The organism is Zobellia barbeyronii (assembly GCF_018603515.1).
Lineage (GTDB): Bacteria > Bacteroidota > Bacteroidia > Flavobacteriales > Flavobacteriaceae > Zobellia > Zobellia barbeyronii.
On sequence record NZ_JACATN010000005.1, the window covers coordinates 1 to 115,343 of the forward strand.

At 35.6% G+C, this 115,343-nt stretch carries 105 protein-coding genes, 2 tRNA genes, 1 pseudogene and 1 riboswitch (1 of these 109 running past the window's edge); of the genes and pseudogenes, 30 read left to right on the forward strand and 78 right to left on the reverse strand.

Going from position 1 to position 115,343, the window contains the following annotated elements; all coding sequences use genetic code 11:
* Positions 1-340: 340 nt before the first annotated feature.
* The 3 genes from HW347_RS16120 to HW347_RS16130 form a co-directional block, all read right to left on the reverse strand.
* Entirely contained in the window at positions 341-1,126 is a 786-nt protein-coding gene (locus HW347_RS16120; protein ID WP_214612791.1) for a transglutaminase domain-containing protein, read from the reverse strand.
* A 369-nt stretch (positions 1,127-1,495) separates the two neighbouring features.
* Entirely contained in the window at positions 1,496-2,209 is a 714-nt protein-coding gene (locus tag HW347_RS16125) for a hypothetical protein (protein ID WP_214612792.1), read from the reverse strand.
* Positions 2,210-2,379: 170 nt separating this feature from the next.
* Complete coding sequence (locus HW347_RS16130) at positions 2,380-3,312, reverse strand: hypothetical protein (RefSeq protein ID WP_214612793.1); 933 nt, start codon at positions 3,310-3,312, stop codon at positions 2,380-2,382.
* 311 nt (positions 3,313-3,623) lie between these two features.
* A riboswitch (SAM-I-IV-variant riboswitch) is annotated at positions 3,624-3,721 on the forward strand.
* 46 nt (positions 3,722-3,767) lie between these two features.
* Here HW347_RS16130 and HW347_RS16135 point away from each other — a divergent pair.
* Both HW347_RS16135 and HW347_RS16140 read left to right on the forward strand, forming a co-directional pair.
* Positions 3,768-5,066 (forward strand): Na+/H+ antiporter NhaC family protein, encoded by a 1,299-nt coding sequence (locus tag HW347_RS16135; protein ID WP_214612794.1) that lies wholly within the window; start codon positions 3,768-3,770, stop codon positions 5,064-5,066.
* Between the two features lie 321 nt (positions 5,067-5,387).
* A complete protein-coding gene (locus tag HW347_RS16140) occupies positions 5,388-6,248 on the forward strand; it encodes an outer membrane beta-barrel protein (RefSeq protein ID WP_214612795.1) in 861 nt (286 codons plus the stop codon).
* Positions 6,249-6,359: 111 nt separating this feature from the next.
* Here HW347_RS16140 and HW347_RS16145 read toward each other — a convergent pair whose 3' ends face one another.
* The 10 genes from HW347_RS16145 to HW347_RS16190 all read right to left on the reverse strand — a co-directional run bounded on the left by HW347_RS16145 (position 6,360) and on the right by HW347_RS16190 (position 15,023).
* Complete coding sequence (locus HW347_RS16145; protein WP_214612796.1) at positions 6,360-8,177, reverse strand: pyruvate kinase; 1,818 nt, start codon at positions 8,175-8,177, stop codon at positions 6,360-6,362.
* A 126-nt stretch (positions 8,178-8,303) separates the two neighbouring features.
* The gene (locus HW347_RS16150) at positions 8,304-9,557 is read right to left on the reverse strand and encodes a putative glycoside hydrolase (protein WP_214612797.1); all 1,254 of its coding nucleotides are present in this window, start codon (positions 9,555-9,557) and stop codon (positions 8,304-8,306) included.
* 181 nt (positions 9,558-9,738) lie between these two features.
* Positions 9,739-10,101, reverse strand: a complete 363-nt coding sequence (locus tag HW347_RS16155) for a hypothetical protein (protein WP_214612798.1) — start codon at positions 10,099-10,101, stop codon at positions 9,739-9,741.
* A 207-nt stretch (positions 10,102-10,308) separates the two neighbouring features.
* Positions 10,309-10,632: an HPF/RaiA family ribosome-associated protein gene (locus tag HW347_RS16160; RefSeq protein ID WP_155596409.1), complete on the reverse strand. Its 324-nt coding sequence runs from the start codon at positions 10,630-10,632 to the stop codon at positions 10,309-10,311.
* Between the two features lie 444 nt (positions 10,633-11,076).
* Positions 11,077-11,147: transfer RNA gene (locus HW347_RS16165), tRNA-Cys, on the reverse strand.
* A gap of 56 nt (positions 11,148-11,203) precedes the next feature.
* On the reverse strand, positions 11,204-12,391 hold the full coding sequence (locus tag HW347_RS16170) for a sensor histidine kinase (RefSeq protein WP_214612799.1): 1,188 nt from the start codon (positions 12,389-12,391) through the stop codon (positions 11,204-11,206).
* Between the two features lie 5 nt (positions 12,392-12,396).
* Positions 12,397-13,212: an alpha/beta fold hydrolase gene (locus HW347_RS16175; RefSeq protein WP_214612800.1), complete on the reverse strand. Its 816-nt coding sequence runs from the start codon at positions 13,210-13,212 to the stop codon at positions 12,397-12,399.
* A gap of 265 nt (positions 13,213-13,477) precedes the next feature.
* Positions 13,478-13,548: transfer RNA gene (locus HW347_RS16180), tRNA-Cys, on the reverse strand.
* Between the two features lie 12 nt (positions 13,549-13,560).
* Positions 13,561-13,953: a hypothetical protein gene (locus HW347_RS16185; RefSeq protein ID WP_214612801.1), complete on the reverse strand. Its 393-nt coding sequence runs from the start codon at positions 13,951-13,953 to the stop codon at positions 13,561-13,563.
* Positions 13,954-14,240: 287 nt separating this feature from the next.
* Positions 14,241-15,023 (reverse strand): hypothetical protein, encoded by a 783-nt coding sequence (locus HW347_RS16190; RefSeq protein ID WP_214612802.1) that lies wholly within the window; start codon positions 15,021-15,023, stop codon positions 14,241-14,243.
* 317 nt (positions 15,024-15,340) lie between these two features.
* On the opposite strand from HW347_RS16190, the gene HW347_RS16195 reads away from it, so the two are divergent.
* Both HW347_RS16195 and HW347_RS16200 read left to right on the forward strand, forming a co-directional pair.
* Entirely contained in the window at positions 15,341-15,901 is a 561-nt protein-coding gene (locus tag HW347_RS16195; protein WP_155596413.1) for a DUF4494 domain-containing protein, read from the forward strand.
* A 281-nt stretch (positions 15,902-16,182) separates the two neighbouring features.
* Entirely contained in the window at positions 16,183-16,524 is a 342-nt protein-coding gene (locus tag HW347_RS16200) for a DoxX family protein (RefSeq protein ID WP_225901957.1), read from the forward strand.
* 6 nt (positions 16,525-16,530) lie between these two features.
* Here the strand turns inward: HW347_RS16200 and HW347_RS16205 are convergent, their stop codons facing one another.
* The 4 genes from HW347_RS16205 to HW347_RS16220 all read right to left on the reverse strand — a co-directional run bounded on the left by HW347_RS16205 (position 16,531) and on the right by HW347_RS16220 (position 20,394).
* A complete protein-coding gene (locus HW347_RS16205) occupies positions 16,531-16,899 on the reverse strand; it encodes a DoxX family protein (RefSeq protein ID WP_214612803.1) in 369 nt (122 codons plus the stop codon).
* A gap of 200 nt (positions 16,900-17,099) precedes the next feature.
* Complete coding sequence (locus tag HW347_RS16210; RefSeq protein ID WP_214612804.1) at positions 17,100-17,942, reverse strand: transglutaminase family protein; 843 nt, start codon at positions 17,940-17,942, stop codon at positions 17,100-17,102.
* A gap of 51 nt (positions 17,943-17,993) precedes the next feature.
* Positions 17,994-18,947: an alpha-E domain-containing protein gene (locus tag HW347_RS16215; RefSeq protein WP_214612805.1), complete on the reverse strand. Its 954-nt coding sequence runs from the start codon at positions 18,945-18,947 to the stop codon at positions 17,994-17,996.
* A 10-nt stretch (positions 18,948-18,957) separates the two neighbouring features.
* Complete coding sequence (locus HW347_RS16220; RefSeq protein WP_214612806.1) at positions 18,958-20,394, reverse strand: circularly permuted type 2 ATP-grasp protein; 1,437 nt, start codon at positions 20,392-20,394, stop codon at positions 18,958-18,960.
* Between the two features lie 450 nt (positions 20,395-20,844).
* Between HW347_RS16220 and HW347_RS16225 the strand changes: the two genes are divergently transcribed.
* The gene (locus HW347_RS16225) at positions 20,845-21,705 is read left to right on the forward strand and encodes a sigma-70 family RNA polymerase sigma factor (protein ID WP_155596418.1); all 861 of its coding nucleotides are present in this window, start codon (positions 20,845-20,847) and stop codon (positions 21,703-21,705) included.
* A 93-nt stretch (positions 21,706-21,798) separates the two neighbouring features.
* Here the strand turns inward: HW347_RS16225 and HW347_RS16230 are convergent, their stop codons facing one another.
* The 5 genes from HW347_RS16230 to HW347_RS16250 all read right to left on the reverse strand — a co-directional run bounded on the left by HW347_RS16230 (position 21,799) and on the right by HW347_RS16250 (position 30,430).
* On the reverse strand, positions 21,799-22,509 hold the full coding sequence (locus HW347_RS16230) for a glutamine amidotransferase (protein ID WP_214612807.1): 711 nt from the start codon (positions 22,507-22,509) through the stop codon (positions 21,799-21,801).
* A 48-nt stretch (positions 22,510-22,557) separates the two neighbouring features.
* Positions 22,558-23,451: a transglutaminase family protein gene (locus tag HW347_RS16235; protein WP_214612808.1), complete on the reverse strand. Its 894-nt coding sequence runs from the start codon at positions 23,449-23,451 to the stop codon at positions 22,558-22,560.
* Between the two features lie 2 nt (positions 23,452-23,453).
* Complete coding sequence (locus HW347_RS16240; RefSeq protein ID WP_317195325.1) at positions 23,454-26,009, reverse strand: circularly permuted type 2 ATP-grasp protein; 2,556 nt, start codon at positions 26,007-26,009, stop codon at positions 23,454-23,456.
* Between the two features lie 18 nt (positions 26,010-26,027).
* On the reverse strand, positions 26,028-29,357 hold the full coding sequence (locus tag HW347_RS16245) for a transglutaminase family protein (protein ID WP_214612809.1): 3,330 nt from the start codon (positions 29,355-29,357) through the stop codon (positions 26,028-26,030).
* 272 nt (positions 29,358-29,629) lie between these two features.
* Positions 29,630-30,430 (reverse strand): DUF6503 family protein, encoded by an 801-nt coding sequence (locus HW347_RS16250; RefSeq protein ID WP_214612810.1) that lies wholly within the window; start codon positions 30,428-30,430, stop codon positions 29,630-29,632.
* Between the two features lie 200 nt (positions 30,431-30,630).
* Here HW347_RS16250 and HW347_RS16255 point away from each other — a divergent pair, with 200 nt between their 5' ends.
* From HW347_RS16255 to HW347_RS16285, 7 genes are read left to right on the forward strand one after another with little or no spacing between them, the layout of a single operon-like run.
* Positions 30,631-31,245 (forward strand): TetR/AcrR family transcriptional regulator, encoded by a 615-nt coding sequence (locus HW347_RS16255; RefSeq protein WP_214612811.1) that lies wholly within the window; start codon positions 30,631-30,633, stop codon positions 31,243-31,245.
* A 1-nt stretch (position 31,246) separates the two neighbouring features.
* Positions 31,247-32,494, forward strand: coding sequence for a TolC family protein (locus tag HW347_RS16260; protein ID WP_214612812.1), 1,248 nt, complete (start codon positions 31,247-31,249; stop codon positions 32,492-32,494).
* A 13-nt stretch (positions 32,495-32,507) separates the two neighbouring features.
* Positions 32,508-33,401: an HlyD family secretion protein gene (locus HW347_RS16265; protein WP_214612813.1), complete on the forward strand. Its 894-nt coding sequence runs from the start codon at positions 32,508-32,510 to the stop codon at positions 33,399-33,401.
* Positions 33,401-34,303, forward strand: coding sequence for an ABC transporter ATP-binding protein (locus HW347_RS16270; RefSeq protein ID WP_214612814.1), 903 nt, complete (start codon positions 33,401-33,403; stop codon positions 34,301-34,303). Before HW347_RS16265 ends, HW347_RS16270 begins: the two co-directional genes overlap by 1 nt.
* Positions 34,303-35,031, forward strand: a complete 729-nt coding sequence (locus HW347_RS16275) for an ABC transporter ATP-binding protein (protein ID WP_214612815.1) — start codon at positions 34,303-34,305, stop codon at positions 35,029-35,031. The genes HW347_RS16270 and HW347_RS16275 overlap by 1 nt, the downstream gene beginning before the upstream one ends.
* The gene (locus HW347_RS16280; RefSeq protein ID WP_214612816.1) at positions 35,028-36,134 is read left to right on the forward strand and encodes an ABC transporter permease; all 1,107 of its coding nucleotides are present in this window, start codon (positions 35,028-35,030) and stop codon (positions 36,132-36,134) included. Before HW347_RS16275 ends, HW347_RS16280 begins: the two co-directional genes overlap by 4 nt.
* Complete coding sequence (locus HW347_RS16285) at positions 36,134-37,255, forward strand: ABC transporter permease (protein ID WP_214612817.1); 1,122 nt, start codon at positions 36,134-36,136, stop codon at positions 37,253-37,255. The genes HW347_RS16280 and HW347_RS16285 overlap by 1 nt, the downstream gene beginning before the upstream one ends.
* A gap of 78 nt (positions 37,256-37,333) precedes the next feature.
* Here the strand turns inward: HW347_RS16285 and HW347_RS16290 are convergent, their stop codons facing one another.
* The gene (locus tag HW347_RS16290; RefSeq protein ID WP_214612818.1) at positions 37,334-38,515 is read right to left on the reverse strand and encodes a hypothetical protein; all 1,182 of its coding nucleotides are present in this window, start codon (positions 38,513-38,515) and stop codon (positions 37,334-37,336) included.
* A gap of 365 nt (positions 38,516-38,880) precedes the next feature.
* On the reverse strand, positions 38,881-44,340 hold the full coding sequence (locus HW347_RS16295; RefSeq protein ID WP_214612819.1) for a hypothetical protein: 5,460 nt from the start codon (positions 44,338-44,340) through the stop codon (positions 38,881-38,883).
* A gap of 375 nt (positions 44,341-44,715) precedes the next feature.
* Between HW347_RS16295 and HW347_RS16300 the strand changes: the two genes are divergently transcribed.
* The 3 genes from HW347_RS16300 to HW347_RS16310 all read left to right on the forward strand — a co-directional run bounded on the left by HW347_RS16300 (position 44,716) and on the right by HW347_RS16310 (position 47,055).
* On the forward strand, positions 44,716-45,408 hold the full coding sequence (locus HW347_RS16300; RefSeq protein ID WP_214612820.1) for a nitroreductase family protein: 693 nt from the start codon (positions 44,716-44,718) through the stop codon (positions 45,406-45,408).
* Between the two features lie 405 nt (positions 45,409-45,813).
* Positions 45,814-46,407 (forward strand): hypothetical protein, encoded by a 594-nt coding sequence (locus HW347_RS16305; RefSeq protein WP_214612821.1) that lies wholly within the window; start codon positions 45,814-45,816, stop codon positions 46,405-46,407.
* Between the two features lie 18 nt (positions 46,408-46,425).
* Positions 46,426-47,055 carry a hypothetical protein gene (locus HW347_RS16310; RefSeq protein ID WP_214612822.1) on the forward strand — a complete coding sequence of 210 codons (630 nt, stop codon included), beginning with the start codon at positions 46,426-46,428 and terminating at the stop codon, positions 47,053-47,055.
* Positions 47,056-47,156: 101 nt separating this feature from the next.
* Here the strand turns inward: HW347_RS16310 and HW347_RS16315 are convergent, their stop codons facing one another.
* The 5 genes from HW347_RS16315 to HW347_RS16335 all read right to left on the reverse strand — a co-directional run bounded on the left by HW347_RS16315 (position 47,157) and on the right by HW347_RS16335 (position 53,305).
* The gene (locus HW347_RS16315) at positions 47,157-48,548 is read right to left on the reverse strand and encodes an FAD-binding oxidoreductase (RefSeq protein ID WP_214612823.1); all 1,392 of its coding nucleotides are present in this window, start codon (positions 48,546-48,548) and stop codon (positions 47,157-47,159) included.
* Positions 48,549-48,674: 126 nt separating this feature from the next.
* Positions 48,675-49,184 (reverse strand): nuclear transport factor 2 family protein, encoded by a 510-nt coding sequence (locus HW347_RS16320; RefSeq protein ID WP_214612824.1) that lies wholly within the window; start codon positions 49,182-49,184, stop codon positions 48,675-48,677.
* A 131-nt stretch (positions 49,185-49,315) separates the two neighbouring features.
* Positions 49,316-50,410 carry a nickel-binding protein gene (locus HW347_RS16325; protein WP_214612825.1) on the reverse strand — a complete coding sequence of 365 codons (1,095 nt, stop codon included), beginning with the start codon at positions 50,408-50,410 and terminating at the stop codon, positions 49,316-49,318.
* Between the two features lie 254 nt (positions 50,411-50,664).
* A complete protein-coding gene (locus HW347_RS16330) occupies positions 50,665-51,933 on the reverse strand; it encodes a DUF2130 domain-containing protein (RefSeq protein WP_214612826.1) in 1,269 nt (422 codons plus the stop codon).
* A 157-nt stretch (positions 51,934-52,090) separates the two neighbouring features.
* A complete protein-coding gene (locus HW347_RS16335; protein ID WP_214612827.1) occupies positions 52,091-53,305 on the reverse strand; it encodes a patatin-like phospholipase family protein in 1,215 nt (404 codons plus the stop codon).
* Positions 53,306-53,579: 274 nt separating this feature from the next.
* Between HW347_RS16335 and HW347_RS16340 the strand changes: the two genes are divergently transcribed.
* Entirely contained in the window at positions 53,580-54,479 is a 900-nt protein-coding gene (locus tag HW347_RS16340) for an EamA family transporter (RefSeq protein WP_214612828.1), read from the forward strand.
* A 51-nt stretch (positions 54,480-54,530) separates the two neighbouring features.
* Here the strand turns inward: HW347_RS16340 and HW347_RS16345 are convergent, their stop codons facing one another.
* Together HW347_RS16345 and HW347_RS16350 are read right to left on the reverse strand one after the other, a co-directional pair.
* Complete coding sequence (locus HW347_RS16345) at positions 54,531-54,752, reverse strand: hypothetical protein (RefSeq protein WP_214612829.1); 222 nt, start codon at positions 54,750-54,752, stop codon at positions 54,531-54,533.
* 4 nt (positions 54,753-54,756) lie between these two features.
* A complete protein-coding gene (locus HW347_RS16350; RefSeq protein WP_214612830.1) occupies positions 54,757-55,578 on the reverse strand; it encodes a class I SAM-dependent methyltransferase in 822 nt (273 codons plus the stop codon).
* Positions 55,579-55,848: 270 nt separating this feature from the next.
* Between HW347_RS16350 and HW347_RS20700 the strand changes: the two are divergent.
* Positions 55,849-56,052, forward strand: a pseudogene (locus HW347_RS20700) (permease); the annotation flags it as partial.
* Positions 56,053-56,206: 154 nt separating this feature from the next.
* On the opposite strand, the gene HW347_RS16360 reads toward HW347_RS20700, so the two are convergent.
* Positions 56,207-57,046, reverse strand: a complete 840-nt coding sequence (locus tag HW347_RS16360) for an oxidoreductase (RefSeq protein WP_155596437.1) — start codon at positions 57,044-57,046, stop codon at positions 56,207-56,209.
* Between the two features lie 383 nt (positions 57,047-57,429).
* On the opposite strand from HW347_RS16360, the gene HW347_RS16365 reads away from it, so the two are divergent.
* Positions 57,430-58,041: a DEAD/DEAH box helicase gene (locus HW347_RS16365; protein WP_214612832.1), complete on the forward strand. Its 612-nt coding sequence runs from the start codon at positions 57,430-57,432 to the stop codon at positions 58,039-58,041.
* An 18-nt stretch (positions 58,042-58,059) separates the two neighbouring features.
* On the opposite strand, the gene HW347_RS16370 is transcribed toward HW347_RS16365, so the two are convergent.
* The 19 genes from HW347_RS16370 to HW347_RS16460 all read right to left on the reverse strand — a co-directional run bounded on the left by HW347_RS16370 (position 58,060) and on the right by HW347_RS16460 (position 78,819).
* Positions 58,060-59,610 carry an SDR family oxidoreductase gene (locus HW347_RS16370; RefSeq protein ID WP_214612833.1) on the reverse strand — a complete coding sequence of 517 codons (1,551 nt, stop codon included), beginning with the start codon at positions 59,608-59,610 and terminating at the stop codon, positions 58,060-58,062.
* A gap of 263 nt (positions 59,611-59,873) precedes the next feature.
* Positions 59,874-60,461 (reverse strand): DUF6515 family protein, encoded by a 588-nt coding sequence (locus HW347_RS16375; protein ID WP_214612834.1) that lies wholly within the window; start codon positions 60,459-60,461, stop codon positions 59,874-59,876.
* Between the two features lie 241 nt (positions 60,462-60,702).
* Positions 60,703-61,002 (reverse strand): EF-hand domain-containing protein, encoded by a 300-nt coding sequence (locus HW347_RS16380; protein ID WP_214612835.1) that lies wholly within the window; start codon positions 61,000-61,002, stop codon positions 60,703-60,705.
* A gap of 302 nt (positions 61,003-61,304) precedes the next feature.
* Positions 61,305-61,496: a cold-shock protein gene (locus HW347_RS16385; protein WP_013995610.1), complete on the reverse strand. Its 192-nt coding sequence runs from the start codon at positions 61,494-61,496 to the stop codon at positions 61,305-61,307.
* Between the two features lie 194 nt (positions 61,497-61,690).
* Entirely contained in the window at positions 61,691-63,007 is a 1,317-nt protein-coding gene (locus tag HW347_RS16390; RefSeq protein ID WP_214612836.1) for a DEAD/DEAH box helicase, read from the reverse strand.
* A 3-nt stretch (positions 63,008-63,010) separates the two neighbouring features.
* A complete protein-coding gene (locus HW347_RS16395) occupies positions 63,011-64,342 on the reverse strand; it encodes a DEAD/DEAH box helicase (protein WP_214612837.1) in 1,332 nt (443 codons plus the stop codon).
* Positions 64,343-64,465: 123 nt separating this feature from the next.
* Positions 64,466-64,912: a KTSC domain-containing protein gene (locus HW347_RS16400; protein WP_214612838.1), complete on the reverse strand. Its 447-nt coding sequence runs from the start codon at positions 64,910-64,912 to the stop codon at positions 64,466-64,468.
* A 167-nt stretch (positions 64,913-65,079) separates the two neighbouring features.
* Positions 65,080-65,586: a GreA/GreB family elongation factor gene (locus tag HW347_RS16405; RefSeq protein WP_214612839.1), complete on the reverse strand. Its 507-nt coding sequence runs from the start codon at positions 65,584-65,586 to the stop codon at positions 65,080-65,082.
* A 140-nt stretch (positions 65,587-65,726) separates the two neighbouring features.
* A complete protein-coding gene (locus tag HW347_RS16410) occupies positions 65,727-66,461 on the reverse strand; it encodes a LytR/AlgR family response regulator transcription factor (RefSeq protein WP_214612840.1) in 735 nt (244 codons plus the stop codon).
* 42 nt (positions 66,462-66,503) lie between these two features.
* Positions 66,504-67,520 carry a hypothetical protein gene (locus HW347_RS16415; RefSeq protein WP_214612841.1) on the reverse strand — a complete coding sequence of 339 codons (1,017 nt, stop codon included), beginning with the start codon at positions 67,518-67,520 and terminating at the stop codon, positions 66,504-66,506.
* A gap of 13 nt (positions 67,521-67,533) precedes the next feature.
* Entirely contained in the window at positions 67,534-68,133 is a 600-nt protein-coding gene (locus tag HW347_RS16420) for a YbhB/YbcL family Raf kinase inhibitor-like protein (RefSeq protein ID WP_214612842.1), read from the reverse strand.
* The gene (locus tag HW347_RS16425) at positions 68,130-69,452 is read right to left on the reverse strand and encodes a YHYH protein (protein ID WP_214612843.1); all 1,323 of its coding nucleotides are present in this window, start codon (positions 69,450-69,452) and stop codon (positions 68,130-68,132) included. The genes HW347_RS16420 and HW347_RS16425 overlap by 4 nt, the downstream gene beginning before the upstream one ends.
* A 52-nt stretch (positions 69,453-69,504) precedes the next feature.
* Entirely contained in the window at positions 69,505-71,304 is a 1,800-nt protein-coding gene (locus HW347_RS16430) for an ABC transporter ATP-binding protein (RefSeq protein WP_214612844.1), read from the reverse strand.
* Between the two features lie 170 nt (positions 71,305-71,474).
* Complete coding sequence (locus HW347_RS16435; protein WP_214612845.1) at positions 71,475-72,512, reverse strand: sensor histidine kinase; 1,038 nt, start codon at positions 72,510-72,512, stop codon at positions 71,475-71,477.
* Positions 72,513-72,518: 6 nt separating this feature from the next.
* Positions 72,519-73,739, reverse strand: a complete 1,221-nt coding sequence (locus HW347_RS16440; RefSeq protein WP_214612846.1) for an ABC transporter permease — start codon at positions 73,737-73,739, stop codon at positions 72,519-72,521.
* Between the two features lie 2 nt (positions 73,740-73,741).
* The gene (locus HW347_RS16445) at positions 73,742-74,485 is read right to left on the reverse strand and encodes an ABC transporter ATP-binding protein (RefSeq protein ID WP_214612847.1); all 744 of its coding nucleotides are present in this window, start codon (positions 74,483-74,485) and stop codon (positions 73,742-73,744) included.
* Between the two features lie 2 nt (positions 74,486-74,487).
* Positions 74,488-75,711: an efflux RND transporter periplasmic adaptor subunit gene (locus HW347_RS16450; RefSeq protein WP_214612848.1), complete on the reverse strand. Its 1,224-nt coding sequence runs from the start codon at positions 75,709-75,711 to the stop codon at positions 74,488-74,490.
* 5 nt (positions 75,712-75,716) lie between these two features.
* Positions 75,717-77,048 carry a TolC family protein gene (locus tag HW347_RS16455; RefSeq protein ID WP_214612849.1) on the reverse strand — a complete coding sequence of 444 codons (1,332 nt, stop codon included), beginning with the start codon at positions 77,046-77,048 and terminating at the stop codon, positions 75,717-75,719.
* A 271-nt stretch (positions 77,049-77,319) separates the two neighbouring features.
* Positions 77,320-78,819, reverse strand: a complete 1,500-nt coding sequence (locus HW347_RS16460; RefSeq protein ID WP_214612850.1) for a CotH kinase family protein — start codon at positions 78,817-78,819, stop codon at positions 77,320-77,322.
* A 305-nt stretch (positions 78,820-79,124) separates the two neighbouring features.
* Between HW347_RS16460 and HW347_RS16465 the strand changes: the two genes are divergently transcribed.
* Complete coding sequence (locus HW347_RS16465; protein WP_214612851.1) at positions 79,125-80,516, forward strand: right-handed parallel beta-helix repeat-containing protein; 1,392 nt, start codon at positions 79,125-79,127, stop codon at positions 80,514-80,516.
* A 124-nt stretch (positions 80,517-80,640) separates the two neighbouring features.
* On the opposite strand, the gene HW347_RS16470 is transcribed toward HW347_RS16465, so the two are convergent.
* The 16 genes from HW347_RS16470 to HW347_RS20705 all read right to left on the reverse strand — a co-directional run bounded on the left by HW347_RS16470 (position 80,641) and on the right by HW347_RS20705 (position 95,384).
* Entirely contained in the window at positions 80,641-81,960 is a 1,320-nt protein-coding gene (locus HW347_RS16470; protein ID WP_214612852.1) for an amidohydrolase family protein, read from the reverse strand.
* 17 nt (positions 81,961-81,977) lie between these two features.
* A complete protein-coding gene (locus tag HW347_RS16475; RefSeq protein ID WP_214612853.1) occupies positions 81,978-83,183 on the reverse strand; it encodes a dipeptidase in 1,206 nt (401 codons plus the stop codon).
* Complete coding sequence (locus HW347_RS16480; protein ID WP_214612854.1) at positions 83,180-83,734, reverse strand: hypothetical protein; 555 nt, start codon at positions 83,732-83,734, stop codon at positions 83,180-83,182. The genes HW347_RS16475 and HW347_RS16480 overlap by 4 nt, the downstream gene beginning before the upstream one ends.
* Before the next feature lie 39 nt (positions 83,735-83,773).
* Positions 83,774-84,721 carry an ornithine cyclodeaminase family protein gene (locus HW347_RS16485; protein WP_214612855.1) on the reverse strand — a complete coding sequence of 316 codons (948 nt, stop codon included), beginning with the start codon at positions 84,719-84,721 and terminating at the stop codon, positions 83,774-83,776.
* On the reverse strand, positions 84,722-85,084 hold the full coding sequence (locus tag HW347_RS16490) for a MarR family winged helix-turn-helix transcriptional regulator (RefSeq protein WP_214612856.1): 363 nt from the start codon (positions 85,082-85,084) through the stop codon (positions 84,722-84,724).
* A 163-nt stretch (positions 85,085-85,247) separates the two neighbouring features.
* The gene (locus HW347_RS16495) at positions 85,248-85,973 is read right to left on the reverse strand and encodes a phosphatase PAP2 family protein (RefSeq protein WP_214612857.1); all 726 of its coding nucleotides are present in this window, start codon (positions 85,971-85,973) and stop codon (positions 85,248-85,250) included.
* A gap of 146 nt (positions 85,974-86,119) precedes the next feature.
* Positions 86,120-88,006, reverse strand: a complete 1,887-nt coding sequence (locus HW347_RS16500; RefSeq protein WP_214612858.1) for a monovalent cation:proton antiporter-2 (CPA2) family protein — start codon at positions 88,004-88,006, stop codon at positions 86,120-86,122.
* 2 nt (positions 88,007-88,008) lie between these two features.
* Positions 88,009-88,602, reverse strand: coding sequence for a glutathione-regulated potassium-efflux system oxidoreductase KefF (kefF, locus tag HW347_RS16505; RefSeq protein ID WP_214612859.1), 594 nt, complete (start codon positions 88,600-88,602; stop codon positions 88,009-88,011).
* Positions 88,603-88,682: 80 nt separating this feature from the next.
* Positions 88,683-89,474 (reverse strand): SDR family NAD(P)-dependent oxidoreductase, encoded by a 792-nt coding sequence (locus tag HW347_RS16510; protein WP_214612860.1) that lies wholly within the window; start codon positions 89,472-89,474, stop codon positions 88,683-88,685.
* 116 nt (positions 89,475-89,590) lie between these two features.
* Positions 89,591-90,544 carry a 2OG-Fe(II) oxygenase gene (locus HW347_RS16515; protein WP_214612861.1) on the reverse strand — a complete coding sequence of 318 codons (954 nt, stop codon included), beginning with the start codon at positions 90,542-90,544 and terminating at the stop codon, positions 89,591-89,593.
* A 201-nt stretch (positions 90,545-90,745) separates the two neighbouring features.
* The gene (locus HW347_RS16520) at positions 90,746-91,096 is read right to left on the reverse strand and encodes a putative quinol monooxygenase (RefSeq protein ID WP_214612862.1); all 351 of its coding nucleotides are present in this window, start codon (positions 91,094-91,096) and stop codon (positions 90,746-90,748) included.
* A 60-nt stretch (positions 91,097-91,156) separates the two neighbouring features.
* Positions 91,157-91,558, reverse strand: coding sequence for a nuclear transport factor 2 family protein (locus tag HW347_RS16525; RefSeq protein ID WP_214612863.1), 402 nt, complete (start codon positions 91,556-91,558; stop codon positions 91,157-91,159).
* A gap of 20 nt (positions 91,559-91,578) precedes the next feature.
* Positions 91,579-92,424, reverse strand: coding sequence for an enoyl-CoA hydratase/isomerase family protein (locus HW347_RS16530; RefSeq protein ID WP_214612864.1), 846 nt, complete (start codon positions 92,422-92,424; stop codon positions 91,579-91,581).
* Positions 92,425-92,550: 126 nt separating this feature from the next.
* Positions 92,551-93,414: an AraC family transcriptional regulator gene (locus HW347_RS16535; protein WP_214612865.1), complete on the reverse strand. Its 864-nt coding sequence runs from the start codon at positions 93,412-93,414 to the stop codon at positions 92,551-92,553.
* Positions 93,415-93,543: 129 nt separating this feature from the next.
* Positions 93,544-95,097, reverse strand: a complete 1,554-nt coding sequence (locus HW347_RS16540) for a DEAD/DEAH box helicase (protein ID WP_214612866.1) — start codon at positions 95,095-95,097, stop codon at positions 93,544-93,546.
* Positions 95,098-95,207: 110 nt separating this feature from the next.
* A complete protein-coding gene (locus HW347_RS20705; protein ID WP_225901958.1) occupies positions 95,208-95,384 on the reverse strand; it encodes a hypothetical protein in 177 nt (58 codons plus the stop codon).
* A 344-nt stretch (positions 95,385-95,728) separates the two neighbouring features.
* Here HW347_RS20705 and HW347_RS16550 point away from each other — a divergent pair, with 344 nt between their 5' ends.
* Both HW347_RS16550 and HW347_RS16555 read left to right on the forward strand, forming a co-directional pair.
* Entirely contained in the window at positions 95,729-96,469 is a 741-nt protein-coding gene (locus HW347_RS16550) for an SDR family oxidoreductase (RefSeq protein WP_214612867.1), read from the forward strand.
* A 19-nt stretch (positions 96,470-96,488) separates the two neighbouring features.
* On the forward strand, positions 96,489-96,833 hold the full coding sequence (locus tag HW347_RS16555) for an aldehyde dehydrogenase family protein (RefSeq protein ID WP_214612868.1): 345 nt from the start codon (positions 96,489-96,491) through the stop codon (positions 96,831-96,833).
* Between the two features lie 27 nt (positions 96,834-96,860).
* Here HW347_RS16555 and HW347_RS16560 read toward each other — a convergent pair whose 3' ends face one another.
* From HW347_RS16560 to HW347_RS16590, 7 genes are all read right to left on the reverse strand, one after another.
* A complete protein-coding gene (locus tag HW347_RS16560) occupies positions 96,861-97,967 on the reverse strand; it encodes an L-dopachrome tautomerase-related protein (protein ID WP_214612869.1) in 1,107 nt (368 codons plus the stop codon).
* 1 nt (position 97,968) lies between these two features.
* A complete protein-coding gene (locus tag HW347_RS16565) occupies positions 97,969-98,436 on the reverse strand; it encodes a cupin domain-containing protein (RefSeq protein ID WP_214612870.1) in 468 nt (155 codons plus the stop codon).
* A 30-nt stretch (positions 98,437-98,466) separates the two neighbouring features.
* Positions 98,467-99,474, reverse strand: a complete 1,008-nt coding sequence (locus tag HW347_RS16570) for a zinc-binding alcohol dehydrogenase family protein (protein ID WP_214612871.1) — start codon at positions 99,472-99,474, stop codon at positions 98,467-98,469.
* 15 nt (positions 99,475-99,489) lie between these two features.
* Positions 99,490-100,149: an oxygen-insensitive NAD(P)H nitroreductase gene (nfsB, locus tag HW347_RS16575; RefSeq protein WP_155596477.1), complete on the reverse strand. Its 660-nt coding sequence runs from the start codon at positions 100,147-100,149 to the stop codon at positions 99,490-99,492.
* 216 nt (positions 100,150-100,365) lie between these two features.
* Positions 100,366-100,995: an alpha-ketoglutarate-dependent dioxygenase AlkB family protein gene (locus HW347_RS16580; protein ID WP_214612872.1), complete on the reverse strand. Its 630-nt coding sequence runs from the start codon at positions 100,993-100,995 to the stop codon at positions 100,366-100,368.
* Between the two features lie 78 nt (positions 100,996-101,073).
* On the reverse strand, positions 101,074-101,868 hold the full coding sequence (locus HW347_RS16585) for an SDR family NAD(P)-dependent oxidoreductase (RefSeq protein ID WP_214612873.1): 795 nt from the start codon (positions 101,866-101,868) through the stop codon (positions 101,074-101,076).
* A 19-nt stretch (positions 101,869-101,887) separates the two neighbouring features.
* The gene (locus tag HW347_RS16590; protein ID WP_214612874.1) at positions 101,888-102,832 is read right to left on the reverse strand and encodes an aldo/keto reductase; all 945 of its coding nucleotides are present in this window, start codon (positions 102,830-102,832) and stop codon (positions 101,888-101,890) included.
* Positions 102,833-103,062: 230 nt separating this feature from the next.
* Between HW347_RS16590 and HW347_RS16595 the strand changes: the two genes are divergently transcribed.
* Entirely contained in the window at positions 103,063-103,959 is an 897-nt protein-coding gene (locus tag HW347_RS16595) for an AraC family transcriptional regulator (protein WP_214612875.1), read from the forward strand.
* Positions 103,960-103,962: 3 nt separating this feature from the next.
* On the opposite strand, the gene HW347_RS16600 is transcribed toward HW347_RS16595, so the two are convergent.
* Both HW347_RS16600 and HW347_RS16605 read right to left on the reverse strand, forming a co-directional pair.
* Positions 103,963-104,550, reverse strand: coding sequence for a thioredoxin family protein (locus tag HW347_RS16600; RefSeq protein ID WP_214612876.1), 588 nt, complete (start codon positions 104,548-104,550; stop codon positions 103,963-103,965).
* Between the two features lie 500 nt (positions 104,551-105,050).
* Entirely contained in the window at positions 105,051-105,926 is an 876-nt protein-coding gene (locus HW347_RS16605) for a LysR substrate-binding domain-containing protein (protein ID WP_155596483.1), read from the reverse strand.
* A gap of 113 nt (positions 105,927-106,039) precedes the next feature.
* Here HW347_RS16605 and HW347_RS16610 point away from each other — a divergent pair, with 113 nt between their 5' ends.
* Positions 106,040-107,500: a pyridoxal phosphate-dependent decarboxylase family protein gene (locus tag HW347_RS16610; RefSeq protein WP_214612877.1), complete on the forward strand. Its 1,461-nt coding sequence runs from the start codon at positions 106,040-106,042 to the stop codon at positions 107,498-107,500.
* A 141-nt stretch (positions 107,501-107,641) separates the two neighbouring features.
* The gene (locus HW347_RS16615) at positions 107,642-108,403 is read left to right on the forward strand and encodes a DUF481 domain-containing protein (RefSeq protein ID WP_214612878.1); all 762 of its coding nucleotides are present in this window, start codon (positions 107,642-107,644) and stop codon (positions 108,401-108,403) included.
* Positions 108,404-108,415: 12 nt separating this feature from the next.
* On the opposite strand, the gene HW347_RS16620 is transcribed toward HW347_RS16615, so the two are convergent.
* On the reverse strand, positions 108,416-108,892 hold the full coding sequence (locus HW347_RS16620) for a GAF domain-containing protein (protein WP_214612879.1): 477 nt from the start codon (positions 108,890-108,892) through the stop codon (positions 108,416-108,418).
* Between the two features lie 188 nt (positions 108,893-109,080).
* Between HW347_RS16620 and HW347_RS16625 the strand changes: the two genes are divergently transcribed.
* From HW347_RS16625 to HW347_RS16650, 6 genes are all read left to right on the forward strand, one after another.
* Complete coding sequence (locus HW347_RS16625) at positions 109,081-109,659, forward strand: TetR/AcrR family transcriptional regulator (protein ID WP_214612880.1); 579 nt, start codon at positions 109,081-109,083, stop codon at positions 109,657-109,659.
* A 28-nt stretch (positions 109,660-109,687) separates the two neighbouring features.
* Positions 109,688-110,320: a nitroreductase family protein gene (locus HW347_RS16630; protein WP_155596488.1), complete on the forward strand. Its 633-nt coding sequence runs from the start codon at positions 109,688-109,690 to the stop codon at positions 110,318-110,320.
* A gap of 19 nt (positions 110,321-110,339) precedes the next feature.
* Positions 110,340-111,335 (forward strand): NADP-dependent oxidoreductase, encoded by a 996-nt coding sequence (locus HW347_RS16635; RefSeq protein WP_214612881.1) that lies wholly within the window; start codon positions 110,340-110,342, stop codon positions 111,333-111,335.
* A gap of 30 nt (positions 111,336-111,365) precedes the next feature.
* Positions 111,366-112,526 (forward strand): iron-containing alcohol dehydrogenase, encoded by a 1,161-nt coding sequence (locus HW347_RS16640; RefSeq protein WP_214612882.1) that lies wholly within the window; start codon positions 111,366-111,368, stop codon positions 112,524-112,526.
* A 24-nt stretch (positions 112,527-112,550) separates the two neighbouring features.
* Positions 112,551-113,228: a type 1 glutamine amidotransferase domain-containing protein gene (locus HW347_RS16645; RefSeq protein WP_155596491.1), complete on the forward strand. Its 678-nt coding sequence runs from the start codon at positions 112,551-112,553 to the stop codon at positions 113,226-113,228.
* 466 nt (positions 113,229-113,694) lie between these two features.
* On the forward strand, positions 113,695-114,693 hold the full coding sequence (locus HW347_RS16650; protein ID WP_214612883.1) for a hypothetical protein: 999 nt from the start codon (positions 113,695-113,697) through the stop codon (positions 114,691-114,693).
* Positions 114,694-114,843: 150 nt separating this feature from the next.
* Here the strand turns inward: HW347_RS16650 and HW347_RS16655 are convergent, their stop codons facing one another.
* Positions 114,844-115,343 carry the 3' portion of a PhzF family phenazine biosynthesis protein gene (locus HW347_RS16655; protein WP_214612884.1) on the reverse strand. The gene runs 385 nt beyond the window's last position, so 500 of the gene's 885 nt are visible here — the last part of the coding sequence; the start codon falls outside the window, past its right edge — the gene reads right to left on this strand; its stop codon occupies positions 114,844-114,846.

Genomic DNA, 115,343 nt, shown 5'->3' on the forward strand with positions numbered 1-115,343 from the left:
GGACCGTTGAGGGAAATGAGTGTTACGGGAGTCGTGAAAAAACAGCTATTTATGCAGTACGTGTTTTTTTGCAGCGTAGTAACACGGCCTTTAGGTCATTTCCCTCAACACATATATATGTGTAATTAATCCTCAAGATACAAAAAGAATCAAAAACCTCACTATCTACTGTAGATAAGGAAATGAGGGCTATTCTATAAGGTAGGTATTCTGTATATCACTTTTAGCTTTCTTTAATTTTGATATACAAAATGAGGTATAGCCTCTTAAAAATTATAGTGTATGTAATATTTATTTTAAGCTTATAGTTTAAATCAAGTCCTATAATTTTTACATTTAGTTATAGGCGTTCCTCAACTTTAACAAGATGTTCAATTGGAAAAACCGAAGGGCCAAATTGATTGAAAATAGCAACATCTGCAGCATCACGACCAAAACCCAGAACAACATAACCTCCTGGAGAATCTACTTGGGTGGCATCAAAAGTATACCATCGGTTACCAATATATGCTTCAAACCAGGCATGCATATCCATTGGTTCCAGATTGTGTAAATAACCAACAACAATACGGGCAGGGATGCTCAAACTTCGGCACAAGGCTATTCCTAAATGAGCCAAGTCCCGGCATACACCAAATTGTCTATTATTAACCTGAATTGCAGATAAGGGCTCATTATTACTACCAGGTAGATACTCAATGTTCTCACGCAACCAATTTGTAATTGCAGAAACTTGATTATACCCCATTAATTGGCCTTCTGTAATAGCTGCGCCCATTTCGTTAAAACAATCAGACTCACAATATCTACTAGGCAATAAATAGCTTAATACGGCATCTGGTAAATTTTGAATTTCAACAAATGGTGAGTCAAAACCTTGGTCAATGAAATTAGAGGTTACAACATCTGAAGAAGTAGAAATTGAGAACATGCCTGGTTGGGCAATTAATCGTTGACAAAGATTGCCATAGTTGTCCGTAAATTCAACAACAGGAGTACTTGGTGTAATTTTATATTCCTCTCTTTCTACCCATTGCTGGCTGCCGCTACGCGGCCTTAACATAAGAATGAATGGGGTGGGCTCAAAAATTTCAAACTTTAAGTCACAGCTCGTACGTAAACGCATATATCAATTTTATCAAGATTTATTATACAATAAGTACTAGCCAATTTTAAGCAAGGTATGAAGTAATTAGCTAAAACAAATTTATGTTCGTATAAATTTGATGTTCGCTTTCAAGAAGGATTAAAGTAGTAATAAGTGCCTTATTTTACGCGTATTGATTGTGTATTTTTTGTGCTATTATAAAATGAGTAATTGAAGGGTTTTATTTTAACGAATAGCTACTAAAGACATTCTTTTATTACATAATCTAAAGTAGTAGAATGCACAAAACGAATAATTTTATATAAGTAGTAATCAATAATCTATAAATGAGTCTGAAGCAGTATAATCAAATACTAAATAAGAAATGTCTGGCTTTGATGCTTTGAATTACAATACTGAACCATCATCTAGCCAACGTTGTAAAAGAGTATCGTTATGGGAAATAGATACAATATGAAATTTATTAAAACGCTTAAAAACTCTTGATTCTTTCAAGCTTTCCATACAAACTGATACTGGAGAAAGATAGTTGGAATGAATTAAAAAAAGTTCGCCTTCACGTTTTAAGAGATAACCTACATGACCCTCGTCAAAACCTATGAAATAAAGTCCTTCCGTCGTTAAGTTATCAATCTCCTCAAAAGCCTTTTCTGGAGTATTTTGATGAACCTTATTAATGACAGATCCACAACTAATCATTTTAGCCTCATCAATAGGTGATTTTTGAGCAAGCTTATACCGGTTAAGCTTTATACCCATATCACGCAAGGTGGTTGATATAAAATAACCACATGCAATTTTACCTTTGTTAGGAACAGCTGTATGGCCTCCAAAACTCCAAGGAGTACCATACCAATGCGGTATAATTTTATCTACTAGTTGATTGGCGAACGCTGTTTTAATGTTATCAAAAGAAATAGTGCCTAATCTAAGACCTTCCTTTAAACGCAAACGAAGTTGGTTTGCATCTACTTTAGAACTGGCATAAGAAACCGCTACACTATCTAAATCTGTATGAAGTTCCAAAGTCGTCCCTTTTGCAAAACTGCTGTCTTCTGTTGCAGAAAAAAGCCTTTCAAAAGTGTAACTTATGGATTCCACTTTGTCTATTTTAGGTGGTATCTCATTTGTAAACCCTAGTGAAAGCAGTAAAGAAAAAAATAACATAGATTTTTGTAGAATTAGAAGTCGGACTCTGATTTTGTAACGTATTCTTTAAGAGAAAATTACATTGAAAATGTTAAACTTTTGCTTAAGTATTTAGTAGCCCGTTAGATACTAAGATTAACAGCCCACCACACTTCATAATCTCTAGGAACTAAAGGTCTGTAACTTTGAAAACCTTGATCGGCAATTCTAAGTCCAATAATTGCATTTTTATCATCACGAACATAACTTATGAAAACGAACGAATGTCCGTAAGGGTCAAGTTTTTTAACATCTACCCCCTGCACTACCTTTTCATAGTCTTCTTCGTATCTCCAAACTTGCATGAGTGCTCCCGGTCTTAATTGGCCACTCCAAATCCCGGATGCATCCACCAAAGTACCCATTCCGGCATAAGCAATAGCGCCAGCATTACCCTTACCCCTATATTCTTCTGGAAGGCTACGCCATTCTGGGTGTTCTTCTGAAGCAGAAACATAAAGCAAGTTAAAAACCTGTTTTGGTGTAAAGAATTTTGAAGCTATACGATCCGGCAAATCTTCATAAGGCAAATGACCGTGAACCTCTTTATACGCTTGTTCAAAACGACCTTTACTTACTGAAAGACAATGACCTCCTGGCTCTTTATTTGTACTATTTGTATAGTTTTCTACTATCTTATCTGCTACCGGACTTTTTATATCCAAATAATTAGGGTCTACAAATTGTGGGATTGATATAGGTTTTATTAGAATTTGATTTCCTTCTATACCGGTGGCAACTTGTGTTAATGAATCTATGGCCTTAGGTAGAATGGGTATTTCTAGCTCAGACTTGTGGTGAATATGGCCGTGATCATCAAAATCATAAGTATAAACAGCAGCTCCGGAATTATTATGACGAGTACTGTGAACTTCCTCAGTATTTACATCCGAACTTGAAAGAGTTGTTTCCTGATTATTTTGTTCGGTTGCTTTACAACCCAAGAGTATGAAACCTAGAAATACAGTGTAAGCAATAGATTTTTTTAATAATAATTTTAATAAGGTACTCCTCATTTTTTAAGCTTGTATTCTCATTTTAAATCGGTTTGGCTAAACCTGATAGCGGAATTGCAAAGGTAAAACAATTACGGACTTATATTTTATATGATGGTGGTTCAAAAACTAGAAAAAATTTGTGCACAAGTCCCTAAAATACAGTAATCTTAAATAAATTCCTGAGAAGGATTTACAGACTATAATTTATGCTTTTGCAATTCATAATGATTTCTCCATTCTTTTCTTGTCTAGGACAAAACCAGATTATTAAGAAATTAACTTTTTTTAAGAATACCAGATGGATTTATGTACTACTTTTGCCGCCTTAAAATCAGTATCAAGAATCTCAAAAAAGGAGATAGCAACCTGCAGTAACAAGCAAGGTGCTAAATAGATAAGCCAATTAATTGGAACAAATGTTAAGTCATATTTCTTCTTATTTGCCGCTATTTTTTTGAAAACATTATAGTAAAATGGCAAGTATAAAAAACAGTATTCCCAAATTCTCAGCTTTAATACCCCTATTTGTATTCGTTTTTACTTTTTTAGGTGTTGGTATCTATCAAAATGATTTCTATGCCTTACCTGCTCCTATAGCAGTAATTGTAGGAATTGTTGTGGCATTTTTGATGTTCAAACAATCTATACATTCAAAAATAAGCACTTTATTAAAAGGCTGTGGTGATGATAAAATATTAACCATGTGCTTGATCTATTTACTAGCAGGGGCATTTGCTGCAATTACCAATGAAACCGGTAGTGTAGATTCTATAGTAAACTTAGGGTTAGATTATATTGCCATTCAATATATTTATGTTGGTATTTTTATTATTGCAGGTTTTCTGTCTGTTTCAACAGGAACATCGGTAGGAGCTATTGTTGCATTAGCACCTATTGTTGTTGGATTTGCTGATAAAAGTGGTGCTGATTTAGCTATTTTATGCGGTGCGCTTTTAGGTGGTAGTATGTTTGGGGATAATTTATCGGTTATTTCAGATACCACCATTGCGGCCACACAATCTTTAGGTTGTAAAATGAGCGATAAGTTCAAACAGAATATTAAAATTGCGGTTCCCGCTGCCCTATTCACTATTGCCATATTAGTCTTTCAAGGTTTGGGCTTAGAGTCTAAAGAAACAGAAGCTGTTGTATATAGTTACTCTATTATAAAAATAATGCCCTATCTATTGGTCATCATACTTTCCATAACGGGTGTAAATGTCTTTGTAACCTTACTGCTAGGTTCTATTTCTGCAGGTCTTTTAGGAATTGTTTATGGTGATTTCACTCTAATAGAATCGACTAAAATTGCTTATTCCGGCTTTACAAACATGACAGAAATTTTTCTTCTGTCTCTTCTTACCGGAGGATTGGCTGCTTTAGTTGAAAGAAATGGAGGTATAGAATTTATACTGGTTAACATAAAAAAGCTCATTAAAAATCAAAAAACGGCGCAGTTTGGAATAGCAACATTAGTGAGTACAATTAATATGGCCATTGCAAATAATACAGTGGCAATTATCATAGCTGGTCCTATTGCTAAAACTATAAATGATGAGTATAAATTGGATAATAAAAAAACAGCTTCTATTCTAGATATTTTTGCTTGTATTTCTCAGGGTTTGTTGCCTTACGGAGCACAAGTTTTAATGATTTTAAGTTTTTCAAAAGGAAGAATAGATTATTTAGATTTAATATCTAATACCTGGTATTTATTACTGTTATTCATTTACACGGTATTATTTATAAGTTTCAAACCTTTAAGAAAGTAATAAAACTACTATGGTGTATTACCTTATGCCGCAAAGTGCACACTTCCCTCCTACTTTTTTGGTTTAAAAATGCTTAATTATCAGCATAAAAGAAGTTTTCATAGATGAAGCTCAACTTGGGTGTTAAAACTCCGTTGTAGTTGCAAGAATTTTCTTTTAAAAAGTATCTTTATATACCAAATTTGATTTGGTTGAACTATAAGCTAGGGAGCATGCTACTAATTAAGAAAAAAAAGCCTGGTCATAAGTAAATATTGCTTCTAAAAATTAGCTTTATAGGTCCGATTATTTAATAATTTTTAAAATTTCAAATTATCTATTATGAAGCATTTAATTACAGTTTGTGCCGCTGTTTTAATAAGTACAATATCTTATGGGCAGTTACAAGTTTCAGTAAGTTCCGGATATGCTATAGGTAGCGCCACAATGAAGTTAGGAGAGAAAGTAAATACATCTGAAACGGAAAACACGTATGGCAGTTATGGAGAAGGCACCAATTTTCAAATAAGGGGGACTTATTTTTTTGATGATTCCTTTGGTGTGGACTTAGGTATTGGTTACTTACGAGGTACAGATCAAGAATTATCAATAGTAAATTTACCTAATACAGAAGTAGATGCTGTTGCTAGAGCTCGTGCTTTTGGATCTTCGGTTTCTGTAGTATATAAATTTACCAACAATATTTATGGTCGTTTTGGAGCTCTATTAAAGTTAGGCGGAAAAACTGAAGGCGTAATTTACCGTAAATCAGTCTTTTCTGCTGAAGAAGCTGCAGCTTTTGGTGTGCCAGAAGGATCGTATTCTGAAACCAATTATAAAGAAGATTTTCACGGACATTTTCCTTTAGGTTTTGTTGGTGCTCTTGGTTATAAGTATGACATAAATCCTCATTTCAGCATTTTTGCCGAGGCAGAATATTATGGAATTAGTTTAAAAAGAAAAGATTCTGAAATCTCAGAATTTAATACAGATGTTATTTTACCTGATGGAACTGTGGCCGTTAGTGGTCTTTACACATTAGAGAATTTACCTGATGGCATTGATCGTAAAACTACTTATGTAGACAATCTATCAAATACCAACACAGATACTTCAAAAGAATTATCTCAAAAAGTACCGTATTCTTCTTTCGGAATTAATTTTGGTATAACGTATAAATTTCAACGTTTTAATAAAGAGTAATTCTTCAAGCAATATATTCGCTTAGTCTTAAAAAAAGCACCCTACTAAAACTAGTTTTAATAGGGAGCTTTTTTTAGTATAGTAAACATATTGAATACGATACTTCCTATTTTATAGCTTCCTGATTTTTGGTAACATGGTCTCATTTTTCTCTTGAAAATCTTCCATATTAGAAAGAATAGTGTTTAAAAGTATAAGAACATCTTTCATATACGGCCCTTTATTAAGCATTACACATTCCGCTTTTAAAGAAGTGACCACATCTGTAATTTCTGATCGCGACGGAAGTCCGTTCTTTGCTAGGTTTTCTAACACTTGGGTAGCCCAGATTACGGGTATATGTGCCGCTCCGCATATAGATAATAGTTCATGTTGTACTTGGCCAATTTCTTGCCAACCGGTTTCAACGGCCAGATCGCCACGGGCTATCATAACGCCAATCTTCTTTACTTGCATGACTTCTAGAAGAATTTCCTCTAGATTATCAAAAGCAAACTTAGTTTCTATTTTTAATATGATTCCTAGCTTATCATATGCTTTTAACTTTTTCAATTCAGAAAATAGTTTTTGTACATCTTTTTTAGAGTTCACAAATGAAAAGTTGACGATATCCGCATGCTTGGCTACAAAAGCTAAATCTTCTTTGTCTTTTGGTGTAAGTCCGCTAATTCCTAAATTGGTATTAGGAAAGTTCATGCCTTTCTCTGCTTTTAATTTAACTCCTTTTTCTGCGGCTCTTGTTATGAGGACTTCAAAACTATTCTTTGTTATGGACTGTATTATTCCTTCAATTTTACCATCATCAAACAATACTAAATCCCCTTTATTTACTTTTTCAAAAATTCCCGGAAATTGACAAGGAATATGTGCTTTTTCTAAAACTTCACCATGCTCATTTACTACAGCAGAGCTTCCAGGAATACTTTCATCCGTTATAACTACCATATCATCTTTGTAAAGCCTTACAGCCTTCTGTATTTCAGGCAGAGAACCTATAGTTCCCTTTTTACCAAGAGTACTACTTTCAATAGCTGCACCAGTTTTAAAAGATATGGCCTTGCTTGATTTTACAAGTACACTTTTCTCAAAAGACCCTATTACTTTAAGTTTCCTAGATTTATTGTTGGCATCTACTATGCTAATTTTATCATTTACGACAAGTTCACCTAACCAATCTGCATTTATAGGTACGGCATGAGCAGGCACAAGTTCTGCAGTGCTTGTAATCAACTCAATTTCTACTGGTTTTAAAACAAATCCGTCATCATCTATTTTAGGTTTAAATTTGATGATTCTTGCGCCTGGCTCCACAGCTCCCGTTCGGATTTTGGGTCCCGCCAAATCCATGGCAATTTTTACCGATGAACCCAATTCTTCTGAAGCATTTTTTACATTCTTAATTATTTTCTTCCAAACCTCTGGTGTATCATGAGCACAATTTATCCTGGCACAGTTCATTCCGTTTTTTACCATGTCATAAACAAGTGCATAATCTTTTGCCGCATGAGAAGGCATGGTAACCATAATACGCACCCTACGGCCTTCCGAAGGATAACCAAAAAGAGCTTCTGTATTTGACTTTAAAAGTTTTTTACTCTTTTTAGTAGACAATTGGGCCTTTTCAAAATTTGTAGGAGCACCATCTGCCAGACGATATAACAAGTATAAAACTTTTACCAAGCTATCTTCTACATGTCCTTGCGCATTGGCAAAGCGGGTCATACCCAGATTTCCAAGCTTTCTTTGACTTTCCCTAAAATCCGATTTTCTAAATTGATGGTAGTGCACAAGGTTTAATGCACTTTTTTTATGATGGGAATGTATCTTCTTCAAAATGGGTTTGGCTTTCTCCTCTCCTTTCCTGATTTTGCGCAAAATAGCTTCCATTTCTTTAATGAGGCTATTTATTTTTTTCGGGTTGATATTCATGGGTGATTTAATATATGTTGACCTTACCCGAAAGATATTAAAAATCACTTATTTATTTTATGACAACTGTCATTTGGAAGTTCATTTAACTATAGAAAACCCAATATTCTACTTTACTAAGAAACTTTATTCATCATTAATTTTTCTTAAGACACGACCACTCAAAGCTTGTAAGTTAATTGAGCTTACCTTCTCCCCTTTTTCGTTTAAATGAGGAGCATCCAAATCTACTTCTAGAGAACCAGTTTCATTAGCATTTACTAGTACTACTGCATGAGAAAAGTTCCTGCGAAATACACCACTTTCAACTTGAAAATAGTTACTATCGGCTTTCCCAAAATTCCATGTATATTCTTCTCTCCAAGGAGAAGGGTCTTTATAAGCGTCCGTAACTTCTTGTTCGGAAAAATAGGTGTTGCCGTTGTTTACCAACCAATAACTAGCAAAGGCATAATAGAAGCCTTGATCATCCGAAGTAGAACTATGGGGTTGTACTAAAGTAATCTTACCATCTGCTTCATTAGTGACCACTTCAGTAATTTGAGGGGTATAACCTTCGGCATAATCAGAAAGATAATTTCCATTACTAAAAACAAGCCACCACTCGTCCAAACCACCATCTAGATGTTGCAAATAACTTTCCCAAACTCCAGGGTATAATCTTGTATTGGTAATATTTGCGATTCCTATTTTATTATCCGCCTTAAGTCTTGTGCTTATAGTAGTTAACATTGATTTATACGCCAATTGAAACTCCGTATTAGTTTCGTAGTTTTTTGGAAATACATTTTCATGATAGGTGTCTAGCGTATAGATGGCATTGTCCATCAACACGCCGTCCCAGTCATTAGCAACAAGCTCCTCACCTACTTGATTTGCCCATAGTTGTTGGTATTCGGTATTGCCAATATCCATTTGCCAGTGGTCGGCATACCCCGCATATTCCAATCGATTATCATTGGTGTCCAATAAAAACCATTCAGGATGATTAGTGTCTGCGTATTGAAAACCGACTCCAGTGGGTAGGTATTGATTATCCGCTCCATTTTCAACGGCGTAGCTTCTTGTAGAAGTAAGGTCTTTATAGACTAATGTTTTTATATCAGGGTTTACCGCCTTAAATTTTTGAACGTATTCATGAAACCAAGCATTCATAACGATTAAATCTCGTCTAGGAGCTTCGGTCTCTATCAATGTATCTGGAATTTCCTCATGGTGCAGATACAACCAAAAAAGCTTTGTTTTATTAACTAATGTATCGGTAATGATCTCGTCTATAATATCAGGTTTAACAATGTTATTTTCATTCTCGTCTTTACTACAGCTTATAGAGAAAAAAACAATCCCTAGGAATAACAACTTGATAAAGATTCTACTCATTTTAGTGTTTTTAAAACCACAGAGGTAATGATTTTGTATGTATTTATTACCCGATACAGGAAATGAAAGATGAAAACACTTTAAATGTAATGATTTATGTAGAAAGGGGGATTTTTATATACTTACTGAAGAATCTGAACAACAGGTATTGTTTTGATCTTAACAAAAAAATCTATTATTTTTAATTATTAAAGTCTTTCGGTCCTTCTCCAACACCTTCATCGCCAGTGCCAATACTAATATGCCATACTTTGTTTACAGAAGCATCTGAATTCTCTACATAGTTTAATTTAACCGGCTTTTCATTTCTTAATATATCATACCAATATTGAAAATCACTATCATCTAACATTCCTACAAAAAGTGAACCCGCAATATAACCAACCGTATCTGTTGGCCTTGATGGCCAGAAATAAATAATAGCACTATTTACTACTCCACGCTCACTTCTACCTTTTAGTGAAAGGAAAAAACGATGAGCATTTGTATTAGTTCTACTCCTATTGGTACCAACCCTATATTCTGTTACGTTCAGAACTCCCATATCTTCTATTTTTTAATTAATTACTTTCTATACCGAAATTAGCGATAGAGTGTAAGTAAAAAATAGATGTTTGTATGAATGGTTGAATTCTTTGTGTAAATATCAACTACATACAAAAAAGGGTAATAACCATAATTGGTTATTACCCTTTTAATGAGATGATCTTATAGATGAATTCTTGTTTTTAAATGCAGCTTTCAAGAAAACCTAAGCAGGTTTATGATTTTGCATCTTTCCAATAATTGTTTCTAAAGATGCTGTAAGTTTATCAATAGCTCCAGATACAGCAAGTTCAACAGTATCATCTTGACATGAAACGGCTATAGGTTGTTTACCAGCAATTCTGGTTTCCAACAAACATCGCATGTCCTTAATTCCTTCTTTTTTTCCATTTTCATCAGAGACATGGGCTTCTACTCTAGTAATATGGGATTCATAGTTTCTTAACCCCTCTTCTATCATGGAGGTGAAATAAGATTGGCCTCTTTCATTGCCGTTTATTGTTTTATCAGTATTAAATAATATTGTCATAATTATATTTTTTTAGTTTAAGGAATCGTTTTTTAAGCTTTACTTTCTTTGGAACTGTTTACTGTTATTTCAAATATGATTTGAAGTATTTCTGGGGAATATCTTAAATATTCTTATAAAACACTGAGCTATACTTGCTGTTTCTTATGATGTAAATCTATTAACTTGAAGCCTTAAAAAAGATGACAATTATCAGTTATAGAGCTTATCTTTTAATTTCAAACTTAGTGATATACACCTATTCACGAGAAATAGCTAACTATTAAGTACATACAAGTATAGAAGGTAATGGATATATTATTCAAAAAAGATTATTCAGAAACATTTATGATTGATTTATAGTTTACAACCCAAAATTGAAGTGTTCTAATTATCATTTTTAGTACAATAAAAAAACAGGAGATCCTTTAGATCTCCTGTTTTACAGTATTAAAATCCTCTTTGAGGCATCGAATGGATTCGAACCATTATAAAGACTCTTGCGGAGTCTTGCCTAGCCATTCAGCCACAATGCCATAAAATTTGAATTCAATCTTTTCTAACTTTCAAAACTAATGTACTCACTCAGTTTCTAATTGCTAGGGACTTCTATAGGTAAAAGAATACTAAATTTAGAACCTCCATTTTTTTCTGGTTTAATAGAAATACGCCCTTTATGTAATTCTACTATCTTTTTACAAAATGCTAATCCCAATCCTTTGCCATAACTATTATCAGAATTTTGTAAAGGTCTAAAAATATCATCTCCGCTGTAGCTCTGAAACCCAAGAGTATTATCTCTAAAAGTAATACGTATATATTCTATATAACGATAGGCTCCTTTTAACGCCTGATGATAGTTTTCTGTTACCTTACTGGTTGAAATATGAATAGAACTTGATTTCTCGGAAGACCTGTATTGATAGGAGTTTTTTAATAGCTCGCTAAACAGAATGGTCAACTTTGGGATATCACCATACACCTCTTTCATTTCCATTTCACCATATATTATCTCTAACGGCAGGTTACCTGTTTTTATTATGGCATCCTCTAATATAGTCTCAAAACTGGCTTTTAGATAATGTAGTTTTTTATAGTCCAGTGCATGATAGACTTGTAAACGTTTAACAAGGGCATGGCTGTTTTCTGAAATTTGTAAAACTCGTTTTAAATAATGTCGAGATTTCTCCTCTTGAGATTTCAAATCAGAAAAATCTTCTAACCGGCTCGCAAAAATTGAAATTTTATGCAATGGTTCCTGTAAATCGTGCGCTAATATTTTGTTGAACTCAATCTGTTCTTTGTTTATCCGTGACTGATTTTGTAATTGATCTTCTAAAAGTGTTCGGCTAATTTCTAACTGGGCTTTGGTCTTAATTAAAAGCTCATTTTCCTGAAGTGCTTTTTCCGCATCGCGCCTAGCGTCCAAAATCCTTTTCTCAAAATCATTACGTTTAGACATCTTAAGACCTGCTCCGGTTACATACTCTACGCCGTTCTTTTTGATAAAAGACATGTTAATGAGCACGGGTATTTCCTCCCCCTTTTTTGAGCGGAGAGAAATAAAAATCTCCTTAATATCATTTTGAATGAGAAGCATGGGAAAGAAATGCGTCTTATATAAAATACGACTACCTCCGGATAATAAATCCTCAAACCTTAAGGTATTTAGAATCTCATGGTCTTCATAACCTAAAGCTTCCATCATTAAATCATTGACATAATTTATATGATGGTCAACCAGAAAGGAGAACAGAAAGCAGGGTGCATTTTCGTTCAAAATTTTTATAGCTGATTAGGTTCAAGTTCTTTTGAAATAAAATTTTGAATACACTCAATAGTCTCTTCTGGGTGACTCATGTGTGGACAATGGCCTGTAGCTTGCATAAACACCATTCTACTATCTTCTAATCTTTCGTGAATATATTTACCTACCTGTTCCGGAGCTATATCATCTTGTGCACATTGTAGAATTAGGCTGGGAACCTGTACTTTTTTAAGATCTTCCCGGTTGTCCGAGAAAAAAGTAACTCGCGCAAAACTTCTCGTAATTTTATTATCCATGGAGCAGAAACTACTTGCGAGTTCTTCTGTGAGTTCTGGCTTATCTGAATTTTTCATTACTATAGGCGCCAAATAATTTGACCACTCTACATAATTATTTTCCATTACGTCAAGCAACTCCTCCAAATCCCTTTGTTCAAAACCACCAACATAATCTTCTTTGTTGATATAACAGCTAGATGGGCAAACGAATACCATGGAATTAAACAATTCAGGATGTTGAATAGAAGCAAGTACTCCAATCATTGAGCTTACCGAATGCCCAATAAATACAACATCTTTCAATTGGAGTTCCGTACAAATTTCAATTATATCTGATGCATACCCTTGAAGGGAAGCATACTTGCTTTCGTTATAGGAAGCCATTTCGGATTTACCGCAACCTACATAATCAAAAAGTACAATTTTATAATCTTGTTCAAATGCAGGGGTAATGTAACGCCACATGACTTGATCACAACCAAATCCGTGGGCGAACATGAGCGCCTTTTTACCGTTTCCAAAAACTTTTACGTTGTTTCGTTTCAGTACATTCATAAACACAAGAATACTAATTGATTTTAATTGATAAAACAGTTAATACTTCAGTAATAAAAAGAGTTTATACCTCGTTCTATTTAGCTTTTTTCAATCTTTTTTCTTCTTTCTTTTCTTTTGCAGTTTTTGCAGGTTCTTTCTTTACGTTCTTCTTGGAGTCTTGACCTTTTGCCATGATTATAGTTTTTGTTTGTTTATACTTTATTCTTACTTCAATTCAAAATAAATCCTTTCTCAGATCATTTAATCTCTTAAATTTATTTTGAGGCATCGAATGGATTCGAACCATTATAAAGACTCTTGCGGAGTCTTGCCTAGCCATTCAGCCACAATGCCTTAACTACTCTTCTATTCTTCGTTTGTGATCTCCTCTTCGGCTTGAGCTGCACTTTCATTTGCAATATCAGCAGCACTTTTTCTATTCAATAGTCTTTCTGATACTTTATAGCTTGCTGAATACTTGAGATTAGCTTGTTGTTTTTTAAAATCAGAAAAAGCCCTTTTGTACCATTTAGGATCAGTTGCTTTTTTTCTGTAATCTTCATTTACTTTTACATCCAAGAAATCCTCATCTAGCCGAGGTTTCATTTCATATATTCCAATTCCAAATTGCTCAATACGTTCTAAAACTGTTTCAAAATCTGCTTCAGAGAAATACTGTATTGAATCAGAATCAAAACCGTCATTAAGGTTATTTAAATTCTGAAAGATATTTTGTTCAAGAAATTCTGTTTTTTCCATAGTATACATTCGTGTCAATTGGATTTTATCATAACTGATAAACTCCATATATAGCTAAGATAATACTCTTTTATTTAATTTTTGAAATTCTCTTACTTATCAATTTTGGCTTTTGTAGGAATCTGGTAAACCTTCTATTTTTCCGTACTCATCGTTTTACCTTGAAAATTAACTATAAAAAACCTCCTAAATCAATCTGATAAGGAGGTAAATAAACTAATGAAATAATAAAAAATAGTACTCAATCAACTATAAACAAATAGTTTACGTTCCGGACGTGAACTAAACTACTCCATAAAATTTGGATTAAACCAAAAATCTATAGTTACCGCTTCTGGTCCTTTATCTTGTTTTGGAGGACCACTGGGTCTGGAGCCACTTCCGCCTCCTCTAGGACCACCACCTTGTCCTCCACCTCCTCTAGGGCCTCCGCCAGAACCGCCTCCTTGGCCTCCACTGCCAAAGCTTAAACTGGAATCTTTATCCTTCGTATCCTTTTTTATTTTTGGGGTTACGACACCTATAGAAAATTTAGAAAAATCAATTTCATTATCAGCTATGTATTGTTTAGGCATCTTTAGTTCATAGCGTAAAAGCTTTTCTTCTACCTCATAATTATAAGTTATGGAGATACCCAAATTGTTAAGGTCCAAATGAAAATCTTCTTCAAAATCTAGGTTGTTGTATTTTGCCATTTTTGGCATTTCTTCTATCACTTCTAAGATATCTGGCCCTTGCTTCTCATCCTCTTCAAATTCGTCACTATTACCTTCTTTTCCATCGCGTCCTCGTTGGGGTAGTTTTACTTCGGAAGGGTATTGAACGGATACGTTCTTTTTTTTCTTCCCCTTTACATCAAAATAAACAAAGAGTCCGCGGTGTAACATAGAAAGCATGGTTGGGCGATCAGCGGTACTAAGTTCTACATAAATGTTATCGGTATCCATAGAACTATTATAGGTTATATGGTCTTCAATTTTTTCTTCTAGTTCTTGAGCATAGGTTTCTACAAATGCAAACAAAATTATTACACTGAGCGATAATCTAACTTTATTTAAGGTAATCCTCATTCTTCTGTATTTCAGTTTCTTACGATTAGAAGCAAACCTAATGAATACCCAGAAGCTATTTCAGTACTATCAGCGAATTGGCCTTTGTTTATAGCCAATGAGAGCTTATTCTAAGTGAAGGATTTTAAATTATTTTTTATTGAGGTTGAAGTACAACTCATTACTTCTGTCAAATAAAAAGGGAATCTATTTTTTCTCTAACTTACTCACGCTAAAAGCTATATGAAAATCGTCTAGAAATTGTGAATATCTATTCGTTATTTTGGATTTTTGAGCTAAAGCTTAACCTTATATTTGATACCCATAAACAAAGAGATATGAGTGCAACGTGGTATGAATGTAAGGTAAAATATAGAAAACTTGATGAAACATCAGGTACACAAAAGGTAAAGACAGAACCTTTTTTGGTAGATGCAATTTCATATACCGAAGCAGAAAGTAGAATTACGGAAGAAATGTCTGTTTACTTGAGTGACACTGAAGAAATTAAGATTACGAATATTAAAGTAGCTAACTACGCAGAAATACATCCGTTTGAGAATTCTGACAGATGGTTTAAGTCTAGAGTGTCTTTAATTGCTTTTGACGAAGAGAGCGGTAAAGAGCGTAAAACAAATATGTATTTGTTGATACAGGCTAATGACGTAAAGGAAGCGTATGATAACACTATTGGTGTAATGAAAGATACCATGGGTGAATATACTATACCTGCAATTTCTGAATCTCCTATTGTTGACGTTTTCCCATACTTTTCTGGTGAAGAAGACGATATGAAGCGATTGGAGAAATTTACAATGTTAAAGAATTCTGTTCCTGTAGACAATAGCATGGACGAAGAATTAGAAATGGCAGATGCCCTTGTTACCGAGGAAGAGTAACAAGTAAATTTTAATATTATAGAAGTCCATCTAAAATTATTTAGATGGACTTTTTTATTTTATACATGTATGATTTTTTAAGAAACAAGATAGCTAGATTTCATTAGTATAGGTGTTCCATGGATTTTTCAAATCTATCCAGAGTTTCACCATTAACATAGGATTAAGCCACAAATCCTTTAGAGTTCAAAAAAAACTCTAGACATTCAAACTTATAGTTATATACTAGCTACTTTTAACTTTCAAATACTAACAATAGCTATTTTAGAAACGCCATCTGCATGCTAACTATTTTTACTTTTTTCTCCGCTTTTTCATTCCTGTTTTTTGGTTTTGGATGTTTCTTTATACCTCAAATGAAAAATGAATTCATAAGATATGGTTTAGCTAAATTTAGAAAAGTAGTTGGAGTATTACAGCTTGTTGGAGGTTTAGGGTTACTGCTTGGGTATTTTTATTCCCCAATAGTACAAGCCGCAGCCGCGTTAAGTCTTTCTATTCTTATGGTTTTGGGCTTCGCTGTTCGCTTAAAAATCAGGGATGGTATTTTCCAATCTGCACCTTCCCTATTATATGCTATATTAAATGGTTATATCTATTACAAGCTAATTATAGCAATCTAACACGAACTACAATATTGGAAAAGCAATATACAGACACATTGTTAAAAAGATGAAAGCTGGGAGTGATTTTTTTATGGGGTCTTTTATTTTTAAGTGCATTGCTATAGAGCCCAAAAGTAGTGCCGCAAGACCCAAAGCAGAAGGTTCTCTAAAACTAGGATACCAGATGGCGGCCAATAAACCTATAGCAAATAGTATTTTTAAAGTACCCACAACAAAGCACATCCAAACAGGAAGACCATATACTTTAAACTCTTCAATAATAGTTGTTGCATTACCGCCACGCCATTGTGTAGGTTTTTTATTCTGTACAAGCCATACATTTAGGATGCTTAATGCTACAATAACTTGTAATGCAATTAGTAAATAGTTCATCTTCTTAGTTTAAATTTTGCAAAATTGATATATAGTCGTAAAAATAGTCTGCATCTGAATATTACTATTGCCGATTCAAATTGATTATTAACTGAAAAAAGTTGCAGCAGAGAATTTAAAGTAGTTTAGAAATTTTATAGATAAGAAAACGGACTTTAATTATAACGAATTCACCCTTGCGCATACTTGAAGGTTTGTATTTATATTTTTTCTATTTGTAGTTCTGTTATTAATTTAGAACTGGCACTACCTCTAATGCCTCCAGAAACAGGCATTGTATTTTCATAATGAGAACTTGTAGCAATCGGGAAATGTGTGTTCCCGGTCAAAATACCGTGACTAGGGTCTAAACCCAACCAACCAATACCGGGTAAAAAAACGTCTACCCAAGCATGTAGTTCAAATGCAGGTACAATCATATCAAAATAATAATAACCGCTTACAAAGCGTGCTGCAATACCTTGTTGTCGTAATAGGTTAATTAACATCCACGACAAATCCCTACAGGAACCTCTTTTTATTTCAAAAGTATGCTCAGGCAGAAATGGCGCTCCATCTTCTCTATATTCTACAGTAAAATCTTTATGTAATTGGTTGGTGAGCTGTGTTAAAAAGTGAATGGTATTAAATTCTGCTTTTTCGATTATAGCGGTTCCGTAGTCTATTAATTCTTGTGCAATTGGTAAACCATCTAAGTAAGGAAATAATAGTTTTTTCTTTGATTCGTCATATTCAAAAGGAATCTGATTATAGCTTTGAGGTTCTAGAATAAAATCAAAAGGATTAAATGGTTTTGTTTCTAAAATACTCTCAACGGTTATGCTTAGGTTACTTGTAACTCCATCGAACCAACAAAAATCTACAACATTGTTTTCTTCATCTTGAATTATTTTATGTCCGCTAGGTTCTGGAACAATAGAGATTGAAAACTCATTTATATCAACATATGCAGTCTGCCTTGGTCGAAATCTTAAATAATGAGGCTCTAAAAACACCTCCGAATTAAACGCATAGGTTGTAGTATGAGTTATTTTCAATTTCATATAAAGATTCCAGTTTTTGAAAAGAAATAGAATACATGCATAGATTGTTTTTTACACATGAATTTCTATGTCAAAGAATGAATTGTAAATAGAAGAAGAAATCTCATTTAACCTAAGCTGAATATCATTAAGATATTCGTGCATTCCTTGGCTTATGATATCATTTATATCATCATATTCCAATTGAGATTTTAAAGCCCCTAATTGTTTTTGAGCAATGTTGCTAAAGCCAACAGAGCTACCACATAGGGTGATAAGAGATTTCTCGGCATTTATTAAACATGCCAAAATTGATCTTGGAAATTGCGTGTCTAAAATTAAAAATTCTGCTATGCTTGAAGGTGTTAGTTTTCCATATTTTTTTCGATACATATCATACGCACTAACAGACTTTAGAAGGGCTGCCCATTGTATTAAATCTAGTGAAGACCCAACCTTTGCCGGAGAATGTAGTAACAAATGATACTTGGCATCTAAAACTCTAGAGGTCTTATCTGCACGTTCTATTACTTGGCCTAATTTACCAAAATCCCAACCTTCATTTCTTGATATGGTAGAATCGTACATGCCATAAACCAGTTGACATCCGTTTTTAATTTCTGTCAAAAAACCTCTTAACTCCTTATCATCAAGACGTTTTTGTTCTAAACCCTGTTTGACCAAAAAGTAAAGTGAATTTATTTGCTCCCAAATCTCTTTTGTAATTTCAGGTCTTACGGCGCGCGCATTTTCTCTTGCGAGTGAGATGCAATTGTAAATAGAGTTGGGATTGTTTTCATCAAAAGCCAAAAAATAGTTGACTTTACTTTTTTCTACCTTAGAATTAAGTGATTCATATAATTCCCAGTCTCCTGTTATAACCACAAGCGGCTTCCATTGCTGCTCTTCGTTAGGAGGCAATTCTAGTGATAAATTATAATTTACATCCATAAAACGTGCGTAATTCTCTGCACGTTCAAGATATCTGTTCATCCAATATATAGTGTTTGCGACTCTGCCTAGCATAGTTTTTCTTTTATCTGTTTAATACCCAAGTGTCTTTACTTCCACCACCTTGGGAAGAGTTCACAACTATTGATCCTTTTGTTAGTGCCACGCGCGTTAAAGCACCTGGTATAATTTTTATATCATCTCCATATAAAGCATACGGCCTTAAATCTACATGACGACCTTCAATAGTGTCATCTGTTATTGTTGGCACTCTAGAAAGATTGATCATAGGTTGCGCTATATAGTTTCTAGGTTTATTTTTAATTTTTGTGATGAACTCTTGTTGCTCTTTTTTTGTTGATTTTGGACCAATTAACATGCCGTAGCCACCGGAAGCATCTGTTTGTTTTACAACCAAATTATGAATATTATCTATAACGTATTTCCTGTCTTGTTCTTCATCACAGATATAGGTTTTTACGTTAGGTAAAATCATGTCCTCACCCAAATAATATTTTATGATTCTTGGAATATAGGCGTAAACCGCTTTATCATCTACTACACCAGTTCCTGGCGCATTAACTAAAGCTACATTTCCTTTTATGTAGGCATTAAATAATCCCGGAGTACCTAATAAGGATTGTTTGTTGAATACTAATGGATCTATATACTCATCATCTAAACGACGGTAAATAACATCTACACGCTGTAGACCATTGGTGGTGATCATGTAGACGATATCATTTTTTACGATTAAATCTTTACCTTCTACCAATTCTGCACCCATTTGCTGTGCTAAATAAGAATGCTCAAAATAAGCCGCATTGTAAACACCTGGTGTTAAAACTACTACAACTGGCTTTTCTTTGTCTGAAAGATATTCTAAAGTATCTCTTAAAGTATGTGTATAATCATAAACAGGTTTTACCCCTAGTTGTTCAAATAATTCTGGAAATGTTCTTTTAAGTATTTCCCGGTTTTCCAACATATAGGATACCCCAGAAGGACATCTTAGATTATCTTCTAATACATAGTATTGCCCATCACCGCCTTTTATTAAATCAGACCCGGTAATATGACACCAGATATCCTTTGGAGGTTTAAAGCCTTCTAACTGCTTCAGATATGAGACGCTAGATAGAATCATTTCCTTCGGTATAATTTTATCTTTAAACACCTTTTGATCATTATAAATATCCTGAATGAACAAGTTAAGTGCCTTTATGCGCTGCTGTAAACCCCTTTCTAGTAATGTCCATTCAGAATTACCAATGATTCTAGGAATAATATCTAAATGAAGAATACGCTCTACCCCTTGGTTATCTGCATAGACATTAAAAGTCATTCCTAAAGATAGTTGAGCCCTATCTGTAGCATATTGTAGACTTTTAAGCTTTTTATGACTGAGTTTTTCGAGTCGCTCTAAAAACATTTTATAATTAGGCCTGACATTGTTGTTTTCATCAAACATTTCGTCATAAAAATCTTTGGTGTCGTAAGCTGTAAAATCAATTTTTGACATAAAAAATGGCGCATTTTCTCCAGTTGAAAAACTATTTTTCACTTTATAATCAGCTAATAAATAAGAATTAGAAAGGATTAATTGTTATTAGAAAGTCTTGTAAGTACACCCTGTAGTACTATGCCTATTAAATTACGAAAAATAAAGTGGATAATCCTTAAGTCTTTGAATAAAATAAACTTTAAGCAAGCAGATTATTTATTTATCAATATATAAAGGATTAAAATGAAAGATTCAGAATAGATGATACTTTAGATTCTTATTTATTAAATATATCTCCTTTATCTCTTTACTGATTAAGCCTCAGTATATAAAGAGTATTAAAACATGTATCTATGGTTTCTTTGGTGAAATATTCATTGAACAATAATCAAAGAATATTGAATTTTATTAGGATTAACGCAATAAAAGTTGTATAATATAGATACGAACTAAAAATAAAATAAATACATGAGGCAACTAAAGATCACTAAACAAATTACAAACAGAGACACTAAATCCTTAGAAAAGTACTTTCAAGAAATATCAAAAATTGATTTAATTACCGCAGAGGAGGAAGTAGAACTGACTAGAAGAATACGTGAAGGAGATCAGATTGCCCTTAATAAATTAGTAAATGCCAATTTACGTTTTGTAGTTTCTACAGCAAAACAATACCAAGGAAGTGGTTTACGACTTTCAGATTTAATCAACGAAGGAAATATTGGATTGGTCAAAGCAGCAAAACGTTTTGACGAAACTCGTGGATTTAAATTTATTTCCTATGCTGTATGGTGGATTAGACAAGCAATAATGTCTGCAATTTCACAGCATTCACGAATGGTACGATTACCACTGAATAAGATAGGTGAAATTAGTAAAATTAATCAGGTATACTCTTCTTTAGAACAATCTTACCAACGCCCTCCTAGTGCAATTGAAATTGCTAAGGATTTAGATATGAGTACTGCGCAAGTTAAAATTGCTATGAAAAATTCAGGTAAGCATCTATCTATGGACGCACCTTTTAAAGAAGGAGAGGGTTCTAATTTATATGATGTTGTAAAATCAAACGACGCGATTAGTCCTGATGCCGGTATGATGATGGATTCCCTTAGAACAGATATTGATTCAATTCTAAACACACTTCCAAATAGAGAGAGTGAAATTATAAAGCTTTATTATGGTATTGGAGAACGTGCCCCAATAAGCTTAAGCGAGATTGGTGAGCTTTTTGACATTACTCGTGAGCGTGTAAGACAAATTAGAGAAAAAGCTATTCGTCTTCTAAGAAACAAATCCCAGAAGGAAGTTTTAAAAGCTTATCTATAAGATTTCATATTGATATATACAAAAAGCCGACTCACTAAGAGTCGGCTTTTTTTTTGTTTAGAACCTCATTTTCTGAATAATACAGAAGTTTTATTAAGCATTTTCTGTTATCTGTTTGAAGCGTTTCAACAGTTTGGAACCATAGGCCACATCAACAACCTCGTTGCTTAATTTTAAAACATCTCGTCCTTCACTGGCAAGTTCCTCAGGCAGTTCATTAATATATGCTTTAGTAATATTTTGGTCAAATTCAGGGTGGAATTGAACGCCCCAAGTACTTTCGTTAAATCTAAAGGCATCAATCACTCCAGATTCATTAACAGAAAGAATCTCGGCAGATTTGGGTAGATGATACACACTTTGTTTATGTGCCTTATAAACTTTGAAATTAGATGGCAATTCTCCAAGGAGTTTATCTTTTTTGCCTTCTGCAGTTAACAAAGTATTTTCGGAACCTATAACTATTCCCATACCATTGTAAGATACAGTCCCTCCAAAAATAAAACTCAATAATTGGTGTCCATAACAAATACCCAATATTGGTATTCCATTGTCGTGAGCATTTACCAACCAGCTACACATTCTATTCTCTAAAGGTTCAATATCTGTTACCATAGAATGGGAGCCCGTAATTACGATTCCCGTGTAGTTGTTATTTGGTGGTAATGTTTGAAAATTTTCAGTTTTATGAATTAGGTATTCACCTTCTTTTAAACTCATTTTTCCTATGATCCAATCTTCAAAATCTCCGTACTGAGACTTAATGGACTTATAGGTAGTTCCTGTTTTTAGTATAAGAATCATTGTAACAGATTGACTGAATTAGAAGGTAAAATGGACAAGTAAATTTCCCTATTCCTTTGCAGCGGCTATATCTACAGCAACTTTAAGCTTGCTTTTACCGCTACCGAACACAACACCTTTTAGCGGAGGAACATCATAATAATCCCTACCCCACCCTACAACAATATGCTGATTTAAAGGGATTTGGTTGTTCGTTGGGTCAAAGTCTACCCATCCAAAAGTTGGTATGTAAATAGCGAACCAAGCATGCGAGGCATCAGAACCAACTAGTTTTTCTTTTCCTTCAGGAGGTAATGTTTCTATATAACCACTTATGTAACGAGCTGGTAACCCAATTGATCTGATACATGCAATCGCTATTTGAGCAAAATCTTGACAAACCCCCTTTTTTTCTCTCATAACCTCGTCTATAGGTGTAGAAATACTGGTAAATCCGGAATCAAAATCAAAATCTGTATAAATGCGCTGCATTAACTCATAAGCAGCTTCAAAAACGGACCTGTTTGCTTTAAAAGATAATTCGGCATAATCCTTAATTGCTTTATCTGTTTTGCGGATAAAAATAGATTCTAATATATACTGCTTAGCCTCTATAATTTCAGGGTCATTACTATTTAAAGCACTCAGGGCATCAGTTAAAGTCACCCCCTTACAAGCATCAGAAAAGAAAGACTCATGGTATTGCGTATAGTCCCGCAACACTTTACTTTGGGTAATTACTTTTAATACGGTATGCTGTGTTTGAATAGAAAAACGAGTTAAGTAGTTTCCAAAAAAATCTACTCGTTCAGATATTTCCGCTGGCTCCGGAACAACATCAATCTTATAAGACAACAATTGCTGTCCATTAGATTCACGAGGCCTTAGGGTTGCTATATTATGACAATAGCTAACCGGAGCGTTATATTCATATTTCGTAATATGGGTAATATTGAATATCATAACTAAATAGGAAAAGACTGTCTAACTAATTGATTTTGCTTGGTCGTGTGATCAAAATAAGTTTTTGATATGGATTGGGACGTTTCATAAAGTAAGTCGGATAGTTCTTCTAGTAAATTATCTAAATCTTTGCGTACAACATCCTCTTTTGATTCGGATTTTACAAGATCTATTGAATTTGCCAGACGTAATTTTGAAAAACCTTCAAATATGTATTTCTGATAATCCACCAAATGATGCATTGTATCTGAGTGAGGTAATTTTGATATATCTTTTTGAATTCTATTAAACATATAGGTTAGTGATCTTGAGTATTCTAAGTCAAGCATCACCAAATCAATAACATGCTCTATTTGAATATACGAACGGTAACTATGTCTATAAATATTTAAACTTTCATGACTAACCAATAAGTACTCTAATAATTCATACTCTACTTGCTCATCATATTTTATAGACAACAAAGACCTGCATTTTGTAATTGTTAGCGTACTCTGTTCTAGCTGCAACCCAATAAAATAAAGCAACAAACCTTGTTGCACCATTATGCTTTCTTCTATTAAACCCATAAATGCAATTAAGCGGGTTATTAATTGATTAAGCACTTTTATTATTTTGTTGATGGATCTGTCAGAGTCTTCTTCAAAACTTCTCCATATTTTTTGAATATTTTCAAAAACACGCCACATATCGGAAGACCAAAGGTTTCTTATGGAATAGTATGAATTACTGAACATACTAATGGTATGGGCTAAACTACCCGACCTGTTTTTATCCAGAATAACAGATAGCATTTCTTTATAAGGATCATCCATTGCAAATTCTCCTTTTTTATTTTTCTCGGAGAATCCCGGAAAGGTTCCGGTTAACTGTGTTACTGCGTTAAAAAGCACCTGTAACTTAACGCTATCTGGTTTTTCACTACTATTCTGAACAAGAACCATCTGTTTCAGCACCATTCTTAAAAAACGGGCATTAACTAAGGTTCGACCTACATAACGACCGGCCCAATATAGATTTTCAGCGGTAAGACTGGGTAAATCGTTTAAACCCGTAGCACCAATAGATGGTTTTGGTTGCCAGTAGTGTGCTTTGGTCTCCTTACTTGCGGCATCTTCTAGTATCCAAAAATCTTTACTGGTACCACCACGCTGATTGGATACACGAACGGTATCCCTATCTGGAGCAACACGTACTAAACCACCTGGCATTACGGAATACCCATCTTCTGTTCCTATAGAAAAAGTTCTAGCCACCAAATTTCGTGGTTCAATTTTTCCGTCTGTAAGATTTGGAGCTGTAGAAAAATTAATTTTCTCTTGAGCTACAAACCTGTATGGTCTAAGATTAATTTCTGCTTTTAGCTTTTCAATTTCATCTTTACTTAGAAATTCCCCAAAATGAATGCTCTCGCGGTTGGTACGATCTATTCTTTTAATTACAAGGTTAGAAATATTGTTTAAAACATAATTCCGTTCCTTTTCCTGACCACACCACCATGAAGCTATTTGTGGTAAAATAAGTTCCTCTTTGAGAAAATACCTTGCTATGGCAGGCATAAAAGGTATTAGCCCAGGGTTTTCTAGAACGGCACTACCAACAGGATTTATAATTGCCACGTTACCTCTGCGTACCACATCTAGTAATCCCGCAACACCAAGACGTGAATCTTCTCTAAGTTCTAAAGGGTCTATATATGCATCATCTACTCTTCTAAGAACAACATCTACTTGTTTTAATCCCTTTAGCGATTTCATCCACAAAAATCCGTTACGAACAACTAAATCGTTGCCCTGGACCAATGGATAACCTAAAAAAGAGGCTAAAAAGGCATGCTCAAAATAAGTTTCGTTATGCGAACCCGGAGTTAAAATTACGATGTTCGGATTTTCTTTGTTTTCAGGAGAAGCATCAACCAACATTTGGTTGAACTCTTGGAAGAAACCAGAAAGTCCCTTTACATTCATTTTAGAAAACATCTCAGGCAGCATTCTACTTGTAGTAGATCTATTCTCTAAGGCGTATCCCATACCAGAAGGAGCTTCTGCACGATCATTTACGACCCACAAACGCCCATCCGTACCACGAGCAATATCTGCAGCGTACATGGATAGTAATTTTTCAGTAGAATATTTTATTCCTGTACATTGACGCAAAAAACCGCGATGCCCGTAAATAATTTCACTAGGTACGATTCCGTTTTTAATGAGATTACGCTCGCCATAAACATCTTTCAAAACCAAGTTTAATAACTCAGCTCTTTGCTTTAACCCTGCTTCAACAAGTTTCCATTCGCTTTCATGCAATAAAAAAGGAACCGCGTTTAGATTCCATGGTCTATGCAATCCTTTGGGGTCATTGTAAACATTATAGGTGACACCATTCTCTGCCAAAAGCCAGTCAATATCTCTTTGACGTGCATTTAAACCTTCTTCACCTAACTCACCTAGACCTTTAAAAAGTTTTGTCCAATGCGGTTTTACATCCATTTTTGGAGTAAACATTTCATCGGACTTATAATCTGTAAAATAATTACTTAACCACGTTGTATTTATCACTTATGTTGAAAGTTTTCTTTATTTCTTTTTCCGTAAATCAAGTACATGAGGGTATTCTGGACTTACTGGAATCTCTGAATAGTCAAAAGTAGTAGAAGCAGCTTTACGTTCTACCATTCTACCAACAAAATTTGTTGCTGCAACCATTTCTGTAGGCGCTATCTCTCCTTGCGTATGACCAAAGTCCCAAAAGCGATTAATTCTTCGTGATTCGGCCTCATAACTATTCACCGGATAACTATCATAAGATAGCCCGCCAGGATGAGCAACAAAATAGGTGCAACCACCTATAGACTTATTATTCCAAGTATCTACCACATCAAAAACCAACGGCGTATCTACACCTAATGTAGGGTGTAAAGCAGACCAAGGTTCCCAAGCTTTAAAACGCACACCAGCAACATACTCACCTTTTACTCCTGTACTACTTAATTGTACTTTTACACCGTTACAGGTTAAAACATAGCGTTCTTCTGTAAAATTATTGATTTTTATCTGTACCCTTTCTAGTGAAGAATCTACGTATCTGGCTGTTCCTCCGCCCGTCATCTCCTCTCCAAGTACATTCCAAGGTTCTATAGCCATGCGCAATTCTATCTGCATGGCATTAATTTCGACCATACCATAAAGTGGAAATCTAAACTCGAAGAAAGGATCAAACCAATCTAATTTAAATGGAAAGCCTGCATCATTAAGTTGGGTAACTATGTCCTTTATATCTTCTTTTACATAATGCTCCAATAAGAATTTATCGTGCAGTTCCGTTCCCCATCGCACTAAATTGTGCTTATAAGGTTTTTTCCAGAACCAAGCTACCAGCGTTCGTACCAATAACATTTGCATTAGACTCATCTGTGCATGTGGCGGCATATCAAAAGCCCGAAGCTCAAGAATACCTAAACGCCCAGATGAACTATCTGGAGAATATAATTTATCTATACAAAACTCCGCTCTATGAGTGTTTCCTGTAATATCCGTCAATAAATGTCTAAAAAGCCTATCGGTCAGCCAAAAAGGAACCTCTTCGTCATCAGGAATTTGAGAAAAAGCAATTTCTAATTCGTATAAATTTTCTAACCTAGCTTCATCTACACGTGGAGCTTGACTTGTTGGCCCAATAAAGGCTCCTGAAAATAAATATGAAAGACCAGGATGGTGTTGCCAAAAAGTAAGTAAACTACGAAGCAATTGAGGATTTCTAAGCAATGGACTATCTGCAGGAGTTACGCCACCTAAAGTAACGTGGTTTCCACCACCAGTACCTGTATGCTTCCCATCCAGCATAAATTTCTCTGTGCCCAACCTACACTTTTTGGCTTCGGCATATAATAAAAGTGTATTGTCCGTAAGCTCCTTCCAGTTTTTTGCTGGATGCACATTCACTTCAATTACCCCAGGATCCGGTGTAACTTTAAGCACTTCCAAACGATTGTCCCTTGGTGGCTCATAACCTTCCAAAATCACGGGAACATCTAATTCTTTGGCCGAGGCTTCTATACTGGCTACTAAATCTAAAAAGTCTTCTGCGCTATCTAACGGAGGTAGAAAAAGATATAATTTTTCTTCCCTAACCTCGGCACAAATTGCTGTACGCACGTAAGGCTGCTTTTCTAGCTTTGGCTTTACCTTTGCGGACTTTATTCTTTGTTTTAGCTCAAAACCATAAGGTTTCAATTTTGGCTTTGTTTCAAACATTTCTGGCTCTGCCGTAGGTTCTGAAGGTACCTCAGGGTCTTTTGGCAATGATTCTAGTGGTAAACGCAAACCTACTGGCGAATTCCCCGGTGTTAAGTATAAATGTTTACCACGAAACTCCCAAGGGTTAGTAATCCACTGAGCATCTTTTTTGGCCAACGGAAAAACATAACCTATAGTTTCTCCAAGACCTTGCTCCAAAATCTCGCCCAACTTACGTCTTAGGCTGGTATCTTTTTTATTATATTTTTTAGGGTCAACATCAACCGGTAATTTCCCTTCTTCCCAAAGAAAATAAAAGGCATCTTCATAAGCAGGCATAATGCTGGTTTCAGAAGCACCTAATTTACTAGCTAGGTTCTTTAGAAAAGTATTACTAATATTTTCAGGTAATTTATAGGTCTCAGAAAATGAAGCTAGCAATTTAGGCTCATCCCAAACCTTTTCACCATCTTTTCGCCAATGTATTCCTATTAACCAACGTGGTAATGGCTCGCCAGGGTACCATTTTCCTTGTGCGTGATGCAATAGACCACCTTTGCTAAATGCATTCTTTAAGCTCACAGAAAGTTCGCTCGCTAGTTTTCTTTTATGTTCTCCATCAGCAGCCGTGTTCCATTCTTTAGATTCCATATCATCTATAGAAACAAAAGTTGGCTCTCCTCCCATGGTCAATCGTACATCATTGGCCTGTAATTGCTCCTCTACTTCAAAACCTAGATTGTAAATAGCATTCCACTGATCTTCTGTATAGGGTTTTGTTACTCTTGGAGATTCAAAAATTCTAGTAACGGAATTATTAAATATGAATTCAGTTTCACACGGATCTGTCATTCCAGATACTGGGGCAGCACTTTCAAAAGAAGGTGTACATGCTAGCGGTATATGGCCCTCACCTGCCAAAAGTCCTGAAGTGGAATCCAATCCAATCCAACCTGCACCAGGTAGATATACTTCGGTCCATGCATGTAAATCCGTAAAATCTTCTTCTGGACCAGAAGGACCATCCAATGATTTTTCATCAGATTTTAATTGCACCAAATATCCAGAAACAAAACGTGCTGCAAGACCTAGATGTCTTAAGGTCTGTACTAAAAGCCATGCAAAATCTCTACAGGAACCAAGCTTTTTATCTAAGGTTTCTTCACAAGACTGCACGCCAGGCTCCATACGGACCGTATAATTAAGATAATTATACAGGCTGCTGTTCAGCTCTATCAAAAAGTCAATACTTCTTTTAGGAGTTAAATCAATTTTTTTTACCCAATCTTTCAATAGTGGGCCCTTCTCAGTTATTTCTAAATAAGGTAAAAGTTCTTTTTTCAATTCCTCCGAATAGACAAAAGGATAATTTTCCACCCCTTTTTCAACAAAAAAATCAAAAGGATTAATTGTTTTCAAATCGGCAATAATCTCAATATCTACTGATAGGAAATCTGTTTTCTCAGGAAAAACAATACGTGCTAGATAGTTGCCAAAAGGATCCTGTTGCCAATTAAAAAAATGATTGTCTGGCTTTATTTTAATAGAATACGCTTCAATAGGTGTGCGACTATGTGGTGCTGGTCTTAGTCTAAAAATATGTGGAGAAAGATTAATTCTCCTATCATATTTATAAGTCGTCTTATGTGAGATTGATACTTTCAGTGCCATCTAGTAAAATTAAATTCGTTACATCCTAATATAGCGACTAATTTGAGGTTCCACCTACTTCGTTTAAATTTTTATGTAAAAATAACTAACAACCTAAATTAAGACCACGATTGCTAATTTTTGATATTTTAATTGCTCTATTGGTATTTTATTAAAAACCAGTGAAATTAAAAATAGGTCTTACAGGTTATTAGTAAGCGTTTTTTATTTCAATTTTTCGCAAAAAAAAGCCCAATCTTAGATTGGACTCTTATAAATTATGATGTTGAATTCTAGTTTAAAAGAAAATCTTCTTTCTTAAAACCATTATTAAATTTTATGTCGCTCATCGTATAAACACCTGTTTCTACAAAACCACCTTTTTTATCTGGCATATAACTTTTACGTACAGTAGATAACAAAAGACCATCAACGGTTTCGTAAGTCAATGTCATTTTTAAAATTGGCTTGTTTACACCCATGGCTGGTAAAGAAAAGAAGAACTGATCCACCAAATGTGTGTTAGGGTTGAAATACAAAATAAACTCATCGTTCTGTTCCTTTTTAGTAACATCGGCGCTGTAGGTTAAACTCACTTTGTCATAATTAATATCTCCTACTTTTTCAGTACCAAGGTATTTGTAGTTAGTGCCTGGATTCTTCAATTTATACATCATTGCGAACCAATAAATATTTACTTTACGTAAGAACACGGTTCCGCCTATAGCTTTAGGATCAGTAATATTCTTACCTTCTAAAGTTAACGCAGGTTTGTTATCCACTAAAGATTGAACGGCTGTTCCTTTTTGACCAGGAAGTAAATTAATATCATGTTGCTCGTAAGAACCCCATGATTGTTCCCCATTAAAAATATAACGCTCTATAGACACATCTTTGCCTTTAGCAAAATTGTCATATACATAATGATATTGAATATCTTTTTTGGCATCTAAGGCAGTATAACCTCCATTTACCGCTTCTAAGGCATCTAATAATTCAGCTGATTTAGTATCTGTGTTTTGTGCATTAACTGTGGTAGCAACTACCATTGTCAATAAAAATGACGCTAAGGTGCTTTTAAGTTTTTTATTCATAACTACTTTATTCTGATTTTAAATTCATGGGTTAGTCTACCTCTATTTTAAAACTTACAAAGACTTGATTTATAAACCCTGACATTACCCCAATAAGCTTGCTTTAAACTTGGAAACCAAAGTTTTATGTGATTAATCTGTTGGTCAAAACTATTTTTACGTAATTTTGTTAACCAAATGGTTAAACCGTATAGTTAGGAATGAAAAAAGGCAAAGACGAAAATACCGAAGAGCAAATACTTGAAGCAGCAAAGAATGTTTTCCAGACCAAAGGAATGGATGGTGCACGAATGCAAGAAATAGCCGATAAAGCAGGGATTAATAAAGCTATGCTTCATTATTACTATAGAAGTAAACAACTACTTTTTGAAGCCGTTTTTAAAAATGTCTTTTCCTTACTGGCGCCTCAATTAAACGCAATTTTAAATGACGATTCTTCTATTGAAGAGAAAGTGAAAAACTTCACTTTTAACTATATATCTTTTATTAGTAAGCATCCTTATTTACCCAATTTTATAATTCAAGAATTGAATAGAAATCCGGAGTTTATTCTACAAATGAAGGATAGCAAAGGATTTCCTAACCTAGCTAAATTTAAGAAGCAAGTAGATAGAGAGGTAGAAAAAGGCAGTATAAAGCCTATAAGTGCGGAGCAGTTGTTCATCAATATTCTAGCGCTCAATATTTTTCCTTTTGTAGCTAAACCTTTGATTATGGCTTTCTCTAATGTAGATAGTAAGGTATATAAACAACTCATGGAAGACCGTAAAACTGAAGTTGCCGATTTCATTATCAACTCCATAAAGAACACCTAGTATGAAACGTATACTACTATTTCTTGTAATACTAACAGCGTTTCCTGCTATTGCTCAGCAAAGTATTACGCTGGAAGAGTGTTATAATTCTGTGACTCAAAATTACCCTTTGGCAAAACAGTCATCACTCTTGGAAACACAAAATACTTTAGAAGCCGCTGTAATTTCTACTGCAAAACTGCCTCAATTAAGTCTGGATGCGCAAGCTACTTATCAATCTGATGTAATTGAAATTCCTATTGCCAGCGCTAATATTGACCCATTAAATAAAGATCAGTATCGTGCTACGTTTTCGGTAAATCAATTGATTTATAACGGAGGGGCAACGGCCGCTTCATTAGCCATTAAATCTGCTGAGCTAAAATCGAAACAAAAACAGGTTGAAGTCAGTCTATATCAATTAAGACAACAGATTAATCAACTCTATTTTTCTATCCTATTAGCACAGGAAAGCAATCTATTATTAAAATCGAAACAAACACAGTTAGAGGCTAAACTAAAAGAGGTTAGTTCTGGTGTAAAAAACGGTATACTACTACCCTCTTCAGATAAAGTATTGGAAGCTGAATTATTAAAAATAGGTCAACAGTTTAAGGAAATAGAAAGCAATAAATTAACGCTAATAGAAACGCTCTCTAGTTTAATAAAACAGCCTATAGATGCTAGCACAGAATTTAAAAATTCGCTAATAAAAATTCATGTACAGAAAGAGTTAATTAGACCTGAACTGGAATTATTTCAGTATAAAAAAGACGAAATCGAGAATTCAGAAAATTTGATTTCTAAACAGAACGTACCCAAATTACTAGGCTTTGCTACAGGTGGTTATGGAAATCCAGGATTGAATATGCTAGATAATTCATTTCAACCTTTTTATATAGCAGGCGTGAAATTACATTGGAATGTTTTTGATTGGAACGCTAATCAAAAACAACGGCAATCATTAGCTATCAATAAAGATATTGTAGATAATGAAACAGAAGTTTTTAAACTCAACACTACTATTGAGCTAAATAAACAGCAAAGGGAAATAGAGAAAATAGAAGCTATTATAACATCTGATGAAGCTATAATCAACCTTAGAAAAGAAGTGTTGCAAATGGCAGATTCACAACTAAAAAATGGGGTGATTACATCTTCAGCATATATCACGGAACTTACCAATTTATATGAAGACCAAAACACCTTAGTACGGCATGAGATACAGTTACAACTCGCAAAAGCAAACTACAATGTCATTAAAGGGTAATACATATAGAAAAATGAAAAGGTACAACTATATATTAGGCTTAAGTATTATTGCTACCACCCTCTTTTCCTGTGGTGATTCTAATGGAAAAGCAGACGGTTACGGTAATTTTGAAGCTACTGAAATCACTATTTCAGCAGAAAATAGTGGAAAGCTAATGCAGTTTGATGTTAATGAGGGAGATGTTCTTAAGAAACAGCAATTTATAGGATATATAGATACCATTCCGCTAGCCTTAAAACGAGAACAATTAGAAGTTTCTAAGGCTGTTGTCAGTTCAAAATCTAGAGGTGTACTGTCACAAATTAATGTGTTCAATTCCAAATTGAAAAATGGAAATATCAACAAAGATAGAATTGAGAATTTAATAAAGGATAATGCCGGTACACAGAAACAATTAGATGATATTGAAGGTGATATAGATGTTTTAAAAAGTCAAATTAGAAGTGTTGAAATACAGAATGCTCCTGTGGTAAACGAATTAAAATCTATTGATGTGCAGCTTAGGCAAATTGATGATCAGATTCAAAAAAGTAAAATCATTAACCCTTTAGCGGGAACGGTTTTAACCAAGTATGCAGAACCTAATGAGATTACAACTTTTGGGAAACCGCTTTATAAAATTGCAGATTTAAAAACCATGCAGTTACGCGTGTATATTAGTGAAACTCAATTAGCCAATTTAAAAATTGGTCAGGAAGTCACCGTAAAAATTGATGATGACACATCTATGAAGTCTTATAAAGGGACCATCAGCTGGATTGCCTCCGAAGCTGAATTCACACCTAAAATTATTCAAACAAAAGAAGAACGTGTTGCTTTGGTTTATGCTCTAAAAATAGATGTTGCCAATGATGGAAGCCTTAAGATTGGTATGCCTGCAGAACTATGGTTAACTCAAGAATAATGAGCATATCCGTTTCTAACATATCAAAATCTTATGACGCCGTTAAGGCCTTACAGGACATTTCTTTTGAGGTAAAATCTGGCGAGCTCTTCGGTCTAATTGGTCCGGATGGCGCTGGTAAAACAAGCTTGTTCCGGATTTTAACTACACTTTTATTGGCTAATGAAGGTACGGCAACCGTTGCTGGCTTTGATGTGGTTAAGGATTATAAAAAGATAAGGAACAGTGTTGGGTACATGCCGGGAAAATTTTCACTTTATCAAGATTTGACCGTAGAGGAAAACCTGACTTTTTTCGCAACTACTTTTGGTACGACTATTCAAGAAAACTACGATTTAATACAAGAGATCTACGTTCAGATAGAACCTTTTAAAAACCGTAGAGCCGGTAAACTTTCTGGCGGAATGAAACAAAAGTTAGCGTTGTGCTGTGCCCTCATTCACAAACCAAAAGTATTGTTCTTAGATGAGCCCACTACGGGTGTTGATCCTGTCTCTAGAAAAGAATTTTGGGAGATGCTTAAACGATTGCAACAAAAAGGTATTACCATTTTAGTATCAACACCGTATATGGACGAGGCTGCTTTGTGCGATAGAATAGCATTGATACAAGACGGTAAAATTTTACAGATAGACACACCACAAGCCATTGTAAAGCATTACCCAAAACAGATTTACAATGTTAGCGCCACTAATACATATGAGCTTACAAACGCTTTAAAGGCCTATGAGTATAGTCATAGTGTTTACCCTTTTGGTGAATTTGTTCATTACACGGATCAAAGGTCAGATTTTAATCCAACAGAATTAAAAGCGTATTTAGAATCTAAAAACCTATCTGATCTTGTAATAGAAAAAACAAAGGTTACCATTGAGGATACCTTTATGGAACTGGCAAAATAATGGATAACGATAAAGTCATACAAGTAGAAGGGTTAACCAAAATGTTTGGTGATTTTACGGCGGTAGATGCCATAACTTTTGACGTTAAAAAAGGGGAAATATTTGGTTTTCTAGGAGCTAATGGAGCAGGTAAAACTACAGCAATGAAAATGCTAATTGGTATTTCTATTCCAACTGCTGGAACAGCCAATGTAGCCGGTTTTGATGTATTCAAACAGGCCGAAGACATTAAGAAGAACATTGGTTATATGAGCCAAAAGTTTGCACTATATGATGATTTGACGGTTAAAGAGAACATCACTTTTTTTGGAGGTATTTATGGCTTGTCTAGAAATGTGATAAAAGAAAAGTCAGATGTATTAATTACGGAATTAGGACTCCAAAAAGTAGCCAACCAATTAGTAGCTTCCTTGCCCTTGGGTTGGAAACAAAAACTATCTTTTTCCGTGGCTTTAATCCATGATCCAAAAATTGTCTTTTTAGATGAACCCACAGGAGGTGTTGACCCTATTACGAGACGCCAGTTTTGGGAGATGATTTATAAAGCTGCAAATGAAGGAACCACGGTTTTTGTTACTACACACTATATGGATGAAGCAGAATATTGTGATCGTGTATCTATTATGGTCAATGGAAAAATAGAGGCTTTAGATACTCCCAAAAAACTTAAAAAACAGTTTAACGCTGCTACTATGAACGACGTATTTCTAAAACTGGCAAGAGGATGAAAAGGTTCATAGGCTTTGTAAAAAAAGAATTCTACCACATCTTTAGAGATAGACGCTCATTGTTTATACTTTTTGGAATGCCTATTGCCCAAATTTTGCTTTTTGGTTTCGCTATTACCAATGAAATAAATAATGTAGATATTGCTGTTTTAGACCATTCAAAAGATGCTACTACAAAGGAAATTATCTATAAAATATCGGCATCAAAATACTTCAGTATTAAGCAGATGATAACTCACGAAGCGGACATTGCTTCTGTTTTTGAAAAAGGACAGGTTAAGGCCGTTTTGAATTTTGAAAATGACTTCAGTAAAAATCTGATTAACGACCACAAAGCCACGATACAAATTGTTACGGATGCCACAGATCCCAATACGGCAAATACCATAAGTAATTATGTAAATGCCATTTTACAGCAGTATCAATTAGAATTAAATAAAGGTACCACTACCCCATATCAAATTGTCTCTCAGACGCGTATGGTGTACAATCCAGAGTTAAAAAGCGTCTATATGTTCGTGCCAGGTGTAATGACAATTATTCTCATGTTGGTTTCGGCAATGATGACTTCTATTTCTATTACAAAAGAAAAAGAATTGGGTACTATGGAGATACTTTTGGTATCGCCAATTAACCCCTTTCAAGTGATTATAGGAAAGGTGGTTCCTTATATTTTTCTATCTGTTATTAACGCTATAGTTATAGTGTTGTTAAGTATTTTTATCTTTCATATGCCAGTGCAAGGCAGCCTATTTCTGCTTGGTTTAGAGAGTGTATTATTTATAGTAAGTGCTTTGGCATTGGGCATTTTAATCTCCACTATTTCTAAAACGCAACAAACCGCTATGATGATTTCTTTAATGGGACTCATGCTACCAGTAATTCTACTGTCTGGCTTTATTTTTCCTATTTCCAGTATGCCGGTGCCGCTTCAAATTATCAGCAATATCATTCCAGCAAAATGGTTTATCATCATCATTAAAGGCATCATGCTCAAAGGTGTAGGCATACAATACATATGGAAAGAAACACTAATTCTTTTGGGAATGACCGTATTCTTTATAGCATTGAGTGTAAAGAAATATAAAATAAGATTGGAGTAATGAAAACCATTCTATACATCATACAAAAAGAGTTCAAGCAAATCTTTAGAAATAAAGGAATGCTACCTATCATTTTTGTTTTGCCGGTTCTACAACTTATCATTCTATCCAACGCGGCTACTTTTGAAGTAAAGAATATCAAATTTGGCTACATTGATAATGACCATACTTCTACTTCTAGAGCTTTAGTTGAGAAATTTAATGCTTCTGATTATTTTAATGTATTGACAGATTTTCCATCGGAAGCAAAGGCAAGCGCAGAAATGTTATTAGGTAATGTAGATGTGGTATTAGACATTCCGCAATATTTTGAACGGGATTTACAAAAGGAAAAATATATTAATTTAGGAGTTACCATTAATGCTATTGATGGTGCGGCTGCAGGAGTTGAAAATGTATACATTACCCAGATTGTAAAACGTTATAATCAACACTTAAAAATTGATTTACTACAAGTTTCTGACAACCAAATACAACCTGTTAATATAGAAACCATACCCTTGTTTTGGTATAATGAAACCTTAAATTACAAAACGTTTATGGTTCCAGGCATATTGGTATTACTGGTCACCATGATTACGCTGTTCCTTTCCGGAATGAACATCGTACGCGAAAAAGAGATTGGAACTCTAGAGCAAATAAACGTGACACCCATTAAAAAGAGTCAGTTTATTATTGGGAAACTATTTCCGTTTTGGGTCATAGGAATGGGATTGTTGACCATAGGGCTATTACTAGCAAAGATAATATTCCAAGTCCCGATGGTGGGGAGTTTGGCTCTCTTGTATTTGTACACCTCCATTTATATTTTGGTAATTTTAGGAATAGGATTGTTCATCTCAAATTTTACGGATACGCAGCAACAAGCCATGTTTATTGCTTGGTTTTTTACGGTGATTTTCATTTTAATGAGTGGTTTATTTACACCTATTGAAAGCATGCCCAAATGGGCCCAAATCGTTACTGAGTTCAACCCTGTAAAATATTTTGTTGAAGTCATGCGCATGGTAATGCTTAAGGGTTCTGGTTTTATAGATATTCTCCCTCACCTACTAAAAACATTGCTTTATGCCTTTGTCATGAACGGATTGGCAGTTTGGAGGTATAAAAAAACAACGTAAATTTTTCATCATCAAAATTTTGTATAATCTCCAAATGAAATCTTTTTTAAAGTAGAGCGGCAACAATAAAACTTTTTCTTAGTCTTCAAGTAAGGCCTTCAAATTCAATGTTTTCAATTGCTCCCAAAGCTCTTCTGGCGTAAGGCTTGTTGCTTCTGCTTTTACTGTAAACCGCTGGTTAGAATTATAGGTAATAAGTGTCTTTGCCTCCTTTTGGTCATAATCAGTTATCACGCGCTTATCATCCATTTTAGAAGCACTTTTATACCCTGTTTTTGTTTTATCCTTCCATTCCCGGCTTGCCATCCCTTCCATTAACGTATACATACTTGCTGCTTTTTTATGATCTGCACAATCAACAATGGTCACCTCTATCTTTTTATCTCCTTTTTCAAAAAGGAGGTAAACATTATTCTTCGTAGGCATTCGCTCTATTGTTTTGCCAATTTCATAGTTTGTTCTTTTTAAGTTCCCTAACTTTTTTGGTATCCAACTTTCGTATTGTTGACTTGTAATGGGCTTAGTTTTAATCAGTCTTTGTTCAATTTCCAAATATTCGTCATTGGCGTTATATTTCATATACCAATTTATATTTGCTGGCACTTTATCTACGGATTCAACTATTCTTGTTTTTGGCAGACTTCCTTTTTCGGTTCCATTATCCCAATCTTCCATTTCCGTTAAGCTGTCGGATACAAGATTCCAGCCCTTTTTTAGTTGAAGATTATAAGAGGTCTTTTCATCAAAACTATACGCGCCTTCCCATTGTTTCTTCTCACTACAATTAGCTTTAGCATTGGTCTCCACATCGCTATATACCAAATACATTGTACTGCCCAATTGGTCTTTTCTATGTTCTGGTCCTTTCTGTGTGGTGGGTATAATAAAGCCTACCCGCTGATCATATTTATATACATAAATATATTCCACTTTCAAAGGTTGTGCATTTTCATTGGTAATCACAGCATCTGGATCTTTACAAAAAGAGCCTCCTACTAAACGTGAAACCTGAGTTCTGTACATGTCACTACCTTCAATGGTATCCAAATCTAATTCTGGCCATTCAAAATGGATAGTTCCGTCTGGGGTAACCATACCTATGGTTATGGGGTTTTTCCCACCAAAAGGATCTGCTTTAATCACTAATTCTCCTTTCTTATAATTTTCAATTTTAGGTAAATCCGTTTGTAATTGTTGTGCAGTAGAGAACTGAAATAATACAAATACAAACAGAAATAATACAGGTGTTTTAGTTTTCATTTTCTTTAGTTTATGTAGTTAGCGGGCCAATTATAAACTCTAAAATTGTCTCCCTTTCCTCTTTAGTGTCCTTTTTTGGGTTTGGTTAACATAAGTGGACTATTTATACCAATATGTATTCTTAAACCAATAACTAAGCTTAAAAACCGAATTGAAGAAAATGTAGGTTTGGTTACACTCTGGAGTTAATATAAGAAAATAAGAAGCTGAGTTTAAAAATTGAGAAGAAATTATATTTATAAAACACTAATTAACAGATAAATAATGCAATAAATTTTTTGTTTTTAGCATCCTAAACATTCAGGTGTGACCTATATTTCGGGCGGTAGTTATATAACTAAAACTCTTTTTAAAATAAGAAGATTTTACTGCTTTTTAACCCTATGGGTTATTCTCCTATTGGTAATAACACTAGGTAAACGTACAGCTAATAGAACTGTGTCCGAGGCCGTAGCAGCACATAAGGGTGTATTTGTATTGGACGCCATTAAACGGTATTGATAGTTGTTTTTATCCATACCTGGCTTTACAACAGTTAATGTGGTGGTTTGTGTTCCGGAATACGCAGCACCGTCCGTGATAGTATTAAATGTTGTTCCGTTGTCTGTACTCAATTCCCATTGATACGTATTTGCATTCTGTACGTTTGCAAAGAATATGGCATCTTGTCCAACTAGTACAATTTCGTTTGTTGGTTGCGTGGTATAATTAACTTCTGCAATGACATTTATTGTGTAATTGCCTAAGTCTACAGGACACGAATTATCTCCCCATCGAGCCCATAAATCGTATGTTCCCGATGATAGTCCGGTATACCTAATACTTCCCATAGCGTCTGATATTTGAGACCTATAAGTACTTCCGTTATCTAAACTAAACTCTATCCAAGTTTCTTGAGGGTAGTCTCTAAATACAAATTCTATACTACCGTTATTCAACCCACAACTAGTATCTGTGGTGTTCACAGCTGCTTGAGGTGACGGATTTACAGTTACCGTCATCGTATCCGTACTCCTACATCCGTTGGGCCGGGTTACGGTTACCGTATAAATAAGGTCTACCGGAGTTGAGATTTTTGGTCCATTATAAGTAAACACAGGACTTGCCGATAGCGTATTATCTAAATAAGCGGTCTCTACAGGAGATATACCTGCCCATTGATAGGTATAAGCAGCTAGTGGATTACCCAAAGTAACACTACTGGTTATTTCACAAACTTCTTTGTCCGTACCCGCTGCTCCATTTAATGATGCAGGTGTCACCATAGGCGTATAGGCATCTGCACAAAAGCATCGGTTTTCACTAGTTCTTACGGCTATAACTACATTACAAACTTGTGAGGTTGGAATAGTAAAACTAAGGGATTCAGATATGGTATTCCCTGCTGTGATGCCTACGGCGAGTATTTTATCATCTAAAATAATTTCCGAAGCATCATAAACACCATTCTGGTTGGCATCATAAAAAGCCTCTATTATAGTTCCTGAAGCAATATCAAAAGTTGATGTATTTTCAATACTAAAGGCGGTAGCAATTAGTTCATTAGTACCCGATAATTTTGCTTTAGTAGCTGTAGAAGTGATTACCAAACTTGCGCGATCTACATTAAAAATATAATCGTATTCACCGGTTTGGACAGAAAGTATAGGGCAGAATCCGTCAGACTCTGTAGAACAGGATATATTTTCGGTCTCATCTAAAGAAGTAATAGTTATGGTCTTATTACCGCAACTTATAAAACCAGTTGCGTCTTCTGTAACCTCGTATGTATAGCTAAAGACGTCTCCGTTTACCATTCCAGACGAAATGGTAAGTTTTATCACTTCATTACCGTTGGTACTGGTTTCCAGACTATCAAAAGAGGCACATAAAGTAGAGGTACACGTATAGGAATTGGCCGTATAGGAATATCCTATTGGCAATTCAATATCTATAAAACCATTGGCGCCAACAGGTTCAGAGGTAATAATGGTATGCGTATTTTCCAATACAACAGGCGTACTGCAATTATCAAAACTACCGGATACCAAATCTACATCTGTTACAACAGAATAATCTGCGGCTACACCAGATACGTTTGTTGATACGGTTTGAGATTCTAAACTGTTCCCCAATGCGGGTGTTCCACATATATTATTTGCCGATGCCGAAACCTGAAAGTTAGACCCTGCAACAAAATTACAATTAGAGGTCATTTTAAAGCGTGTGGCCATTAATCTACTATTGGCATCACCTCCATCGTTTAACGTTCCCGGTAGACCCAAAGCAGGAAATACGGTATGCTGGGTTAGGTTATAAACATAATTAGAACCTGTATTTGAGCTAACGGCTATGGCTTCCCAATTACCTGAACCTACAGGATATTCCGCTTCAAAACTACCGGAAACCGGATTCATACCTTGTGGTGCAATAATAGTGAACATAACATCCTTAATATTACCGGATTGAACGGAATTAATATTAAAAGCATAGTCCAATGGGGTACAGATGTCAATGGCACTACTGGGTTCTTCTACTGAGATAATTTCTACCTCGCCACTTGCTGGAGTAAAAATAAGGTCTAGTTCTTCTTTACTACAAGTTTCAACATTGGGATCGGTTGGATATTCATTACAGTTCCAACCACCAAAAACCTTTAAGGTGGTCTCCACACAACTGGTATAGGAGAAGTCTACCCTATAATCTTTAAAACTACTAGTAGTAAGTCCTGTAGTTCCTAAAAGATATAAATTACCCCCAGGATATGGCGTTGGGGCCACCTCAAGACCTGTAGCAATATCCACTACTCTTTCAATTTGTACGTTAGGCACATCATCTATGGAAATCCAATTGTAAGGTGCCGTTTTAGAACCGGTATTCGCCATTTGAACCACCCAACTTTCAATTGGTTCGGAGGCCTGTATAGCACCCGTTTGGTTTGTTAGCGAAATCTCTGGATGCTCGTAATGGGTAATATTACGAGCATTTGTTTTTATAACTTCCTGTTCCGTGCTTGTTGGATTATCATCTGCATAGTGGTAATAGTAATCCTTTATTTTGAAGTTAAATACTATAGGCTCGGTTGTTTCTGTTTCACAAGTGGCCCTTACTTTAAAAGGATAAAGTCTTCCATAGGCATTCGTTACCGTTAAGCCTACACCAGGCCAATCTCCCGGATTATTAAACGTATACGTATTCCCGGAAACTGCATCGGCGGTTAAAGTGCCTCCGCCACTTATACTGGCTTCTATAAGTTCATATCCTGGCGGAATAACTGCTTCAATAGACTCCACATACATAACCGGTCTATATTCATTTTGGTAATAAAAACCAGCGGTGTCAAACCTTCGTGCTAAGTAGTTGGTGCTTCCTCCTAATTGTACAATATCACATCCGTAATTAGAATAGGTATTGGTGCCAATAACATCTCTGGTACCTACTAAATACATTTCTGGAGTAAAGAAGTTACAATATACTTGGTCTCCGGTTACGGCATCCGTGTTATAAAAATACCATTGTCCGCCAGACTGCACATCGTGTTGCGTCATGCTATTAGAGGTCACTTGGTAACGAGAAACAGTTTCTATTTCATCGCCATTTAACAAACCTCCATTGGGAATAAGAGCACTTAAATTCCAATCGATTATTTGGTCTGTAGTAGTGGAATTGGCCATAGAAAAACTGGTAAGTGTTCCACTGGCAACAGTAACACCACTTCGTATGATAGTAACATCTACTTTTAAAGGGGTTATTTTATTGGTTGATGCATTAATTTTATCCAATACCAAACGAGCTCCTAAGGTTGCTGATGCTCCATTTTGGGTAGCATTGCCGTGTATTTCTATTTCATCTAAATACAACGCTTTAGATAAATCATAGGCACTAATATTAGCGGCAACTTGTTTGGTAGACATGGAACTATCTGTCCAACCCAAAGAATTATCCGCACGGCGCACAATAGGTATACCACTGCTTGGACCAATAAGACAGCTACCTGGGCAACTGGCATTGGTGGTTAAACTACCACAAGTAAGCTCCCCTTGACAAGAACACCCTGTAGCCGGATTATTTATTTTTCTAAACGCATAATTCAAAGACAATTCGGAGCCGGAACTACAATCATACACTAAATCGATTAAGGCATAGCCGATGTTGTTATTTGGTGATGTTATGGTCACTACATTTCCTGTTTGGGTATATCCTACAGAAACGGGATTTCCAGAACCCGGAAATTCACCATACCGCCATTCTACATTTCCTGTTCCCGAAACCGATACACCTGCTGGAAGGGTAAGTTCATACACATAACGAGAGCTTGCGCTATCAAAATCATCTTTCTGTCTATAGTATCCTATACTTAAACGAGTTCTAAAAGGAACATTGTCATCAATATTTGCGGGAATGTAGCCTGTAGTTACAAATGCCGATTGTGTATAAGCCAATGAAGAGCCTTGAGCATAAAGCCGCTGTGAAGACACCTCCGTAGCATCACACATGGTGGTATATTTTACCGATCCAGCAAAATTATCCATCACACTACTAGCGCCACAAGTACTTGCACAATTTATGGCCACATCTACAACAATGGCAACTGTTGAATTTTTTGGTAAATCATCATAAAACCCATCACCATCAATATCATCAAGGCCTACTCCCGCTCCATCTGGATCAGAAGTGAAATAATCTTCAAGATCTACGGTTAATTTTCTACCTACATATACCCATGGTACACTTTGTGAGTTTAAGGTTGCATTAGAAATGGAGTAGATGGTACTCATAGCCGTCAATGATTGACTACCTGTTCCCCTACCCTTTAGCAACTTCAGATTATACATGGTAGCAGCATTTGTATCTCCCGTACCCTCATTTACAAATTCCGCTTCTACTTTAAACGGGGTACACATATCTACATACCCTATTCTGGTGTTCCTGTTGGATTTGAAATCAGGATTTCCGGTAGCCATGTTAATACCACCCGTACCGGTTACCATTGTACACCAATCTACAGGGTCAGAATTACAGCCCCATCCTATTTGATAATCCGTAACTGGGCTGCATGTTTTTATTTCTATAGTTTCCGTAAAAGTCAAGGTCTCGCCATTACACAATTGCGAATCGGCAGTAAGGTCCGTACCTGAAATGCTGTAATAATATACCGGTCCCACAACAGATGTTGGATTTATGGTAACACCATCTAAAGTAAGACTTTGCTGCGCAATACCGGTTCCGTTATAATCTATGGCAAAATGTACCGCATTGGCACAACCGTCCGCTCCATTGGTTATACTGAAGGTTCTGCTCTTAATGTCACCAATTAAGGCATCATTTAAAGTAGCGGGTTGTACAAAACTTAATGAAGGATAATTAATAGAATACGGTGTGGTTTCCTCATCGGATAAAGATCCATTAATATCACCAATAACTTTATCCACAAAGATACCTCCGGCAAGAACGTTGCTATACGCGTCACAATATGCTTTTCTAAGAATAGTAAATTCAATAAAACTACCAACGGTAAGGTTAGTTGGTCCTAAAGTGAAGATAGGTTGGTTTGGGGTGCCTCCATTTTCTGTTATGGTTAGAGAACTTGTACCGCCCGTTTTTACAATGGAACCTACTTCATACTGCATTCCATCTGCTAGATCAATAGTAATTGTGGCGCCAGTTGTTGAGGCTTCAATTACATTCATTTTTACTTTCAGTAAGGTTGCATCATTACATACCGTAGCATTTTCTGGTGCTTCTGGAAACGTAATTAAGAAAGACTGGGAGTAACTCAAAAATGAACATAGAAAAGCAACCAGAAAACCTGCCTTCTTAAGGATTTTTTTGAAATTAGAACTCATACTGTAGGTTGTAAACTCCTATTTTGTTACTAACGGTTGAGATTTAGCATAGGTAGTCGGCACCAAATTTAACAGTTAAGACTAGACTGCCATAGTCTATGTTGAGTAGCTAGCTATTTTTGTTGTAAACAGTCAGTTATCGAACATTTGATACCGTTCATCCGATATAAAACGGCACCTGTTTTGCGCAATAAAAACTAAACCGCTAAAAACGATAAGCTCATTAGTCTCCAAATATTCTTCCCGGCAAGTCGGTTTATCTATTTAGATTGATATTATTTCACACCAAAAAAAGACCGGAAATCAATTGATTTTCGGACCACTAAAAAAACAATAACTTTGTGTAGATATTCGTATTAAAACAGCACTATTAAAATGTCATCTAAATCTCATATTTTAGTTAACGGTCATTCTCATGTGATCTACCAAGCCAATGCCTTATCTCAAGAAGAATTGGTAAAACAAAGTGAAGTTTTTTACAGCTATTTAAATCAAAGAAGATCGGTTCGGGAGTATGCAGATACGCCTGTTCCTAAAGAAGTGATTGAAACCTTGATAAAAACGGCCGCTACTGCCCCATCTGGAGCGCATAAACAACCGTGGACATTTTGTGCGGTTTCTAATCCTGCACTCAAAACTAAAATTAGAGAAGCTGCAGAAGCGGAAGAAAAGGAAAGCTACGAAAGTAGAATGAGCGACCGATGGAAGAAAGATTTAGAACCTCTGGGGACGGATATGCACAAGCCTTTTTTAGAGATTGCTCCGTGGCTAATTATCGTATTTAAAAAAGTACATGACCTTGGTGACGAAGGTGAAAAACTAAATAATTACTACGTAAATGAATCTGTGGGTATTGCCTGCGGTATGCTCATAACGGCTATACATAATGCTGGTTTGGTTACTTTGACCCACACGCCTAGCCCTATGAATTTTCTGGCTAAGTTATTGAACCGACCCAGTAATGAAAGGGCTTTTTTATTATTGCCTGTAGGATATCCTAAATCCCCAACTTATGTTCCAGATATTGAAAGGAAGCCTTTAGATGAGGTTTCGGAATTTTATGAGTAATGAATAATTATTTATTTTCATATACGACTGTATATCAATAATTTAATTTTTGAATTAGTCTATTTTACTTTAAATATATCCCCTTAGTTCGTGTTTAGCTTTGAGGATAAATTTTGTGATGAAAATTATCGTCTAATATTTCTACAGCGTAGATTGCAAATATAGTTCCCTAATTCTTAGTCATTTTACTGAATGGCTGAGCTATAATGACTTAAAATCAACTTATATAATCATCTGTTTTATTTCCTACCCTGTGAATTTAACATCATATATATAATTAGACTGAGTGCACGGTTTTTCTTGCAAACCATACATATTTTAAATCAATCTTCTGATTTTCAATATAGTTTTACACCAAATAATCTTCCCTCATTAGATATTTCTTAACCATAAAATGAAACTATTATGAGAAAACAAGCAGTAAAACTAGTCTTTGGAGCTATTTTGATGATGCTATATCAAAGTTGCTGTACACCAAGCGCTACGATTGGTAGTGTAAATAACATCTTAAGACCTCAAGAAACCAATAATTGGTGCTGGGCCGGGGTAACTCAAATGATTGCGCAAAACGAAGGTCAAATAGTAAGTCAGTGCGATTTAGCTAATCATAGATTTACTAAAACCAATTGTTGTGATTTTCAGAATACTGGTGAAAGTTGTCCTAAAACAAGTGATTGCAATACTCCGGGCTGGCTAGAACTTACCTTTGCAGGTGTTAGTTTTAAGGAGGACACCAGTGCCTTAACATGGTCTAACCTTAAGAAAAATATTTATTGCAAAAAGAATGTTTTAGGTTATGCTTATGGTACTCCTGGGGTAACAGGACACGTAGTTGTCATAAAAGGATATGTTACCGTTGGCGGCACACAATATGTCGTACTCAATGACCCTTGGTCACCTTGTAATGGTTCTGAGCGATTAATTACATATGATGAATATGTTAACCCTGCAGGTGCTAGAACACACTGGAGAACTTGGTATGATACAACTAAAATTTAAAAACCTAAAAAAATAAAGATGAAAGCATTAAGAACAATTATGAGCTTAGCAATACTCTTTTGCATTATTGATGCAGAAGCACAGAAAGATGACAATTTTCAAGCAGTTGTGGAAAAAGGGAAAGCGGACTTAATCGAAGTTTTAGCAACAGGCGAACAATTTAATTTTGATATTGAAGCCGATGCAGTTAAAAGCGCTAAAGCAGATACTGGGCTACCATTTCATGAAATGAATTTTGATCAGTTGTTAAAATACGACGAAAAGGGAATTCAAAGCACGCTTCAACCAGAAAGTAAGAAAATCATTCCATTAGTTTCAAATGAATCTGTAGTTACCACTATTTCGATTTCCAATGTAGAGGGTAAATATCGAGTAACTGATTTAATTAACCATCAATATGGTTATGAACTGAATCAGCTTCCTCGTGAGGCAAAAAAAAACAACTTCAAAAGCCTCAGGATTATTTATGTTCCGAACTTAAATACTACCATATACACCTTCAACGAGAAAAGCTATACCAGCTATGGAAATCGTAGTCTAAAAGAAGGAATGGATACGGAAGAACTCATGAAAATTTTAAAGACGGACGCTATTAAATTTGAAAAGGAATTAGGACTTCAAGCTAAAAAAGGTAAACTATTAAATTAAATAAACACTACATTTAATAGCACTAAAAAGCCTATTTAACAGATGTTTATATAGGCTTTTTTTATGCACATGTAGGTAGCAATATTATAGATAAATCTCTTCTACGAAGAAGGTTTAATATTCTGGTTTACACGGAATAAATTCTCAGGATCATAGGTCTTTTTGATATTTGCTAACCGCTCATAATTGTGTTTATAACTGGCTTTGATTCGCTCCTGACCTTCATCCATCATAAAGTTTGAATACGCACCTCCTGCCGAAAACGGATGCAAGGCTTCTTGATACGCTTTACACCATTCGGTGATTTTTTCTGCATCATCGGGGTCTGCCGATACACCAATATAGACGCCGGCATATTTAGCGTCTCTATACGCCCAAGGTGTTTCTTCGGCACCTACGCTACTGGCAGCTCCGGTAATGGGGTACAAATGCATTTGTGATAAGGGCGTAGGAATTGTAGAACCGTATTTTAAATGTTCTGCGCGTATTTCTGGGGTAAGGTCATTAAAAAAGTCCGCGCGCCAGTACCATTGCAATCCTGTAGGTAAAAGTCCATCAAACATACCCTGTAGGCTGGGATAAGGCATTTCGCCTACATGGGCAAAAACAGGATTCAAAGCTAAAACCGGTTTGAATAACGCTGTGAATTTATCAGGGTCTCCAGTATAACACCAGACGATAGCACAGAATTTTTTATGGTGTAATTCCTCTGGAAATGGGGACTCCGGTATGATCATCGTTGCAATAAATCCACTTAAGTCTTCGGAAGCCTCATGAATAAAGGTGTCGTACCATTCCATAATTTCCTCTACCCTTTCAATAGGCCATAAGGTAGGTCCGCCAGTTATCATTTTTACGGGTCGTCCTTGAAATTTGAAAGAAGTCACTACGCCAAAATTACCACCGCCTCCGCGTATGGCCCAAAACAGGTCTGTATTTTCTTTGGCGTTTACGGTAACAAAAGAACCATCTGCCAATACCATTTCCGCTTCAAGGAGATTATCTATAGTAAGTCCGTATTTACGGGATAAATATCCCACTCCACCTCCTAGTGTTAATCCACCAACTCCAGTGCTGGAAACCATTCCTGATGGAATAGCCAACCCATACTCATGCGTAGCACTATCTACTTCGCTCCAAAGATTACCACCACCCACTTTTACAGTGTTATCAGTGGTGTCTACATCCACAAATTTGATTCCCGACAAATCTATCACCAAACCATCATCACAAAGTCCCAGGCCGCCACCGTTATGGCCTCCGCCAAGTACGGCTACCAACAAATTGTTCTCTCTACCAAAGTTTACGGCAGCTATAACATCATCCGCATTTTTACACATGGCAAACAAACCTGGGCGTTTATCGATCATGGCGTTGTACACTTTTCTGGTCTCGTCATAACTGGCATCCGAAGGTAAAACAAGCCCTCCTTTTAACTGTGACTTAAAGGATTTCAAAGTATCTGAAGGAATGTTTTTTGCTAGGTTTTTCATTTTAATGGTGATTAAATGTATTATTTAGATAAAATTATTAATCAGCTTAATGTCAATTGATACTGAAAATTTAAAATAGTCCTAAAAACTGTTTTGTCAATATAAAGGACTAGCATATCATTCTTATTATAGCGGCTTAGGTGTTAAAGGCGAATGATGCTCATGAACCATTTTCCAACCCTTGCCAGTGTCTACAAACAAGAGGGTGATTTGGTCGTTTACAACAACTAAATCTTCACCGAATTTCAATTGAAAATCTGAGTGAAATGTCAGGTTGGCTACATCACCATACACCGCGATTTTTAAGTCCTGCGCATCAAACTTCACGACTTCGGTTACGGAACCAAAAACATTACGTTCATGTTCCTCATTGGCAACATCTCCATTTCTAGGTGCACCGTTTTTAAATTCGGTGAATTTAGGACCATAGGCATGAAAGGAAATCAGCTTATCCATATCACCATCTTTAATACTTTGGGCAATGGCTCCAAAAGTTTCTAGTACTTCTTGTTGCTTCTCAGGAAACTCATCATTTACGATGTCAATTCCTGGTTCCTGAGCATTGGCCGATTTTACACAATTTGCGAAAAACACCCCTAATGCTACGATTGCTACTACTGTTAATTTTGCTTTCATAATTTCTATATGTATTTGATTTGTAACAAATGTAGATTGGAATATTTCTCCCCAATTCTACATTTAGACCAAATAAATACACTTTTGGATCAAGAGAAATTAAACAAGTCAACTAACTACATTACAAATACTTACACGTTCCACTTAAAGTTAGAAGGCAATATCCCATACTTTTTATGGAAACATTTTGAGAAATAGGCAGGACTGCTGAAACCCGTGCTGTAGGCAACTTCAGAAATATTAGAACGCTCCTTTTTAAGCAATTCCAACGCCTTTTTTAAACGGAAATCCCGCAAGAAAATATTGGGTGATTTTCCTACCAAATTCATCATCGTACGGTACAATTTTGATTTGCTATACCCCAGATTATTTTCAAAATCGCTGACTGTAATGGTGGTTTTGGACCATATTTTTTCTGTGTAGGTCATTAAAACCGTCATAAATTCTTCATCTATGGTATTCAAAACAGCGATTGTATACTCTTTAGAAAGCGGTTTATTCTGATTTTCACTCTCAAAAAGGTCTTTTACCGCCGTAGAAACCGAAAATCCACTCTTGGCCACATCACTCAGGTATTCCGCAATTTGTATGGTATCTTCAAAAATACCATCCTTCTCCGTTACTGGAGTCCCGGCGCTAATTCCTATGGCAAACTCCAAATCTGGGGTTACCATGGCATTATACGCACGCTGAATCTGTATACCACTATGTATGGCATTAGTGACGGAATCAAAAGAAATCAAAAATGTATCACCTTCATGGCGCACCACACGACCTTTATGCTCGGCAACCAAAGCTTTAATGGCCGTAGTATAGCCTCTAAGCGCAGCTTTGATTGTAGAAATTTCATTTGCTTTAAAAGTGGTATGCCGTATTTTAACCACCATAAGGGTTCTAAAAGCAGGATCATTGATAATGTTGAGCGAAACGTCTTTAGACTTCTCAGGGTCTTCTATACGCCCTAAAAACGACTCTACAATGGTATCGTTCACCTCAATAATACGCGTGGGTACGGCACCATGTGCATTTTCATGTAATTCAATAAGGGCTTCCTTGCTGGGCGCTTCTATGAGACAAAAGGCGGTTTTACGCTTCTCATCGCACCAATAGGTAAGGCCGCGACAACCGTATTCATGTTCAATGTCTAAATCTGCTTGGTGCATTTCTGCTACATGTGCGGATGTTACCCCGTCCGGTAGATTGTGTAAATCTAAAAATAAAGGCATAGGCGTGCTTTTTAGTATACATACCGCATAACTAGAAGTCAAAAAAAAGCATGTCTTTTTTGATTCTTGCGCATGTATTTAATATTAAGCGGGGGAAGAACTTAAATGTACTCAATTGCGGTGGAAGATAAAATGCGTGAACGCAAAAAAACCTTAATATTTCTATTAAGGTTTTGTATTGTACTAGTAAACATTTTAGAAGCTTTTACGCAGTGTTCGAACTCTATATAAAATAAGACGCTGCTTTTCTACGGCTAGAACAATTGATCATCGTCATCATCTCCTTCTGGTAATTCCAAAGCTTTAACGGACTGTATAGCATTTCCTGCAATCCCTTTTATGGAGCCATACATATCAATTGTATTGGTTACCACCTTATCAATTTGTTTTTCGCGCTGCTTCCAGATGCGCTGCATGGAGCGTTTCTCACTTTCTAAATCAGACTTCATCTGTGTAAAGCCCTCCACTATAGCTTCTACTTGCATTCTAAAAGTGTTACCCGTTAGAAATGTGTAAAGCATGTCCATTTTATCTCCTTTGTTTTCTTGAGAACTAATGGCTGTATCTAGTTTAACAATGGTTTCTCTCAAAACGGAACAAAGACCTTTAAACTCTTCGTAATTACAAATCCATATGCCATCTTTTAGTCCCATTCTGTCCATGCCTGAAGGCATAACCTCAGTAACCAAAACGCCAATATTGGCACCTCTATCTCTAATATCCGCTTTAAATTTTTCTATCCAAGTAGGCTGAAAATCTTTGGTACGTTTACTTTCGTAATATATAGAACCGCAATTTTGGGCAGCACGGGTATTTACAATCTGAATACAATCTCCGCCTCTAGCACCTTTCTTAATTTCTTCAATTGAATCTAGTGGAAATTGAGACGCCAACCATTCTTCAATAGCCAGTTCTTGAACTTCACCTTGCAATTGCATAGAACCCTGCTCCTGCTTACGTTTCATTTCTTCGGTAAGCTTCTTTTGGTCTTCTAATTGCTTTTGCATTTCTTTAAAACGCAATTCGTTTTTGTCCTCTTCAGACTTTTTGATCTTCTCCTTTTCTGCAATAAGAATCTCGTTCAATTTCTTTTGAGATTCTGCTTCTGCAATCTCTTTTAGCTCAGACTTCTCGCGTTTCAGTTTTTCAATTTCAGCCTTGGTTCTATTGAGCTCTTTTATTTGCTCAGACTTCTCATTCAGCTCTTTTTGTAATGCATCAAACTGTTCAGATTGTTCTTCTTTTAATTTGAGTTTAAGTTTGGACTCTATTTCTTTCTTACCCTCTTTTAACTGATTTTCTAAACGCTCTTGAAAAAGCTCGTTCTCTTGCTTTTTCTTTTCTAGAAACTCTGCTTTTTCACGTCTGAGTTTTTCTTGCTCATATTCATAACGTTTCTTTTCTACTGCTATTTGAGACTGATATTTTTGTTTAATTTCTTCTTCAAGTTGATGCGCCAAAATATCTTGGACATCTATTGATGTGCCACAGTTTGGGCATTTTATTTGAGTATCTTCTTTCATAATTTTCTTTTTAATTCCTGTACATCTTCACAGGAACTTGTCTCTAATAAAATTTCAATAATACTAATGAGTAAAGCTCGGAATTAATCAGCATTTGCTTCAAAATTAATTCATCAGTATTTGGGCTTTCAATCCCTTTATTTTACAAAATACACTACTATTCTCCAATTTCCCAATCAACCCATCTATCCATCCCATCCTGATACCATCTATCACCAGAAATAAATAACAAATCATTGTTTCTTTCCACTTCAAATTCTACAGGTTGGTTGTAAATTTTTCCGGATTTCCATGCATCAAAACATTGTAAGAGCAAGTCTATCTGTGCGTCTTTGGTCAGATCCATATCTAACGCATACAGTTGTTTTATGAGCGGTACAGCTTCAACAGACAGCTTATCATCAAAATGAATAAGTGGCGATAACCGTATGATGCTTTCGTTCAAATCTTTGCCTGTTGTGGCCTTAAAGAACATCATGGCCATATAATTGGCGGTATCTGGCGGTTGGTATAAAATGGTCTTGGCTTGGTTAAAAACGGTTTCCATAAAGAAGCTTACCTGAGGTTTGAATTTATGAAAAGCCCATTTCTTTCTTCGGTGTTGCTGGGTGTCTAGCTTCCAGTTCCAAAACGTCTCTTTACTATCCGAAGACATTAACGAGTTACTGGTACCAAGGGAAACAATTTGTATGTCCTTTAGGTCCACTTTTAATTTATAGGCCTCAATAATACCCGCAAGAATAGGATTATTGAAACCACCAAGGGCGCCATCCCAAAGTTCAAAAAACACACCACTCTCTTGTGCTTTAAAGCGAGCAGGGAAATCAAAATACTGCACGGGAGCATTAGAAGAACCGTTAATGGCCTGCGTAAGCCGCACGGAATCATAGCGCGATGGTGTTAACGCATAGGATTTAAAAAACTTAGCGCGGTTGTTTAACGCATCATAGGTGCAGACCACAATTTTAAGGGACTCTTTACCAATAATTTTTGGTAATTCTGACATTTGCACCTTATCTACTTCGGGAAACAGATATTCAAAAGCTTCCATTTTCTTTGTAGCACTATATTTTGGTCCAAACCCAATACCAACAAACCGCAAATAATCTACCGGAAAAAAGCGGTCCCAAAAGGCATTCTTATGAAAAATACGTTCCCGGTTCTCTTTATCCTTGAATAAGGAAATTGCTTTGTCAATAGAATAATTTTCGGCAAGGGCTGCTAGAACAATACTACCACCAGAATTTGCAATTACTAAGTCAAACTTGCGGAGTACCTCATGACCATTGATATTTCCATACCTGTCCTTTAGTGTCAGTAACTGGATAATTGCCCAACTTCCGCCGCCGTCTAACGATAAAATTTTATACATTTTGGTCTACACGTAGTATTGAATAGCGAACAGCTGATATTCAATATTTTAATATTAGAAATACAGGAAATACTGCTTTGTAGTGAATAAATATATTAAAATTTAACAAGTTATCAGTTACAGATATGTGTAATAAAAATCAAAAACTATACACTATACTACAGCACCTGACTTGCATCTCCTTATCCCAAATACATATTAACTAATTGTATGGTAACATCCTTGTAATTCCATAGCTCCCAAACCCTAAAAAACTAATATCTTCGCGCGCTATATGTGGATGTATCTTGGGCTTTTGGCCGCTTTATTTTTAGGATTACACAACCTGTGTAAAAAACATGCCGTTCAGGGCAACGAGGTTTTTCCGGTGCTTTTGGGTACAGTTTCTTCGGGTTTCTTATTGTTGCTTCCTTTTTATATGGGTTCTGCTTGGTTTCCGGAGTTTATGCAGGAAATTCAATTTTACATCACGGACATCCCCTGGAAAACTCATGGCTTTATTTTTATAAAGTCCGCTATCATGGCCGCTTCATGGATTTTGGCATATCAGGCGTTGAAACATTTGCCTATTACTATTGTTACGCCCATACGGTCCGCAGGTCCGTTTTTTACCTTTATTGGAGCGATTACTATTTACCAAGAGGAGCCCAACTTGTACCAATGGATTGGTTTCTTTCTAATTATATTTTCGGTATTGCTGTATTCTAGAATCGGCAAGAAAGAAGGTATTCATTTTAAAAGAAACAAATGGATATTCGCTATTATTGGAGCTACTTTTTTAGGAGCTTCCAGCGGATTGTACGATAAGTTTCTCATCCAGAGTTTAACCTTGAATCCGCAAACCCTTCAATTTTGGTTTAGCTTTTATACCATTCTAATTCTATTGATTGTTCTAAGTATTACTTGGTTTCCGAATGCGGAGAAGCGCAAAGCCTTTAAATGGCGTTGGTCCATTCCGCTTGTAGGTATTCTATTGGTCATAGCAGATTATTTCTACTTTAGGGCGCTACAGGACCCAGAAGCTTTAATTATGCTATTATCGGCCATTAAACGCAGCCAGATACTTATTGCAGTAGTTGTTGGTGGGCTGGTATTTAAAGAACAGAACAAACGCAAGAAATTAGTGCCGTTAGCTGGTATTATGGCAGGTGTTTTCTTGATTTTGTATTCGTAGAGGTTGGCTGAGACTACCTTACCGAAGTTTTAAAAAAAGTTTAATCGCTATTTAGTACAAATATACTTTACGATTTTTGCCTCTAAATCCTTTCATCGTTCTGTAATTACATCTACCATTTTCATAGTATTCTATTTTATGTTCGGATATGAGTTGTGCAATGAGGTTCATTGTCACCTCTTCTTCAAATCCTAGTGTTTCCCCTAGGTCGAGTTCATTAAAACGACCTTTGTTTTCGCTTAATGCCAAGTAATATCTTTCTTTATTTTCCATGTTATTATTTTTTAACCGCTATCATCATATGCGGACTAAAGGTTAAAAGGTTACTATCGTTTTCTGTAATTCTGACAAGTTCCATCAAGGTCTTTTTCTTTTTCTCGTTGGCCATACTACCAAAAAAATCTTTATCAAGCCAAATCATACCTTCAACGGCATAGGTGTTTAAGTAGGTGCACCCTTGTTCTACAAATTCTGCTTTTAGCTCGTTTGGTTTATGGTAATAAGCTTCTGCAAGTAACCAAGGAAAATCAACAGGCGGATTATGTACCCCTGACTTTAATTCTTCTTTGCACATACCAAAGAAACTAGGCTTATGAATTAGTCCATTCAAAAGACCCACTAAAGTTGTAGCCGAATAATTAATGGCAAAGCCTAAAATAACACCGTCTTTTTTTAAAACTCTTTTAGCTTCACGAATGGCCGCTTCCCTGTCCTTCTTTTCTTGCAGATGATAAAGAGGTCCGTGCAAAATTAGTACATCTGCAAAATTGTCCGGTAAGCTCAATTTTCTAGCTTCTCCCAAATGAACCGAGAATTTATTTTTTAGTTTACGAGCTCTATTTTCTGCTAATGTTACGTGCTTGTTTACCGGCTCAATTAAATGCACAGTGTGCCCTTTTTTTGCCAGCCATTCCGAATATTTTCCAGTACCACCACCTACATCTATGATGGTAGATTTGGGGCTTTCTATATACTTACTAATCAATGACTTTATTCGTTCAAATTCAAATATCCCCATCCCTTTTTCCAGTCTGGTTTCTTCGGATACGTTAGTATAAAAAATCTCTATATCTCTGCTTATTAACTGTTTACCATACATTTTATTACATGCTTATTTAAGCTTATCCTCCAATATGTATTGAAGGGACATGCCAAATCAATTGGCTTAAAACCAGTTGATTTTTGAATTAAAATTGTGATTAAAAATCTTGAATTGAAATATTCGCACATTGAAAATTAGGCATTTCAATGCATTACTCCTGCGGAGCGTAGTCTTTGATTAAGACGCGAATTTATATGTAGTATTAGTAAAACAGATTCCAAAGATATTAATTTTAATTATATGAGTTGAAGAAATTAGGATTTATACCTTTTTCAAATAGCGGATTACTTCTATTTTAAGGCGCTCCAAGACCCAGAAGTACTAATCATGTTTTTATCGGCCATTAAATGCAGCCAGATACTTATTGCGGTGGTCGTTGGTGAGTTGGTGTTAAAAGAACAGAACAAACGCAAGAAATTAGTACCGTTAGCTGGTATCATGGCAGGTGTTTTCTTGATTTTGTATTCGTAGGGAGTTAGGTTTCTGTTTATTACATACTGAATAGGGAAATAAGACTATTATAATGAATAAATAGTATATAAAAATTGATGTAATTTTAAAACTTAAACAAAAAAAAACCGCCCAGAAGGCGGTTTTTAGTATCTATAAAATAGGTTGTAATACCTTAATCGAAATCACAATCTTTACCTAAGCTTTCAAACTTAGCTAACTCTTCTATTAAGCCGTTGTTTACTTTTCCGAAAACTTCGTAAGCAATTTTACCTAAAGGTAAATGTACTGGAGCTTCTTCTAGCTGTGCTAGTTTGTAAATAGCATCTGCTGCTTTTTCTGGGTTACCAGGTTGGTTTCCACTTAAACCTTGCAAACCTCTAATACGCTCACCTACCGTACTTTCGTAATCTTCGATTTTTGTATTGTCGTAAGCTGCTGAACTTCCTGCCCACTCTGTTCTGAACGGTCCAGGCTCAACGTTAGTTACTTTAATGTTTAGCGGCTTTAATTCTGCTGCCAAAGCTTCACCAATACCTTCTAATGCAAATTTAGAACCGTTGTAGATTCCTAAACCTTGAGAACCTATACGTCCTGCAATAGAAGTTATGTTTATGATATGACCAGAACGTTGCTTACGCATGTGTGGCAATATCTCTCTTATTGTAGTTAAAACGCCAAAAACGTTTACTTCAAATTGTCTTCTAACTTCTTCATCAGAAATCTCTTCAATACTTCCCATAATACCATAACCGGCATTATTAACAACTACATCTATCTTTCCGAACTTGTCATAAATAGTTTTAATACCATCAATGATCATTTGTGTAGAAGCAACATCTATAAGTACACCAAAAGAATTCCCTGGGTTTTCATTGTTGAACGCCTCTACTTGGGCTTGTTTTCTAAAAGTCCCTACCACAATTTGACCTTGCGATAATACCTCTTTAGCTAACTGTTTACCTAAACCTGATGATACACCAGTAATAAACCATACTTTTTTTTCTGTACTCATTTTTATTTTATTGAAATCGTGTAAAAGGACTTAACTATTTTTTTTGCTAAATTACTAAAAGATTTGCTGGTATTATAGTCCTTTGGGGATGTTAAGTCTATTTAAAATAATAGCTTTAGCTAATTTGGTTGTTTTATAAAATTGAAACTGTACCTAAGCTGGTGTATAGTAAATAGGGTTAGCTAGGCTTTAACCTAAAGGTAATTGTATACTTGAAAAACCGCTAACTCCTGTACTTTACTAAGGAAAGTGAGGAATTAGAACAGCAAAAATCAACTTTTGCAATTAGTTACCGCTCATTCTTTACTTTCCCCGATCGTTGTCAGTATATTTGCCTTTTCAAAAGAGTTAGATTTAGAACTGCAATTCATTACATAAAAGGTATGCCATTTAAAAAATTACACCCACACTTACTTGATTGTTTAGAGCGTCTTGAGATAGATACGCCTACGCCATTTCAAAAAAGTAGTATTCCCGTTATAAAAAGTGGTGCTAATGTTTTTTGTTTTGCTGAAAAAGGAAGCGGAAAAACAACAGCCTTAATTCTAACCACTTTGCAGAAACTTAAATGTGAAGAAGTTGGAGACGCGCCTAGAGCAGTCGTTATGGTTGAAAACAAGGAGAAAGCCTTAGAATTAGAAGAAGCCTTTCTAGAATACACTAAATACACTTCCTTAAGGGTCTATACCGGTTACGAGCAACTGCATATAGACGTTCAGAAGTCTGAAATATACTTGGGTGTAGATATTCTGATAACTACGCCTAAAACGCTTCACAACCTGTTTTTGACCAATGGCGTGAGCATCTCGGAACTAAAAATAATTAGTGTGGATGATGCTGAGTTCTTAATGAGCAAAAAAGACACAACCTGCTTGATCGCTATTGCGGCCAGCATTAAAAAATGCCAGTATGTTATTTATTCCACAAAACAACACCCACAATTAAAACGCCTAGAAGACCATTTCATGGAGCATTCTAGAATAATCCAAGCCTAAAACTAGCGCCGTTTTATTTTACCAAGAAATAGGGAAGTAATCTTTTAGGAATTTACCACACCAGTGTTTTCCGGTATTGATACCATCAAACAAGGGGTCCACTACTCTAGCGGCACCATCAACAATATCTAATGGTGGCTGAAAATCATGTACTTCTTGTTTCTTTTTGGCTAGTTCCGCAGGGTCTTCATCCGTTACCCAACCGGTATCTACCGCATTCATAAAAATGCCATATTTAGCAAGGTCGCCAGAAGCCGTATGCGTTAGCATATTCAAGGCCGCTTTGGCCATGTTGGTATGAGGATGACGGGATTCTTTAAAGAACCTATGGAATTTACCTTCCATTGCCGTTACATTAATGATATGTTTTTGGCCCGTATTTTCTTTTTTCATGAGTTCTGATAGTCGGTTGCACAACACAAAAGGCGCAACGGAATTTACCAGCTGTACTTCTACCATTTCTGTGGTTTCAATAGCACCTAGTTTCAGTCTCCAGCTATTGGTTTTACGTAAATCTACTTGTTGTAAATCGGCATCCAATTCGCTTTCTGGGAAAACTTCTTGAGTAACCAGACTGGCATCAAAACTATACGGAATCTGAGATAACTTAGCAGAAGACCGTAACCCGATACCTGGTTCTGGGCCATGCCAAGAAACTGGCATGTTTTTATTGGATGAAGCAGCAGTTGTTAAGGTCGTCAACTCATCTAAACACGCCATATGGTCCGCCAATACGCCTCTTGCATATTCTGGTAAAGACTCAAAAGGTATTTCTTCATTCTGCATTAAATGCGCATAGAAACCTGCAGGACGGCGAACCGTTTGTGCAGCGTTATTGATAAGAATATCTAGCTTCTCATAATTCTGCTCAATGTAGTTACAGAAAATCTCTACACTAGGAATGTGTCTTAAATCTAATCCGTGTATTTTAAGTCGGTGTCCCCATTCTGTGAAATCTTCCTCTTTGGAAAAGCGTAAAGCAGAATCTACCGGGAAACGTGTGGTAGCAATAACGGTTGCACCACCGCGTAATAACATAAGGGATATATGATATCCGATTTTTAAACGAGAGCCTGTAATAATAGCTACTTGTCCTTTTACATCGGCTGTTTGGAAACGTTTGGCGTAATTGAGGTCACCACATTCCGTACACATGGTATCGTAAAAATGGTGTAGCTTGGTGAACTTGGTTTTACAGACATAGCAATCGCGAGGCGATTCTAATTCACCGGTATCTTTGGCAGCCAAATCTGCCGCAGCTAATAATTTAGGAGCTACAAATACAGAAGCTTCACGAGCATAACGAATACCGGTTTCGTTACGGGCACTTTTGTCCTTTGCTGCTTGCTTGCGTTTTGCTGCTTTTTTAGCATCTTTTTTTCTTCGGGAGAATTCTTCCCTACTAGGTCTTGATAATTGACCGGATACCTTTATTAATGCAGTTCTCTGTTCTTTGGGGATTTCAAATATCTGATTGGTATCACCAACCAATCGCTCTAGAACAGCAATTGTTTTTTTTACTTCCTCTAAAGTTATTTCTTGAGAATCATCCAATTCTTCACTCTTCATTCCTACAATTTTTATCAGCATAGTGCCCTATTCAAACACTATTTTACGCCGCGCGAAATTACATCTTTATTCGCTGTACTTTATGTAAATACGGTGTTTTATTTTCATTAGAAGTGGCTTCAAGAAGCTCCTTTTACAACAAATTAAAATTGTAATCACCTATTTATCAGTTTCTCAGCTACATCTTTTGTCCATACAAACCAAAAGAGCGCCTACAGTAAAAACTGTTGGCGCTCTCCAATTAAACAGGGGAATGTTTTTACTTATTCCATATCAATAACACCCACTACTTCATAAGCTCTTGTGCCATCTACCTGTACTTTTTCATAAAGAATATTGGCATACTCGTAATAGGTCTGTCCATCTATAACTACCTTTTCATAATCGTTGGGAAGTTCATAAACAATAGTTCCTACTTCTGGTTCAACCACTTCATATTCATTACCAACCTCATTATAAAAGGTACCACCAATTGTAAAGTAGAGATGGTTGTTATACTGAACTCTGGCGTAACCTTGAGGTAAAGTGTTTATTCTAAACCCAATTTTTGGAGCTATAGGAATATACCGACCTCTAGAAGAAGTGTAATATCTGTTATTTGCATAATAATAGTTCTGACCTTGATACTTAACTACTCTCTTATTAGGTACGGTACGTACGGAAACCACTTTCTTTTTTGGGGTTTTATATTCCACTCTTCTACTAGACACCCTATTAGGTGTTTTTTTGACCACCGTTCTGGTCGTCTCCGTTTTAGTGGTTGTCCGCTTGCGGGTTTGAGCTGTACTTGTAAAGGCAAATGCGACTAGAAATAATGATGAGATTACATATGTTTTAATAGATGCTTTCATAATTCAGTAGGATTTAAAAGATTAAACTTAAATTTTACTATCACTACTTTGACATGAATAATTAACCTTGGTTTAATCGCTTAGCGCTGTTTCTCATCAAAACTAGACCAGCGCTCATTTTCTATCTACGAACTCGTAAATTCTATAGATGTAAATAAGCTGTTATTTGGAGTTTTATAAGCATAAAAAAAGGTGTATTCATGAGAATACACCTTTTTTACAATTCAAAATTATCTGTTTCTTACTTCAATAAAGCAAGAATACCTTGTAATTCCGTAACGTTAAGACTTGAATTACCATCTGTATCCAATGTGCTAAAATTCTCTGAAACCGAACCAATGGCTTCTGTAGAACTAATAGCTTCATTTTTATCCGTATCCAATAAGCTAAATAAGCTTGCTACTTGTTGTACAGTTGAATTTGAACTTAATGAACCTAATAACGAAGCAGCATCTGAAACATTAGAAGTGTTTACGTTTTTTACACCGTTACAACTAGATAATGCAGCTACAAGAATAAATGAGGCTAATACTTTTTTCATGATTTTGTGTTTAGTTAATGTTTATATGATGCAAAAGTAATCTTACAAGTTGAATAAGAAGAAGTTTATATACCAATACTGCAATTATATCTATACATCAATTGAAGTTATAGACGAATAAGGTCATAACCCTGCCTAAATTAGCTTTTGGAAAGCTATTGCCGTACCGTGTTCAAGAGTAAAATGACAGAAAGCTGATACTTGCATTTCAAATCTTATGAAAAGGAACGCTACTGAAAATTTTGGGCACAAAAAAAGCCCATCAATTAAGATGGGCTTTTCTAAAACTTAAAGTATATGTATTAGATAACTTTTACGTTCACTGCGTTCAATCCTTTGTTACCTTCTTGTAAGTCGAATTCAACTTCATCGCCTTCGCGAATTTCGTCAACTAAACCTGATACGTGTACAAAGTGATCTTTTTCTACGCCTTCTTCAGTGATAAAACCAAAACCTTTAGTATCATTGAAAAACTTTACTGTTCCTTTACTCATTGTAATGTAATTAAAAATTTATAATCTTTATTGAGCTGCAAAGATGGTTCCATTTTTCTGACAAACAATATTTTAATTCACTTATTTTCAACTAAATATCATTTTATTTTTTGCGTAGTGCCCTAATTTAAAGAGCAATAGCCTAGTAACGTAGTGTTTGGCGATGATTAGGAGTACCGTTAGTTGACAAAATATTATTCCAAAATCGTCACGCGAACCTTCTTATTCTTCAAACGAGAGTTGTTTAGCTTATCTACTAGCTCTTTTGCAATTGATAATGGAACGGCTACAAATGCGCAATCTTGCTTTAATTCAATAACACCCAATTGGTCTTTGTTAATTTTTCCTTGCTTAAAGAACAGACCTGCAATATCCCCTTTAGAGATTTTATCTTTTCTACCTCCTGAAATAAATAGCGTTTCCCAGAATTGGGCTTTGGTAGGTGCTTTCTTGGAAATATTCACTTTTTCCGCATCTTTAATAAAATCCGGAACATATTCTTTTGACCATTGCAATACATAAGCGGTTCCTTTAGAATTTACACGTGCCGTTCTACCATTACGGTGTGTAAACTCTTCAACAGCTCTAGGAAGTTCATAATGAATAATATATTTCATCTCTGGAATATCTATCCCCCTAGCAGCTAAATCTGTTGCAATCAATACTTGACAAGTACCGTTTCTAAATTTAATTAAAGAACGTTCTCTATCTTTTTGCTCCATTCCACCGGAGAAACAAGCATAATTGATTCCGTTTCTATCCAAATACGAACTTACCTTCTCAATACTATCCTTGTAATTACAAAAGATAATACCCGGCTGATTACCAATATGGCGAAGCAATTCCATAAGGGTTTTCAACTTTTCCTTGTCAGTGGCAATTACCGTTTTAATCGTCAGTTTAGATTCCTTTTTGGTATCTAGGTAATTAATAATCGTAGGCTTATCTAACCGTACAAAACCAGGAATCTCAACACCCTGTGTAGCCGAGGTAAGTATACGTTTATTAATATGTGGTAATTGCTGAATGATATCAATCATTTCACCTTCAAAACCAGTTTCCAACGACTTATCAAATTCATCTAAAACCAACGTTTTGATATTCGTTCTTGAAAAACGGTCACTACTAAAGTGATCCGCGATTCTACCTGGTGTACCTATTAAAATAGCAGGTGTATGCTTTAATTCAATTTTATCCTTAGACATGGATCTACCGCCGTACACGGCATTCACTTTAAAACCAGAGCCCATATCACGAACTACTTGTTCTATTTGTATAGCCAGTTCCCGGGAAGGCACTAAAATCAATGCTTGCACTTCTGCACATTCTGGATCTAGAGTATCTATAAGTGGTAACAGAAAAGCCAAAGTTTTACCTGTACCCGTAGGAGAAAGAAGAACCGTGTTGGTTGTTTTTGGAATAACCTCCAAGGCTTCTTCTTGCATTGGGTTCAATGCAAAAATCTTTAATTTATCTAAAATATCTTGCTGATTACGTATCGTGTTAGCCATGGCTTAGTTCTTTTGAGGTACGTCTATTTTTGGAGTAGCCGCAGTGTTGTGCATCAAATGATCGGCCAGTACTTTTTCTATCAATTCTTCTTTCGTTAAATGATGGAAAATAGTTTTAATTTTTTCTTTTGTTTCGTCAGAAACGGTACGATTAGGTTTGGTCTTGAATATTTTCTTTGCCCAAAGCACCAAATTAGTTTCTTCCCTATCTTGGGCATCTTGCTTTTTAACCTCATGGAAAACCAATCCCAATTCTTTTTCAAACTCAGGAATATCTGCACGTTCATCTTCTTGAATGATAGTCAAAGATAGTCCCTTTGCTCCTGCCCTAGCCGTACGACCACTACGGTGTACATAGGCTTCATAGGTGTCTGGAAGGTGATAGTTAACGACATAGGAAATCTCCTTTACGTCAATACCACGAGCTGCTAAATCCGTAGCCACAAGAATATCTATAAACCCTTCTCTAAATTGCCCCATGATACGATCACGAATACCTTGTGATAAACTACCGTGAATAGAACCTGAAGAGAATTTATTGATGGCTAATTTCTTCGCCAATTTATTAACTGCTGCTTTGGTCTTACAGAAAATAATACCGCGTTCTCCTTCTTTTGTATTTAAAAAGTGAAGTAAAACTTCTAGCTTTTCAATAGGATCAACAACAATGTATTTATGGTCAATACCTTGGTGTCCCATTTGGGCCATATCTGCCTCTATATGCACCACATGCTTGGACATGTAATTCTGTACAAGTTGCTTTACAGTTCCCGGCATAGTAGCCGTAAACAATAAAGTCCGTCTAGATTTTGGCATCTCATCTGCTAACGTATCTAAATCGGTTTTTAAAGCCGTTACCATCTCATCTGCCTCATCCAACACCAAAAACTTCAATTTTTTAATGCTGACAGCCTTACGCTGAATCAAATCTATTAAACGTCCTGGTGTAGCTACCATAATATGTGTAGGCTCTTTTAAACGTTCTATTTGAGGTTTTATAGGAATACCACCACAAACGGAAGCAATAGAAATAGCAGGGCTATGCGCAGCAAAAGAAACTAAGTTGGCATAAATCTGTTGTCCTAATTCTCGTGTTGGAGATAAAATTACAGCTTGTACGTCTGTATTTTCCGTATTTACCAACTGAAGCAAAGGCAAACCAAAAGCGACTGTTTTACCAGTTCCCGTTTTTGCCAAGGCCACTACATCCTCTTTCTGCTTTAACAGAATAGGAATCGTTTTCTTTTGAATATCCGTGGGAACAGAAATCTTTAGATCTGCTAAACTTTGGAGCACTTGTTCGTTAATTCCTAAAGCGGAAAATGATTTAGACATAAAATAATTTTAAACAAAGATAGTCACACGTGGTAAGAGAATCGTGTAAAGTGATGTACTATTTAAATGAAAAAGGGCTCTGAAAAACAAGCCCTTATAATGCAATCCTATAAAAAGTAACGTTTACGCTTCTTGAAGTATACGTTTAGATTTTCTGTAGGTATATTTTGGATAAATACTACGTTTGGCAAAACGGTTCAATTTGTTAGAATTGATCATTTTGATATAAATAGGTTTAGTAACACCAAAATACTCATAGGTAGCGCCGTCTACGAAAGTAATTTCTAGCAACATTCCTTTATGTATATAATCTGCTATACCAGAATTTGTGGTCTCTGTATACGCCTCTAAGTTGGCTTCAAGAGTTTCAGGAGCAATGCTCACTAAAAAATGATACCCGTCAATAATAGCACGGCTCTGTACTTCTGCTTCTTCACGCTTAGCGTCTCCTTCTTGAAATTTATCTGGATGCCATTCTTTCACCAAATTACGGTAGGTTGACTTAAGTGACTTAAGTTCAATCTCCTTCTCAATTCCAAATAATTTCTTATACTGACTAATACGTTTCATACACCCAATTTTTCAAGCCGCAAAACTACGCCTTTATTTTGAACGAGTTAGGTTATATTTTACGTTTTTTGCCAAAGGGGATATTAACCTGATAATAAGGGGCTTTAAACGGTATTTTAATTCTTAAAATGGATTGGAAAATAGAATAAATTTCGTGGAATGTTACTCTATTTATCATAACGTACACCTACGATCTTAAATAAACGGTCTTCTTTTCCTATTTGGAGTACTGCCACATCATTAACTTTTTTTGAAATTAAGGCCCTAGCGATAGGAGAAAGAAACGAAATTTTATTCTCAGAAATATTTGCCTCATCCACACCAACAATCTGAAACTCTTGTGGCGATTTTGCATTACCTATCATCAATGAAACTTGAGCTCCAAAACGGACCTCATTTTTGGGCTGGTCTTCAAGATGTATTACCTTGGCAGATGTTATCCGCTCATTTAATAATTGAAGTTTAGAATTTATTAGGTTGATAGCTATGCGTTGTTCTTTTTCGTTGTCCTGATGAGATAATTTCTTATCCGCTATTAATTTTTCTCTTTCGTTGAGTAGTTTCAACAATCCGTTTTCTGTTACATAATTAGTTGCTCCCATTGGCAAATCTGCCCTTGGAGGTACCATTGGTATTTCTTCCTGATCTTCTTCTTTTACAAATCCTCTGCTCATCTAAATAATTTTAAAAACAATTTAGTAGAAATCACTATTTATAATTGATGATATTCAACACATCTTTGTCGCAATAAAGGAAGATGGATTACAATTGTAATGTGATGGATTGATGAATGGACGGAAAGTAAACCTGCAATTTAAGAATTGAGGGAATTATCATTAATGTACTCCAAGAATTTAGGTTTATACTGCTCGGAAACCGTAATACGCTGCTTATTGATGATAATCTGACTTCGTTCAATAATCTCAATGTTTTTTAAGGACACAATAAAGGAACGGTGTACTCGCATAAATTCCGTCTGGGGAAGTTCTTCTTCCAAAGACTTTAAACTCATAAGCGTTAAAATTGCTTTTGGGTTATCCTTCAACCATATTTTTATGTAATCTTTTAATCCCTCAAAATATAGCACGTCAGACAGTTTAATGCGCACTTGTTTGTATTCCGATTTTACAAAAAGAAATTCCTTTTTATCAGAAACCGAGGTTTGGCTATGTCCTTTAACCAATGTAAACCATTCCAAAGCTTTGTTTGCTGCAAACAAAAATTCTGCATAATCAAAAGGTTTAAGTAAATAGTCCAAAGCCTCTACTTTAAAACCTTCTAAGGCATACTCATCAAAAGCCGTCGTAAAAACAACACGCGTATGCTTTGGTAGCATTTTAGAAAACTCAAGTCCCGAAAGGTCCGGCATCTGAATATCCAAAAACAGGACATCTACCGTTTCCGTTTTTATAAACTGAAGTGCTTCAATAGCACTACTACATTTCTTTTTCAGCTTTAGAAAAGGCGTTTTCTCCACATAGCTTTCTACCAAATTAAGCGCCATGGGTTCATCGTCTACAATCATGCAGGTAAGTTCTATAACTTCCATTTGAGTTTCATGTTTAGGTGATCAAAAGGTTTTTTCTAAAATTTACTCTACGGTGTATCTAACAAGTACTTCATTATCTAAAACTACATTGGTAGACCATATAAACTGAGCATCTGCTGCACTGTTATCAAAAACATCTATAAAGTTAGTGTATGCTGGTTTATTATCCACACCTATGGTGTTATTTGTAAACTCGGTTGCTTTTGGCCATTCACTATCATCAAAATCTGCAGATTGCCAATTTGTTGGTTTTTTCCAATGCAAAGCGTAATATGATGTTCCGTCATTAGAATCCTCAGTACTGCACGTTTCACTTAACCTTAAAGTTCCTTCTTCTGAAGCACAAGATAAATCTCTTAAAGGTGCTGTGTAATATGTTTGGGCTTTCCAATTAGCATCTGTTGTCGCAATTATTTCTCCTTTAGCATCTTTAAAAACAGCTACCATACCTCCATCTCCAGGGTGAAATGCTTGCCCTCTATTAGCCTCAGAGCCTAATCCACTATTTTCTTCCCAGTCCACCAATTTCATAGCTATTGTAAAAGGTATTTTCACCTTAAAACGAACGATATTAGAGTTAAATTGAGTAAATGGTACATTGTCTTTGCCTACTGCAACACCATTAATGTACATTTCAAAATAGTTATCGGCAAATACATATGCAGTAACAACCTCACCATCGGAATCAACCTCAATAATATCTGTTCCGTCTAAAGCTGCTAAAGCTTCATCAGCTGATGCATATTCTACTTTTGTACAAGGATTAAACAAATCTGATGCAAAAGGAAAACTATCATCAGTAAAATTTACTTCTGCGGGGACGGTCCATTCACTACCATCTGTTGCTGTAGATATTCCAATTGGTGCTTCTCTACCCCTATCACACTCAAAAATGTTTTCAGTAAGAACGGTTGCTGGCCCTTGAGTTACAGATGCTGTTCCTTTATAAATTTCTAAATTTTCGGGTGTCGTTTTTTTACTGTTTTGACCGTTTTTACAAGCTGTCATCGTTAAAGAAGCGAAAACAAAGAGTAGTAAAGTGTTCTTTAAGTATATCATTTTATTGTTATTTTTAATTTGAGTCTATAAAGGTTAAAGTTGTTCTGTCTATAATTTCTACCGTTCCCAATGCATCCATAAACACATTATAATCTACATTTAAACTATGCTTTTGGGGTAAAGTAGTAGGTGTTTCTGATAAGGCGTAAAGTGCTATAGTGTATTCATGTTTCCCTTTCCCCCTAGAACAAGGAGATGTATACGATATGGCTGTACCATCTTTATTGGCTCCCATAAACCAATTTCCTTTAGAAGCCATTTTATATGATATTCCCGTGGTCTCAGGATCAATATCCCATAATAACAAATATGAATTGATTTCTGTCTTATCATCTTTCTTAGGATAATGATACATAACAATAGCTAGAGATTTAGTACCATAAGGTACATTTTCCCATGAAAGAGGAATGGAGTTTTCAACATCATTGACCTTCTCTTCGCACTTATAAGCATCCAATAAAACACCATTGTCTATAGCAATACTGGTTAGTTTGAAATCTGAATGTATGGTTTTGAAATTATCATGATTCACTTCTGTAGTTGCTTTTTTATTGTTTTTACAAGACATCAAACCAATAAAAAGTATGGGAACTATAAATTTTGAATATTTCATTTTTCTCTTGGTTTATAGGTTTCAACAGTTGATGTACCATCAGGATTTATAAATTGATAGCTATAATTATCTTCGCTGTCCCACTTGTAATTTATAATATATTCTTCTGAATCTAAACTGTACGTTAACGCATATGAATTTTCTCCTAAAGTTTTAAATTCAACAATCTCAGCACCTCGCAGTGGTCTTAATGCAGGTCGTAATTCTTGTGTTCTAGGTTGCGGAGACACTTGATTTTCTGGTGCTTCTGTTTTTGGGTCCAATATGACTTCTCCTCTCATACCTGCTATTAAATAAGGATATTCTTTTATAGCATGGTATTCATAAGAACCATCTGCGTTTGTTTTTCCTAAATACTCATCTAATGTATCTGTGGTTTCTCCATAAACCGGAAATCCATCTACGGCATAAGCAACGGGATTTCCCGCACCAACTTGATCCTGCAAATGTAGAGGTGGTAAATGATAGTGATAATCATCTGCACGACCACAATGTCCGCCCCAATTGTCTAATTCACCAATAGCATTAGCATCTTCACCTCTATTGTTTAAAGGATTAAAAATGGGAATTCCATTTACAGCAACAGCAATTGCCCCTTTTAGCAAATTAGTCTTTGTAGATAGCGGATTTTCTGCCATTTTTGGATGCGTAGGAATGGCCCAACTATTGTCACCTGTATAATTTTGCTTAATAGGTACTTGTTGTTGCCAGTTTTTAATACCAACCATCATGTCATGATCTGGTAACCCATTTGATGAAATATATAGATAGTTCTCATCTGAATGTGTTGTGACACCGTCAAATTTTTCAAAAAAGGTTTGCATCAGCGAAACATTACTTGATGGTGCTTGCGTAGTACTTGTTTTAGCGCTATTGGTATTCTTGCACGATACAATTAAAATAACCCCTAAACCAAGTACTCCGTGAGTTAAGTACACTGCTTTCTTTTGTTTTATCAGTTTAAAAATAGAAAAGGACAAAAGAATAATACCTAAACCAATAAGAGCCCAATTAAAACTTGATACTGATTGGGGGGCAACTTTAATTGGTTCGCTACCATTTAAAGAATGGATGAATTCACTTTTAGTTTTAATATACTTTTGGTCAGCTTCTACAAAGTCTGTAATTTGAAAAGTTTGAATAGTATGATTGCTATCCATAAGCCAAACTTCACCGTTTTCATATTTAATAAAATCAGCCTGGATTATTTCGTTTGTAGTTAATTCCCATTGTTTGGATGGAGTTCCATGTCCGCCTTCATGTGCGGAGATAGCACCAAAAGATAAGACAACGAGGATAATTAAAATTGAATATTTCATAGTCTTTCGTACTAAAATTTATATTTGTTTTTTTTTGAAAAAAATCAGAAATTTATTCTTTTAAAGTGTTTTTAATTTTATCAATATTTAAGCTATTTGCCATTGCATTAAAAATTTTATAATAGGCACTCTCATTGTTATACAATGCCTCATGAGTACCTTGTTCTATTACTTTTCCTTTTTCTAAAACAATGACATTTTCAGCGTCAATTATTTGAGAAATACTGTGGGAAATAACGATTACTGTTCGCCCTTTTTTTATGGCGTCTAAACTTTTCTTGATTTCTTCAGTTGCTATGGCATCCAAACTCGCCGTGGGTTCATCAAGAAAAATAATAGGAGGATTTTTCAAAAATAATCGTGCTATAGAAACCCGCTGTTGTTGCCCACCAGATAGTAATGTTGCTTTTGAATTATAGCCCTCTGGCAATTGAATTATTTGCTCATGGATATAGGCTTGTTTTGCTGCCGCTACAACTTCTTCATCTGTAGCATTTTCTTTTCCGTAAAGGATGTTTTCTTTAATACTACCATTAAATATATGGTTCTTTTGTAATACCAACCCGATGTTATCTCTTAACCAATGTGTATCATACTCTTGCAAATCAACACCATCTAAAAGTATTTCGCCCGAGGTTGGTGCATAGAATTTATCTAACAAATTAATCACTGTGCTTTTTCCTGCACCGCTTAAACCAACTAGAGCATTTATTGCATTGGGTTTAATAACCATGGAAACATCATAAAGGGCTTTAGTTCCATTAGGATATGCAAAATCTACATTTATAATTTCAAAAGTACCGGTGAATTTTTCAGGAATATAAGTGCCACTTAATTCCGTTTCTTCATCGGCATCCATAATTTCAAAAAATGCATCCGAATATATTATAGCATCCTGTACTTCATCATATATGCGATGTAATTGTTGTATAGGTGCCGATACATTGTTAAATAGTAAAATATGAAACATTATAGCACCAATAGTCATGCTACCATTTAAAACAAAATAAGCGGTTAATATGATAATGATAACGGCTCCAAATTGTTCTGTGAATTTTTTTAGTGCGTCAAATAAGAAACTTAATTTTCTTGTTTGTAATAGATTTTCAGTCATGTCTAACTGAATGGCTTCGTGCTTTTTACTTTCAAAATTTTCTCTTGTAAAAGATTTTATAACAGTAATAGAATTTATTAACCCGATAATGCCATTATTTTTTGTTTCTCTATATTTCCTCATGGTACGTCTAAAACCTTTCAGTTTTTTAGCTTGTAGACTGCTTATGTAGAAGAAAAGTGGAATAATTGAAAGACTCACTAACCCTACATATACGTTGGCGTTAAACATGATAATTAAAGCGACAAAAGCATTAAAGAATAAAGGTAATATGTCAATAAAAAAGTTTTTTATCAACTGCGTAAGGCTTGTAACGCCTAAATCTATTCTAGTTTGTAATTTGCCACTTTCATTAGTTGGAGAACTGTAAAAAGCCATTTTGTAAGTCAATATGCGTTCTACAATGTTTTGCGCAAAGTCTTTTGAAATATAAATTTTCATTTTTTCTCCATAGAACTTTTGACCAAATTGTACTAGTGCATAAAAACCTTCTTTTAAAAGCAGAATAATGCTAATTATGGCTAATAGCGAAAACCCTTCTTTTACGGTTTTATTAGCGTCACTTAAGGTTGTTAATTCATCAACGGTGTAGCGTAACACTAATGCGTTAACCTGCGCCAATAATGCGCCAATTATGGTTAGGATTAAAGACGCAATCACCAATTTTTTATAGGGTTTTACGTAATCCCAAAGTTTTTTAAAAAGCGCTACAAGCGTTTGCTTAGAGGCATCTTTCATATATTAAAGTTTGAACGAATTGTGTTTATGAAATAAGATAACTTGAGTAACGATATTGCACTTATTTAATAACACTAAGAAATATTATTCCACAACATAGTTATAATTGAATTAGAGTATTTGGTTTATCACTTTCAATACTATTCAAAAAAATATGAGCCCTATGATGCTTAGTTAGTTTCTATTTTTAAATTAACTCTATAGACACCAGCTTTGAGTTCCTTTTCAAAAGTGTGTTTATTTGGATATAATAACTGCAGGCGCTTTTCTAGATTAGCCAAACCAATTCCAGAACCACTTTTATCATTATCCTGTTTAGGAAAATTATGATTTTCAATTGTGAAATCCACTATGTTCCCCTTAATGGTCATATCAATAGAAATGATGCTATTTTTGTTGGCAGAAACCCCATGTTTAAAAGCATTTTCAATCAGTGATATAAATAATAGAGGTGCAATTTGAATTCCATTTTGACTAACAGGAAAACTAGACTCAATTTCTGTTTTATCCGTCAAGCGCAGCTTCATTAAATCTATATACTTCCGCATGAATTCTATTTCCTTAGAAAGTGGTACAAACTCCGTATTAGTTTCATACAATAGGTACCTCATAAGTTTCCCTAAACTATGAATTGTAGATTTTGCCTTTTCTGGGGAAATATCCACAAGAGAATAGATATTATTCAACGAATTAAAAAAGAAATGCGGCTGCAGCTGGTAACGTAAATGCTGCAATTCCGTTTGTAATTTAAAATTATCGGCTTCCTTTTTCTCTGCTTCAGTTTTAACCCATCTTTTAGTGGTCTTAATGGCTATTGAGAAAAGTAAAGGAGCAGCATAGGATAACATTTGTACATATAAGAACAATTTAAATCGAGGTCCTTCCCTATTATCCTCCGGCGGACGTTTCTTTATGAGTTCTGCAAAATAATTATCCTCAATAAATTCTTTCATCAAAATGAAAAAACCGATAATCACTAAATTGATAAGAATAAATACCACCGTTTTATTCGAGAAAAGGAATTTATCAATTAGTATGAGAAAATTCAGATAAAATATGATTGCATAGAATAGCATTGGTATCAAGAAATGCGCAATTAACCTATTGCTATCCAAATCTTGACCGTACGTTAAAACAAACGGAATGCTGAACAGCACCAACCAAATAAGAAGGTGCTGTATAATTATTATTTTTTTATTCTTGTACATAATTACTTATTCATAACGTAAAGCTGTGATAGGATCTAGAGATGACGCTTTTCTTGCAGGATACCAGCCAAAGAAAATACCTGTTACCGCACAGACCGCAAATGATATTAATATTGAATACAACGTTACACTCGTAGGCCAATGTAAGAACTTTTCAATAAAAACGGTAGCACTTAGTCCTATGAATACCCCAAGGAGTCCACCGGTAATACTAATTAATATTGCTTCAATAAGAAATTGCATTAAAATATCTGAGCCTTTGCCGCCTACTGCCATACGAAGTCCTATTTCTTTTGTTCGTTCTTTTACCGATACGTACATGATATTCATAATACCTATACCGCCTATCAATAATGAAATACTTGAAACTGCAACTAAAAGAATAGTAAGCATATCGCTGGTAGAACTAAAGGTAGAAATTAACTCTTCCATAGACCGAACTGTAAAATCATCATCTTCGGTATCCATTAATTTATGTTCTGCGCGTAGAATATCCGTCACTTCTATAACAGCATCGGCTGCATCATCTTCACTAATAGCAGAAGCCATGATTTGATTTAAATAATCAATAGCCAAAATCCGTTTTTGTACCGTGGTATAAGGAGCAATAACCACATCGTCTTGATCTTGCCCAAATGTGTTTTCTCCTTTTTCTTCTAAAACTCCTATTACTTTAAACGGAATATTATCAAAGCGAATCATTTGACCTACAGGGTCTTGACCATCAGGAAATACATTCTCTACAACAGTTTGTCCAAGAACAACAACTTTAGAAGCGGATTTTACTTCGGCATCGGTAAACATACTCCCGCTTTGAAGCCCCACAACTTTAATCTCCAAATATTCTGGGTTAACACCATAAATGGTACTTGGCCAGTTATTGGCACCGTTTATTACTTGTCCGCCGCCATTTACAATAGGTGTTATATAACTTAGAAGTGTAGATTGATTTTTTATCGTTTCATAGTTAGCAAGCGTTAGAGTTTGCACATCACCCCCACTACCCCTTGCAGGACCTCTATCATCTGCCCCAGGACGTATAGTAATCATATTAGAGCCCATACTTGAAATGGTACTTCTAATACTCTCTTTGGAACCTTCACCTATAGCCAACATGGCAATTACCGAAGCTACGCCAATGATAATCCCTAACATGGTCAACAAAGTTCTTGTTTTGTTAAGAATTATAGCTTTGAAAGCGATTTTAAATAGATTTAATAGTCTCATAATTAATCGTCTTGTTTAGGTAATTTTGCTAATTCTTCTGCTGCAGATTGAATATTTTCATTCTTATAATCTTGAATGATATTTCCATCTTTAAGCACAATTGTTCTATTGCTGAACGTAGCAATATCTGGTTCGTGCGTCACAAAAGTGATGGTAATACCCTGTTTGTTCAATTCCTGAAATAGAGACATAATTTCATAAGACGTACGAGTATCCAAGTTTCCCGTTGCCTCATCCGCAAGTATCATAACCGGATTGTTCACCAAAGACCTTGCAATGGCCACACGTTGTTGCTGACCACCGGAAAGCTGAGATGGCGTATGATGTAATCTATCTCCCAACCCTACCATTTCTAAGGCTTTAATAGCACGTTCTCTTCGCTCCTCTGTAGATACCTTGCTGTTATATAACAATGGTAGCTCTACATTTTCTATTGCGGATGTTCTAGCTAGCAAATTATATGATTGAAAAATAAATCCTATTTTCTCATTTCTGATGGTAGCCAATTCATTTCTACTTAAATCTTTCATGCTTACACCATCAATCTCATAAGTACCAGATGTAGGTTGATCTAGGCAGCCCAATATATTAAGCATGGTACTTTTACCAGAACCACTAGATCCCATAATAGTTACAAACTCCCCTTCTTTTATAGAAAACGAAATACCTCTTAGCGCGTGAACCGTTTCGGTTCCCATGGTAAACTCACGTTTTAAATCTTCTATTTTTATGATTTCTTTACTCATGGTTATTTCTTTTTACCTCCTGGGCGTTGTGGCATAAATGGACTCTCTTCTGTGCCGCCTGCTGCAACACTAGACTGGGTAGTTTCAGATTTTAAACTATATACCAATTTGTCACCTTCATTAATACCACTTAAAATTTGAACGTTTACTCCATCACTTGCACCTAGTTTCACTTCTTTTGGAGTAATAGCTCCATTAGATTCTAAAACCCAAACTTTAGTAACTTCTTCTTTATCAGCTGTTCTTGGTCCATTATTGGGACGCTCTAGCGTTAACTTCTCCTGCTCGTTATATGCCATCATTTCTGGTTGTGTAGGCTTAAAATTGATAGCTTTTGCTTCTACTGATAACACATCTTTTAGTTCGAGGGTGTAAATCGAAATCGTTGCCGTAAGACCTGGCTTCAGTTGCAAGTCAGGGTTATCTGCCTTAATTACAACTGTATAGGTTACTACATTTGAAGTTACCGTTGGGTCTAATCTTACCTGTGTAACAATTCCTTCAAACACTTTGCCTTGATACGCATCTACCGTAAAACTTACGCGTTGCCCTTCTTTTACAACCCCTATATCCGCCTCATCTACATCTGCTTCAACCTGCATTTCTTTTAAATCCTGAGCAATCGTAAACAGAGTCGGTGTGCTATAACTAGCCGCAACCGTCTGTCCTTCATCAATATCCCTAGAAAGCACAACACCGTCTATTGGTGAATAAATATTGGCATACCCCAAATTGGTTTTGGCTTCTTGTAAATCTGAGAAACGCTGTGTTACCGTACCTTTTGCTGTTTGATAGTTAAATGATGCATCGTCAAAATCTGACTTACTAATTACCTGGTTATCAAATAGCGTTTTCTGCCTGTCGTATATAATTTTCATATAATCCCTTTGACTAACCGCATTGTCATATGCCGCTTGGGCCTGAGTTTTGGATGCCTTAAGATTGGTCTTGTCCAACTCCGCTATCAATTGCCCTTCGGTAACCGTACTATTATAGTCCACATAAATTTTTTCCACAACCCCGGAAACCTGCGTACCTACCTCTACTTGGGTAATAGGTTCAATAGTACCCGTAGCCGTAACCATGGTGGTTACATCTCCTTTCTTTGCAGCAATAGTTTTAGCTTCAATTATAACTTCGTCACCTCCGTTTATAAAACTGTATGCTACAATGGCGAGTATAACTATGGCTATACCACCGATTATTATGTTTCTTTTATTTTTCATTTTGACTAAAGTTTAATTTCGTTTCCTTGATAGAATTGTAATAGTTGATGATATAAAATGTTTAAGTATTTAGCTTGTAAATAGTTCTGTTGGGCATTGGTATACGTGTTCTGGCTAATCACCAAATCCGTTGTGCTTAAAGCACCCAATTCGTATTTTTTCTGTGCTAGATTATAAGATTGCTCTGCAGCATCTTGCGATGCTTGGGCTGCCAAAATTTGCTCTTGAGATGATAGTGCGTTTTGATAGGCGGTTTCTACCTTTTTAATCACTTCCTTTTCTACACTTTGCTTTTGTATGTTCGCTTTTTCAATATTTATAGTTGCCGTCTGTACCGCTGCTTTTGTTTGGTTTCTATTGAAAATAGGAATGCTTAAGCTTAGGCCTAGTTTTTGATTAAAGTTGACATCCAACTGGTCTCCAAAGGTGTTATCGTTTATACTGGTGTAACCTGAACCAAGACTACCAATTAATGATAATGTAGGTAGGTAGCCCCCTTTTGCAATATTCAGATCCTTTTCATTAACAGCTATGTTGGTATTGCTTGCCTCTACCTCTGGCAGATATTCCAAGGCATTGGTATAAATGGCCTCCTTGTTTAGTTCCAGATTTACCAAATCCATATTATCATCAATAGTCTCTATTTCTAAATTTTCTAAAGGCGATAATTCCAATAGTTGTTTTAAGGTGATGATGTTTAGAGCGTACTCATTTTTAGCAGTAATTACATTGAATTTGTTAGTAGCTGCTTGACTCTGTGCCTCCGTATAATCACTCAGGGCAATTGAGCCAGCATCTAATCTAGATTTTGCACGTAAAACTTCTTGTTCCGATGCAGTCAGATTATTTTCTGCAATAGCAATCCCTTCTTTACTATAAAGGGTCTGTAAATAAGTTTCTAAAATGCTGATGACAATGCTGTTCTTAGCTTCTTCTTCTAATAAAGTGCTTTGTTCCAGAAGTAATTTATTCTGCTTAATTTGATTACTCAACTGATTCCCTTTAAATAGCGTCATGGAGCTATTGATACCCAAATTGGTATTATGAATCTGATCGGATACATAATCGCCTGTAATAGGGTCAATGGTATTACCGCTGGAAAAACCTTGAGAAGCACTACCAAACAAATCTGGTAATCGAGCAGATTTAGCTTTGCTATAATCCACTTCAGAACTATTCTTGTTTAAAGTGGCATCCTTTACAGTAATATTATTTTCTATAGCGTAGGTAATACAGTCTTCCAAAGACCATACTTTTGATGCCGAGTTAGCATCGGACTCTTGCCCGAAAGAAATCTGAGCAATTAAAAAGCTTGCTAGGATTATATATAATTTCATTTGATAGGTGTTTTTATTTTACACTTCAAAAGTGAAACATTACTACCACCTATTAAAGAGCAATAGAAGTCTACCCCGATTGACTATACAAACACCCCTATTCTATCGACGGGATTTTTACGATTAGTAACGTTTTTGGTTTAACAGATAATTGTTCATTACCATTGCTTCTTAGATTCTAAAATTTAAAACATAAAAAATCCGGTTACCAATGGCAACCGGATTTTTTCTCCAATTTAACTCCTACATCATCACGCTACATAAAAACTCACTAATTCAAATAATTACTAACTGCCGCTGCTCTTTCAGATACATGACTGTTCAACTCGCTTATAGCTGCCTGGAAGTCTGCGCTAGAATTCAAGAATGTATAACCCTCAACTTCTGCTGTTGCATAAGGCTCTACCAATGAAGAATAAGCAGCATATTCAGCTTGCATTCCGCTCACTGTAAAAACGTTATTCGCAAATTCCTGCACATAGCTATCATATTTTGCTTTGTAGGTTGCATCTTCATACAAGTATCCTATGAGAGGCCACTCTGTATCATTTAAGTCTGAGAAATCTAAAGCTAGAGACCCTTCTTGATTACCACGTTGTAAGGCTTCGTTATTATCCCAAGGTATCCATGACAATGTTTCTGTATCTGGATTGTTGTAAAGAAAATAGTTGTGTGTCATTCTACCATACGTATCCCAGTTTTGGATAACCGTGTTCACTGCTAAATAGTTCAAGAATGTTTCCGTATCAAATACAGTTTCTAAATTGGCACGCCAAGCTTCAGGATCAGTTGTACGATTATCTGCATGTAAAGCAGCAAAAAGACTTTCTATATCAGAATAATCAGCTTCGTCCTCATTAGTTTTCTTAACGAATACATCTTCAGAAAAAGAACCATCTGCGAAGCTAGCACCATCACCATCAGGCTTATACAAATTACCATCATTATCAGAGAATTGGGTGTCAATTACCGTATCATCTACTTCTTCAATCAAAGTATATACACCAAAATACTCAGGCCCATCACCATGGTCTACATAAACCTCATAAATTGAAGCATGAGAACTAGCCAAACCTGCTTCTCTGAACAAATCTGTAGCCACTTTTTCACGTAGCATAGACTTGTCATTATAGTTGTTTTTAAGACTTAGTTTTTTGAAACCATAAAAACGCTGATTGTCAATTTGTGGATATTCATCTTCAAATTCATCAAAATCTAGTTTAAAGGATAATTTCAAGATACCAGCAGACCAACTAGACTGTAAGCTAGAATTCCCTTTGAAACGTAAACCTACACGATACCATTCTTTGTCTTCAAAGAAAACTTCACCTGGAACAAAAATTGGATCTTCATCAATTTCTACAAGTCCACCGCCACCTTGGCCACCAGCTGGAGGACCACCTGCTCCAGGTCCTGCACCTGCTCCAGTACCGCCAAATTCACCGTATAATGATGTCATATCATCTAACATACTCTGCCATCTGTCTTCTGTAATTACAAGATCAAGACGTTTTACCGTATTGTCCTCAAAAACTACATCAAAATTAGGATCAGCAGATTTGGTATGGGTTAAGTCTGTCCAATCTGTTGCGTCAAAATCGCTATCAGCATATGTCTCTACATAGTCCGCATCATCGTCATCGGTTTCTTCAACTACCTCTTCCGTGGTTTCTACATCGTCCACAACAGCATCAGCTACATCATCATCTGAGCAAGAAGTTAAAAATGTGAAGTGCATTGCCAATAAGAGCAATAGGCTTACTTTTTTCATTATGAATCTATTTTTAGGTTATTATATTGAATCCAAAGATGCCTATTAAAACAATGTCGATTTTTCAGAATCTGTGAACGACTGATTGTTTTCAGTGAATGTTCAAATACAATCTGTTAACCATTTTTGATTATCGCAGTATGCTATAAATAACACTAATTACTCCTTCGATTTAAACACCAAGCAATCATAGTCAACCTCTGTCTTTTACTGGGTATGTGCAGTCCATCGAAAAAGTCTAATGACATATACTATTCGATTTAAAATTGAGTTTGATTTTATACCCAAAACTTAAATCGTTTCAAATGAAAAACATATCGTTCTACCTACTAGTTGCAGTTATGATCTCTATGACGTCTTGTAAAAAGGATGTTTTGAATTTAAATTCAGGTGAAGATACTTTTGAAGCTGACCAAGAAAATTTAGATGGACAGGGGTTGCCAAAGATGGAATTTAAAGCACAAGCCCCTAGCATACCAGGCGGCCAAGAGTATACTATAGATTTAGAACAATGGGATATTCCTAATGACGGCACCGATGTCATTAAAACCACCGCTAATTTACAGGCTGCGATTGATTGGGCCCATGATGAAGCATATAGTCAAGTGATACTTCCAGAAGGGAATTATTTAGTGGGTGAAGATGTAAATGAAATTTACCAAGGCGGAATAGAGGTGCATGACAATACCGAGTTTATTTTTAGTGAAGGAGCCATTTTAGAAATAGATACTAATGATAAATGGAATTACTGTGTAATTAGTTTAGACGGCGATAATATAATTATTAGAGACGGTATTATACAGGGTGATAGAGAAACCCATGTTTTTACGCCCCGTGAAAGTGATGGAAATACATCTCACGATGAAGGTCATGGTATTTGTGTTTGGAACGATAGTAATGTGGTTCTTATAGATAATATGATTATCAGAAACACAACAGGCGATGGTTCTTTGGTCTTAGAAGCTACGGATGTTACGTTTACCAATAATGACATTTACAACAACAGAAGACAAGGAATTTCTATTGTGGGTGGCACACGCATAACAATTACTGACAATGAAATTCACCATATAAACGGTACGAGTCCGCAATTCGGAATTGATATTGAAGGTGCTGGGCGTGTAGATGAAGATATCCTGATTCAGAACAATTATTTTCACCATAACATAGGCGGAGACATTGTAAACACCAGTGGAAAGAATGTTTACATTTTAGATAATATTCTGGAACAAGGAGAAGGCAACACGTATATAGATGGACCTTTAGTCTCTTGGCATAAAACACATAATGTTATTGCCAGAAATACGATTACTATGGATACCGGTTCCGTAAATGGCCGGTTGGGTTATATTCAGTATTCTGGAGGAGGTGACAAAGGACATAACCGTGCCACCTATGTACACGATAATGTTTGTAATAATTGCGGAATGTACATGTACAAAAGTTCTGATGCAGATGTACGCCGTAATAAGTTCTACGGTTACTTTATGGCTTTTTCAGATTTTGAAAACGTAACAATGATAGACAATCTAGTAACTTATTCTGAAGAGTTTACTAACCTAAGGTACTGCTGGTCTTACCGTTTTAAAGATGCAACAGGTACCGCTACAGGAAATTATTTAGGTGATGAACTCCAAGACCTACCGTTAACAGAAATAGAACCGTATACCATGCAATGTGTGCTGGATGGTTGGTAGCAAATAAAAAAGAGAAGGTCAGAACATATAGTTCTACCTTCTCTTGGGGACTACTAAGTAGGTTGTTTATGAAGAGGTATTCTTTATAAAAGATACTGCTCCTAACCTATTTTCTTACTAAAAACTACTGTACTACCACACCTCTCTTAAAAACATATTTAATGTCTTGGGTGTTACTGATATTTTCTAAGGGGTCCGTATTTAGAATTACCAAGTTTGCTATTTTACCTTTTTCTATAGTTCCAATGTTCTTCTCTTGGCCTAAGCCTTCTGCGTTAACAATAGTTGCTGCTCTTATTGCATCTATATTAGATAAGCCTGCTGCAGTTAAAAGTTTAATTTCTGTATGGAGATTTATAGTGCCGTCTTCGGAAATCATATGATCAGACCCTGCTCCTATTTTGACTCCTTGCTCGTAAGCAATGGTAACCGCTCTAAAAGCATCAACTTGACCCAAGGCTTCATCCGACATATTTTTAATATCTTCTTTGAAATAGTAATACACGAACAGCGTAGCGTCTAAAATGCTGTTGTTATTTTTCATCGCATCAAAAAGCTGAATTACTTCTGGCGTATTTTTATCCCATTTTATGGCGTCTAGTTTAGCTTTCCATTCAGCAGCTTTTTCTCTAGACTCAAAATCATGTCTTCCCTTTATTTCCCCTTTCGCCATTTGGTATTGCAAAAGCGAACCGGCATGAGACATAACGTCTGCACCTCCGTTTGTAATATCCAATGGTTTTGTGGGAGGCACTACCCCATGTGCCCAGACCTTTAAGTTTTGTCTCTTGGCTTCTGTTGCAACTTTTTTAAATAAGTTTTTATCAACGTTTAGATATACCTTAATCGCGGTCGCCCCTAAACCTTTGGCTTCTGCTACGGCTTGTCTCAAATCCGTAGTGTCGGTAATGGCTTTTTGCCAAGAAACTTCACCCGCTTTTGCACCTTTGGCAACTTCTTGTGGGCGTGGGTCACTCGCAAAAAATTCAGGTCCTGCAATTATGGTCGAAAAGAAAACATCAGATCCAATGTCTTCTCCTATTTTCATATTCTTCTTCAACAATGTGAGCATCCTGCCATCACCTCCCATGTCACGCACACCGGTTACCCCAGATTTTAAAGCTGTGTTTAGCTGATTCTGGGCCTCTTTTAACGTACCATGAGTAATATGAACATGCGCATCAATTAAACCGGGAATGATATACTTTCCTTTCAAATCATAAACAATAGCCCCTTCTGGAGATGTTGTAGCGCCGTCATAAGAAACTGTTTCTATTCTATCATCCTTTATCAGCAGACTTCCCGTTTTTCCCGTATCAGAAACCGCATCAATTATAGTTGCATTTTTTAAAACGACATAGGTAGGACTAGCTTTATCTGCTTCTTGTGACTGGGCGGTCGTGTATAATAGAAGTGCAGCAAATAATAAAGTGATTTTTTTCATTTTAAGAGAGGTTAAGTTTACTGTTTAAATATTTTACTGAGTGCACGTTTGAAATTATCTCCCAGCACCATTTTTATGTGTTCGTCCTTGTAGCCTTTTTTGATTAAACCTTCGGCAATGTCGTATACCCTGAATGGGTGATTCAGTTTTTCTATGGTCAACAAATACTCCTCATTGGTATGGCATTGGTATTTTGCCGGTGCATTTTCTAAAGTGTCTTTTCGTAACTGTAAATCGGCATAATCTTCAGTGTATAGTCCTTGGTCACTACCTATCCCTACATGGTCAATACCTACCAACTGTGCAACGTAATCTATATGGTTCAAGAAATTTTCTATATAAACAGGTTCTTTTTCACTTACCATAAATCGTAAAATAGGAATCCCGATAACGCCACCAGTTTTTGCCATTGCTTTTATGGCTTCATCCGTTTTTGACCTCGCCAACCCTTTGGCTATGGTACGGCAACCACCATGGGTAATAAGTGCGGGTACACCTTCGCAAGCTTCAATGCCACCAAGAGTGGTCATATCACCACAATGCGATACATCAACACCCATACCCACTTCATTCATTCTACGAACTATTTGTTTCCCAAATTCGGTAATACCACTGTCCACATCTTCAAAAGCGCCACAACCCAATCTGTTTTTACCGTTATAAGTTAATTGGGATACGCGTTGTCCTAAACTATAAAATAGATTCACATCATCTACTGTTCTAAAATGACTGCTTTCCTGATTGGTCATTAGCATGCCTATCTTCTTTGAAGACGATAAATTTTCAAGTTTAGACTTACTATCAATACGCTCAAAATACTGAGGATTTGAAGCGATTATTCCATTTTGAACGGCCATAAACTTAAGCATGTCGTCATAAGCAGGAATCATATTTCCCCAACCAAAAACGTTCATTCCAGCGTCTCGTACAAACTCATAATCTTCTTTAGTAAATGATCCTGGAACCGTCTCCCAAAACTCTGTAAGCGATTTGCCGTCTCTTCTATGATAATCATCTCCAAACGTGCTAAGCATATCTATACAAGCCGTTTCATTAATCAATTGTTTGGCCTTGGCGGAATACTTCCTTAGCTCTTTTTTTTCCTTTAGCGTATTCTTGCTTTTCTGTACATCGGGTTCATGATTAGCACTGAGCGGCATAACCGATATACCGGCTACTGTAGCCCCCAATTTTTTTATAAAACTTCTTCGTTTTGATGTCATTCCTTATTCTTTTGAGATTGTACAGCAAAGTAGCCCAGCATGATACCTAAGGCAATATTCCATAAGGACAGTAAACCTATTTGTAAATGTTTGGGTAGGATGAATACGGTTGTCATGGCCGGAATCCAAAACCAAACAAGGGACCACCATGCTTTGGTAAGGCTATTCCAATCCATTTCCTTGCCTTCTATTTTATTATCCGTAAACCTGTGAAAGGTCACGAATACAGGACCATAAATAATGTTGGAAAAAAAGGAAACCGATAGCGCATAAAAGAAACTGCCCTTTGCCACATTAAACCACCAGCCTTTAGCAATTATAGCATCTATATAAGCAAAGAAACCTGTAAAGGCATATTTAAAAGTGATACCAAGAAAGGCCCACACCAGCATTTTCAAAAATAGCTTAACAGGACCTGGACCAAAAAAATACCATCTTTTCAACCGTATACGGACTGCAATAAGTTCTCCTATAGTACCCAGAATACCAATTTGTACTGCACTGGACAGAAGTGGATATTCTTTTACAAAATTTAGATAGCTTTCAATCATATTATTAGTTGTTAAATGCAACTATTTATAAAAAGACTGTTACGTCTTTGATTTGGTATAACAATAAAGTCCGGCTGCAATATCTTCGCAAGCCACACCTAAAGACTTAAACACCGTCTTTTTTGATGCATCATATAAGCTTGAATCCTTCAACATTTCTGAAATATCCGCTTTAATAAAATCTAAGGCATCATGACCATTTTCTTTAGCAGGAATCAATAATTCCCCCGCCTCATTAGCTGCTGACAACCTGTTATCAACATATACATCTGAACTATTAATAATAGCCGACGCTAATTCTCTTGTGCTAGCCGTACAAGCTCCTACAGCGTTAATATGAACATGACTTTTTAGATACTCATTATCTAATATGGGTTCTGTAGCCGCTGTAACGGTACAGATAATATCTGCATCCTTCGCAGCCGCTTCTATAGTATCGCAGACTATGAACTCAATACCTTCAAACTTCTCCATATCTGTGGCCAGTCGTTCGGCACTACTCCTATTTAAACTCCAGAGGGTAACTGTTTTAATATCCCTAACCTCTAACATGGCTTCAATATGTTTTCTAGCCTGTACACCGCTACCAAGGATACATAAATTCTTAGCTTCGGGAATTGCCAAAAGACTAGTAACCAGTCCGCTTACTGCAGCAGTTCTTATTCCCGTTATACCATCGGCATCTAAGCTGGTCATCAATTGCCCGGTAACAGTTTCATACAGATGAATAATACCTTGGTGTGAGCTAAGCCCTTGTTTGTAGTTATCAGGAAAAATACTCAAAATCTTAATTCCCATTACTTCATAAGGCCTAATATAAGCTGGCATCATTCCCATAATTCCCTTTGTGGCATTTTGCAAAGGCATGGTAGCACGAAGCGGGTTTACAATATCCTTTTCGGCATCAAGTAAAAATAATTCCTTCATTACCTGAATACATTCAGACATGGGTAACAAGGATTCTATTTGGTCATTATCTAAAAACATCTATTCTAAATTCTCTATAATCTTTTGCAAAACAGTTTTGAATATGGCTAAGTCAGCTGATTTTATATCAGTTTCTGATTTTTGTGTTATTCCATTAGCCACTTGTAAAGCTTCCTTTTCAAGCGCTTGCCCCTGTTTTGTCAAAAATATTTGTTTGTTTCTTTTGTCTTCGTCCAAGCAACGTCTTATGAGTAAACCTTTCTTCTCTAAAGTATCTATTTGCCTGGTCATCGTGCTCTTTTCTTTCTTAGCACGTTTAGCTAATTCTTGTTGATTAATGCCATCCTCTCTCCATAAATAAAATAAAATACGCCATTGTTCAATAGTGATATCTATACCATTTTCTTGAAATGCCAGTTGCAAATGCGCCGTTAAGACACGCTCTGTAGCACTTATGAGTCGCGATGAGGAATTGTATTGTTCGGCCTTAATAATATTCGCTTTAAATTAATTGCAACATACAACTAATTTTTCAAAATATAGAAATTTTATGACTATTGATTCTTCTAAAACAGACCCAATTACTCTAAAAAGTTTTAGAAAAATATAAACCTACAGCGCCATCTGTATAGCGAGGGATTAGTGCAATGTTCTTTGATTTTATAAAGGGATTCCATTTGAAAAGATAATCAAAATGATACACCAGTTTGGTGACCAAGATGCCTATACCAGCACCTACCAAAATATCTGAGATATAGTGTTTGTTGTTGAACAATCGTAAACCACCTGTAACTGCTGCAAAGCCATAACCGCTATATGCCACGTAGGGATTGGTATCTTTATATTCCTCAAAAACAGCAGAACCAGATGCGAATGCAATGGATGTGTGCCCAGAAGGAAATGCATTGTCATTAGAGCCATCTGGCCTAACTTTATAGACAGAGTTTTTTATAGCTCTAGTAAAAACATCTGTAAGTATCATAGATACCGCCAAATTTTTAGTTTGGTCAAACCAATGATTTTTGGCCTTTACCCCAATAACATTAGCAATAAATAAAGTTGCTACAGGTGCATACCTTGTGTAATCATCAATATGAGTTCGAAAATCGTTGCCTACCCAACCTTGGGCTGTTTCATGAAGGGATGATTCAAACCCGCTATCCGATAGTAGTATTCCTGTGGTAATCAAAGAAAGAGGTAAAATAGTCTTCTTGAATAACTTCTTTTTTGGTTTCACTTCTATACTATCAGTTTGAGCGCATAGGTTTCCTAAAGTGAAAAATACTAGGAGAAGGGCAATGTTTTTTCTCATATTCAGATGTTGTCAAGAACTGTATTATCACCTGAAAACTAAAGTATGTGTGAGTTCAAGTGCTTGAATTCTTTCCCAATTTACAAAATGTTTTGAAAAATGGAATTTTAAATGTTGTGCCCCTAAATCTTTAACGAAAAAAAACACTACTCTTTAGCATCTTCTAAAAAAGCCCTAATCTGCTCGCCATCCCAATGACTGTCAAAACCAACAACACCTCTTTCAAAATCTCTCTCTAGTAGCTTTTCTTGCTGTTCCAACTCTTTACGAGCTTTAAAAATATAGTTTTCATCACCAATTTTCTTCTCTTTTGCCAAGCGTCTTAAACTGTCCTCGTCATACTTTATGAAATTCTGTACTTGGCGCTGTAACGTATACCTTCTAAAACCCATCTGACTAAGAACTTCACTGGCTAATTTTAAAGATGTTTCTAGAGATTCTCTATAAATATGGTCTATATCCATATTTAAAAACTCATAGGCAGCATATCTGTTTTTGGCACGTACCATTAGTTTTACCTTTGGGTATTTACTTTTTACTGTTTTGGCTAATTTCTTTACGACTTCAGGATTATCCATTGCGCAGATTAAAATATTAGCCTCTGCAATACCTGCAGATTCCAATAAATCCGTTCTTGTTGCATCACCATAATACACCTCAAAACCCATCTTACGAAGAAAATCTACACGGTTTGCATCATGATCTAAAATTGTGGCTTCCACTCCGTGAGTTCGCAGAAAACGACCAATTGTACTACCAAAATGACCAAAACCGACTAGAATTACTTTTTGCGATTTTGCAATATGATCCATAGGTCTTTTTATAGATTCCTTTGTTCCCAAACGTGGTAATAAAACCCGTTCGTTTATTATTCCAATAACAGGTGTAACGGTCATGGTTAAAGCGGTAACTACTAACATAATATCCATCTGGTCCTGCTCAATTATATTTAGAGAAAAAGCAAAGGACAAGAGTACAAAGGCAAACTCCCCAATTTGAGCCAAACTACAGGTCAATAATAATTTCTGATTTAATTTGAGCTTAAATGCGGAGCCTGTAATAAACAGAACCAGACCTTTTAAGAAAATAACAGCAACCAAAATACCCCCAACAATTAAGGGACTTTTTGCTATAACGATAAAGTTTATAGAAGCACCAACGGCCATGAAAAACAAGCCTAACAATAGGTTCTTAAATGGCTCCAGAGTACTTTCCAGCTCGTGTTTAAACTCACTATTAGATAATACCACACCACCTAAAAATGCCCCTAAAGCAGGGCTTAAGCCTACTAGTTCCATCAAAAATGAAATTCCAAAAACTATAAGTAAAGCTGCGGCTATTAGTAGTTCCCGAACTCCGGTTTTAGCTACTTTTCGTAATAAGGGCACTATTAAATAACGCCCCGCAACAATTATAGTTACTACGGAAACCAAAATAGCTAAAGTCTGCAGCCCTAAGGGTAAGTTCTGAAGTAAATTAGCGTGCTCACCACTATTTTCTACAGCCGGTTTATCTGTGTTAGCTAATAACGGCAAAGCACCAAGCATGAAAATAACGATGATATCCTGAAACAACAATATGGAAAATGAAGATGCACCAAAGGTGGTATTCAACAATCCTTTTTCTTTTATAGTTTGCAGTGCTATTGCGGTAGATGACAAAGCTACGGCCATTGAAAATGTCAATGCTACCTTCCAGTCAAAACCGACCAGTATGAACAAAAAGTAGGAAAGTAACATGGTACCTGCCACTTGAATGCCTCCCATTCCTAAAATGGTTTTCCGCATTTTCCAGAAGTTCTTTGGCTCTATTTCTAGACCAATTAAGAACAACATCATAACCACACCAAATTCCGCAAAGTGAAGAATATCTTCTCCTTCTTTACCAATAAAACCTAATACGTATGGCCCTATTAACACACCCGCAATTAAATACCCCAATACAGAGCTCAGCCCTAAACGTTTGGCAATAGAAACACAAATAATAGCGCCTAATAAAAAGACTATGGCTTCAAAAAGAATACTACCTGTCATATCTATCTGTTTAGTTGTGGAATGTCATTAAAAAAAGAAAACTCGCTTACCTCAGGAAGGGCTATGTCTTGGTGCAGCAAATCAATCAATTTATCATATTGATTGGCAAAATCATGTAATTGTTGGTCCTCTATTTTATGGGTTCCCATTACCGCAAAAGGAGGGAAATATTGCATGCCGCACAGATTTGCAGTTTGCTGAAAAGGACGTAAGAAATCGTTTATGGAATAGCAGTTAATTCCATTTTCGCAATACATGGCTTTAGAACCACCTGTGGTGATAACGTTCAAGCATTTTTTGCCCTGTAAAGCTCTTCCATTTGGTCCGTAGGCCCAACCAAACTCCAACACCATATCTATCCACTGTTTCATTAAAGGTGGACAACTGTACCAATAAAACGGATGATGAAAAATGATAATATCGTGCGCACTCATCAGCGCTTTTTCGGCATCTACATCTATATTAAAATCGGGGTAACGTTCATATAAGTCATGAAACGTAACCCCGTTTTTATCTTTAATTTTATCAACTAAAATGGCATTCGCCCTAGATTTTTCAAACTTAGGGTGAGAAAATAAAACCAATATATTTTTCATATTGCGAATTTAGTTGAAAGTACTCAGCAAAAATTCGATCTTATTTTCTTTTTATCAAAAACATATACTCATAACTTATTCTAACGTAATACGATATTGCTACTCAATGCAACCAACTCTTCAATTTTAGCATTATCATAAGCATCTGGGTGTGCTTGTGCATAATTGCCTTTATCATTATCAAAATACTTACCTGTTTCAGCTGAATCCGTCATAGCTAAATCGTACAAAATATCTACACCTTTCTCCGCTGGAGACCAATGTTGACCGTACGCTTCTTTTGCCATTTTAGTATCTAGAAGCGAACCAGGATTTACTGCTACAACAGAAATTGATGGTTCTTGTTTTGCTAAATAAAAACTCCACATCGTTAAGGCTAGCTTGCTTTGTGCATAAGCATCATTAGCTCCTAAGCTAATACCGCCTTGTAATGCATTTAAAGAAACTGGAGATTGGGCTGCAGAACTAAGATTTACTATTCTAGGTGCATCTGCTTTTTTCAATAGCGGTAATACCGCATTTGTAAATTGATACGGCGCTAAATAATTCACTACTAAACGAACATCTACTCCATTCGTAGCAGTATCAATTTTAGCTTTAAAAATACCTGCATTGTTGACCAAAACATCAATTTTAGGCATTTTCTCGATGACTTCTTTTGCCATCATTCTTACGTCTGACAAGTTTGAGTAATCGGCTAAAAAACCTACCACATTATCATTCTTTGATTCTGCTTTGATTTCTGTTACGGTGGCATTTAACTTAGCTTCAGTTCTACCATGAACGCCAACGAAATGACCTTCTTTCGCCAAACGAAGTGCTAATAATTTTCCTATTCCGTCAGTACTTCCTGTAATTAATATATGTTTCATTTTTGCTTTTTAATGTTGATGAAATATGAGCAAAACCTTCTCTGCTATTTTCTCTAAAGTTGTATCTATTTTACCTGTGGTCTTTTTAAAAAGGTGCAAATTTACCTGTGGTCTTTTTAAAAAGGTGCAAAGGTGTCTTTAGGACTGTTTGGTACACTCCAACGCTCACGAGCACTTATACTTTCTGTTGTAACAACTTTAGATGCTGAGTTATTTGCACTACCATAGCTACTTACACTGCCTCTTGGAATTTGCATGTGGTCTCCGTACAACCAAACTACCAAATTACTGCGTTGCCCACTGGTTATTGGGTGCGTAGCGTGTGCAACATCGCCTCTGTGAATTATTGCTTTCCCTGATTCAAACGTAGTTTGCACTGTTTTTCCTGTGGTTTTATCGTAAAAATCAACTTGCGAACCTGTAAATGCTTCATCGGGTAAGTTAATGTTGATATTCAAAGTAGCAGCAGAAGCATCCGTATGCCCATTTAAATCCTTGTCTTTATCGGGATTGTACTGAATAGAAAAACCAAATGTTTGGTTGTCATAACCATAAGTCCCCAATAACAAACGTGCAATCGGACGCATATAGCGGTCCATAATGTCGTTGTAAAATGCTTGAAAATTAGGTGCTGCAAGATATCCTTCTGAACGTGGATCAAGCATAATCCCATAACGATTCAATTGTATTCCATACGGTGCTCGTTTCGGAATTTGTGAATTTACTACAGCTTCTAAATAATTACGGAATTCAGCTAAACGTTCAGGGTTAAAAAACTGCGCAACAAAAACACCAGGAATAATTTCTTCCCATAAATCAGCAACAGCATTCTCTTTTTCTGGATTTTCCCAAGCGTCTTTAATTGCCTTTTGCAAGCGTGGGTCCAGCAGTGTTTCATCAGGAACTAGTAAATTATCCTTGTTTTCAATTTCCCATTCTGCCCATGCATTTTCGAGTAAATTTCGGTTACTGTTCCAAAAATGAGAAACAGAGGCTTCACGATTTAGCGAGGCTTCCCGAGAAGGTAATGTAAGTGTACGAGCTTGCTCGAGTATATTTTTATTTTTCATTGTATTTATTTTTTTGCCAAAATCTACCTCAATAAGATATTTTGGTTTACTAAACCTAGTTGTTTGTTTTTCTATTATTTGATCGGCTTATGTAAAATTTAAGGACAATTAATCTGGTACAAAGGTAGTCTTAGACAGTAGTAATTTTTTGGTAGTAAAAATGGTTGTTTAGGTATATTTCAAGGTTTTGTTTCATTAAAATTATTTAACAAATCCGCCGTAACGACTCATAATGCTAGTTGCACCAGCTACTGCGCTTTTTAATTCTGGAGTTACATTACCATAAACATTAAAAGTATCCATTGTTGCACCTTCTAAAAACAAAGCTGCAAACTGAGACCATACATTTAAATGTGCCAAAGCAGCATCGGAGTCTTGGTATCGTTCATAAATATGGATGCTTTCTTGATCTTCTGCAACATACCACTCGTGATTAAGCGAACCTTCTTCATTAAAAGTAGCTGTAGTTATTTTTTTCATGGCTTCATTGTATTTGGCTTTGTTAATTATTTTGCCATCTACCGTCCAAGCTATGTTCTTATTGAGTTTCATACAGCGATATTAAATTAAAAAGAATGCCTCCTATACAAGAGGCATTCATTCTAGATTTTATTAATCTACAAATATGGATTTTACGTGTAGCGTATCCATATATTCTTTTATATACACGATTTTACCTTCAGAAAACTGAAACAAAAAGTGGTATGGATTGTTGTAAATTCTACCGTTAGTTAATTCTCCGTAAGAAATAAACTCTGCCGCTACCCTATCGCCTTCGGCTGTCCAGCCTACTGGAGTTAATTCTAATCCTTTTGGTATGGCAGTTTTCACCATTTTTATAAGGTCTGCTATTCCATTTTTATCCATTTTACCAGAAACAGGAGGATCTCCTTTAATTCCCATAGATTGCCAAATAACATCTTCACCTAAATAAGTAAGTGCATTTGTTGCATCGCCAGCTGAAAAACGTTCAAAAAAGTTAAGAACCGTTTGTTTATTTTGTTGTGTGCTCATAATTCTAATTCTTAAAATTTTTAGTTAACGCCTTGTAATCCCATTAATAGTGTTTCAAAATTTCTTTGATTCTCTATATCATTCTGAAAACCAGTATCATCTGCTAACGTAAAACGCTTAATTGCGGGAGATTTGCTTGTTGCTTGGTACAACCAATATGCCTCTTCTTTTAAAGCTTCTTCAATTGGTAAATCTATAGACGCATAAATTGTACGTTTAGCAGCTTCAATAGCATCTGAGTTAAACTGCGACATTCTATTGACTAAATCTTCAACAAAAGCACCAATTTTATCCGCATCTAAAGCTCTATTTATTAGTCCGTATGCCTCTGCCTGATCTGCATCAAAATCTTTTGCAGATAAAATAACTTCCAAAGCTCTACCTAAACCAATTTGACGCGCCATACGAGAAGAGCCACCGCCACAAGGTAAAATTCCCATACCCACTTCCATTTGCATAAATACTGCCTTACCACGTGCTGCAAAACGCATATCTGTTGCCAAAGCAAACTCGTGTCCGCCTCCTCTTGCATACCCTTCTATTTTAGAAACTGTTATTTGTGGTAATTTGCTAATACGTTGCAACACTTTTTGTAAGTCTAACAACGCTATATCTTCTCTAGCAACTGCTTTTGTAGACATCTCTTTTAAGAAGTTGGTGTCTGCATGTGCTATAAAAATTTCTGGATGGGCAGATTGAAAAACTACTACCTTAATGGTACGGTCATTCTCTAAATCTTCAGCTAGAATATTTAGCTCGTTGATCATTGGAATGTCCTGAATATTTACTGGTGGATTATCAAAAGTCACCCAGGCTTGTCCTTCTTTTTCTTCTACTCTAAATGTTTTAAATACCTTGTTTTTCATGTCTAGTTATTTATAAATTTGTATCTGTTGTGTTTTAATTACAGTACAAATTTACTTTAGACACCTACCTTTAAATTGGTACAAAACAATGTGTTATAGGTAAAAAATAAGGTTACTTGTATTTTTTTAGGACAAACTGGCTTTGTAGGCGCCAATAGTTACCCCTTTATAGGTTTGAAAGGTTTTGTTAAGGTGGCTAGAATCTGTAAAGCCCAATTCCATTGCTATTTCAGAAAACTGCAAATCGGTATATTTTAGCCTAGTTTCTACTAGCTTTAATTTGTAGTTAAGTATGTATTTTTTTAAGGATACATCCGTATGTTTTTTAAAGTACTCGCTAATGTAATTGTCTGCCATATGAAACTCATCTGCTAAACTTTTAGTAGATAGCACATCTGAGTTATAAATGTTAGTATGTATATAATTTATGATTTGCTGAATTTTTGAAGACTCCACTACTTTGGTAGTCATATCTGCATTTAAAAACTGAATGTTTCTAGCAATAAGATGAAGAATTACGGAAAGTGAATTTTGAATGATAAAAATATCAAAAGATTGCTTTTTTTCATTCTCTGTAGCTACCATATTTATCAAAGAAGTTAAATGCGATTTATCAGAATTGTTCTCAAATTGCATTTCACGTAGCTGATGACTTTCACTATTTAAAACACCTTCAATCTTACGGAACCAATCGTTCACCGGAAGATTAGCATTTTGTGAAACATCACCTCTAAAAAAACTTTTTAAGAATTTAATAGTTGTAACGGTACTAGCAGTATCGGCTTCAACAATGTAAATATCATCGGGTACAAATACAAAAATGCTATTGGGAGTATAGCTTACTATTTTACCATTAATACGTATTACGCCACTTCCTTTTTCAAAATATAAAATCTCAAAAAAACGGATGGTAGTGTATTTACAAAACGTAAAATACGATTGATCTTTGTACTGCTCAATTACAATATTCTCTATTATAGTCCTTGCCATAATTGTTTTTTACAATGTATTGATATCCCCATTTGTTTAGTTTTAACTATCACTATTTAGGTATACCTATAATTCTAATAGCGTTAGAAAAACCAAAAAACAATCTAATTTCAAGAAAATAAGACTCAATTAATCTTCTGGTGGATGACCATGAATTTGTTCAAAAACGGTATCAAAATTTTCTCGAAGATAGGCATTAAGCTTTTTTTGATAATCCAGTTTTAGCCAGTTAATAAAATTATAGGTGCTTTTACTTATACACTTGCCATATACTTGTATTCTATTATCAATGTCATCTTTAAGTAATTTTGCCAACGCAAGGGCATCATACACATCTTCACTATTTTCTACACAGATATAGGCATGTTGTTCAATTGATTTTTCCAATACAACTTTAGAGGATTCACCTGAAAAGGTGGTGTCTTTGTATAAAGCAGTAATATCCAAATAAGTGTCCTTGGATTTTGAAAACTCCGACCGAATGTCATCAGCCAACTCATGTTTAAAGGTACTTTCTATATCTTCATCGTCCTTAATACGGTCTATGTAGAAATTAGGAGATTTAAAAATGGCTTCCCAGTTTAAATCGGCTCCCCAAGGACCAAAACGATAGATATTATTTCCAAGATCTATAACGGTAAATTTAGATTTGTTGTTCAACACCCTAGAACCCCTACCAATCATTTGGTAGTACAAGGTCAATGACTTTGTGGCCCTGTTTAGAATAATGGTATCTATAGTAGGTTCATCAAAACCAGTTGTTAGAATACTTACAGATGTTAGTATCGCGTCCGGAGTTTCATGAAACCACTTTAAAATTTGTTTTCGTTGTTTCTTGGTAGCGGTATTGTCCAAATGCATAATTGGCAACCCTGCACTGTTAAAGGTATGGTATACCTGAATTGAGGTTTCTATACCATTATTGAATATCAATGTTTTCTTTCCTTTAGAATGTAGTGTATAAGCTTCCAGTAATTTATTTAACATAGACGGACTCGTATACAAGTCCGAAGAAGATTTAACTGTATAATCTCCATTGGAACCTATTTCCAAAGAAGTCAGTCCCATATCATACTGGTACGTTTCGGCTCTAGCCAGAAAGTCGTTTTCAATTAAATTCTCTATAGATTCACCAGGAATCAATTCATCATAGTTGCTATTCATTGGCAGCTCCTTATTGGAACTTAATGGTGTAGCCGTAACCCCAAGAATAAAGGAGTTTTCGAAAAATTTGAAAATTTTTGTAAAGGAATTATAATGGGCCTCATCTACAATAACCAGACCAACGTCCGAGATATCCAAAATACCATCGTTAAGCCTATTATTTAATGTTTCTACCATGGCCACATAACAATTGTAGCGTTCATGATCATCTAAATTAGCTTTACTGTTGACTACTTTATTGACGACTCCAAAACTAGTGAGCATTTTAGATGTCTGATTACAAAGCTCTACACGGTGTGTCATTACCAAAACCTTTTTTGAGTGGTTTTTGAGGTATTGACGGACCATTTCTGAGAAAATTACGGTCTTTCCACCACCAGTAGGTAATTGATATAACAGATGGTAATCATCTCTTTCATTATCGAACTTTTCAAATATTTGATTAATAGCACCTTGCTGGTAGCTATAAAGTTCTTTGTCCGTCTTCTTTTCCTGAATTTCAAATAGGGGCTCTTGCATGATATCTTTTTCTGGTGCCTGCAAAGGTAAAACCTTCAATATGTAATTACTAATATATTGACAGGCTTTCCGGAACAACTCATCGCCGTTTTTATAAATGATATCGATTATTAGATGTTCATCGTAACAATACTACAAACACCCGATGCAAAATCAGACGTCTGACCAGCATCACCAAAATTCGAAACATTAAACGGAATATCTTCTGATGGTTGAATGACCTCAATATTATATTTGGCAATTACTTCGTAGTATACTTTCTCTAAAATAGTTCCTGTTGTACCCAATACTCATACTCTGGTAATTTCCGGATGCTTTTCAGAAATGTACACTCCTACTTCTTCAATAAGGTTAACCAAAACACAGGGGTCAGGCATGCTTTTTTCAATTAAGCTCAAAATAGATTTTCCATCAGCTGTGTTACGGGGTATACCAATAATACTAAAACCACTGGCGATTAAGGAAGCTATAATTTCTAATTCAACCTTCTTTTAGCATTGAATAGAGTCGGTTTTTTAGCTCACAAAAAGAAACCCTTTGCTCAATACCATATGGGTCAATAGTTGAATTGATGTAGTCAAAAAACTTTTAAAGCTACTGCTATCTTAACATTGAATTAAAAATTAACACTATGAAATTAGAAGATAAAGTACTCATAATAACTGGTGCATCTAGCGGTATAGGTAGAGCAACAGCAATCAAATTAGCCGAAAACGGAGCAAAAGTAGTTTTAATGGCTAGAAGTGAAGACGAACTTAATGACCTTAAATCTGACATTAATAAAAAAGGTGGAGAAGCTTTAGTGGTGACAGGCGATGTAACTAAAAAAAGTGATTTCGAAAAAGTAGTGTCAAAAACAAAACGTGAATTCGGTAAAATAACCGGTTTGGTAAATAATGCCGGATTAATGCCTTTATCATTTGTTGAAAATCTGAAAACCGATGAGTGGGATAAAATGGTAGATGTTAATATAAAAGGTGTATTAAATGGTGTGGCTGCAGTCTTACCTGAATTAATAGAAAATAAAGGTGGTAACATTATCAATGTTTCTTCTATGGCTGCACATCGATACTATCCTGGTGGTGCAGTGTATTGCGCTACAAAATCGGCAGTGAAAATGTTTTCTGAGGGGCTACGTCAAGAATTAGCACCTAAATATGGAATCAACATTACCTCAATAGAACCAGGTAACGTAAGTACCAATCTTCTGAGCACAATTACTGACGAGGATGTCAAAGAAAAGATGAAAGAAATGCCGCAAGTTGAACCGCTCAAAGCTGAAGATATTGCTAACGCCATTTACTATGCCATATCACAACCAGACAGAGTCAACATCAACGATGTCTATATTTTGCCAAGTGAACAACAGTAATAAGAACTATAAAAAAGCTATGTCAACGACAACAAAACAAGATACTTTCAAAACAATAAATCCTACTACGGGTAAAGAAATTACATCTCATACTTATATGACAGATGACCAAGTAGAGGAAAGCATACAACAGTCTCACAAGGCGTTTCTGAAATGGAAAATGAAATCTATTGAAGAGCGTGGCGAGATTATTAAATCTATCGGTAAAGAGCTTCAGAATTATAAGAAAGAACTAGCAGAGTTAATGACCGATGAAATGGGTAAACTTTTATCGCAGTCATCTCAAAAAGTAGACTTATTTATGTTTTCTAAATATCTCTTGCTAATGGATACTAAAAAGCCACTTAAGAAAGTGGCTTTTTAAAATTGTTATTAAGAATTTATCTAAGCCTTATCTAAAAGATACGCCTTCTACTAAAGGTTTAAATCTGAAAATATAAAAAGGTTTAGTCGCAATGCTTTTGCCATTGTTAAAAGCAGCACCTCTGTTCACCTGTGCTGCAGACACATACATATATCCATCTACATGGTTGTAACTTACACCATCTGGCCAGACCAATTTATCATCTTTTATCATAGTGTGAACACTTTGGTCTTTTGCTAGAACTACAGCAACACTCTTCGTTTCCAAAGCCGTTAAATATAGATTGCCCTCTTTATCAATAGACATTCCGCCATTGTTGGGTTTTTCTGAATAGGTTTCAATTTTGCTATCCAACAATGCCTCGGTCAAAGTCTCGTCTACAAGGTCTAATGTTTTAACTCGGTAAATTTTGGTGCCGTTTAATGGACCATAATAAATATATTCAAAACTAGCATCAGCAGTAATTCCGTCATTCCCAATCAATAAATCTTTACCGTTTACAGCCAAATGCTTTCCGTCAATTACCGTTGGTGTATTTTCTGGTAAGGTGGTACGTGTACCTTCTAAAACACGACGTGTTTTACCAGTTTTCATATCCACAATAATAAAAGCTGCTTTACTACCATCACCTCCATTACCAATACCTTCATCTGCTATAATAAAATAACCATTTTTGGTATCTACCACCATATCATTAGGTTGTGAGATTGCCGGCACTACTGATTTTGGTAAGTAATAAATACGTTCTAAAGAATTAGTATGAGTGTTCCAACCCACCATTTTTGGTGTTACGTTATCACGTTGTGCCATGTCTAGCATCCAGATAATTCCGTTTTCATCATTACGAATACCTAGAACATTACTCAAATAATTATCATCTGTAGTTCTTGGTGTATTCCATTCCAAATTTGGAAAAGGTGTGGTTGTATTTGTTTTTTTATTAAACTTGACCACTCTAATTTCTGGACCAAAAAATGGATGATGACTGTATACCAAATCGCCATCATTGGTGAAAGCAATATTCCCCACAGCTTGGTCTACAGTTGCAAAAACTTCTGCTTTGGCTAATGTTTTCTGAGCATTTGCAGTCATAACAGAGAGTAGTATACTTAGTGTAATTAGTTGTTTTTTCATGTTATTCGCTCTTCTTTAAATAATCTGGCAATTCTTTAGATAACCAATCTTCGCGCACAGGCACGTGCACATCTAAATCTACCGTTTTTTCTAAAGCCCAAAATTCGTGAGGAACATTCTCTGGAAAAACAATGACTTCACCACCTGAAACAATTACAAATTCCTCTTTTCCATCAATAATAGTCTTGATTTTAACCTTACCGGACATGATATAGGTAATCTGCTCATTAGGATGTTGATGCCAAGGAATATGTGCCCCTTTCTCCAAATTGAAGATGGTCATTTGACCTTTTTCTCCATGAAACCATTTACGCTGAATACCTTCGCCAATAGTTTCTGATTCCATTTCATCAAAATTAAAATGCTGCACTTTTGAAGTCGCCACGGAATCAATCGTATTAACCTGTGCATTTGCCGTAGTACCAGCAAAAATTGCTGCTATAAGAAATATTTTAAGTGTAGTTTTCATTTTCTATTTAAATTATTTGACTTATTGCGTCTAAAATCCTTCTAAAACAATTTTCCCTTTTGCTTTTCCTGTCTCTAAGAAAGCATGGGCTTTACGCATATTTTCTGCGTTAATGGTTCCGAAGTTTTCTCCTAAAGTAGTTTTAATTGTTCCGTTGTCTATCAACTTAGAAACCTCGTTTAATATGTTGTGCTGCTCAATCATATCTTCCGTCTGGAACATAGAACGAGTAAACATCAATTCAATATGAGTAGACACAGCCTTACCTTTAAAAGGCATGACATTAAATGACTTAGGGTCATCAATAAAACCAAATTTACCTTGTGGTTTTATCACTTTTACAATCTCGTCTGCATGCTGCTCGGTAGCATTTAAACTCACAATATAATCAGGAGCAGGTAGCTTATATTTTTCAAATTCCTCACTCAATTTATTTCTATGGTTAATAACCGAGTCTGCACCCAATTCTTTTAACCAATCTGTAGTTTCTTCGCGGGAAGCCGTTCCAATAATGTTCAGTTTTGTAAGTTTCTTGGCTAATTGTACCAAAATAGAACCAACACCACCTGCAGCACCAATTACAAGAATAGATTTATTAGCATCATCGGTTGCAACTTCTAATCTATCAAACAACATTTCCCAAGCCGTAAGAGAAGTTAACGGTAATGCGGCTGCTTCTGCATAAGATAAGCTAGATGGTTTCTTACCCACAATACGCTCATCTACCACTTGATACTGCGCATAACTTCCTTGTCTCGTGAAATCGCCCGCATACCAAACTTCGTCACCAACATTAAATAACGTAACATCATCCCCAACTTCTTTTACAATCCCAGTAGCATCCCAACCAATGATTTTCCAATCATCGCCTTCAACAGGCATACCTGCTCTTACTTTATAATCTGCTGGGTTTACAGAAATTGCTTTTATCTCAACTAGAATATCGCTTCCTTTTGCTTTTGGAGTATCTATTTCGATGTCTTGTAGAGATTTTACATCCTCTATTGGGAGGTTCTCTTTGTATCCTATTGCTTTCATATTAGCTTCGTATTATTATATTACCGTGAAAATTTCACTTTCTGGCAATCTAGATTTTGGAGTTTTTTCAGTTGAATTAAAATCAGATTCAGCTCTATATCCTAAAGAAACAGCTACTAAAGAAGTGTATCCTTTTTCTCTTAAACCGAATTCTTCATCTAAAGCTTTTACATCAATACCTTCCATTGGTGTAGCATCAATTCCTAAACTTGCAACTCCCAATAAAAAGTTTCCAATGTTAAGATATACTTGCTTTTCCATCCAATGTTGAAGATCTTTTAAATCGTATTTATGAATACCTGTAAAAGCTTTTACAGCACCTAAAAATCCGTTTTTAATATCTTGGTTAGGGAATCTTCCGCTTTCATCTTCTGTATCTGCAATATGCTGATAGTAGGCATCATCTGCATCAATTTTTGAACAAAATAAAACAACAGCTGAAGCATTAGTTACTTTTGGCTCGTTAAAACTAAAAAAACCTTGAGTCCCCTTAGCAATGCGTGCTTTACCTTCTGTAGTTTCAGCAACTATAAAATGCCAAGGTTGTAGGTTTACACTTGAAGGACTCATTCTTAACAAGTTTTTGACTTCTGCCATATCTGCATCAGAAATTTTCTTGGTGGTGTCGTATTCCTTTGTTGTGTATCTCCAGTTTAATGTTTCGTGTAAATTCATTTTTATATGTTTTAATAAGGTTAATCCTATTTATATGGCAAAGGTAAATAGGAAATAAATTTTTTATAATGTATAAAAAAAGGAGAAGATGGTATAAATAGAGGTTTTTAAGAGGATTTTTATAGAAATATGACTAAAAAGAGGATTGTACCCGAATTTGAAACGGACATTAAGCCCTTAAAAATTGATTTATCCTTTAATAATACCAATAAAAATTTATCCAACCCATCTAAAAGTCAAGTTGATTCTAGGCTGAATTTCCTGTGCAGTTTTTGGTATTTTATGCTTCCAGTTATCTTGGGTAGCGCCTTTCATAATAAGCAGGCTTCCGTGAGCTAAAGGAATATCTACACGTTTTAAATCTTTTCGGGTAGTATGTTTTAATTGAAAAGGTCTGGTCTCTCCAAAAGTTACCGAAGCAATAACTGTGTTTTTACGTTGGTCTCCTTTATAGTCTTGGTGCCAATCTACACTGTCTTTACCATCTCTATAATAATTAAGCAAACAGCGTGTAAATTTTATGTTGACCTCCTGCTCTATTCGCTCTTTAATAAAAAGTAAATCTGCATTCCATAAATGCATTTTACTTTTTGTATTCGTGTATTTTATATCCTTGGTAACATCTCCATACCAAGCGGTTAATCTAGGATAGTCTACATTTTTACCGTGAATGGTAATTTGCTCTTGTTGCCAAGGCGTATTTTTAATTAAGCTAGTATACAACCTATTGCTTTCTTCTAAACTGAAGGAATTTTCGAATAAAGTAACATCAGCTCCTGGTAAATCAAATTCTATTTTACGGACTTCGTTTGTTGAAAATAAGTCCGCGTGATTAAATAAATCCATCTCTTTTCTCTCTTAATCATTAGTATTTAAATCGGACCAAAACTCAAATCACCAGCAGCTTTTATGTTACCGAATACTTTATAAAATAGAACGAATCAATCCGCCATCCACTCTAATAGCCGCACCGTTTGTAGCCGATGCTAATTCACTAGAATAATATACTATGGTATTCGCCACTTCATCAACCGAAGCAAAACGTTCGATTAACGATGTTGGGCGCATGTTTTTAAAGAAATTCTCTTCAACAACTTCCTCAGAAACATTATCGGCTTTAGCCAAATCTTGAATAAAACCACTTACACCTTTTGATTTTGTTGGTCCAGGCAGAATAGAATTGACGGTAACATTAGTGCCTTTAGTTAATTCTGCCAATCCTCTACTAACCGCTAATTGCGCTGTTTTAGTCATCCCGTAATGAATCATTTCATCCGGAATAAATACTGCGGATTCACTGGAAATAAAAATTATGCGTCCCCAGTTTTTCTTTAGCATTTTTGGAAAATAATGTCGCGCCAAACGGATTCCGCTCATGACATTAACTTCAAAAAAGCGAAACCAATCCTCATCTGGAATATCAACAAAAGCTTTGGGTTCAAAAATACCGGTGTTATTTACTAAAATATCTACTTCTGGAACTTCTTTAAGTAATCGGTTAATATCCTCTACTTTGGAAAAATCAGCAGCTATACCAGAAACATTCTCGTTTTTGGTACTTGCTTTTAGCTTCGCGACAGCAGCACTTACACTTTCTTCTGTTCTGCCATTTATAATAACCTTAGTACCTTCGTTTAAAAAACGTTCTGCAGTGGCGTAACCAATGCCAGCAGTAGAACCGCTAACAAAGGCGGTCTTATCTTTAATTCTTAAATCCATGTTTTGTTTCTTTTAAAAATTACTTACTAGCTATTTCTAATAATTCTAAATCCTCTCTATCTAAATTCAACTTTGGAGCATCAAACAAAGTTTGTAATTGACTTTTACTAGTAGCACTAACAATTGGTGCTGCAATGTGTGGTTTAGCCATTAACCAAGCTAAAGATACCGTTGCCGGTTTGCTGTTATATTTTTCCGAAATGGTATCCAAAGCCTTAATTATATTCAAACCTTTCTCGTTCAAATATTTTCTTACGCCTTCTCCACGTACACTTTTATTCAAATCGTCCTCAGAACGGTATTTACCTGTTAGAAATCCACTTGCAAGTGAATAATATGGCATAACACTTAAACCGTGGTTATCTACCAAATCCGCATATTGAGACTCATAATTACCACGTTCAACCAAATTATAATGCGGTTGTAATGCTACATATTTAGGAAGATTGTTTTCTTCAGAAATTCTAAATGATTCCAGCAACCTTTCTGGCGATAAGTTTGACGCAGCAATGTGGCGCACCTTACCCGCTTTAATAATTTCATCATAAGCAGATAATGTTTCTTCTACAGGTGTAACATTATCGTCAAAATGAGTGTAATACAAATCTATATGGTCTGTTTGTAATCGTTGCAACGACTCATCTACGGACTTTAAAATATGCTTTTTGCTAATATCATTTGGGTGCTCCTTAGTTTCAGAACCCACTTTGGTAGCAACAACCAATTGATTTCTGTTGCTTCGTGATTTCATCCATTTACCAATTATAGCTTCAGACTGTCCACCTACACCATTAACCCACCAACTATAGGTATCTGCCGTATCCAAAAAGTTAAAACCTGCATCTACAAATGCATCTAGGATTTCAAAAGACTGTTTTTCGTCTAATGTCCATCCAAATACATTTCCACCAAAATTGATTCTAGCTACTTCTAAATCGGTATCTCCTATGTTTACTTTTTTCATTTTCTAAGTTTTTTTTAGGTTCCTTTTCACCTTAAAAAAGTTCTCCAATAATCTATATTCAAAATATATTGAATGAATAAATACTTCTAAGGCTTTACAAAGGTCTGAACAAAACACTACACAAACAAGGTAGATTAAAAGGATATAATTGTATTTAACAAGGTTTTAAGGACTATAAAAAACTACCGTGTGCGCACAATGTTGTACTTTTGTTTAATAAACAGCATGTTATGCAGATATTAGAAGCCTACAAACCTTTTGAAATACAAGAATTAGAGTTAACGGATTGGAAACAACGCCCGGTTAAGAACAATTTTTTTGAGTTGGTTTTGATTCAGGACGGTGAGGGTACTCAGTGCATAAATTATAATCACCACAGTTATAGCAGAGGCAGTATGTTTTTACTTCCTCCGTTACAATGCCATTCCTTTACCATAGAAAAGGCTACAAAATTTGTGTTTCTGAAATTCACGGATTCATTTTTCAAGAATCAAGGCCGAGTCACAATTGAAAAAAACGAGTGGTTTAAAGAAGCGTCTTATATTCTATCTAATTACAACCAATTGCCGGGTGATATCATTAAAAACGATACAGACCGAAAGCATTTATCTAGTTTGATTTCAATGATTTCTCAAGAATCTAAAAATTACGGCAACGAATCTATTATTCTCATAAAAGGCCTAATGACTTGTATTATGGAAATTCTTGTAAGAAATATAAAAAAAGGAAGTTTTTACGAATTGCCCGTAAATAACACAGATGATAGAATTACAAAAATGCTAACCTATATTAATGAAAATATAGACAAACCAAATCTGTTGAAAGTAGAAAATTTAGCAGAAGTTTTTATGATGTCACCAACCTATGTAAGCGAGTTTTTCAAAAAACAAGTAAACATGTCCCTAAGAGAATATATCATTAAAGGGAAATTGAAACTTGTAGAAATCAGATTATTGAATTCCGATTTCACCCTTACTCAAATAGCCGATGACTTAGGTTTTACTGATGTTAGTCACCTTTCAAAAACATTTAAACGCTATGCTGGTACTTCTATACGAGAGTTTAAAAACAATGGAGAATATATGTTATTGAAACGAAATTCTTGCGCTACAGCTGTACAAGCTTAGTCCTCAGAAAAACATATCAATATTATTTCTAGATACTCCACGTTTCCAAGCGATACTTGAACCCATACTAGGATATTGATTAGGACTAACTTCTTTACCCTCCATTATTGCATCTAATGCAGTATAGAGATCCTCTCCGGTTGCTGGTTGAATACCAGGTCTGGTCATATCAAAACGACCCGTATAGACACACTCCAGATTACCATCAAAAACAAATAGATCAGGATTACTTTCTGCACCATAGTCTAATGCTACATCTTGATATTCATCATAAAGATAAGGGAAGGGGTATTTATTATATTTTGCCATTTGAGCCATAAAAAACGGGTCATCTTGAGGGAATTTTTTAATATCATTACTACTAATTGCAATGAACTGCATTCCTAAAGGCTGATACTCATTTGCCAATTCAACCAGTTTAGAATTTATATGTTGTACAAACATACAGTGGTTACAAAGAAACAAGACCACTGTAGCTATATCAGACTTTAATTGAGATAACGTTACTACCTCACCAGATACCGTATCGGGAAGTTTAAAGTTAGGGGCTTTTTTCCCCAATTCCATCATGCTAGACAATACAAACGTCATGATTTAATTTTTCGGGAACTAAACGTCCTGGTTTAATTTTTTAGCTATATATCCTATGGCTATCTTTTTGAAATTTTTAATTTTCAACACAACTTAACAAGTTGCAAATCCTCAATTTTTAAGTTAAGAATAATTAGAGTGAATTTATGTACAAATAAAGGTTTTTTAAATGATTTTCTGTATGCTATGCTATTTCACAGCCTGTTTTTACCCCAAAATTGTACATTTTTTGAGGATTTAATAGTAAAACCCTCAATATTTTCCTTTTTTAATACCTAAAGCTTTAATTTTTATCAAAATATACCTGATATTTTTTAAACTGAAACCCCCAAAAAACGATAATTAGGGCACATTATTAAGTCATATTCGTGCAACAATACGATATTTTAACATTTTAAAAGGCAGTTTTAAACAATAGTTTCTAAAATTTTACAATTTTTTGCGCTAATTTATTGAAGATAAAATCATGAATAAACCTAGCTCATCAATACGGCAAATAATTAACTCATTGTATGTAAAAGGCCAAATAATTTTGGGTGTTCAGTTTCTAATTTTGGATTCCAAATCATAGTCAGCTGAGCTTTTTGGGGAGTGTCTTTTAATTCATAAAAATCGATAGGTAAATTTAAGCCTCGTATAGATGAAATAGGTTCTAAAGATACTCCCATTCCAGCTTCTATTAACCGAATACTAGTACTAACAGAATCGGTCTCGTGCACCACATTAGGTATAAAACCAGCACCCGTACAAATAGATTCTATGATGTTCACATAATTGGGCCCATCTGTTTTAGATGGAAAAATAAAGGGTTCTTTTGTAAACGTAGCAAAACCATCTTTATCCATTCTACTCATATCAAAACCCTTGGGAACCAACACCGCATAATTGTCTATGTGCAAAACTTTGCTCTTTAGTCCTACGGGTACTAATGGGTTTGTTGCAAAACCAATATCCAATTCACCAGATTGCAGACGTATATATTGATCACGATTGTTAAGTTCCTTCAAAATAGTTTTAATATTTGGCAGATTTTGACGGATATCAATTAGAATTTCTGGTAGAATAGATTGCATTACAGAATGTGTAAACCCAATTTTCAACTCCCCTGCTTCCCCTTTATGGATTTGATTGGTTCTTTTTAAAATAAAATCATATTGCAAGAGCAGCTTTTCCATTTCATCAACAAAATATGTTCCAGCATGAGTCAACTCCACATTACGCTTGGTTCTTATAAAAAGTGGTGAGTCTATAGCTTCTTCCAGCTGTTTTATTTTACGGCTTAGTGCGGGTTGCACAATATGTAAAGCTTCCGCCGTTTTAGTGAAATTGAGTTTTTTGGAAAGGAGTACTGCGCTGCGTATATGTTGTAAATCCATTTCAGTAATACATATTTGTTATTAGTTTATCAAAATTAAGCATTTATTTATATAACTGAGGTTGACTAGCTTTGTCAGGAATAGGAAAATGTTCAACTCAAAATATATTCATTATGACCACAGGCCAAAGCTTAGCAGAAGTATACGATGCGGAACAATTTAGAGCTATAGGTAAAGAATTGATAGATGTGCTTGCTGATCATTTAAATGATTTACAGCATAAAGAAGGAAAGAAGGTCTATCCAAACCATGCGCCAGAAGACGAGCTCCAGTTCTGGGAAGATGATTTGAAACAAGAGTCTACTCCTATTCAAACCTTAACAACGCTTTTGAACCGGTCTCAGCAAACGCAGCACCCAAAATATATGGGGCACCAAACGGCAGTTCCTGCTCCTATTTCTGCACTGACCGGAATGGTTACTAGCTTAGTAAATAATAGCACAGGGGTTTTTGAAATGGGGCCAGCCTCAAATGCCATGGAACGTGTAGTTACTGATTTCACTGCAAAAAAAGTAGGTTACAACTCATCTGCTTCAGGAATTATGACCTCTGGCGGAAGTCTAGCAAATTTAACGGCATTATTGGCCGCCAGAAAAGATAAAGCACCACATAACGTATGGGAAGAAGGTCATAATGAAAAATTAGCGGTTCTTGTTTCCGAAGAGGCCCACTATTGTATTGATCGGGCTGCCAGGATTTTAGGACTTGGAGATAAAGGAATTATTAAAATTCCTGTTGACCATAATTTTAAAATACGAACAGACCTTTTACCACAATACCTAGATAAAGCCAAGGCTGACGGTCTTCATGTCTTCTGTGTTATTGGTTGCGCCGGTTCTACCGCTACCGGTTCCTATGATGATTTAGATGTATTGGCAGAGTTTTGCGAAGCTTATAACCTTTGGCTACATGTAGATGGTGCACACGGCGGTGCTGTGGTGTTTTCTGAGAAATATAAAGATCTTACAAAGGGGGTTGAAAAAGCAGATTCAGTTGCCATAGACTTTCATAAAATGCTAATGACTCCGGTTCTTAGTACGGCATTGATGTTCAAAGAAGGAAACAAAATTTACAGAACGTTTGCCCAGAGAGCTCAGTATCTATGGGATTCTCCTGAAACGGAAGAATGGTACAATTCTGCTAAAAGAACTTTTGAGTGCAGCAAACCATTTTTATCTGCACAGGTGTATCTTATTCTTAAAACTCACGGTATGGATATTTTTGAGAAAAATGTAAATCAGCTTTATGATTCCGCCAAACTGTTGTCTAACCTCATTACAGCCAAGCCGGAATTTGATTTGGTACACCAACCAGAATCTAACATTGTCAATTTTAGATTTGTTCCGAATAAAAAAATGAACATCAACGAATTGAATGCCTTAAATACGGACATTAGAAAACGATTGGTAGCCTCTGGGAATTTCTATATAGTACAAACAACTATTGCAAACCAACGAACTTTAAGATGTACCGTAATGAATCCGTTAACTTCAGAAGCGGACTTTGTAGAGTTGTTGAATGAAATTGAAAAAGAGGCCACTTCTATTTTAGGCGCGCAAATTGCTTACGTTTAATAATCTAATTTTTTGTATCAATTTTCAGGATAATACTATTTAAAAAGTATGCGAGGTTAATTTGTAAATAAATTGACCTCCTTTATATTCAGTTTCAATTAGAATATAATAGTTTTGCAGCTTGACAAAATCGATTGCCGCATGAAATTTTTATTATCCATAGGGTTTACCATCCTATTCTTTTATAACGCCAACGCTCAGTTGGTAAACATTGAGTCCAAACGCATGCAAAAGGACTCCGTTCGTTTTGCTTTAAAAAGTGATTTACTCTTTAACTATACGGATAACAATGGTGCCTATATTCTTGCAATTGGGTCAAATATTACAGCACAGGTAAAATCAAAAGACCTCAAGAAAATTCTATTTTTTATTGGCAATTATAATCTTATCCGAAGTAAGGATGAAGATTTTCAGAACTCCTATTTTTTCCATTTACGATACAACCACAAAATAACAGATTTCCTTAGACTGGAAGGTTTTATACAAAACCAAAACAACACCTTACTCACTATATCTAACCGAAACCTGGCGGGCGCAGGTGTACGCCTAAAGTTAGTTTCAGAAGAAAATACAAGAGTATATTTTGGTAACGCCTACATGTATGAAATTGAAACACTAGAGGATACTGGTGAGCGATTATATAACCATAGGAATAGTAGTTACCTCTCGGCTACGTATGCATTTCCTAAAACAAGATTGGATTTTACCGGTACCGTATATTTCCAACCTCTATACCGTTATATTGCCAACCACCGAGTGCTGAGTCAGTTGAAAGCAGAAATGCCTTTAACGGGACACCTGAGTATTTCAGCTTTGTATAATTATTCCTATAGCAGTTTTTCAACCACTTCAGAAAGTGATCGTTCATCTAATCTAAAACTGGGACTTACGTTTTCTTTATAAAAAAGAAGAAAATTAGGCTAATAAAGCTTTACTCATCTCCTCACCAATTTTAAGAAGGCTATTACGCTCGTCTTCTGTAAAATCATAAGGTACTGGTTTAGCTATTCCCAAAGTTCCATATAACTTTCCGTTAAGCAACATAGGTACGGCAATAGAACCTTCTACCTTAGTTTCTTTGGCAGCAGGGCGTGCTACGCCAGAATCATCTGTTTGGAGGTTACACATCTCTACGGCTTCTTTACGCTCAGCGGCAATACCTGCCATTCCTTTACCTATAGGAATAGTAGACAACTTTGGTATTAGAAAAGGAGGAATTCCTTTATGAGCTTGTATCTGTAACAGCTCTGTTCCTTGGTCTAAAAAATGAATGGTTCCCGTAGTACAATCAAAAGCGCTAATTACATTTTCCAATACTTGTTGCCATTCTATATTAGATTGTTTTAAATTCGTTAAAATAGCATCTACGGTTAATCCTTGCTTATCACTCATAATCTTGATATTTACTAAATGGGTTGTTTGTACATCTAAAGACTTCCGTGTTTACAGTTGTCCTCTATACAAATTTACTAAAGTAATCCGTAGATACTCCCTCTCTATTCAAATGGAAAAATTAAACATTTGTTAAAAAAGAATGAACGTTCATTTTTGTTGTTATCTTTGTACCAGAATTAGAAATCATGGCAGAATTAACAAAAGGCGAAATTAAAAGAAATGCATTGGTGAAAGCCACAATAGAGCTAGTGAACAACAGTGGCTTTCATGCAGCTCCTATGTCTAAGATTGCCAAAATGGCTAACGTATCTCCTGCTACTATATATCTTTATTTTGAGAACAAGCAGGATTTAGTTAACCAGGTATATATAGAAGTGAAAGCTGCTTTTACAGAATATGCGTTTGAAAGCTTTGATCCAAAAATGGAAGTTGAGGAAGGTTTTGAAATCATCTGGAAACGTATCGCAGATTTTAAACTTAAGGAATGCGAAGAAGCAATGTTCCTAGCACAGTGTGATAACACACCTATGATAGACGAACCCAGTAGACAACAAGGTATCAAACACCTACAACCTTTACTGGATTTATGGGAACGGGGTAAAAATGAAGGCAAAATTAAACCCCTTTCAGATTACATATTGTATGCATACGCCATTAACCCATTATCCTTTTTAATGATAGCTCAAAAAAGAGGAGGTTTTCAATTGAATGAAGACCATTTAGAAGAAGCATATCAATCTGCATGGAGCAGTATAAAAAAATAAATTCAATCATCTTAAACAACAAATAGAAATGGAATTACTTGATAAATTAAAATGGAGATACGCTACTAAAGCAATGAACGGTAAAACTGTACCACAAGAAAAAGTGGACATTATTTTAGAAGCCGCTCGCCTTGCCCCTACTTCTAGTGGATTGCAGCCTTTTGAAATTATGGTTGTAACCAATCAAGAATTAAAGGAAAAAATTAAGCCTGTAGCTTGGAACCAGTCTGTAGTAACAGATTCTTCTCATTTATTGGTTTTCGCTGCTTGGGATAATTATACTGAAGAGCGTATTAATAAAATGTTTGACCTAACTAACGAAATCCGTGGTTTCAAAAATGAAGGTTGGGAAAACTATAGACAACAATTATTGGGTATGTACCCACAGCGTGATCCAGAGGTAAATTTTCAACACGCCGCTAGACAAGCATATATTGCATTTGCAGAAGCTCTTACCGCTGCTGCTTTTGAAGGCGTAGATTCTACACCAATGGAAGGGTTTGATCCAGATGCTGTAGATGAAATTCTTGGTCTAAGAGCAAAAGGTTTACGTAGCTGTGTATTGTTACCAATTGGCTACAGAAAAACAGAAGAAGATTGGTTGGCAAATTTAGTTAAAGTGAGAAAAAGCACTGAAGACTTGGTAACCGTAATGGACTAATTACAAAAAGAATAATACTATGAAAACTATATTATTAAAAAATAGACCTAAAGGAAGACCTTCGGTCTCTGATTTCGAATTTGTAGAAAATGATTCTCCTTTAGAAATTAAAGATGGTGAATTGCTTTTGGAAACGGCTTACGTTTCTGTTGATCCTTATTTAAGAGGAAAGATGAACGATACCAAATCGTACACACCTCCTTTTGAATTAGACAAACCTGTCCACTCTATGATTGTGGCAAAAGTTATCGCATCTAAGCACAAAAAATATAACAACGGCGACTACCTTGCGGGAATGCTTGATTGGAAAACTCAACAGATTTCCGACGGAGAAGGTCTTACAAAAGTTGATAGTGAAAAAGCGCCTTTAAGTAGCTACTTGGGAATTTTGGGCTTAACTGGCTTAACTGCTTATTTAGGTCTTACAGAAATTGGAAAACCTAAAAAAGGAGAAACTCTAGTAGTTTCTGGTGCCGCTGGTGCTGTAGGTAGTGTGGTTGGCCAAATTGGTAAAATACTTGGACTTAGGGTTATAGGTATTGCTGGTAGTGATGAAAAGGTAGAATTGTTAAAATCTAAATTTGGTTTTGACGAAGGTATCAATTACAATACTACAGAAGATATGAAGGCTGCAATTGCGAAAGCTGCGCCAAACGGAGTTGATATTTATTTTGATAACGTTGGTGGCCCTATTTCTGATGCGGTGTTGTTCAACATTAACCAATTTGCGCGATTTGTTGTTTGTGGAGCCATTTCGGTTTACAACAATACTGAGCTACCAAAGAGTGTTAGTGTTCAACCATTTCTAGTAAGAAATAGTGCTTTAATGCAAGGTTTTATCATTTTTAACTATCAGGCAAAATACCCTGAGGCTTTAAAACAACTATCAGCTTGGTTGGCTGAAGGTAAGTTAACCCATAGTGAAACCGTTGTTGAAGGATTTGATAATATCCCTCAAGCTTTTATCGATTTATTCGATGGTAAAAACAAAGGAAAAATGGTCGTTAAAATTTAATGATCAAAATAAAACAAAAGAGAAGGAACTATGACGAATTTTGAATTTAAGAATCCTACCAAAATTATATTTGGGAAAGATACAATCAAGAAAATAACAGAAGAAATACCTTCTGACGCTAAAGTATTAATGCTTTATGGCGGTGGAAGTATTAAAAAGAATGGTGTATACGACCAAGTAAAAGCAGCTTTAGCAAATGCTAATGTAGTTGAGTTTGGTGGAATACCTGCCAACCCGGAATATGCTGTTCTTATGGATGCCCTAAAGGTTATTAAAGAAGAGAATATTACATACCTACTAGCAGTTGGTGGTGGTTCGGTTATTGACGGAACTAAATTTTTATCTGCTGCTGCAGTGTATGAAGGTGATGAGCCATGGGATTTTGTTCAAAAAAGAGAGCCTATTAAAAAAGGAATGGCTTTTGGAACAGTTTTAACTTTACCGGCAACAGGTTCAGAAATGAACTCGGGAACGGTTATCTCTAGAAAAGAAACTCAAGAGAAGTTAGCTTTTGGAGGTCCTGCCCTATTCCCACAGTTTTCGGTATTAGACCCTCAAGTAATTACCTCTATTCCAGAAAGACAATTGGTAAATGGAATTACTGATGCGTTTACACACGTTCTTGAACAATACATGACATACCCTGCAGGCGGACTTTTACAAGACCGTTTTGCCGAAGGTATTCTACAGACCCTTATTGAGATTGCTCCTAGAGTAATTAAGGACCCTAGTGATTATGAAGCTGCAGCCAACTTTATGTGGAGCTGTACTATGGCACTAAACGGACTTATTCAACAAGGTGTTCCTGGGGATTGGGCTGTACACATGATGGGCCACGAGCTTACGGCAATGTACGGAATTGATCACGCAAGAACTTTAGCAGTAGTGGCACCAAGTCATTACAAATATAACTTTGAGACGAAGAAAGAAAAATTGGCTCAATATGGCGAACGTGTTTGGAATATTACCGAAGGTAGTGTTGATGATAAAGCGTATGCTGCTATTGAAAGAACTGAAGCTTTCTTTAAGGAGTTAGGTATTGATACCAAACTTTCTGACTACACTTCTGATTATGAAGGTACGGCTGAAAAAATTGCACAACGTTTTACCGATCGTGGTTGGAAAGGTCTTGGCGAGCGCCAAGCCTTAACACCTCAGGATGCTGAGAAGATTGTGAAAATGGCTTATTAATAATAATTTAAAAAACTTAAAAAGATGAAAATATTATTCGTTTTAACCTCTCATGATAAATTGGGAGATACAGGTAAAAAAACTGGATTTTGGGTAGAAGAATTCGCTAATCCATATTATACATTATTGGACAAAGGTGCTGATATTACTTTGGCAACTCCAAAAGGTGGCGCTGCCCCAATAGATCCTAGTAGTAACACTCCAGATGCAAGTACTGCAGATACAGAGCGTTTTGAAAAAGATGCTGTAGCGCAGGAAAAAATCAAAAACACCAAAGTATTGGCCGATATGAATGCTGATGATTTTGATGCGGTTTTCTATCCTGGTGGTCACGGGCCATTATGGGATTTAGCAACTGATGCCAATTCTATAGCATTGATAGAAAAATTCAATGAACAGAAAAAACCTATTGCTTTTGTATGTCACGCTCCTGCTGCTTTAAAAAGCGTAAAAGGACAAGACGGAGAATTTTTGGTGAAAGGTAAAAAAGTAACCGGATTTACAAATACAGAAGAAGATGCTGTTCAACTTACGGATGTAGTTCCTTTCTTAGTTGAGAATGCATTGAAAGAAAATGGAGGTATCTACTCCAAAGGTGAAGATTGGGCTGCCTACGCTTTACAAGATGGTAACTTAATTACAGGACAAAATCCTGCATCATCAGAATTAGTAGCTGAAAAACTTTTGGCTAGTTTAAACTAATTGAATACCCCCCAATTAGTAAGAAAGCTTACCGGTATCCGGTAAGCTTTTTTTGTTTCTATTTGTCCCGTCCTGAAATAGGTTGACTAAAAAAACAATCATTTTTAGCAATCTATTGAGAAACAAACAAGACCTCCCTGCCTAAATAAACAGTACATAAAAGAAGGCTTAGAACTAAAATTATTCATCATATACCAAAATTTACAACGGACAGATTTCTGTAAAATAGACCGCCAAAAAATATAAGGTCTCTAGAAATTCTATTCAATACTGGATAAATACATTTTGCCCACTCTATTTTTTTGAATAGTATAACAATAATGATTAAGAAAAATAGTTTTCAACTAACGTCATCACCAGTTATATTCAAGGAGAAAGACTTTTTGTTGGCAAAATCGCATTTGCATCTCTCGTTGCCTTATTAACAATTACCACATATTCATTGTAGTACATAAAACCCATAATCATGATAAATTTACTTAACCTAAAACGTCTTTTTATTGTACCAATAGTAATACTTTCTACTTCTTGTTCTTCGGAGTCAGATACTATTCTACCTGATGATAATGAATCAAATGAACTATCTAGTGAATCAGTTGAACTGTCAAGTGCAGAGAACATTCAGGTTTTTCCATCAAATCACCCATTAAACAAAGAGGTTACCAATAGCCCTGTAGATTCACATTCAGATATCATACTAGAGAATATAGGTTTAAATTCTGGGCTTTTTCCTGATTTTGGTAGTGGTCTATACAATGATGCTCCCATTGGTATACCTTATATTGTAGTTGATGGTAGCCAACAAAATGTGCCTATTTCTTTTAGTGAAAACGGTTATCCTTCAGAAAGTGATAAGGGTCCTTTTCCTATTCCCCTAGATGCACCAATTGAAGGTAATGGAAAAGGAGATAGTCATGTTATTTCTGTAGATATAGAAAACGGTATGTTGTATGAATTATTCAATTCAAAGCAAGTTGGTGCTGGTTTTGAAGTATTTAGTGCTGCTGTATTTGATTTAAATGAAAATACATTTAGGCCAGATGGATGGACATCAGCAGATGCGGCAGGTTTACCAATTTTCCCATTACTTGTTAGGTATAGTGAAATTGAAAAAGGAGAAATAGACCATCCCATTAGGTTCACCATTCCTAGATCTAAAATCTATGAGGGGTATATACATCCGGCACGTCATTTAGTTTCTGGTAATACAAATGATCAATTATTACCTTTTGGTGCTGTCTTAAGACTTAAATCGACATTCGATACCAGTGATTTTTCTGAAACAAATAAAATAATTCTTCAAGCCATGAAAAAATATGGGTTAATACTAGCAGATGTTGGGTCAAACATGTTCATATCCGGTGCACCAGATGAAAACTGGGATAATGACGACCTTAGAGCATTAAGAAATGTCACCCTAAATAATTTTGAAGTCATCCAAATGGGCGAAATAACAACGAAGTAAACTACCTGGGGGCAAGCCCACGAGGTATTAAAAGGAATACACTTTGATTTCGAGGCAAGCCTCGGAGTATTTAATATCGATAATCGAGTAAAACTTTGGAGTGTTTACAATTAAACCACCTTACATTTCTAGTGTAAGGTGGTTTAATTATTAAATATCAATCTCTATTTCACGTTGAAGCAAGCCTACTCCACCAGCCATCAAACCCTTTATCTTGTCTTTTTCAATCTGTAGAATTACGACAATTAAGCTGGGCGAAGGTACTTTCATATATTTTCCTTGTTGGATTTTGAAACTGTTCTGTTCCATTTTCAAAACGTCAAACAGATAACTGGCAAGCGGTCCTGCAGCCATTCCTGTTCCCGCTTCTTCTTCAATTCCATAACTAGGTGCGAACATTCTTGACGTAGCATCGTATGCTGTACTTTCTGTGTCGGTAGAAAAAACGTAATACCCAATCAAATCAAATTCCTTGCTGACTTCTGTTATCCGGTTTAAATTTGGAACTATGCTTTTTAGTATGGCTTTGTTTTTTACAGGGACTAATATAAATGAGTTTCCCGTGTTCACTAATTGTATTGGAGCATTCGCCAAAAGGTCAGCCTTACTTAATCCTAGGGATTTTAAAATAATACCTTCCCTATGACTAA

What these genes read in the sequence shown, in the direction of transcription:
- HW347_RS16120 (WP_214612791.1), bottom strand. Translation starts at nt 1,126, where the DNA reads ATGCGTTTACGTACGAGCTGTGACTTAAAGTTTGAAATTTTTGAGCCC.
- HW347_RS16130 (WP_214612793.1), bottom strand. Translation starts at nt 3,312, where the DNA reads ATGAGGAGTACCTTATTAAAATTATTATTAAAAAAATCTATTGCTTAC.
- HW347_RS16135 (WP_214612794.1), top strand. Translation starts at nt 3,768, where the DNA reads ATGGCAAGTATAAAAAACAGTATTCCCAAATTCTCAGCTTTAATACCC.
- HW347_RS16140 (WP_214612795.1), top strand. Translation starts at nt 5,388, where the DNA reads ATGAAGCATTTAATTACAGTTTGTGCCGCTGTTTTAATAAGTACAATA.
- HW347_RS16145 (WP_214612796.1), bottom strand. Translation starts at nt 8,177, where the DNA reads ATGAATATCAACCCGAAAAAAATAAATAGCCTCATTAAAGAAATGGAA.
- HW347_RS16150 (WP_214612797.1), bottom strand. Translation starts at nt 9,557, where the DNA reads ATGAGTAGAATCTTTATCAAGTTGTTATTCCTAGGGATTGTTTTTTTC.
- HW347_RS16155 (WP_214612798.1), bottom strand. Translation starts at nt 10,101, where the DNA reads ATGGGAGTTCTGAACGTAACAGAATATAGGGTTGGTACCAATAGGAGT.
- HW347_RS16160 (WP_155596409.1), bottom strand. Translation starts at nt 10,632, where the DNA reads ATGACAATATTATTTAATACTGATAAAACAATAAACGGCAATGAAAGA.
- HW347_RS16175 (WP_214612800.1), bottom strand. Translation starts at nt 13,212, where the DNA reads ATGAATGTACTGAAACGAAACAACGTAAAAGTTTTTGGAAACGGTAAA.
- HW347_RS16185 (WP_214612801.1), bottom strand. Translation starts at nt 13,953, where the DNA reads ATGGAAAAAACAGAATTTCTTGAACAAAATATCTTTCAGAATTTAAAT.
- HW347_RS16190 (WP_214612802.1), bottom strand. Translation starts at nt 15,023, where the DNA reads ATGAGGATTACCTTAAATAAAGTTAGATTATCGCTCAGTGTAATAATT.
- HW347_RS16195 (WP_155596413.1), top strand. Translation starts at nt 15,341, where the DNA reads ATGAGTGCAACGTGGTATGAATGTAAGGTAAAATATAGAAAACTTGAT.
- HW347_RS16200 (WP_225901957.1), top strand. Translation starts at nt 16,183, where the DNA reads ATGCTAACTATTTTTACTTTTTTCTCCGCTTTTTCATTCCTGTTTTTT.
- HW347_RS16205 (WP_214612803.1), bottom strand. Translation starts at nt 16,899, where the DNA reads ATGAACTATTTACTAATTGCATTACAAGTTATTGTAGCATTAAGCATC.
- HW347_RS16210 (WP_214612804.1), bottom strand. Translation starts at nt 17,942, where the DNA reads ATGAAATTGAAAATAACTCATACTACAACCTATGCGTTTAATTCGGAG.
- HW347_RS16215 (WP_214612805.1), bottom strand. Translation starts at nt 18,947, where the DNA reads ATGCTAGGCAGAGTCGCAAACACTATATATTGGATGAACAGATATCTT.
- HW347_RS16220 (WP_214612806.1), bottom strand. Translation starts at nt 20,394, where the DNA reads ATGTCAAAAATTGATTTTACAGCTTACGACACCAAAGATTTTTATGAC.
- HW347_RS16225 (WP_155596418.1), top strand. Translation starts at nt 20,845, where the DNA reads ATGAGGCAACTAAAGATCACTAAACAAATTACAAACAGAGACACTAAA.
- HW347_RS16230 (WP_214612807.1), bottom strand. Translation starts at nt 22,509, where the DNA reads ATGATTCTTATACTAAAAACAGGAACTACCTATAAGTCCATTAAGTCT.
- HW347_RS16235 (WP_214612808.1), bottom strand. Translation starts at nt 23,451, where the DNA reads ATGATATTCAATATTACCCATATTACGAAATATGAATATAACGCTCCG.
- HW347_RS16245 (WP_214612809.1), bottom strand. Translation starts at nt 29,357, where the DNA reads ATGGCACTGAAAGTATCAATCTCACATAAGACGACTTATAAATATGAT.
- HW347_RS16250 (WP_214612810.1), bottom strand. Translation starts at nt 30,430, where the DNA reads ATGAATAAAAAACTTAAAAGCACCTTAGCGTCATTTTTATTGACAATG.
- HW347_RS16255 (WP_214612811.1), top strand. Translation starts at nt 30,631, where the DNA reads ATGAAAAAAGGCAAAGACGAAAATACCGAAGAGCAAATACTTGAAGCA.
- HW347_RS16260 (WP_214612812.1), top strand. Translation starts at nt 31,247, where the DNA reads ATGAAACGTATACTACTATTTCTTGTAATACTAACAGCGTTTCCTGCT.
- HW347_RS16265 (WP_214612813.1), top strand. Translation starts at nt 32,508, where the DNA reads ATGAAAAGGTACAACTATATATTAGGCTTAAGTATTATTGCTACCACC.
- HW347_RS16270 (WP_214612814.1), top strand. Translation starts at nt 33,401, where the DNA reads ATGAGCATATCCGTTTCTAACATATCAAAATCTTATGACGCCGTTAAG.
- HW347_RS16275 (WP_214612815.1), top strand. Translation starts at nt 34,303, where the DNA reads ATGGATAACGATAAAGTCATACAAGTAGAAGGGTTAACCAAAATGTTT.
- HW347_RS16280 (WP_214612816.1), top strand. Translation starts at nt 35,028, where the DNA reads ATGAAAAGGTTCATAGGCTTTGTAAAAAAAGAATTCTACCACATCTTT.
- HW347_RS16285 (WP_214612817.1), top strand. Translation starts at nt 36,134, where the DNA reads ATGAAAACCATTCTATACATCATACAAAAAGAGTTCAAGCAAATCTTT.
- HW347_RS16290 (WP_214612818.1), bottom strand. Translation starts at nt 38,515, where the DNA reads ATGAAAACTAAAACACCTGTATTATTTCTGTTTGTATTTGTATTATTT.
- HW347_RS16295 (WP_214612819.1), bottom strand. Translation starts at nt 44,340, where the DNA reads ATGAGTTCTAATTTCAAAAAAATCCTTAAGAAGGCAGGTTTTCTGGTT.
- HW347_RS16300 (WP_214612820.1), top strand. Translation starts at nt 44,716, where the DNA reads ATGTCATCTAAATCTCATATTTTAGTTAACGGTCATTCTCATGTGATC.
- HW347_RS16305 (WP_214612821.1), top strand. Translation starts at nt 45,814, where the DNA reads ATGAGAAAACAAGCAGTAAAACTAGTCTTTGGAGCTATTTTGATGATG.
- HW347_RS16310 (WP_214612822.1), top strand. Translation starts at nt 46,426, where the DNA reads ATGAAAGCATTAAGAACAATTATGAGCTTAGCAATACTCTTTTGCATT.
- HW347_RS16315 (WP_214612823.1), bottom strand. Translation starts at nt 48,548, where the DNA reads ATGAAAAACCTAGCAAAAAACATTCCTTCAGATACTTTGAAATCCTTT.
- HW347_RS16320 (WP_214612824.1), bottom strand. Translation starts at nt 49,184, where the DNA reads ATGAAAGCAAAATTAACAGTAGTAGCAATCGTAGCATTAGGGGTGTTT.
- HW347_RS16325 (WP_214612825.1), bottom strand. Translation starts at nt 50,410, where the DNA reads ATGCCTTTATTTTTAGATTTACACAATCTACCGGACGGGGTAACATCC.
- HW347_RS16330 (WP_214612826.1), bottom strand. Translation starts at nt 51,933, where the DNA reads ATGAAAGAAGATACTCAAATAAAATGCCCAAACTGTGGCACATCAATA.
- HW347_RS16335 (WP_214612827.1), bottom strand. Translation starts at nt 53,305, where the DNA reads ATGTATAAAATTTTATCGTTAGACGGCGGCGGAAGTTGGGCAATTATC.
- HW347_RS16340 (WP_214612828.1), top strand. Translation starts at nt 53,580, where the DNA reads ATGTGGATGTATCTTGGGCTTTTGGCCGCTTTATTTTTAGGATTACAC.
- HW347_RS16345 (WP_214612829.1), bottom strand. Translation starts at nt 54,752, where the DNA reads ATGGAAAATAAAGAAAGATATTACTTGGCATTAAGCGAAAACAAAGGT.
- HW347_RS16350 (WP_214612830.1), bottom strand. Translation starts at nt 55,578, where the DNA reads ATGTATGGTAAACAGTTAATAAGCAGAGATATAGAGATTTTTTATACT.
- HW347_RS16360 (WP_155596437.1), bottom strand. Translation starts at nt 57,046, where the DNA reads ATGAGTACAGAAAAAAAAGTATGGTTTATTACTGGTGTATCATCAGGT.
- HW347_RS16365 (WP_214612832.1), top strand. Translation starts at nt 57,430, where the DNA reads ATGCCATTTAAAAAATTACACCCACACTTACTTGATTGTTTAGAGCGT.
- HW347_RS16370 (WP_214612833.1), bottom strand. Translation starts at nt 59,610, where the DNA reads ATGAAGAGTGAAGAATTGGATGATTCTCAAGAAATAACTTTAGAGGAA.
- HW347_RS16375 (WP_214612834.1), bottom strand. Translation starts at nt 60,461, where the DNA reads ATGAAAGCATCTATTAAAACATATGTAATCTCATCATTATTTCTAGTC.
- HW347_RS16380 (WP_214612835.1), bottom strand. Translation starts at nt 61,002, where the DNA reads ATGAAAAAAGTATTAGCCTCATTTATTCTTGTAGCTGCATTATCTAGT.
- HW347_RS16385 (WP_013995610.1), bottom strand. Translation starts at nt 61,496, where the DNA reads ATGAGTAAAGGAACAGTAAAGTTTTTCAATGATACTAAAGGTTTTGGT.
- HW347_RS16390 (WP_214612836.1), bottom strand. Translation starts at nt 63,007, where the DNA reads ATGGCTAACACGATACGTAATCAGCAAGATATTTTAGATAAATTAAAG.
- HW347_RS16395 (WP_214612837.1), bottom strand. Translation starts at nt 64,342, where the DNA reads ATGTCTAAATCATTTTCCGCTTTAGGAATTAACGAACAAGTGCTCCAA.
- HW347_RS16400 (WP_214612838.1), bottom strand. Translation starts at nt 64,912, where the DNA reads ATGAAACGTATTAGTCAGTATAAGAAATTATTTGGAATTGAGAAGGAG.
- HW347_RS16405 (WP_214612839.1), bottom strand. Translation starts at nt 65,586, where the DNA reads ATGAGCAGAGGATTTGTAAAAGAAGAAGATCAGGAAGAAATACCAATG.
- HW347_RS16410 (WP_214612840.1), bottom strand. Translation starts at nt 66,461, where the DNA reads ATGGAAGTTATAGAACTTACCTGCATGATTGTAGACGATGAACCCATG.
- HW347_RS16415 (WP_214612841.1), bottom strand. Translation starts at nt 67,520, where the DNA reads ATGATATACTTAAAGAACACTTTACTACTCTTTGTTTTCGCTTCTTTA.
- HW347_RS16420 (WP_214612842.1), bottom strand. Translation starts at nt 68,133, where the DNA reads ATGAAATATTCAAAATTTATAGTTCCCATACTTTTTATTGGTTTGATG.
- HW347_RS16425 (WP_214612843.1), bottom strand. Translation starts at nt 69,452, where the DNA reads ATGAAATATTCAATTTTAATTATCCTCGTTGTCTTATCTTTTGGTGCT.
- HW347_RS16430 (WP_214612844.1), bottom strand. Translation starts at nt 71,304, where the DNA reads ATGAAAGATGCCTCTAAGCAAACGCTTGTAGCGCTTTTTAAAAAACTT.
- HW347_RS16435 (WP_214612845.1), bottom strand. Translation starts at nt 72,512, where the DNA reads ATGTACAAGAATAAAAAAATAATAATTATACAGCACCTTCTTATTTGG.
- HW347_RS16440 (WP_214612846.1), bottom strand. Translation starts at nt 73,739, where the DNA reads ATGAGACTATTAAATCTATTTAAAATCGCTTTCAAAGCTATAATTCTT.
- HW347_RS16445 (WP_214612847.1), bottom strand. Translation starts at nt 74,485, where the DNA reads ATGAGTAAAGAAATCATAAAAATAGAAGATTTAAAACGTGAGTTTACC.
- HW347_RS16450 (WP_214612848.1), bottom strand. Translation starts at nt 75,711, where the DNA reads ATGAAAAATAAAAGAAACATAATAATCGGTGGTATAGCCATAGTTATA.
- HW347_RS16455 (WP_214612849.1), bottom strand. Translation starts at nt 77,048, where the DNA reads ATGAAATTATATATAATCCTAGCAAGCTTTTTAATTGCTCAGATTTCT.
- HW347_RS16460 (WP_214612850.1), bottom strand. Translation starts at nt 78,819, where the DNA reads ATGAAAAAAGTAAGCCTATTGCTCTTATTGGCAATGCACTTCACATTT.
- HW347_RS16465 (WP_214612851.1), top strand. Translation starts at nt 79,125, where the DNA reads ATGAAAAACATATCGTTCTACCTACTAGTTGCAGTTATGATCTCTATG.
- HW347_RS16470 (WP_214612852.1), bottom strand. Translation starts at nt 81,960, where the DNA reads ATGAAAAAAATCACTTTATTATTTGCTGCACTTCTATTATACACGACC.
- HW347_RS16475 (WP_214612853.1), bottom strand. Translation starts at nt 83,183, where the DNA reads ATGACATCAAAACGAAGAAGTTTTATAAAAAAATTGGGGGCTACAGTA.
- HW347_RS16480 (WP_214612854.1), bottom strand. Translation starts at nt 83,734, where the DNA reads ATGATTGAAAGCTATCTAAATTTTGTAAAAGAATATCCACTTCTGTCC.
- HW347_RS16485 (WP_214612855.1), bottom strand. Translation starts at nt 84,721, where the DNA reads ATGTTTTTAGATAATGACCAAATAGAATCCTTGTTACCCATGTCTGAA.
- HW347_RS16495 (WP_214612857.1), bottom strand. Translation starts at nt 85,973, where the DNA reads ATGAGAAAAAACATTGCCCTTCTCCTAGTATTTTTCACTTTAGGAAAC.
- HW347_RS16500 (WP_214612858.1), bottom strand. Translation starts at nt 88,006, where the DNA reads ATGACAGGTAGTATTCTTTTTGAAGCCATAGTCTTTTTATTAGGCGCT.
- kefF (WP_214612859.1), bottom strand. Translation starts at nt 88,602, where the DNA reads ATGAAAAATATATTGGTTTTATTTTCTCACCCTAAGTTTGAAAAATCT.
- HW347_RS16510 (WP_214612860.1), bottom strand. Translation starts at nt 89,474, where the DNA reads ATGAAACATATATTAATTACAGGAAGTACTGACGGAATAGGAAAATTA.
- HW347_RS16515 (WP_214612861.1), bottom strand. Translation starts at nt 90,544, where the DNA reads ATGAAAAATAAAAATATACTCGAGCAAGCTCGTACACTTACATTACCT.
- HW347_RS16520 (WP_214612862.1), bottom strand. Translation starts at nt 91,096, where the DNA reads ATGAAACTCAATAAGAACATAGCTTGGACGGTAGATGGCAAAATAATT.
- HW347_RS16525 (WP_214612863.1), bottom strand. Translation starts at nt 91,558, where the DNA reads ATGAGCACACAACAAAATAAACAAACGGTTCTTAACTTTTTTGAACGT.
- HW347_RS16530 (WP_214612864.1), bottom strand. Translation starts at nt 92,424, where the DNA reads ATGAAAAACAAGGTATTTAAAACATTTAGAGTAGAAGAAAAAGAAGGA.
- HW347_RS16535 (WP_214612865.1), bottom strand. Translation starts at nt 93,414, where the DNA reads ATGGCAAGGACTATAATAGAGAATATTGTAATTGAGCAGTACAAAGAT.
- HW347_RS16540 (WP_214612866.1), bottom strand. Translation starts at nt 95,097, where the DNA reads ATGCAAGAGCCCCTATTTGAAATTCAGGAAAAGAAGACGGACAAAGAA.
- HW347_RS16550 (WP_214612867.1), top strand. Translation starts at nt 95,729, where the DNA reads ATGAAATTAGAAGATAAAGTACTCATAATAACTGGTGCATCTAGCGGT.
- HW347_RS16555 (WP_214612868.1), top strand. Translation starts at nt 96,489, where the DNA reads ATGTCAACGACAACAAAACAAGATACTTTCAAAACAATAAATCCTACT.
- HW347_RS16560 (WP_214612869.1), bottom strand. Translation starts at nt 97,967, where the DNA reads ATGAAAAAACAACTAATTACACTAAGTATACTACTCTCTGTTATGACT.
- HW347_RS16565 (WP_214612870.1), bottom strand. Translation starts at nt 98,436, where the DNA reads ATGAAAACTACACTTAAAATATTTCTTATAGCAGCAATTTTTGCTGGT.
- HW347_RS16570 (WP_214612871.1), bottom strand. Translation starts at nt 99,474, where the DNA reads ATGAAAGCAATAGGATACAAAGAGAACCTCCCAATAGAGGATGTAAAA.
- nfsB (WP_155596477.1), bottom strand. Translation starts at nt 100,149, where the DNA reads ATGAATTTACACGAAACATTAAACTGGAGATACACAACAAAGGAATAC.
- HW347_RS16580 (WP_214612872.1), bottom strand. Translation starts at nt 100,995, where the DNA reads ATGGATTTATTTAATCACGCGGACTTATTTTCAACAAACGAAGTCCGT.
- HW347_RS16585 (WP_214612873.1), bottom strand. Translation starts at nt 101,868, where the DNA reads ATGGATTTAAGAATTAAAGATAAGACCGCCTTTGTTAGCGGTTCTACT.
- HW347_RS16590 (WP_214612874.1), bottom strand. Translation starts at nt 102,832, where the DNA reads ATGAAAAAAGTAAACATAGGAGATACCGATTTAGAAGTAGCTAGAATC.
- HW347_RS16595 (WP_214612875.1), top strand. Translation starts at nt 103,063, where the DNA reads ATGCAGATATTAGAAGCCTACAAACCTTTTGAAATACAAGAATTAGAG.
- HW347_RS16600 (WP_214612876.1), bottom strand. Translation starts at nt 104,550, where the DNA reads ATGACGTTTGTATTGTCTAGCATGATGGAATTGGGGAAAAAAGCCCCT.
- HW347_RS16605 (WP_155596483.1), bottom strand. Translation starts at nt 105,926, where the DNA reads ATGGATTTACAACATATACGCAGCGCAGTACTCCTTTCCAAAAAACTC.
- HW347_RS16610 (WP_214612877.1), top strand. Translation starts at nt 106,040, where the DNA reads ATGACCACAGGCCAAAGCTTAGCAGAAGTATACGATGCGGAACAATTT.
- HW347_RS16615 (WP_214612878.1), top strand. Translation starts at nt 107,642, where the DNA reads ATGAAATTTTTATTATCCATAGGGTTTACCATCCTATTCTTTTATAAC.
- HW347_RS16620 (WP_214612879.1), bottom strand. Translation starts at nt 108,892, where the DNA reads ATGAGTGATAAGCAAGGATTAACCGTAGATGCTATTTTAACGAATTTA.
- HW347_RS16625 (WP_214612880.1), top strand. Translation starts at nt 109,081, where the DNA reads ATGGCAGAATTAACAAAAGGCGAAATTAAAAGAAATGCATTGGTGAAA.
- HW347_RS16630 (WP_155596488.1), top strand. Translation starts at nt 109,688, where the DNA reads ATGGAATTACTTGATAAATTAAAATGGAGATACGCTACTAAAGCAATG.
- HW347_RS16635 (WP_214612881.1), top strand. Translation starts at nt 110,340, where the DNA reads ATGAAAACTATATTATTAAAAAATAGACCTAAAGGAAGACCTTCGGTC.
- HW347_RS16640 (WP_214612882.1), top strand. Translation starts at nt 111,366, where the DNA reads ATGACGAATTTTGAATTTAAGAATCCTACCAAAATTATATTTGGGAAA.
- HW347_RS16645 (WP_155596491.1), top strand. Translation starts at nt 112,551, where the DNA reads ATGAAAATATTATTCGTTTTAACCTCTCATGATAAATTGGGAGATACA.
- HW347_RS16650 (WP_214612883.1), top strand. Translation starts at nt 113,695, where the DNA reads ATGATAAATTTACTTAACCTAAAACGTCTTTTTATTGTACCAATAGTA.